The sequence below is a fragment of the Zemynaea arenosa genome (genome assembly GCF_004614185.1).
GTDB classification, from domain to species: domain Bacteria; phylum Pseudomonadota; class Gammaproteobacteria; order Burkholderiales; family Burkholderiaceae_D; genus Telluria; species Telluria arenosa.
Genome location: NZ_SPVF01000076.1, coordinates 1 through 91,994, shown reverse-complemented (window position 1 = coordinate 91,994; position 91,994 = coordinate 1). Strand labels below are relative to the sequence as shown.

Annotated in this window: 85 protein-coding genes and 3 pseudogenes; 47 read left to right on the top strand and 41 right to left on the bottom strand. The window is 66.2% G+C overall.

Going from position 1 to position 91,994, the window contains the following annotated elements:
- Positions 1-187, bottom strand: a pseudogene (locus tag E4L96_RS05520) (LysE family translocator); the annotation flags it as partial.
- A gap of 104 nt (positions 188-291) precedes the next feature.
- On the opposite strand from E4L96_RS05520, the gene E4L96_RS05515 reads away from it, so the two are divergent.
- The 5 genes from E4L96_RS05515 (at position 292) to can (ending at position 6,076) form a co-directional block, all read left to right on the top strand.
- Positions 292-1,209, top strand: coding sequence for a LysR family transcriptional regulator (locus E4L96_RS05515; RefSeq protein ID WP_135206215.1), 918 nt, complete (start codon positions 292-294; stop codon positions 1,207-1,209).
- A 380-nt stretch (positions 1,210-1,589) separates the two neighbouring features.
- A complete protein-coding gene (grpE, locus tag E4L96_RS05510; protein WP_135206214.1) occupies positions 1,590-2,138 on the top strand; it encodes a nucleotide exchange factor GrpE in 549 nt (182 codons plus the stop codon).
- A gap of 81 nt (positions 2,139-2,219) precedes the next feature.
- Positions 2,220-4,172 (top strand): molecular chaperone DnaK, encoded by a 1,953-nt coding sequence (gene dnaK / locus E4L96_RS05505; protein WP_135206213.1) that lies wholly within the window; start codon positions 2,220-2,222, stop codon positions 4,170-4,172.
- Between the two features lie 132 nt (positions 4,173-4,304).
- Positions 4,305-5,423: a molecular chaperone DnaJ gene (dnaJ, locus tag E4L96_RS05500; RefSeq protein ID WP_135206212.1), complete on the top strand. Its 1,119-nt coding sequence runs from the start codon at positions 4,305-4,307 to the stop codon at positions 5,421-5,423.
- Positions 5,420-6,076 (top strand): carbonate dehydratase, encoded by a 657-nt coding sequence (can, locus tag E4L96_RS05495; RefSeq protein WP_135206211.1) that lies wholly within the window; start codon positions 5,420-5,422, stop codon positions 6,074-6,076. Before dnaJ ends, can begins: the two co-directional genes overlap by 4 nt.
- Positions 6,077-6,232: 156 nt before the next feature.
- Here the strand turns inward: can and E4L96_RS24545 are convergent, their stop codons facing one another.
- Complete coding sequence (locus tag E4L96_RS24545; protein WP_135206210.1) at positions 6,233-7,852, bottom strand: methyl-accepting chemotaxis protein; 1,620 nt, start codon at positions 7,850-7,852, stop codon at positions 6,233-6,235.
- Positions 7,853-8,025: 173 nt separating this feature from the next.
- Positions 8,026-9,477 carry an NAD-dependent succinate-semialdehyde dehydrogenase gene (locus tag E4L96_RS05485; RefSeq protein WP_135206209.1) on the bottom strand — a complete coding sequence of 484 codons (1,452 nt, stop codon included), beginning with the start codon at positions 9,475-9,477 and terminating at the stop codon, positions 8,026-8,028.
- 120 nt (positions 9,478-9,597) lie between these two features.
- Between E4L96_RS05485 and E4L96_RS05480 the strand changes: the two genes are divergently transcribed.
- On the top strand, positions 9,598-11,226 hold the full coding sequence (locus E4L96_RS05480; protein WP_229414228.1) for a S41 family peptidase: 1,629 nt from the start codon (positions 9,598-9,600) through the stop codon (positions 11,224-11,226).
- Between the two features lie 45 nt (positions 11,227-11,271).
- On the opposite strand, the gene bla is transcribed toward E4L96_RS05480, so the two are convergent.
- Complete coding sequence (gene bla, locus E4L96_RS05475; RefSeq protein ID WP_135206208.1) at positions 11,272-12,153, bottom strand: class A beta-lactamase; 882 nt, start codon at positions 12,151-12,153, stop codon at positions 11,272-11,274.
- A 106-nt stretch (positions 12,154-12,259) separates the two neighbouring features.
- On the opposite strand from bla, the gene E4L96_RS05470 reads away from it, so the two are divergent.
- From E4L96_RS05470 to E4L96_RS05455, 4 genes are all read left to right on the top strand, one after another.
- On the top strand, positions 12,260-13,039 hold the full coding sequence (locus E4L96_RS05470; RefSeq protein ID WP_229414227.1) for a gamma-glutamyl-gamma-aminobutyrate hydrolase family protein: 780 nt from the start codon (positions 12,260-12,262) through the stop codon (positions 13,037-13,039).
- 86 nt (positions 13,040-13,125) lie between these two features.
- Positions 13,126-14,496 (top strand): glutamine synthetase family protein, encoded by a 1,371-nt coding sequence (locus E4L96_RS05465; RefSeq protein WP_135206206.1) that lies wholly within the window; start codon positions 13,126-13,128, stop codon positions 14,494-14,496.
- Between the two features lie 23 nt (positions 14,497-14,519).
- On the top strand, positions 14,520-15,899 hold the full coding sequence (locus tag E4L96_RS05460; RefSeq protein WP_135206205.1) for an aspartate aminotransferase family protein: 1,380 nt from the start codon (positions 14,520-14,522) through the stop codon (positions 15,897-15,899).
- A 4-nt stretch (positions 15,900-15,903) separates the two neighbouring features.
- Positions 15,904-16,377 carry a hypothetical protein gene (locus E4L96_RS05455; RefSeq protein ID WP_135206204.1) on the top strand — a complete coding sequence of 158 codons (474 nt, stop codon included), beginning with the start codon at positions 15,904-15,906 and terminating at the stop codon, positions 16,375-16,377.
- A gap of 21 nt (positions 16,378-16,398) precedes the next feature.
- Here E4L96_RS05455 and E4L96_RS05450 read toward each other — a convergent pair whose 3' ends face one another.
- Positions 16,399-17,862 carry a high affinity choline transporter 1 gene (locus E4L96_RS05450; protein ID WP_135206203.1) on the bottom strand — a complete coding sequence of 488 codons (1,464 nt, stop codon included), beginning with the start codon at positions 17,860-17,862 and terminating at the stop codon, positions 16,399-16,401.
- Between the two features lie 144 nt (positions 17,863-18,006).
- On the opposite strand from E4L96_RS05450, the gene E4L96_RS05445 reads away from it, so the two are divergent.
- Entirely contained in the window at positions 18,007-19,506 is a 1,500-nt protein-coding gene (locus tag E4L96_RS05445; RefSeq protein ID WP_135206202.1) for an aldehyde dehydrogenase, read from the top strand.
- Between the two features lie 3 nt (positions 19,507-19,509).
- Here E4L96_RS05445 and E4L96_RS05440 read toward each other — a convergent pair whose 3' ends face one another.
- From E4L96_RS05440 to E4L96_RS05390, 11 genes are all read right to left on the bottom strand, one after another.
- Positions 19,510-19,956 carry a DUF1801 domain-containing protein gene (locus tag E4L96_RS05440; protein ID WP_135206201.1) on the bottom strand — a complete coding sequence of 149 codons (447 nt, stop codon included), beginning with the start codon at positions 19,954-19,956 and terminating at the stop codon, positions 19,510-19,512.
- A complete protein-coding gene (locus E4L96_RS05435) occupies positions 19,953-20,351 on the bottom strand; it encodes a hypothetical protein (RefSeq protein WP_135206200.1) in 399 nt (132 codons plus the stop codon). Before E4L96_RS05435 ends, E4L96_RS05440 begins: the two co-directional genes overlap by 4 nt.
- Positions 20,348-21,979, bottom strand: coding sequence for a response regulator (locus tag E4L96_RS05430; RefSeq protein WP_135206199.1), 1,632 nt, complete (start codon positions 21,977-21,979; stop codon positions 20,348-20,350). The genes E4L96_RS05435 and E4L96_RS05430 overlap by 4 nt, the downstream gene beginning before the upstream one ends.
- A gap of 34 nt (positions 21,980-22,013) precedes the next feature.
- Complete coding sequence (gene thpR / locus E4L96_RS05425) at positions 22,014-22,529, bottom strand: RNA 2',3'-cyclic phosphodiesterase (RefSeq protein ID WP_135206198.1); 516 nt, start codon at positions 22,527-22,529, stop codon at positions 22,014-22,016.
- Positions 22,530-22,548: 19 nt separating this feature from the next.
- Entirely contained in the window at positions 22,549-23,415 is an 867-nt protein-coding gene (panB, locus tag E4L96_RS05420; protein WP_181017589.1) for a 3-methyl-2-oxobutanoate hydroxymethyltransferase, read from the bottom strand.
- Positions 23,416-23,486: 71 nt separating this feature from the next.
- Positions 23,487-23,828, bottom strand: a complete 342-nt coding sequence (locus E4L96_RS05415) for a DMT family protein (protein WP_135206197.1) — start codon at positions 23,826-23,828, stop codon at positions 23,487-23,489.
- Positions 23,829-24,302: a 2-amino-4-hydroxy-6-hydroxymethyldihydropteridine diphosphokinase gene (folK, locus tag E4L96_RS05410; protein WP_135206196.1), complete on the bottom strand. Its 474-nt coding sequence runs from the start codon at positions 24,300-24,302 to the stop codon at positions 23,829-23,831.
- An 8-nt stretch (positions 24,303-24,310) separates the two neighbouring features.
- A complete protein-coding gene (gene pcnB / locus E4L96_RS05405) occupies positions 24,311-25,705 on the bottom strand; it encodes a polynucleotide adenylyltransferase PcnB (RefSeq protein ID WP_135206195.1) in 1,395 nt (464 codons plus the stop codon).
- Positions 25,698-26,372 (bottom strand): histidinol-phosphatase, encoded by a 675-nt coding sequence (locus tag E4L96_RS05400; protein ID WP_135206194.1) that lies wholly within the window; start codon positions 26,370-26,372, stop codon positions 25,698-25,700. The genes pcnB and E4L96_RS05400 overlap by 8 nt, the downstream gene beginning before the upstream one ends.
- Positions 26,365-27,048: a DnaA regulatory inactivator Hda gene (gene hda / locus E4L96_RS05395; protein WP_135206193.1), complete on the bottom strand. Its 684-nt coding sequence runs from the start codon at positions 27,046-27,048 to the stop codon at positions 26,365-26,367. Before hda ends, E4L96_RS05400 begins: the two co-directional genes overlap by 8 nt.
- A gap of 27 nt (positions 27,049-27,075) precedes the next feature.
- On the bottom strand, positions 27,076-28,158 hold the full coding sequence (locus E4L96_RS05390; protein ID WP_135206192.1) for an AI-2E family transporter: 1,083 nt from the start codon (positions 28,156-28,158) through the stop codon (positions 27,076-27,078).
- Between the two features lie 135 nt (positions 28,159-28,293).
- Here E4L96_RS05390 and purM point away from each other — a divergent pair, with 135 nt between their 5' ends.
- The 4 genes and pseudogenes from purM (at position 28,294) to E4L96_RS05370 (ending at position 37,915) form a co-directional block, all read left to right on the top strand.
- Positions 28,294-29,337 carry a phosphoribosylformylglycinamidine cyclo-ligase gene (gene purM, locus E4L96_RS05385; RefSeq protein ID WP_135206191.1) on the top strand — a complete coding sequence of 348 codons (1,044 nt, stop codon included), beginning with the start codon at positions 28,294-28,296 and terminating at the stop codon, positions 29,335-29,337.
- Between the two features lie 32 nt (positions 29,338-29,369).
- A pseudogene (gene cysC / locus E4L96_RS05380) lies at positions 29,370-29,948 on the top strand (adenylyl-sulfate kinase); the annotation flags it as partial.
- Positions 29,949-30,065: 117 nt separating this feature from the next.
- On the top strand, positions 30,066-30,923 hold the full coding sequence (locus tag E4L96_RS05375; RefSeq protein WP_135206189.1) for a sulfotransferase: 858 nt from the start codon (positions 30,066-30,068) through the stop codon (positions 30,921-30,923).
- Positions 30,920-37,915: an Ig-like domain-containing protein gene (locus tag E4L96_RS05370; RefSeq protein ID WP_135206188.1), complete on the top strand. Its 6,996-nt coding sequence runs from the start codon at positions 30,920-30,922 to the stop codon at positions 37,913-37,915. The genes E4L96_RS05375 and E4L96_RS05370 overlap by 4 nt, the downstream gene beginning before the upstream one ends.
- A 21-nt stretch (positions 37,916-37,936) precedes the next feature.
- On the opposite strand, the gene E4L96_RS05365 is transcribed toward E4L96_RS05370, so the two are convergent.
- Both E4L96_RS05365 and E4L96_RS05360 read right to left on the bottom strand, forming a co-directional pair.
- Entirely contained in the window at positions 37,937-38,923 is a 987-nt protein-coding gene (locus E4L96_RS05365) for a GlxA family transcriptional regulator (RefSeq protein WP_135206187.1), read from the bottom strand.
- Between the two features lie 222 nt (positions 38,924-39,145).
- The gene (locus tag E4L96_RS05360) at positions 39,146-40,360 is read right to left on the bottom strand and encodes a 6-phosphofructokinase (RefSeq protein ID WP_135206186.1); all 1,215 of its coding nucleotides are present in this window, start codon (positions 40,358-40,360) and stop codon (positions 39,146-39,148) included.
- Between the two features lie 66 nt (positions 40,361-40,426).
- Here E4L96_RS05360 and E4L96_RS05355 point away from each other — a divergent pair, with 66 nt between their 5' ends.
- Positions 40,427-40,738 (top strand): PEP-CTERM sorting domain-containing protein, encoded by a 312-nt coding sequence (locus tag E4L96_RS05355; RefSeq protein ID WP_135206185.1) that lies wholly within the window; start codon positions 40,427-40,429, stop codon positions 40,736-40,738.
- Positions 40,739-40,808: 70 nt separating this feature from the next.
- Here E4L96_RS05355 and E4L96_RS05350 read toward each other — a convergent pair whose 3' ends face one another.
- A complete protein-coding gene (locus E4L96_RS05350; protein WP_135206184.1) occupies positions 40,809-43,001 on the bottom strand; it encodes a xanthine dehydrogenase family protein molybdopterin-binding subunit in 2,193 nt (730 codons plus the stop codon).
- A gap of 170 nt (positions 43,002-43,171) precedes the next feature.
- Between E4L96_RS05350 and E4L96_RS05345 the strand changes: the two genes are divergently transcribed.
- The gene (locus tag E4L96_RS05345) at positions 43,172-43,750 is read left to right on the top strand and encodes a PEP-CTERM sorting domain-containing protein (protein WP_220433392.1); all 579 of its coding nucleotides are present in this window, start codon (positions 43,172-43,174) and stop codon (positions 43,748-43,750) included.
- A 56-nt stretch (positions 43,751-43,806) separates the two neighbouring features.
- On the opposite strand, the gene E4L96_RS05340 is transcribed toward E4L96_RS05345, so the two are convergent.
- Genes E4L96_RS05340 through E4L96_RS05325 form a run of 4 tightly spaced genes read right to left on the bottom strand, consistent with a single transcriptional unit; the run spans position 43,807 to position 48,427 of the window.
- Positions 43,807-45,852, bottom strand: coding sequence for a sodium:solute symporter family protein (locus tag E4L96_RS05340; protein ID WP_181017588.1), 2,046 nt, complete (start codon positions 45,850-45,852; stop codon positions 43,807-43,809).
- Positions 45,849-46,202 (bottom strand): DUF4212 domain-containing protein, encoded by a 354-nt coding sequence (locus E4L96_RS24245; protein WP_135206182.1) that lies wholly within the window; start codon positions 46,200-46,202, stop codon positions 45,849-45,851. The genes E4L96_RS05340 and E4L96_RS24245 overlap by 4 nt, the downstream gene beginning before the upstream one ends.
- A gap of 3 nt (positions 46,203-46,205) precedes the next feature.
- A complete protein-coding gene (locus E4L96_RS05330) occupies positions 46,206-47,732 on the bottom strand; it encodes a sensor histidine kinase N-terminal domain-containing protein (protein ID WP_229414226.1) in 1,527 nt (508 codons plus the stop codon).
- On the bottom strand, positions 47,729-48,427 hold the full coding sequence (locus tag E4L96_RS05325; protein ID WP_135206181.1) for a response regulator: 699 nt from the start codon (positions 48,425-48,427) through the stop codon (positions 47,729-47,731). The genes E4L96_RS05330 and E4L96_RS05325 overlap by 4 nt, the downstream gene beginning before the upstream one ends.
- Before the next feature lie 118 nt (positions 48,428-48,545).
- On the opposite strand from E4L96_RS05325, the gene recA reads away from it, so the two are divergent.
- From recA to E4L96_RS05305, 4 genes are all read left to right on the top strand, one after another.
- Positions 48,546-49,622 (top strand): recombinase RecA, encoded by a 1,077-nt coding sequence (recA, locus tag E4L96_RS05320; RefSeq protein WP_135206180.1) that lies wholly within the window; start codon positions 48,546-48,548, stop codon positions 49,620-49,622.
- Between the two features lie 10 nt (positions 49,623-49,632).
- Positions 49,633-50,079, top strand: a complete 447-nt coding sequence (gene recX, locus E4L96_RS05315; protein WP_135206179.1) for a recombination regulator RecX — start codon at positions 49,633-49,635, stop codon at positions 50,077-50,079.
- 296 nt (positions 50,080-50,375) lie between these two features.
- Positions 50,376-50,654 carry a type II toxin-antitoxin system RelE/ParE family toxin gene (locus E4L96_RS05310; RefSeq protein ID WP_135206178.1) on the top strand — a complete coding sequence of 93 codons (279 nt, stop codon included), beginning with the start codon at positions 50,376-50,378 and terminating at the stop codon, positions 50,652-50,654.
- 18 nt (positions 50,655-50,672) lie between these two features.
- A complete protein-coding gene (locus E4L96_RS05305; protein WP_135206177.1) occupies positions 50,673-50,978 on the top strand; it encodes a HigA family addiction module antitoxin in 306 nt (101 codons plus the stop codon).
- A gap of 15 nt (positions 50,979-50,993) precedes the next feature.
- Here the strand turns inward: E4L96_RS05305 and E4L96_RS05300 are convergent, their stop codons facing one another.
- Positions 50,994-51,281 carry a type II toxin-antitoxin system HicB family antitoxin gene (locus E4L96_RS05300; protein ID WP_135206176.1) on the bottom strand — a complete coding sequence of 96 codons (288 nt, stop codon included), beginning with the start codon at positions 51,279-51,281 and terminating at the stop codon, positions 50,994-50,996.
- A 200-nt stretch (positions 51,282-51,481) separates the two neighbouring features.
- Between E4L96_RS05300 and E4L96_RS05295 the strand changes: the two genes are divergently transcribed.
- The 5 genes from E4L96_RS05295 to E4L96_RS05275 all read left to right on the top strand — a co-directional run bounded on the left by E4L96_RS05295 (position 51,482) and on the right by E4L96_RS05275 (position 55,677).
- Positions 51,482-52,057 (top strand): DUF2889 domain-containing protein, encoded by a 576-nt coding sequence (locus E4L96_RS05295; protein ID WP_135206175.1) that lies wholly within the window; start codon positions 51,482-51,484, stop codon positions 52,055-52,057.
- Between the two features lie 62 nt (positions 52,058-52,119).
- Positions 52,120-53,289, top strand: a complete 1,170-nt coding sequence (gene sucC, locus E4L96_RS05290) for an ADP-forming succinate--CoA ligase subunit beta (RefSeq protein ID WP_135206174.1) — start codon at positions 52,120-52,122, stop codon at positions 53,287-53,289.
- A 15-nt stretch (positions 53,290-53,304) separates the two neighbouring features.
- Positions 53,305-54,186, top strand: coding sequence for a succinate--CoA ligase subunit alpha (sucD, locus tag E4L96_RS05285; RefSeq protein ID WP_135206173.1), 882 nt, complete (start codon positions 53,305-53,307; stop codon positions 54,184-54,186).
- A 141-nt stretch (positions 54,187-54,327) separates the two neighbouring features.
- On the top strand, positions 54,328-55,011 hold the full coding sequence (locus E4L96_RS05280; RefSeq protein ID WP_135206172.1) for an FHA domain-containing protein: 684 nt from the start codon (positions 54,328-54,330) through the stop codon (positions 55,009-55,011).
- Between the two features lie 183 nt (positions 55,012-55,194).
- The gene (locus tag E4L96_RS05275) at positions 55,195-55,677 is read left to right on the top strand and encodes a pilin (protein WP_135206171.1); all 483 of its coding nucleotides are present in this window, start codon (positions 55,195-55,197) and stop codon (positions 55,675-55,677) included.
- A gap of 74 nt (positions 55,678-55,751) precedes the next feature.
- Here E4L96_RS05275 and E4L96_RS05270 read toward each other — a convergent pair.
- The 4 genes and pseudogenes from E4L96_RS05270 to moaC all read right to left on the bottom strand — a co-directional run.
- Positions 55,752-56,717, bottom strand: a pseudogene (locus tag E4L96_RS05270) (IS1595 family transposase); the annotation flags it as partial.
- Between the two features lie 83 nt (positions 56,718-56,800).
- The gene (locus tag E4L96_RS05265) at positions 56,801-58,405 is read right to left on the bottom strand and encodes a phosphoethanolamine transferase (protein ID WP_135206170.1); all 1,605 of its coding nucleotides are present in this window, start codon (positions 58,403-58,405) and stop codon (positions 56,801-56,803) included.
- Entirely contained in the window at positions 58,406-59,122 is a 717-nt protein-coding gene (locus E4L96_RS05260; RefSeq protein ID WP_135206169.1) for a flagellar brake protein, read from the bottom strand.
- Between the two features lie 62 nt (positions 59,123-59,184).
- A complete protein-coding gene (gene moaC / locus E4L96_RS05255) occupies positions 59,185-59,664 on the bottom strand; it encodes a cyclic pyranopterin monophosphate synthase MoaC (protein ID WP_135206168.1) in 480 nt (159 codons plus the stop codon).
- A gap of 76 nt (positions 59,665-59,740) precedes the next feature.
- Between moaC and E4L96_RS05250 the strand changes: the two genes are divergently transcribed.
- On the top strand, positions 59,741-61,393 hold the full coding sequence (locus E4L96_RS05250) for a M48 family metalloprotease (protein ID WP_307721626.1): 1,653 nt from the start codon (positions 59,741-59,743) through the stop codon (positions 61,391-61,393).
- Positions 61,394-61,453: 60 nt separating this feature from the next.
- Here the strand turns inward: E4L96_RS05250 and E4L96_RS05245 are convergent, their stop codons facing one another.
- Genes E4L96_RS05245 through E4L96_RS05235 form a run of 3 tightly spaced genes read right to left on the bottom strand, consistent with a single transcriptional unit; the run spans position 61,454 to position 63,247 of the window.
- Positions 61,454-62,041, bottom strand: coding sequence for a DUF2946 family protein (locus tag E4L96_RS05245; protein ID WP_135206167.1), 588 nt, complete (start codon positions 62,039-62,041; stop codon positions 61,454-61,456).
- Positions 62,042-63,034 carry a YheT family hydrolase gene (locus E4L96_RS05240; protein WP_135206166.1) on the bottom strand — a complete coding sequence of 331 codons (993 nt, stop codon included), beginning with the start codon at positions 63,032-63,034 and terminating at the stop codon, positions 62,042-62,044. It abuts the gene before it with no gap.
- Between the two features lie 18 nt (positions 63,035-63,052).
- Complete coding sequence (locus E4L96_RS05235; protein ID WP_135206165.1) at positions 63,053-63,247, bottom strand: zinc-finger domain-containing protein; 195 nt, start codon at positions 63,245-63,247, stop codon at positions 63,053-63,055.
- A gap of 111 nt (positions 63,248-63,358) precedes the next feature.
- Between E4L96_RS05235 and E4L96_RS05230 the strand changes: the two genes are divergently transcribed.
- The 16 genes from E4L96_RS05230 (at position 63,359) to E4L96_RS05155 (ending at position 78,552) form a co-directional block, all read left to right on the top strand.
- Positions 63,359-64,087: an AzlC family ABC transporter permease gene (locus E4L96_RS05230; protein WP_135206164.1), complete on the top strand. Its 729-nt coding sequence runs from the start codon at positions 63,359-63,361 to the stop codon at positions 64,085-64,087.
- Complete coding sequence (locus E4L96_RS05225; RefSeq protein ID WP_135206163.1) at positions 64,080-64,409, top strand: AzlD domain-containing protein; 330 nt, start codon at positions 64,080-64,082, stop codon at positions 64,407-64,409. Before E4L96_RS05230 ends, E4L96_RS05225 begins: the two co-directional genes overlap by 8 nt.
- 58 nt (positions 64,410-64,467) lie before the next feature.
- Positions 64,468-65,676 carry a phosphoglycerate kinase gene (locus tag E4L96_RS05220; protein ID WP_135206162.1) on the top strand — a complete coding sequence of 403 codons (1,209 nt, stop codon included), beginning with the start codon at positions 64,468-64,470 and terminating at the stop codon, positions 65,674-65,676.
- Positions 65,677-65,761: 85 nt separating this feature from the next.
- Positions 65,762-67,210, top strand: coding sequence for a pyruvate kinase (pyk, locus tag E4L96_RS05215; protein WP_135206161.1), 1,449 nt, complete (start codon positions 65,762-65,764; stop codon positions 67,208-67,210).
- Between the two features lie 44 nt (positions 67,211-67,254).
- On the top strand, positions 67,255-68,319 hold the full coding sequence (gene fba / locus E4L96_RS05210; RefSeq protein WP_135206160.1) for a class II fructose-bisphosphate aldolase: 1,065 nt from the start codon (positions 67,255-67,257) through the stop codon (positions 68,317-68,319).
- A gap of 31 nt (positions 68,320-68,350) precedes the next feature.
- The gene (locus E4L96_RS05205) at positions 68,351-68,719 is read left to right on the top strand and encodes a GFA family protein (RefSeq protein ID WP_167758606.1); all 369 of its coding nucleotides are present in this window, start codon (positions 68,351-68,353) and stop codon (positions 68,717-68,719) included.
- A gap of 16 nt (positions 68,720-68,735) precedes the next feature.
- Positions 68,736-69,638 carry a phosphoribosylaminoimidazolesuccinocarboxamide synthase gene (locus E4L96_RS05200; protein WP_135206158.1) on the top strand — a complete coding sequence of 301 codons (903 nt, stop codon included), beginning with the start codon at positions 68,736-68,738 and terminating at the stop codon, positions 69,636-69,638.
- Positions 69,631-70,128, top strand: a complete 498-nt coding sequence (gene purE, locus E4L96_RS05195; RefSeq protein WP_135206157.1) for a 5-(carboxyamino)imidazole ribonucleotide mutase — start codon at positions 69,631-69,633, stop codon at positions 70,126-70,128. The genes E4L96_RS05200 and purE overlap by 8 nt, the downstream gene beginning before the upstream one ends.
- A gap of 6 nt (positions 70,129-70,134) precedes the next feature.
- Positions 70,135-71,337: a 5-(carboxyamino)imidazole ribonucleotide synthase gene (locus E4L96_RS05190; RefSeq protein WP_135206156.1), complete on the top strand. Its 1,203-nt coding sequence runs from the start codon at positions 70,135-70,137 to the stop codon at positions 71,335-71,337.
- Positions 71,334-72,380 carry an L-threonylcarbamoyladenylate synthase gene (locus tag E4L96_RS05185; protein WP_135206155.1) on the top strand — a complete coding sequence of 349 codons (1,047 nt, stop codon included), beginning with the start codon at positions 71,334-71,336 and terminating at the stop codon, positions 72,378-72,380. The genes E4L96_RS05190 and E4L96_RS05185 overlap by 4 nt, the downstream gene beginning before the upstream one ends.
- A gap of 9 nt (positions 72,381-72,389) precedes the next feature.
- The gene (locus tag E4L96_RS05180) at positions 72,390-73,904 is read left to right on the top strand and encodes an alpha/beta hydrolase (RefSeq protein WP_135206154.1); all 1,515 of its coding nucleotides are present in this window, start codon (positions 72,390-72,392) and stop codon (positions 73,902-73,904) included.
- A 153-nt stretch (positions 73,905-74,057) separates the two neighbouring features.
- Positions 74,058-75,437 carry an SGNH/GDSL hydrolase family protein gene (locus tag E4L96_RS05175; RefSeq protein ID WP_135206153.1) on the top strand — a complete coding sequence of 460 codons (1,380 nt, stop codon included), beginning with the start codon at positions 74,058-74,060 and terminating at the stop codon, positions 75,435-75,437.
- A gap of 57 nt (positions 75,438-75,494) precedes the next feature.
- A complete protein-coding gene (locus tag E4L96_RS05170; protein ID WP_135206152.1) occupies positions 75,495-76,178 on the top strand; it encodes an OmpW/AlkL family protein in 684 nt (227 codons plus the stop codon).
- Positions 76,179-76,907: 729 nt separating this feature from the next.
- Positions 76,908-77,555 carry a hypothetical protein gene (locus E4L96_RS05165; RefSeq protein WP_135206151.1) on the top strand — a complete coding sequence of 216 codons (648 nt, stop codon included), beginning with the start codon at positions 76,908-76,910 and terminating at the stop codon, positions 77,553-77,555.
- Between the two features lie 59 nt (positions 77,556-77,614).
- Complete coding sequence (locus tag E4L96_RS05160; RefSeq protein WP_135206150.1) at positions 77,615-78,034, top strand: hypothetical protein; 420 nt, start codon at positions 77,615-77,617, stop codon at positions 78,032-78,034.
- Positions 78,035-78,168: 134 nt separating this feature from the next.
- Entirely contained in the window at positions 78,169-78,552 is a 384-nt protein-coding gene (locus E4L96_RS05155; RefSeq protein ID WP_135206149.1) for a VOC family protein, read from the top strand.
- Positions 78,553-78,579: 27 nt separating this feature from the next.
- On the opposite strand, the gene E4L96_RS05150 is transcribed toward E4L96_RS05155, so the two are convergent.
- Positions 78,580-79,767, bottom strand: a complete 1,188-nt coding sequence (locus tag E4L96_RS05150; protein ID WP_135206148.1) for an acyl-CoA dehydrogenase — start codon at positions 79,765-79,767, stop codon at positions 78,580-78,582.
- 60 nt (positions 79,768-79,827) lie between these two features.
- Complete coding sequence (locus E4L96_RS05145; protein WP_135206147.1) at positions 79,828-80,337, bottom strand: flavin reductase family protein; 510 nt, start codon at positions 80,335-80,337, stop codon at positions 79,828-79,830.
- Positions 80,338-80,435: 98 nt separating this feature from the next.
- Between E4L96_RS05145 and msrA the strand changes: the two genes are divergently transcribed.
- Entirely contained in the window at positions 80,436-80,975 is a 540-nt protein-coding gene (gene msrA / locus E4L96_RS05140; RefSeq protein ID WP_135206146.1) for a peptide-methionine (S)-S-oxide reductase MsrA, read from the top strand.
- Here the strand turns inward: msrA and E4L96_RS05135 are convergent.
- Positions 80,972-82,177 carry a class I SAM-dependent methyltransferase gene (locus E4L96_RS05135; protein ID WP_135206145.1) on the bottom strand — a complete coding sequence of 402 codons (1,206 nt, stop codon included), beginning with the start codon at positions 82,175-82,177 and terminating at the stop codon, positions 80,972-80,974. The genes msrA and E4L96_RS05135 overlap by 4 nt on opposite strands.
- A 33-nt stretch (positions 82,178-82,210) precedes the next feature.
- Positions 82,211-83,380: a pyridoxamine 5'-phosphate oxidase gene (gene pdxH, locus E4L96_RS05130; RefSeq protein WP_135206144.1), complete on the bottom strand. Its 1,170-nt coding sequence runs from the start codon at positions 83,378-83,380 to the stop codon at positions 82,211-82,213.
- A gap of 81 nt (positions 83,381-83,461) precedes the next feature.
- On the opposite strand from pdxH, the gene tcdA reads away from it, so the two are divergent.
- The 3 genes from tcdA to cysK are packed head-to-tail and all read left to right on the top strand — an operon-like array spanning position 83,462 to position 85,852.
- Positions 83,462-84,319 carry a tRNA cyclic N6-threonylcarbamoyladenosine(37) synthase TcdA gene (gene tcdA / locus E4L96_RS05125; protein ID WP_135206143.1) on the top strand — a complete coding sequence of 286 codons (858 nt, stop codon included), beginning with the start codon at positions 83,462-83,464 and terminating at the stop codon, positions 84,317-84,319.
- Positions 84,320-84,349: 30 nt separating this feature from the next.
- Complete coding sequence (locus E4L96_RS05120; protein WP_135206142.1) at positions 84,350-84,880, top strand: FKBP-type peptidyl-prolyl cis-trans isomerase; 531 nt, start codon at positions 84,350-84,352, stop codon at positions 84,878-84,880.
- A 42-nt stretch (positions 84,881-84,922) separates the two neighbouring features.
- Positions 84,923-85,852 (top strand): cysteine synthase A, encoded by a 930-nt coding sequence (gene cysK, locus E4L96_RS05115; RefSeq protein ID WP_135206141.1) that lies wholly within the window; start codon positions 84,923-84,925, stop codon positions 85,850-85,852.
- A gap of 18 nt (positions 85,853-85,870) precedes the next feature.
- On the opposite strand, the gene E4L96_RS05110 is transcribed toward cysK, so the two are convergent.
- The 6 genes from E4L96_RS05110 to E4L96_RS05085 all read right to left on the bottom strand — a co-directional run.
- Positions 85,871-86,860, bottom strand: a complete 990-nt coding sequence (locus tag E4L96_RS05110) for a cation diffusion facilitator family transporter (protein ID WP_135206140.1) — start codon at positions 86,858-86,860, stop codon at positions 85,871-85,873.
- A gap of 2 nt (positions 86,861-86,862) precedes the next feature.
- Entirely contained in the window at positions 86,863-89,685 is a 2,823-nt protein-coding gene (locus tag E4L96_RS05105) for a M16 family metallopeptidase (RefSeq protein WP_135206139.1), read from the bottom strand.
- Between the two features lie 8 nt (positions 89,686-89,693).
- The gene (locus tag E4L96_RS05100; RefSeq protein WP_135206138.1) at positions 89,694-90,176 is read right to left on the bottom strand and encodes a hypothetical protein; all 483 of its coding nucleotides are present in this window, start codon (positions 90,174-90,176) and stop codon (positions 89,694-89,696) included.
- A 5-nt stretch (positions 90,177-90,181) separates the two neighbouring features.
- On the bottom strand, positions 90,182-90,910 hold the full coding sequence (locus tag E4L96_RS05095) for a P-loop NTPase family protein (RefSeq protein WP_135206137.1): 729 nt from the start codon (positions 90,908-90,910) through the stop codon (positions 90,182-90,184).
- A 56-nt stretch (positions 90,911-90,966) separates the two neighbouring features.
- The gene (locus tag E4L96_RS05090; RefSeq protein WP_135206136.1) at positions 90,967-91,860 is read right to left on the bottom strand and encodes a metallophosphoesterase family protein; all 894 of its coding nucleotides are present in this window, start codon (positions 91,858-91,860) and stop codon (positions 90,967-90,969) included.
- 4 nt (positions 91,861-91,864) lie between these two features.
- Positions 91,865-91,994: CinA family protein (locus E4L96_RS05085; protein WP_167758605.1), on the bottom strand; the 130-nt coding region annotated here is incomplete at its 5' end.

Here is a 91,994-nt window from a genome sequence, read left to right as displayed (position 1 = left end):
CGCCGACGCCGCTGGCCGCCAGCCCGGCCACCAGCAGCACGCCGGCGGCGTTCCCCGCCGAGGAATACAGCGTGGCGCGCGGGCCGAGGCCGGTCGCGTTGGAAATGGCCAGCAGCACGCCGGGCCCGGGACTGTAGGCGGTCAGGAGGCAGGCGGCCAGGAACACGGTCCAGGTCTGCGCGGTCATGGGAATCCTTCCAGGTGACGTCGAGACGCCGATGGTAGGCCCGGGCCGCTCCGCGAAAAATCCCCTACCATGAGAAACTTTTTCAACCACGACTGGGGGAATCGATGGACAAGCTGCGCAGCATGGAGGTGCTGGTGCAGGTGGCCGATGCCGGGAGCTTCACGGCCGCCGGCGCGGTCCTGCGCCTGTCGCCCGCCATGGTCAGCCGCATCGTGGCCGAACTGGAGCAGGCGCTGGGCGTGCAGCTAGTCACGCGCAGTACGCGGAGCCTGGCGCTGACCGAGGCCGGGCGCCGCTACACGGCCCGCTGCCGCGCCATCCTGGAGGAGGTGCGCGCCGCAGACGGCGACGCCGAGCGCGAGCGCGAGATCCCGCGCGGGACGCTGCGCCTGAGTGCGCCTCCGGCCTTCGGCAGCGAATGCCTGGCCCCGGCGCTCGCCGACTATCTCGCGCGCTACCCGGACGTCAATGTGGAGCTGGACCTGAGCAACCGCCTGGTCGACCTGGTGGAGGAGGGTTTCGACGCCGCCATCCGCATCGGCCCGCTGCGCGACTCGTCGCTGGTGGCCCGCCCACTCCAGCCCTACGGCATGGTGCTGGCCGCTGCACCGGCCTACCTGGCACGCCGCGGGGTGCCGCAGACGCCCGCCGATCTGGCGCAACACGACTGCCTGGAGTTCACGCACTGGCGGCGCGAGGTGCAATGGAACCTGGACGGCGCGGCCGGCGGCCCACCGCTACCCGTTAGCCGCCTGCGCGCCAACCACGGCCAGGCCCTGGTGCGGGCGGCCGTGGCCGGAGTCGGTATCGTGATGCAGCCGGAGCTGGTGCTGGCAGAGGAGCTCGCGGCCGGGCACCTGGTGCCCGTGCTGGCCGAGTTCGCGCCGGCGGCGCGGCCGCTGCACCTGGTGTATCCGCGCGACCGGCTGGGAGGCGCGCGCCAGGCGAGCCTGGTGGGTTTTCTGCTGGAGCGTTTTGGACCGGACGCCGCGAATGGCGGGCAGGCGCACGGCGCGCGGTAAAATAGCCGTTTTGGCAGCACCGGGCCGGGCGGCGCCGTGCCGGTGAGCGTTACGAAATGGCGTCGGCGAACACGATCACCGCCATGGCGGCGGTGGTCCACACGATGATGGTGGCAGCAGTGAGCAGAGGCAGTTTCATGGCTGCGGTTCCTGATGAACGAGAATTCATTAAGGAAATGGTAGCCCCGGCTTGCGGGTACAAGTGCGACCCGCCCGTAAATTTTGTAACTCCGGTTACATCCGTTACGGGGAAGATTGCTGCCGAAAAAGTTGCGATAAATACCCCTTGAAAATGTAGGGTCACCCCCCATCTGTCGGCCTGTGTCCAGGCAATCCCGGCTGGGATGTCGCTAAGTCTTTGAATTTTAGGAGTTCTTTCGATGCAAGACCAAGAAAACCAAGGAGTGCCCGCAGAAGAGCAGCAGCCGGTGTCGGCGAGTGCTGAAGGGTCTCCGGCGCCGGCCGCAGAGCCTGGCCTTGAAGAGAAACTGTCGGCCACCGAAGCCAAGCTGGCCGAGATGCACGATGCCTTCATGCGTGCCCGCGCCGAGAACGAAAACATCCGCCGCCGCGCGCAGGAAGATGTGAGCAAGGCGCACAAGTTCGCCATCGAGAGCTTTGCCGAGGCCATGGTCCCGGTGCGCGACAGCCTGGAAATGGCGCTCAAGGTGGAGACCCCATCCATCGAGTCGCTGAAGGAAGGCGTCGAGATGACCCTCAAGCAGCTGACCGCCGCGTTCGAGAAGAACCGCCTGGTGGAAGTGATGCCGGCCCCGGGCGAGAAGCTGGACCCGAACAAGCACCAGGCCGTGGCCGTGGTGCCGTCCGAGCAGGAAGCCAACACGGTCGTGTCGGTGCTGCAGAAGGGCTACATGATCGCCGACCGCCTGCTGCGTCCGGCCATCGTGACCGCGGCACAGGCGAAATAAGGTCGCGCCGTTCTCTTGAAAGCACGGAACCTTTCCATATATTCGAAGCATCTGAAACTAGCATTAAAAGGATAACAAATCATGGGCAAGATCATTGGTATCGACCTGGGCACGACCAACTCCTGCGTCGCCATCATGGAAAATGGGCAGCCGAAGGTCATTGAAAACGCGGAAGGCGCGCGCACCACGCCGTCCATCATCGCGTACCAGGACGATGGCGAGATCCTGGTCGGCGCCCCGGCCAAGCGCCAGGCCGTCACCAACCCGAAGAACACCCTGTTCGCGGTCAAGCGCCTGATCGGCCGCAAGTTCCAGGAGAAGGAAGTCCAGAAGGACATCGCCCTGATGCCCTACCAGATCATGGCCGCCGACAATGGCGACGCCTGGATCGGCGTGCGCGACAAGAAGCTGGCCCCGCCGCAGATCTCCGCCGAAGTGCTGCGCAAGATGAAGAAGACCGCCGAGGACTACCTGGGTGAAGAAGTCACCGAGGCCGTGATCACCGTGCCGGCCTACTTCAACGACTCGCAGCGCCAGGCCACCAAGGACGCGGGCCGCATCGCCGGCCTGGACGTCAAGCGCATCATCAACGAGCCGACCGCGGCCGCGCTGGCCTTCGGCCTGGACAAGACCGACAAGGGCGACCGCAAGATCGCCGTGTATGACCTCGGCGGCGGCACCTTCGACATCTCCATCATCGAGATCGCCGACGTGGAAGGCGAGAAGCAGTTCGAAGTGCTGTCGACCAACGGCGACACCTTCCTGGGCGGCGAAGACTTCGACCAGCGCGTGATCGACTACATCATCGACGAGTTCAAGAAGATCAACGGCCTGGACCTGAAGAAGGATCCGATCGCCCTGCAGCGCATCAAGGCCTCGGCCGAGCGCGCCAAGATCGAGCTGTCCTCCTCGCAGCAGACCGAGATCAACGAGCCGTACATCGCCATGGCGAACGGCGCGCCGGTCCACCTGAACCTGAAGATCACCCGCGCCAAGCTGGAAGCCCTGGTCGAGGAGCTGATCGCCAAGACCATCGAGCCGTGCCGCATCGCGATCAAGGATGCGGGCGTGAAGGTCTCGGACATCGACGACATCATCCTGGTCGGCGGCATGACCCGCATGCCGAAGGTGCAGGAGAAGGTCAAGGAGTTCTTCGGCAAGGACCCGCGCAAGGACGTGAACCCGGACGAAGCGGTGGCCGTGGGCGCCGCGATCCAGGGCTCGGTGCTGTCGGGCGAGCGCAAGGACCTGCTGCTGCTGGACGTGACCCCGCTGTCGCTCGGTATCGAGACCCTGGGCGGCGTGATGACCAAGATGATCCAGAAGAACACCACGATCCCGACCAAGTTCTCGCAGGTGTTCTCCACCGCCGACGACAACCAGCCGGCCGTGACCATCAAGGTCTACCAGGGCGAGCGTGAAATGGCGCAGGCCAACAAGCTGCTGGGTGAGTTCAACCTCGAAGGCATCCCGCCGGCCGCGCGCGGCACCCCGCAGATCGAAGTGACCTTCGACATCGACGCCAACGGCATCCTGCACGTGGGTGCCAAGGACAAGGCCACTGGCAAGGAAAACAAGATCACCATCAAGGCCAACTCGGGCCTGTCGGAAGACGAGATCCAGAAGATGGTGAAGGACGCGGAGCTGAATGCCGAAGAGGACAAGAAGCTGCGCGAACTGGCCGACGCCCGCAACCAGGCCGACGCCCTGATCCACTCGACCCGCAAGTCGCTGACCGAGTACGGCGACAAGCTCGAAGGCGGCGAGAAGGAGAAGATCGAAGCCGCCATCAAGGACCTGGAAGAGGTCCTGAAGACCGGCGACAAGGCCACCATCGACGCCAAGGTGTCGGCGCTGTCCACCGCCTCGCAGAAGCTGGGCGAGAAGATGTACGCCGACATGCAGGCGCAGCAGCAAGCTGGCGGTGGCGCCGGTCCGCAGGGCGACGCCGGTGCCGCTGGTGCGGGTGGCGCGCAGGGCCAGCAGGATGACGTGGTGGACGCCGACTTCAAGGAAGTCAAGGACGCCAAGTAACAACCACTGCGGGCCGCTGCCGTGTTAGGGTAGCGGCCTGTCGGCCGAGCCGTCGCAACCTCACGGTTGGCCGGCTCGGCTTTTTGTATCAGTAGCAGTCGTATCGATAGTTCAACAGCAAGGTGCCGACACATGGCAAAGCGTGATTTTTACGAAGTTCTCGGCGTCGCCAAGAATGCCTCGGAAGACGAGATCAAGAAGGCGTATCGCAAGCTCGCGATGAAATACCATCCGGACCGCAATCCGGACAACAAGGACGCCGAAGAAAAGTTCAAGGAAGTCAAGGAAGCCTACGAGATGCTGACCACGCCCGAAAAGCGTGAGGCATACGACCGCTATGGTCACGCCGGCGTGGATCCGAACAGCGGCATGGGCGGCGGCTTTGGCGGCGGCGGCTTCTCGGACGCCTTTGGCGACATTTTCGGCGACATCTTCGGCGGTGGCCGCCGCAGCTCCGGCCCGCAGGTGTACCGCGGCGCGGACCTGCGCTACAACCTCGAGATCACCCTCGAGCAGGCGGCGCACGGCTTCGACACCACCATTCGCGTGCCCTCGTGGGACAAGTGCGACACCTGCCACGGCTCCGGCGCCAAGCCGGGCACCGCGCCGGTCACCTGTACCACGTGCGCCGGCCATGGCCAGGTGCGCATGCAGCAGGGCTTCTTCAGCGTGCAGCAGACCTGCCCGAAATGCCACGGCAGCGGCAAGATCATTCCCGAACCGTGCGCGGCCTGCGGCGGCGCCGGCCGCATCAAGCGTAACAAGACGCTGGAAGTGAAGATCCCGGCCGGGATCGACAACGGCATGCGGATCCGCTCGTCCGGCAACGGCGAGCCGGGCACCAACGGCGGTCCCCCGGGCGACCTGTATGTGGAGATCCACATCAAGCCGCACCAGGTGTTCCAGCGCGATGGCGACGACCTGCATTGCGAGATGCCGATCTCCTTCGTCAAGGCCACCCTGGGCGGCGAGATCGAGGTGCCGACACTGACCGGCAAGGTCGCCTTCACGATCCCCGAAGGGACGCAGAGCGGCAAGACCTTCCGCCTCAAGGGCAAGGGCATCAAGGGCGTGCGCTCCGGTTATGCCGGGGACCTGTTCTGCCACGTGCAGGTCGAGACCCCGGTCAAGCTGACCGAGAAGCAGAAGGACCTGCTGCGCGAATTCGAGCGCCTGACCGTGGAAGGCGGTGCCAAGCATAGCCCGCAGACCAAGACCTGGAAGGACAAAGTGAAGGACTTCTTCGAATGACCAGCAGCCAATTCACGACCGCAGACCTCCTCGCGCGCAACCAGGCCTGGGCGCGCGAACAGACCGACCGCGACCCGGACTTCTTCAAGCGCCTGACCAACCAGCAGACTCCCGAGTACCTGTGGATCGGCTGCTCCGATTCGCGCGTGCCCGCGAACGAGCTGCTGGGCCTTGGCCCGGGCGAGGTGTTCGTGCACCGGAATATCGCCAACGTGGTGGCGCACTCGGACCTGAACTGCCTGTCCGTGGTGCAGTTCGCAGTGGATGTGCTGAAGGTAAAGCACATCATCATCGTCGGCCACTATGGCTGCGGCGGTGTGCGCGCGGCGCTGGTTGGCCAGCGCGTCGGCCTGGCCGACAACTGGATCCGCCACGTGCAGGACGTGAAGCAGAAGCACGAGCAGTACCTGGGCACCGCCTTGAAGACCGAACGCGAACAGCACGACCGTTTGTGCGAGCTGAATGTGATGGAGCAGGTGGTCAACGTGGCCGAAACCACCGTGGTGCAGGACGCGTGGGACCGCGGGCAGGAAGTGTCGGTGCATGGCTGGATCTACGGCGTGCACGATGGCCTGCTGCGCGACCTCGGCGTGAGCGTCCACCAGGCGGCCGACGTCGGCCCCCAGCTGGCGGCACGGCTGGCACAGTACTGAGCGGCTGCACTCCGCATTCAAGGCCGCCGCGTGCGGCCTTTTTGCTGGGCGCGGCCAGTGCGGGCAACAGGGCTCCGCTCACCCGTGAAGCGCAAAAAAAATCCCCGCGCAAGGCGGGGACAAGGCAGACAGCGGTCGAGCCGCTCCCGGTAAAACTCAGGCCGCCAGCCGCAGCGCCGCAGCGCCTGCGTGGCCATGTGCGCGCACCGCCGGGCTGCGCACGCCGCCCGGCACTTCATCCAACTGGAACACGGCCACCACCTCGGAGAGCCGGGCCGCCTGCTCTTGCAACGACTCCGCCGCCGCCGCCGCTTCCTCCACCAGTGCTGCATTCTGCTGCGTCACCGAGTCCATCTCGGTGATCGCGGTATTGATCTCGGTGATGCTCGCATCCTGCTCGCTGCTGGCAGTCGAAATCTCGGACAGCACGCCGGTCACGCGCCGCACCGAGTCCACCAGTTCATCCATCGTGCTCCCCGCTTCGCCCACCAGCTGGCTGCCTTCGGCCACTTTTTCGACCGAGGTGTCGATCAGCTGCTTGATCTCCTTGGCCGCGGTGGCGGAGCGCTGCGCCAGGTTGCGCACCTCGCTGGCGACGACCGCGAAGCCGCGGCCCTGCTCCCCGGCGCGCGCCGCTTCCACGGCGGCGTTCAGCGCCAGGATATTGGTCTGGAACGCGATGCCGTCAATGACGGCGATGATCTCCTCGATGCGGCGCGAGGACTCGCTGATGCCGCTCATCGTCTGCACCACCCGCTGCACCACTGCGCCGCCGCGGACCGCCACCTCGGCGGCATTGCTGGCCAAGGCATTGGCCTGGCGCGCGTTGTCGGAATTGCGGTGCACGGCCGTGGTCAGCTCCTCCATCGAGGATGCGGTCTCCTCCAGCGACCCGGCCTGCTGCTCGGTGCGCGAAGAGAGGTCCAGGTTCCCGGTCGCGATCTCACCCGAGGCATGGGCGATGGTGTCGGTGCCCGTGCGCACTTCGCGCACGATGCGCAGCAGGTTCGCGTTCATGTCGCGCAGGGAGGCCAGCAGCTCGCCCGTTTCATCGCGCGAGGTGGCTTCGATGCGGCCTGTGAGGTCGCCCTCGGCCACGCGGCGGGCGGCGGCAACGGCTTCGCGCAGCGGCAGGACGATACTGTTGCGGACCAGCCAGGCCACCAGCACGGCCAGGACGGTCGTCAGGCTGGTCAGCCCCAGGATGACCATGCGCGAACGCGCGGCACGCGCCTCGGTGGCGTCGGCGGAATCGTCCATCAGCTTCGTCTGGAACGCGATCACCTGATCGAGCGCCGCCATGTAATGCATCTGGGTCGGGCGCAGCGTCTCCAGCAAATAGGGGCGGGCCTTCTCGCGGTCCGCCTTGACCATGCGGACAAAGGCGGTTCGTTGTTCGATGAAACGGGTGCGGTCGGCCATCATGCTGGCGAGCAGTTCGCGGCCATGCGGCGATGTCACGGTGCGGTCCAGGTCAGCCAAGTTGCGCGCGATGACTTGCGAATTGCGCTCGATCGCAGCCAGCTCCTCCTCGATCTTCTGGTCGTCGGTCATCAGGAGCACGTTGCGCATGTGGCGCGCGGTTTCGTTCAATTCGTCCTTGATGCCGTGCGCCAGCACGATCTTGGGATAGCGGTCATTGGTGGTCAGGTCCACGCTGTGGGACAGCGCGGTGAGATCGGAATACGAGAGGGCGCCCATGAGCGCCACGAGCGCGATCACGGCGCCAAAGCCCGCGCCCAGGCGCTGGCCTATTTTCAGGTCTTGAAACTTCATGTGAGAACTCGCTCGAACAACGGCGGGGCTGGAGCCGGGGACAGAGAACAGGGCGGGGGAGGGGCCCTGGGAGTGACCTCAAGTTATCACAGTTCTTTGCGGAAAGTACGAATCCTTGCCTGATAGCTCACTGGCGGTGTTGCAATTCGGCATCGTCCGGCTGCGCGGCCGGCTTAGAGGCCGCCCATGCAAATGTATTTCATCACGAGGTAATCCTCGATGCCGTAGCTTGACCCTTCGCGGCCCAGGCCGGACTGCTTGACGCCGCCGAACGGCGCCACCTCGGTCGAGATCAGCCCCGTGTTCACGCCCACCATGCCGGTTTCCAGCGCTTCGGCCACGCGCCATACGCGGCCGATGTCGCGCGAGTAGAAGTAGGCGGCCAGGCCGAACTCGGTGGCGTTGGCCAGCTGGACCACTTCCTCGTCCGTCTTGAAGCGGAACAGCGGCGCGAGCGGGCCGAAGGTCTCTTCGCTGGCCACCCGCATGGAGGTGCTGACGTCTGCGATCACGGTCGGCTCGAAGAAGCCGTGGCCCAGCATGTGCCGCTTGCCGCCGGTGAGCAGGCGCCCGCCATGCGCCAGCGCGTCTGCGATGTGTTCTTCGACCTTTTTGACCGCCTTCTCTTCGATCAGCGGGCCTTGCGTGATGTTTGCTTCCAGCCCGTTCCCGACCTGCAGCTTGCGCACCGCGGCCACGAATTTTTCGGCGAAGGCGTCGTACACGCCGTCCTGCACGTACAGGCGGTTGGCGCACACGCAGGTCTGGCCCGAGTTGCGGTACTTGGAGGCGATCGCGCCGTCCACGGCCGCGTCGAGGTCCGCATCGTCGAACACGATGAAGGGCGCGTTCCCGCCCAGTTCCAGTGACAGTTTCTTGATCGTCGGTGCGCACTGCTGCATCAGGATGCGGCCCACGGCGGTGGAACCGGTGAAGGACAGCTTGCGCACCGTCGGGTTGGCGCACATCTCCGCGCCGATGGCCTGCGCGTCGCCCGTCAGCACGCTGAACACGCCGCGCGGCACGCCCGCGCGCTCGGCCAGCACCGCCAGCGCGAACGCGGAGTAGGGCGTGAGTTCGGCCGGCTTGACCACGATCGGGCAGCCCGCGGCCAGCGCCGGGCCGACCTTCCGCGTGATCATCGCGGCCGGGAAGTTCCAGGGCGTGATGGCGGCGCACACGCCCACTGGCTCGCGCGTGACCACCACGCGGCGATCCGGCCAGGGCGAGGGCAGGGTGTCGCCCGCCACGCGCTTGCCTTCTTCCGCGAACCATTCGATGAACGAGGCGGCGTAGGTGATCTCACCGCGCGACTCGGCCAGCGGTTTGCCCTGCTCGCTGGTCATGATGACCGCGAGGTCTTCGGCGTTCTGCAGGATCAGGTCATTCCACTTGCGCAGGATGGCGGCGCGCTCCTTGGCGCTCTTCTTGCGCCAGGCCGGCCAGGCCGCGTTGGCGGCATCGATGGCGCGCCGCGTCTCGGCCGCGCCCATGTGCGGCACCTGGCCGAGCGGCTGCCCGGTAGCCGGGTTGCGTACTTCGACCGTGGCGCCACCATCGGCATCGCACCAGGCGCCATCGATGAAGCACTGGTGGCGCAGCAGGGAGGGGTCGTTGAGCTTCATGGTGGCGGCCTTTCGCGGTGATATCGCAATGGGACAAAGGCCCATGTTAGCTTTTTTTGCCATCCGGTGGCGGCCCGCCCTACAATCGCGGCACGGCATTCGGATACTGGGAGGGAGTATATGCACAAGCAGCGCATCGCGGCGGTTGTCGGGTTGGCAGTGATCCTGCTCGCAGGCGCCGCGCAGGCCGGTGAGCGCGAGGCGCGGGCCGCCTACTCGAGCAAGGACTATGCGCGCGCCGCCACGCTGTATGTGGAGGCGTTCATCCAGGAGCCGGATGCGAACCTGCTCTACAACGCCGCCTGTTCGTACGCACTGGCGGGCGACCGCGACATGGCCATCGGCACGCTGCAGCGCGCGCTGGATGCGGGCTATGTAAACGGCAGCTCCGCCGAAAAGGACAGCGACTTCGCTTCCGTGCGCGGCGACCCGCGCTTCGGCCAGGTGATCGCCGCGATGAAGGACAAGCAGGCCTTCGAAAACCGCTTGTTCGAGTCGCCCGCCCTGGCCACGCCCTGGCGCGAGAACATCAGCGAGGACGAGAAGGTGGCCGGGCTGTCCAAGTTCTGGTCCGAGGTGAAGTACAACTTCATCTACACCGACACGCTGCGCCAGATCGACTGGGACCAGCTGTATCTGGAATACCTGCCCAAGGTGCGTGCGACCCGCTCCACCACCGAGTACTACCAGGTGCTGATGCAGTTGTGCGCCAAGCTGAGGGACGGCCACACCAACGTCTACCCGCCCGACCAGACCGACGATACCCTGCTGGCGCGCCCGCTGCTGCGCACCCAGCTCGCCGAGGACCGGGTGTTCGTGCGCTACGTGTTCTCGCCGGAGCTGGAGAAGGCCGGCGTGGTGCCGGGCGTGGAGATCGTGGCAGTCGATGGCGAGCCCGCGGCGCAGTACCGCGTGCGCGAGGTGGCGCCGTATGCGTCGGCCTCCACGCCGCAGGACCTGGCGGTGCGCACCGGCATCTATGGCTTCCTCTCGGGAGACCTGAAGCGCACGCCGCGCGTGACCTTCGCCCGCGCGGACGGCTCGCGCTTCACGATCCCGGTCCCGCGGGCGTCGGTCGCCGACTGGGTCAAGGCGCGTCCTCCGATGAAGCCTTTCGAGCTGCGCATGCTGCCGGGGAACGTGGCCTATGTGGCGCTGAACGGCTTCGGCAACCAGGCCGCCGCCGACGGCTACATCGCCGCGTGGCCGCAGATCGCCAAGGCGTCGGCATTGATCATCGACGTACGCGACAACGGTGGCGGCAACTCGGACGTCGGCTACCGCGTACTGGCCACGCTGGCGGACAAGCCGCTCACGCTGTCCCAATGGTCGACGCGTGAGTACAAGCCGACCTACCGCGCGTGGGGGCGCCAGAACGTGGACTACAAAGGCCCGGTGGCGACCTGGCAGCCGGACCTGGCGCACCAGTTCCGCGGCAAGGTCGCGGTGCTGACCGCGCCCACCACGTATTCGGCGGCCGAGGACTTCACCCTGGTGTTCGACTTGATGAAGCGCGGCGCCATCATCGGCGAGGCGACTGGTGGCAGCACCGGCCAGCCGCTGTTCTTCGCGCTGCCGGGTGGCGGCCGCGCGCGGGTCTGCACCAAGAAGGACACCTACCCGGACGGCAAACCCTTCGTCGGTGTCGGCGTGCAGCCGCACATCGCGGCGCGCCAGACCGTCGCCGACCTGCACAAGGGCCGCGACACGGTGCTGGAAACGGCGCTTGCCTGGGTCACTCAGCCCTGAGGTCCGCCGCTGCCGCTGCGGCTTAGCGCTGGCGGGCGGTTCGGATCAGGCCAGGGCGGCTGCGGCCAGGCGCGCGGCTTCTGCGATCACGCCGCTTTGGGCGTCGGCGCCTTTCGATGGCTGGGTGAAGTAGATCACCATCACCAGCGCACGGTCTGCGGCAGGCCACGCGATGCCCGCGTCGTTGGTGGTGCCGTAGTCGCCGGTACCGGTCTTGTCGGCCACCTTCCATTCCGGTGGCACCCCGGCGCGGATGCGCGACGCGCCGGTCGTATTCCCCAGCATCCAGTCACGCAGCTGCATGCGCTGGGCGGGCGGCAGCGCATCCCCCAGCAGCAGGCGTTCGTAACTGCGCGCCATGGCGGCGGGCGACGTCGTATCGCGCTCGTCGCCGGGAATGGCGGTATTGAGGGCGGTCTCCCAGCGGTCCAGCCGGAACACCTCATCGCCGATCGAACGCGCGAACGCGGTCACGCCTTGCGGTCCGCCCACCAGCTGCATCAGCAGGTTGCCCGCCGTGTTGTCGCTGTACTGCAGCGCGGCGGCACACAGCTCGGCCACCGTCATGCCCTCGGCCACGTGCTTTTCCGTGATGGGTGAATAGGTCACCAGATCGCTCTTCGCATACGTCACGCGGCGCGTGAGCAGGCCGGCATCGGTGGCGCTGCGCTTCAGGACCGCGCCCGCGGCCATGGTCTTGAAGGTGCTGCACATGGGGAAGCGTTCGTCCGCCCGGTGCGCCACGCGCGGCGCCTTCCCGGCTTCGTAGGCAGCGACGCCCAGCCGCCCGCCGGCCTTGGCCTCGAGCTTTGCCAGTTCGCCTACGGCCCGCGCGAGGGCAGTGGACGGCGCCGCCTCCCGCGCCCGCACGACAAAGGGCAGCAACAGGGTGGCGGCGAGCACGGTGCGGCGCGTGGAGGAGGTCATGGGCAGGCCTTTCGGATTCAAATAAGTGAGGGCATTTTAACCACAGCGGATGACCGCTGCTCGGTACTCAACAGCAACGCGGCGTCAAAGTTTTGCGATTTGGAATATGATGGTTTTCATCATGCGCCAGCCCGTCGTTCTCGTATCGGCCTGCTCCCGGCGTATCGGGAGCCACCCGTATCACACCGTCCAGTTCAAGTATGTGGACGCAGTGGTGCAGGGATCGCGCTGCGCGCCGCTGATCCTGCCCGCGCTGGGCGACGCCACCGATTTCGAGGCCGTGCTGGCCTCCGCGCACGGCATCCTGCTCACCGGGTCCGCCTCCAATGTGGACCCGGCTTACTACGGCCAGGATGTGCGCGACCCCTCGCTGCCGCAGGATCACGGGCGCGACGCGACCACGCTGCCGCTGGTGCGCGCCGCGATCCAGCGCGGGATTCCGATGCTGGCCGTCTGCCGCGGTTTCCAGGAAGTGAATGTGGCGCTGGGCGGCACGCTGCACCAGGCGGTCCAGGAAGTCCCCGGCTACATGGATCACCGCGAGGACCCGGCCGCGCCCTTGGACGAACAGTACGGCCCCGCCCACGCCATCTCGCTGGCGCAGGGCGGCTTGCTGGCGCGGATCATGGAAGCGGGCGTGATCACCGTGAACTCGCTGCACGGCCAGGGCATCGCGCAGCTGGCGCCGGGCCTCGCGCCCGAGGCGCATGCGGACGATGGGCTCATCGAGGCGTTCTCCTATCCGGGCAGCGAAGGCTTCCTGGTCGGCGTGCAGTGGCACCCCGAATGGCGCATCGAGGACAACGCCGATTCGATGAAGCTGTTCCGCGCCTTCGGCGACGCCTGCCGCCAGTACGAAAAGTGGGCCGCGCGGCGCGTGCCATAGGGCGCATCTTCTCCCTGCATTCGCGTCCCTGGCAGGCGTCATCCTGACAGCGCGGCGACCGAACAAAGATAACGAGAGAGGACAACATGGCCATCCGCGACAACTTCACCTACACCGACATGGACCTGTGGCTCAATGAGAAACGGGTCACCGAAATCGAATGCCTCGTGCCCGACCTGACCGGGGTCGCGCGCGGCAAGATACTCCCGCGCGCCAAGTTCACCGAGGAGCGCGGCATGCGCATGCCCGAGGTGGTGCTGGGCATGACCGTCACCGGCAATTCGCCCGTCAACGACGGGCCGTACGACCGCGCCATCTCCACCACGGACCGGGACATGATCCTGAAGGCCGACCCCACCACCATCACCATGGTGCCGTGGGCCGTGGACCCGACCGCGCAGGTCATCCACGACTGCTACTTCTCCGATGGCCAGCTGGTCGATTTTGCGCCACGCACGGTGCTGCGCCGCGTGCTCAAGATGTATGCGGACAAGGGCTGGAAGCCGGTCGTGGCGCCGGAACTGGAGTTCTACCTGACCGCCAAGAACATCGATCCGGACCTGCCCTTGAAGGCGCCTGCAGGCCGCAGCGGCCGCGCGGAGACCAGCCGCCAGGTCTACAGCATCGACGCCGTCAACGAATTCGACCCGCTGTTCGAGGACATCTACGATTACTGCGAATTGATGAACCTCGACGTGGACACCCTGATCCACGAGATCGGCGCCGGGCAAATGGAGATCAACTTCCTGCACGGCGAACCGCTGGGACTCGCGGACAAGGTCTTCTACTTCAAGCGCACCTTGCGCGAGGCGGCGCTCAAGCACGACATGTACGCCACCTTCATGGCCAAGCCGATGGCGGGCGAGCCCGGATCGGCCATGCACGTGCACCAGAGCGTGGTCGATGCGCGCACGGGGCAGAACATCTTTTCGAACCCGGATGGCTCGCCATCGGCGCTGTTCCACCACTACATCGGCGGCCTGCAGCGGTACATGAAGTCCGCGATGGCGGTGGTGGCGCCATATGTGAATTCGTATCGCCGCATCGTGCGCCACACGGCCGCACCGATCAACATCCAGTGGGGCATGGACAACCGCACGGTAGGCTTCCGCGTGCCGATGTCCGGCTCCAATGACCGGCGCGTGGAGAATCGCATCATCGGCGCCGATGCGAATCCTTACCTCGCGCTGGCGACCACGCTGGCCTGCGGCTACCTGGGCATGACCGAGCAGCTGGAACCGCTGCCGATGGTGACCGGGACCGCCTACGAGCTGCCGTTCGAGCTGCCGCAGTCGCTGTCCGAAGCCCTCAACCTGCTGCGCCGCGAAGACCGGCTGCGGCACGTGCTAGGCGAGCGCTTCATCGATGTCTACGCGGCCGTCAAGGAACTCGAGTACACCGAGTTCATGACGGTCATCAGCCCCTGGGAACGGGAGCACCTGCTGCTGCACGTCTGAGTCACTGAGCCTTGGGGGCGGTCATGGACCAATTCGATACCCGCGCGATCCAGCACCTGGACTCGGCGCACTACCTGCATCCGTTCACCGACTTCAAGGACCTGCGCGGGCGTGGCGCGCGCGTGATCGTGCGCGGGGAGGGCATCTACATCTGGGATTCGGAAGGCAACAAGATCCTGGATGCGATGAGTGGCCTGTGGTGCGTGAACGCAGGCTACGGCCGCACGCGCATCGCGGACGCGGTGTACCGGCAGATGCAGACGCTTCCGTTCTACAACAGCTTCTTCAACACCACCAACGTGCCCGCCGTGCAGCTGGCCACGCGGCTATCCCAGCTCGCGCCGCCGGGGTTCGAACGCGTCTTCTTCACCGGCTCCGGGTCAGAGGCCAACGACACCAACCTGCGCATCGTACGCCGCTACTGGGACTTGATGGGCTACACGGGGCGGCACGTGGTCATCAGCCGCCACAACGCCTACCACGGCAGCACCGTGGCCGCGGCCTCGCTGGGCGGCATGGCGGGCATGCACGCACAGGGCGGCCTGCCGATTCCGGGCATCGAGCATATCGTGCAGCCCAACTGGTACGAGTCGGGGCAGGGCCTGAGCGAGGAGGAGTTCGGCCTGCAGGCGGCGCAGGCGCTGGAGACGAAAATCCGCGAGATTGGCGCGGACAAGGTGGCCGCCTTCATCGCGGAGCCGATCCAGGGGGCGGGTGGCGTGATCATTCCGCCATCCACGTACTGGCCCGAGATCCAGCGCATCTGCCGCAAGTACGACATTTTGCTGATCGCGGATGAAGTCATCAGCGGCTTCGGGCGGTTGGGTGCGTGGTTCGGGTCCACGGCCCTCGGCATCGAGCCAGACCTGATCACGTTTGCCAAGGGCGTGACGTCGGGGTACGTCCCCATGGGCGGCGTCTTGGTCGGCCAGCGCGTGGGCGAGGTGCTGGTGGAGCAGGGCGGTGAGTTTGCGCACGGCTTCACCTATTCAGGCCATCCGGTCGCCTGCGCGGCGGCACTCGAGAACCTCGCCATCATGGAAGAGGAAAAGCTCCCCGCGCAGGTGGCCAACGACACCGGCCCGTATCTGAAGGAGCGTTTTGCGCAGCTGCAGGACCATCCACTGGTCGGCTATGCCAACAGCTTCGGCTTCGTGGCGGGCCTAAATCTCGTGCAGGCCAAGGGACGTACGCCACACGATAACCGCTCGTTCGCGCCCGCGCGGCAGGTGGGCATGACCTGCCGCGCGCACATGTTCAACAACGGCGTCGTGATGCGCGCCGTCGGCGACCGCATGATCGTCGCTCCGCCGCTCATCATGACCAAGGCGGACATTGACGAGATGCTGGCGCGGATCCGCCAGAGTCTCGACGATACGCTGGCCGAACTGCAGAAGGAATAGCCGGATGCGCGTGATGATTTTGATGGTGGTGTGGGTGCTTGCAGCAGCGCCTGCGTGGGCGGGCAGCCAGGAAGCCTGCATCGGCATGGTCCACGGCGCGAAGCTCGGCGCCAGCTTCGGCGAGATGCTGTTCCAGACCGGCACCCAGACCAAGACCTACAGCATGCTGGCCAACCGCGTCGGCAACGAGAGGGCAGAGTCGATGTTCCGCGCTGAGATGCCTGCGGTGGTCGCGCGCTACCAGGCCGAATGGAACGGGAACCTGGCCCGGGCGTGGGGCCAGCTGCTGAGCGATGCGGAATGCAGGTCGCTGGCGGAGCTGGGCGGAAAGTCGCCCTACCGCCAGCGCTTCGAGACTTACACGCCCGCGGCGGCGGAAGCGATGCGTACTACCTCCGGTCCGCTGTTGCAGCGAGCGGTCTCCGATGCCCTGTATTCGGCCTTCGTCAAGGCCATGGCGCCGCCGCCGGTGCGCTGACCGGGACGGCTTTCGAGAGTCTTAGTGGCTCGCGACCACGTGTCCCGTCTTGCGCGGCTCGTGGCGGTTCTGCAGCACCTGCGGGGTGAGCGAGCCGACGAACATGCCGATGAAGGCGGCGATCAGGCCCGCCAGCTGGTTCGGGAAGTGTTCGCCCAGCGAAGAGACTTGCGGGAAGCCGAGGATCCATACGCCAATGCCCAATGCCAGCGACAGGATCGCGCCCTGTGTGGTGGCGCGCTTCCAGTACAGGCCCATCACCAGCGGCACGAAGGCGCCGACCAGCGTGATCTGGTAAGCCGCGGAGACCAGGTCATAGATCGAGGTGCCCTTCATAGCGATCGCATACGCCAGCACCAGCACCGCAAAAATCACGATGGTGACGCGCATCGCGAACAGCTGCTGCTTGTCGTTCATCGGGCGCAGGTTCTTGAGGATGTTCTCGACGAAGCTGGTCGATGGCGCCAGCAGCGTGGCGGACGACGTCGACTTGATCGCCGAAAGCAGCGCACCGAAGAACAGGATCTGCATCGCCAGCGGCATCTTGGACATGATGAAGGTCGGCAGCAAGCGCTGGTAGTCGTTCTTGGCCAGGTCGAGCGCGCCCTGGCCCATCACCAGCACCGCACAGGCCACGATGAACATCGGGACGAAGGCGAACAGGATATAGCTCGCGCCGCCGATCACCGCACCGGTGCGGGCGGTGCCTGCGTCCTTGGCTGACATCACGCGCTGGTACACGTCCTGCTGCGGGATGGAGCCGAACATCATGGTCACACCTGCGCCGACGAACATTGCGATGTCGGTGAAGGTCGGTTCCGGGAACACCTTCCACAGGTCTTTTTGCTGCGCCATTGCGAACACGTTGTGCGCGCCGCCCGCCAGGTCGGCCGCGAAGAACGCGATGATGGACAGGCCCACCACCAGCACGATCATCTGGATGAAATCCGTCAGCGCGACGGCCAGGAAGCCGCCCACCACCACGTAGATCAGCACCGCCAGCGTACCGACGATCATGCCCGCGGTCTCGCTCATCGCGCCATTGGTCAGCACCGAGAACACGAGGCCCAGCGCGGTGATCTGCGCGGCGACCCAGCCCAGGTAGCTGAGCATGATGGCGACGGAGCAGAACACTTCGATGCCCTTGCCGTAGCGCGCGCGGTAGTAGTCGCCGATGGTCAGCAGATTCAATTTATACAGCTTGGTCGCGAAGAACAGGCCCACCAGGATCAGGCAGGTGCCCGCGCCGAACGGGTCCTCGATCAGCGCGTTCAGGCCACCCTGCACGAATTTGGCGGGAATGCCCATCACCGTTTCAGCGCCGAACCAGGTCGCGAAGGTTGTCGTCACCACCATGATCAGCGGCAGGCTGCGGCCCGCCACGGCAAAGTCTCCGGTGTTCTTGATGCGCGTGCCGGCCCACATGCCCAGGGCGAGTGTACCGACCAGGTACACCACAACGGAGGCGAGCAAAGTGACGTTCATGTAAGTATGGCTCCTTCGGGGCAAGCGCCTGTAACTGATGGAAAATTGGGCGATTATAGCGGCAGAAAACGGCCTCCGAGCGATTTTTGATAGTATCGATCGGCAGACTTTTGTACCGTTACGACAGCGCGAAGGAGACCCGATATGACGACCGCTCACGCGATTCCGAATTGGCACCATCTGGCTCGCGATCTCAAGATCGATGGCCGCGCCTTCATCAATGGCCGCCGCGCGGATGCGCGCGAGAGCGCGACCTTCGCCTGCCACTCACCCATCGACGGCCGCCTGCTGGCCAACGTGGCCCGCTGCACGGGTGCGGACGTGGACGCCGCCGTCGCCGCCGCCCGTGCGGCCTTCGAAGACCGCCGCTGGGCCTCGGTGGCCCCGGCCAAGCGCAAGAAAACTCTCATTAAGTTTGCGGACCTGATGCTGCAGCACGCGCCCGAGCTGGCGCTGCTGGAAACCCTCGACATGGGCAAGCCAATCCGCTACGCCCGCAGCGTGGACGTGCAGCTGGCCCAGAACTGCATCCGCTGGTACGGCGAGGCGGTGGACAAGATCTACGACGAAATCGCGCCTGCGCCCGAGGAAGCGCTGGCCCTCATCACGCGCGAGCCGGTTGGCGTGGTGGCCGCCATCATCCCCTGGAACTATCCGATGCTGATGGCCGCATGGAAGATCGCGCCCGCGCTGGCGGCGGGGAACAGCGTGGTCCTCAAGCCGTCCGAAAAGGCGCCGCTGACGTCCCTGCGGATGGCGGAGCTGGCGCTGGAGGCCGGGATACCGGAGGGCGTGTTCAATGTGCTGCCGGGGTATGGAAATGAAGCCGGAGCGGCGCTGGCGCTGCACATGGATGTGGACTGCATCGGCTTTACCGGCTCCACGCGCACCGGCAAGCAGATCGTGCAGATGGCGGGGCAGTCGAACCTCAAGCGGGCGTGGACTGAGCTGGGTGGCAAGTCTGCCAACATCGTGTGCGCGGACTGCCCGGATCTGGATGCAGCGGTCAGCGCGGCCATCGGCTCCATCTACTTCAATCAGGGCGAGAGCTGCAATGCACCTTCACGCCTGTTCGTGGAGGCTTCGATCAAGGACGCATTCATCGAAAAGGCGCTGGCCATGATGCCGCAGTACGCGCCCGGCGACCCGCTGGACGAGTCCACGGTGATGGGCGCGATCGTGGACGAGGTCCAGCTGCGCACGGTGATGGGCTACATCGACTCCGGTAAGTCGGCCGGTGCCAAACTCCTGCATGGTGGCGCGCAAACGCGCATCGACACGGGTGGCTACTACGTCGAGCCGACCCTGTTCGACGAGGTGCGGCACGACATGCAGATCGCGCGCGAGGAGATTTTCGGCCCGGTGTTGTCGGTCCTCAGCTTCACCGACGTACACGAAGCGGTCCGCCAGGCTAACGACACGCCGTATGGCCTGCATGCCGCCGTCTGGACCGCCAACATCTCCAAGGCCATCACCGTCTCGCGCGCCCTGCGCGCCGGCACCGTCCACGTCAACCAGTACGACAACGACGACATCACCGTCCCCTTCGGCGGCTACAAGCAGTCCGGCAACGGCCGCGACAAGTCCCTGCACGCCTTCGACAAGTACACGGAGCTGAAGACCACCTGGATCCAGGTGAAGTAGGGGCTACTTCTTCTTGAGAACCTGCTCGTAGCGCGCGATGTAGAGCTGGGCGGGGAGGCGTCGGAAGGACGCGCCGATGATGTCTAAGGCGATGTCGTCGAGCTTCTTGAAGCGCAGGCAGGATTTGCCCATGTCGAGCGGCTTCTTGCCGCTGGCCGCCCAGGCCTGCTGAAACCACTGCTTCTGGTCCTCGCAGGTGTAGAGGCCCATCAGGTACAGCGACACATACGCCTTTTGCGACGCCAGAGCGGCAAAGGGCAGGGGCTTGCTGCGGTCGCAGTGGTAGCCGGGCGGGTACACGGAATGCGGGACCACGTAGTTGATCATCCCGCCCGCGAACGTTTCGGCATACTGCGAATCGAGATTGGCCAGGATGACCTCACGCACCGCGTTCACGATGGCTTGCCGGTCCGCCGGGAGACCGGCCAAATACGTATCCACATCACTCATGCTGTCTCCATCAATGGCATCGCAAACAGCACCACCCCGCCCAGGAACAGCAGCAGGAACATCTTGGACATCCAGTGCCGCAAGCCGAAGAACACGACCTGTTCCACCGCGCGGAACAGCCAGAACAGCGCGATCGCCGCCAGCAGGGCACGCCCCAGCGGCGTGTGCGCAAGGTCCGACGGAAAGGCCAGGCACAGATAGCCGAAGACCGCGAACACCCACGTCAGGCACAGGTTCAGCACCTGCATGATGGCCCGGTTGACGTGCCGCAGACGCGGCAGCTCCTCGCGCCAGCCGAACAGGCGCCAGAACATCAGGTGAAAGAGCCCGAAGGCCCAGCAATAGATACCGCCCGCCACCACCCACATCACGCGCGGGTCGGCGGCCGCGGTCATGCGTTCGGCAGCGTCACGGTGAGGCGCGTATGGCCGTCGCCACTTTCCATGGTGACGTCGCCGCCCTGCACCTCGGCCATCAGGCGCACCGAGTAGGTGCCCAGCCCCGTGCCGCCTTCCTTCTCGGCGGACGAGTACTTGTCGAAGAAGCGCGAGCGCATCGATGCGGGCACCTCGCCCAAGTTGTCGATCACCACGTGCACGCAACCGTAGCCCGGCGCGATATCGACAATCACCTTGCCATCCATCGGCGACGCCTCGGCCGCATTCTTCATCAGATTGGTGAACATGGAGTAGCACAGGATCGGCTCCCCCAGCCCGTCGCTCGCGCGGCCGTTGGGGAATTCGAAGCGGATGTTCTTGGACCGGAATGTGGCCTCGGTCTGCTGCGCGCACTTGACCAGCACCTCGCCCAGGTCGAACGGCACCAGCGTGGGCTGGTACTCGCCGGTCTCCATCTTGTACACGTCCAGCGTGCGGTTGATGAGGGAGAGGGCATCGGTGGCCGCGGTCTCGATCATTTCCACGTGTTCGCGCTGCTTGTCCGACAGCTTGCTGTCCTTGAGCGCCTGGGTACCCTGCAGGGCCACGGCGATCGGGTTCTTGAGGTCGTGCTGCGTCATGCGCTCCACGTCCTCGCGCAGGTGCGCGTTCTCGACCAGCAGTTCGTTCTGGCGCTTCAGGTCCTTCATCACCATCGACAGCGTCAGGTGCGCGGACAGGCGCGCCTTGAGGATGGTGGGGTCGGCCGGCTTGGCCACGTAGTCGACCGCGCCCAGGCGCAGGCCCGCCACCACGTCGTCCACGCTGTCGCGCGCGGTGAGGAAGATCACCGGGATGTCGGCGGTGGCCGGATCGGCCTTGAGCAGGCGGCAGGTCTCGAAGCCGTCCATGTTGGGCATCATGATGTCCAGCAGGATCAGGTCGATGTGGAAGGCCTGTGCGATCTCGATCGCCTTGCGGCCGGAGATGGCGACCTTGATCGAATAGTCGTCCTTCAGAGTGCCAGCGATGACTTCGATGTTGTTGGGGACATCGTCCACCACCAGCACCGTGCACTTCTTGAGCTTTTCTTCGATCGGCTGGTCCAGGCCGATGACGTCGGTGGCCGCCGGTGCCGCAGCCGGTGCCGGTTCGGCGGCTGCAGGAGCCGCGGGAGCCACCACGCCCGGCTTGACCACCTGCGCGCGCGACAGGCGCGCCACCTCGTCCACATCGTCGATCGTCGCCGACGGCACCGGCGCATCCTTCAACGGTCCGGTCATCGACAGGAACTTGGTCGAGAAGCTGTGCACCGTGAACGGCTTGATCATGTAGGCGTTCACGCCGGACTGCAGGGCCGTGCGCACCGAGCCGGGATTGTTCTCGGCGGTGAGCATCATGAAGGGTACCTTGCTGTAGCGCTCATCCTGCCGCATCCACTTGAGCAGCTCGATGCCACTCATGACCGGCATGTTCCAGTCGCCGATGACGACATCGATCGGCTGCTTGCGCATCAGGTCCTGCGCAGTCTTGCCGTTGTCGGCCTGGTAGACGTTGAAGAACCCGAGTTCGGCCAGCACACTGCGCACCGAGGTACGAATGAGCAGGTAGTCGTCGACGATGAGAATAGAGGCGGATTTGTCCATACGGCCGTGGCATGCAGATGTGCCGTACAGTGTATCAGTACTGCTGGACTATCGAATAGGTGCTGCGGGGGCCAAGTTGGGATTGCATGAGCACATAGCCGCCGATCGGCCAGCGGATGTGGGGTCCGGACGACGGCAGCGTGGCCCCGCCGGCGCGGCGCGACATGGTCACATGCGGCTTGTAACTGCGCTCTTCCAGGGGCAGTCCGGCCGCCCGCACCTGGTCTCCGAGCGTGGCGTGCAGGTCGCGCAGGGCCTGTGGAATCGAGAGCGGTTCGAGCACCGCGATCTTGTCATGCCAGACGGTGGGCACACCCAGCTCCAGCTGAAAGGGCGTGAACGGGACGCGGAAGGCTTCGGCCAGCTCCCCCCGCCGGGCGGTGGGCACCATGCCGAGGAAGTGCAGGGTCAGGTGCAGCTTTTCGTCCGGGACGGGCGTGGCGATCTTCGGCAGCTGGAAGCCGTTGCGCCAGTCCACCAGCGCCGCGCGCACGTCGTCTTCCGGCCACAAGGCCAGGAACAGGCGGACGGTCCCGGGGCTGGCGTCCATGGCGTCGCGGTCCCTGGCCTCAGAAGCAGTGCTCGGGGCCCGGGAAGGAGCCGTCCTTGACGGCGGCCACGTAGGCCGAGACGGCGGCTTCGATGCTGGTCTGGCCGTCCATGAAGTTCTTCACGAAGCGTGCCTTCCGGCCGGGGAACACGCCCAGCAAGTCGTGCATGACCAGCACCTGGCCGGAGCAGTCCGGCCCCGCGCCGATCCCGATGGTGGGAATCGACAGCAGCTCCGTGACTTCGCGGCCCAGGCCCGCCGGAATCGCCTCCAGCACCACCATTGAGGCACCGGCGCTCTGGAGCGCCAGCGCGTCGCGCTTGAGCTGTTCGGCGCCCTCGGTGGTCTTGCCCTGCACCTTGTAGCCGCCCAGCTGGTGGACGAACTGAGGGGTCAGGCCGATATGCGCGCACACCGGCACCGCGCGTTCGCCGAGGAAGCGCACGGTGTCCGCGACCCATTCGCCGCCTTCGATCTTGACCATGTGCGCGCCCGCCTGCATCAGCTTGACCGCGTTGCGCAGCGCGTCTTCCTTGGTGCCGTAGGTCCCGAAGGGCATATCGGCCAGCACCATCGCGCTCTTGGCCCCGCGCGCGACGGCGGCGGTGTGGTAGGCCACTTCGTCGATGGTGACCGGCAGCGTCGAGGTATGGCCGTTGCAGACCATGCCGAGCGAATCGCCGATCAGCAGCACTTCCACGCCGCAGCGGTCCATCAGGGACGCGAAGCTGGCGTCGTAGCAGGTCAGCATGGCGATCTTGTTGGCCGCGCCGCGCATCTGCAGCAGCGAGGGGATGGTGACCGCCTTGGTGGCGATAGGCTTGGCCGGGGCCGGGGCGTTGCCGCTGCCGCTGGCCATGTCCTGGCCCTGCAAATAACCGCTCATGTTGAATCCTTGGGAAAGCTTGAACCGGCGTAGTGTAATGCGATCCGCAGCGGTTTGCTGGAAGCCCTGCTCTAAGAACGGAAGATGAAGTAGACGGCGCCTGCCATGCAGAGCGCGGCCCAGACGTAATCGAGCTTGAAGGGCTGGTTCATGTAGAACATCGCGAAGGGGACGAACACGCTGAGTGTGATCACCTCCTGCATGATCTTGAGCTGCCCCAGCGTCAGTTCGGTGGCGCCGATGCGGTTGGCGGGCACCTGCAGCAGGTATTCGAACAGGGCGATGCCCCAGCTGATCAGCGCTGCGATCCACCAAGGCTTGGAGGCCAGGTTCTTGAGGTGGCCGTACCAGGCGAAGGTCATGAAGACGTTGGACAGGACCAGCAGCCCGGCGGTTTTCCAGATGACCGGCATTTACGCGATCCTTTCGATGGGTTGGCCGGCAACGCGCGGCAGATAGTCGGCGGCGCGGCCGAGGCCCGGCACCTGTGCGTCTGGTGCGATGTCCAGCAGGGGCACCAGCACGAAGGCACGCTCGGTCATGCGGGGATGCGGCACGGTGAGGTCGGGCGTGGCGATGACGGCGTCGCCGTAGAGCAGCAAGTCCAGGTCCAGCGTGCGCGGCGCGTTGCGGTAGGGCCGTTCGCGGCCATGGGCTTGTTCGATGGACTGCAATGCGGCCAGTACGGACGGCGCATCCAGCGTCGTATCGATGGCGGCCACCGCGTTCACGTAATCGTCACCGGAGGAGTCGATCGGGGCGGTGCGGTACAACGGAGAGGCCTGCAGTAGTCGCGTGGACGGCATGCGCACCAGCCGCTTGATCGCGTCCAGCACGTTGGCGCGTGCGTCGCCCAGGTTGGCGCCGATGCCGACGTAGGCGAGCATGAACCGGCTCAGTCCTCGGAGGAATGGGAGGCCGGGCTGCCTTCGCCGGTGCCGGCGCTGTCCCCGCCATTGCTCTTGCCGCGGCGCGGACCACGGCGCGGGCCGCGCTTGCGCTTCGCGCCGCCCTTTTCGCCGCTCGGCAGGTTGGCGATCAGCTCTTCGCGCGTCTCGCCATCGCCTTCGTAGAAGTCGGTCCACCATTCGCCCAGCTCCGCATCGAGTTCACCGGAGGCGCAGCGCAGCAGCAGGAAGTCGTAGCCGGCGCGGAAGCGCGGATGTTCGAGCAGCTTGTGCGCGGCCTTGCCGTTGCGCTTTTCAAAGCGCGGCTGCATGGCCCAGATGTCGCGCATGTCGGTGGCGATGCGGCGCTGCAGGGCGAGCTTCTCGGTCTGGTCGTCCAGCACATCGTCCGCGGCCAGGTGCAGGGCCGGGATCGGCGGCTCGCCGGAAGCCTTGTACGCATTCCACTTCTCCAGCACCAGGTGCCACAGCAAGGACGCGAACAGGAAGCCCGGCGACACGCCCTTGCCCGCCATGACCCGCTTGTCGGTGGACTCCAGCGCCAGCGTCACGAACTTCATGCTGATCGGCTGCTCCAGCACCACGTCCAGCAGCGGCAGCAGGCCATGGTGCAGGCCTTCCTTGCGCAGCTGCTGCAGGCAGGCCAGCGCGTGGCCGCTCATGAGGAGCTTGAGCATTTCGTCGAACACGCGCGCGGCGGGCACGTTGTTGATCAGCGGCGCCATCACCGGGATCGGCGCGCGCGTCGCGGCCTCGATGGTGAACTGCAGCTTGGCGGCGAAGCGCACCACGCGCAGCATGCGCACCGGGTCTTCGCGGTAGCGTGCTTCCGGCTGGCCGATGATGCGCAGGGTCTTGTTGTGGATGTCTTCCATGCCGCCGTGGTAGTCCAGCACTTCCTGCGTGGCTGGGTTGTAGTACATGGCGTTAATGGTGAAGTCGCGCCGCTCCGCGTCTTCGTGCTGCGGGCCGAACACGTTGTCGCGCAGGACCCGGCCATGCTCGTCGCGCGGCGCGTCGCCGGACGAATTGCCGCGGAAGGTGGTCACCTCGATCAGGTCCTGCCCGAACATCACGTGCACTATCTGGAAGCGGCGCCCGATGAGGAAGGCGCGGCGGAACAGGCGCTTGACCTGTTCGGGCGTGGCGTCGGTGGCCACGTCGAAGTCCTTCGGCTTCACGCCCAGCAGCAGGTCGCGCACCGCGCCACCCACGATGAAGGCCTGGAAGCCGTTCTCCTGCAAAGTCTGCGTGACGCGGACCGCGTTGCTCGACACGTTGCGCGGATCGATCTTGTGCGCTTCGGGCCCCAGCACGATGGGCTGGCTGCGGTCTCGGTCGTCGGTGCCGCCGAAGATTTTGCGGATAAATTTCTTAATCATTGAAGAGGTGCAGTGAGGGCCAGCCGAGGCGCGCCGCGTGGGACGCCAGGGTGGCATTCGGGTTGGTCGCGACAGGGTGGCTGACGACGGACAGTAACGGGAGATCGTTGTGCGAGTCGCTGTAGAAGTGGGAGCGCTCGAACTGGTCGAAGCGGTGGCCGAGGCGGTCGAGCCACGCATGCATGTGTTCTACCTTGCCCGGTCCCTGGGTCGGCGTGCCGACCAGGCGCCCGGTCAGGTTGCCCTGCGCGTCTTCCTCCGGCTCGGCCGCGATCAGGTGCTCGACGCCGAGCGCGCGGGCGATGGGCGCCGTGACATAGCGGTTGGTGGCGGTGATGATGCCGACCAGGTGGCCTGCGTCATGGTGCTTTTGCAGCAGCTCGACCGCGCGCGGCCGGATGGCGGGCTTGATCACTTCATCCATGAACTGCGCGTGCATTGTATCGAGCTCGCGGCGCGGGTAGCGCGCCAGGGTGCCGAGGGCGAATTCGAGGTACTCGACCGGATCCAGCGTGCCGGCCTGGTACTGGGCGAAGAAAGCGTCGTTACGGCGTTTGAACTCGGCCGCGTCGACCGCGCCGGTGCGGACCAGGAACTGGCCCCACTCGTAATCGGAATCGATGGGCAGCAGCGTGTGGTCGAGGTCAAACAGGGCCAGTTCAGTCATCAAGGGCCTTTGGTTCTTCGGACTGCAGCAGCAGGTCGCGCAGCAGCGGCAGGGTGACCGGCCGCTGGGTTTCGAGGGAATACTGGTCGAGGGCGTCGAGCATGGTCGAGAGCGAGCGCATGTCTCGCCTGAAATGCGATAGCAAATAGGGTAACACGCTGGCCGACAGCGTCAAACCGCGCGCTTCCGCGGCGTGCGTGAGGGCGGCGATCTTCTCGTCGTCGGACAGGCCGTGGATCTGGTAGACCAGGCCCCAGCCCATCCGCGTACGCAGGTCCTCGCGTACCGGCAGCACGGCCGGGGGCACGGGGCCGGTGGTGACCATGTAGGCGCCATGCTCGCGCACCTGGTTGAAGAGGGCGAAGGCGTCGATCTGGCGCTGGGCCGAGAGCTGCTCGCAATCGTCGAGCAGGTACAGCGTCACGTCCGGGGTAAATACAAAATCGGTCTCCGGCGCTGCGGGCGCGATGTAGCGCGAGCCGGGCGTATTCGCCAGGGCATGCAGCAGATGGGTCTTGCCGGCCGCCGTTTCGCCCCACAGGTAGGCGAAATGCTCGCGCGAGGTGCGCTCCGCGAACTGCTGCATGACGTGCGTGAGCTCGGCGTTCTGCCCCACCTCGAAGGTCTCGAGGCTTTGCGCCGGTTCGGCGCCCAGGTCGAGCACCAGCTGTTTCATTTGGAAGGCCTACCGTAAGTCATACACTCACGCATTATAAAAGCTGCTGCGCAGGTAATGGGCGCGCAGATGGCGGAAGGCGACCATCAGGACGGCGGAGGCGGGGAGCGCCAGCAGTACGCCGACGAAACCGAACAGCTGGCCGAACGCCAGCAGCGCAAAGATCACGGCCAGCGGGTTCAGTCCAATGCGTTCGCCCACCAGGCGCGGGGTCAGGAAGAAGCCCTCGAACACCTGGCCCAGGCCATAGATGATGGCCACCGAAATCAGGCCATGCCAGTCGGAGAACTGCAGCACCGCCGCGATCAGGGCCAGCGCCAGGCCAAGGCCGAAGCCGAGGTAGGGGATGAACACCAGCAGTCCGGTGAGCAGGCCGACCGGCAGCGCCACGTCGAAGCCCGCGATGCCGAGCGCCGCCGAGTAGTACACCGCCAGCACCATCATGACCAGCAGCTGGCCGCGCAGGTACTGGGCCAGCAGCACGTTGACTTCCTGCGCCATCGCGACCGTCTGCGCAACCCAGCGGCGCGGCACGGCGGTGGTGACCTTGGACAGCAGTTGGTGCCAGTCCATCAGCAAATAGAACAGCACCACCGGGATCAGCACCAGCTGCGCCATCAGCGACAGGATGGCCGAGCCGCCGATGCGGGCGGAGGCCAGCACGGTGGCCCAGACTTCGTCGCTGCTGGCGGCCATTTTCTCGGCCAGCAGGTTGCGCAGGCCATCGCCGTGCAGGTCGATGTGCACACCCATGGCCTGGAGGCGCGGCGACAGCACCTCGTCCATCTTGGCCATGAAGGCCGGGATCTGCGCCTTCAGCAGCGGAATCTCCTTCTGCAGCACCGGCACCACGATCAGCACCAGCGCGGCGACCAGCGCCAGGAACATGACCATCACCAGCGTGACCGCGAGCGCGCGCGGAAAGCCGAAGCGGCCGATGCGCCGCCGGTCCAGGTAGTCGACCGCCCCATTCAGGGCATAGGCAAGGATGGCGGCGGCGATGAAGGGTGTGAGGACCGGCCCGAGTGCATACAGCAGCACCATGAACGCCAGCCAGAGCGTGATCCAGAAGGCGGACTGTTTTTGCTCGGGCGTGAAGGCGAATGGCATGTAGGCGTCGGAGTGGGCGCGGGTGGCCGTGCGTGGCAGTTTGATAAAATAGCGGTCTTCGCCGGATTTGCCCCGTATGAGGCACGTTTTCGGCCCGCCGCCTTCTATTTTACCGCCTCCAAAGGCAATGACACCATGAACCAACCTGGCAACGTCTCTCTCTCCTACCGCGACGCGGGCGTCGACATCGATGCCGGCGATGCCCTGGTCGAAGCGATCAAACCGATGGCCAAGCGCACCATGCGCGAGGGCGTGCTCGGTGGGATCGGTGGTTTCGGCGCGCTGTTTGAAGTCAGCAAGAAGTTCAAGGAGCCGGTACTGGTCTCCGGCACCGACGGCGTGGGCACCAAGCTGAAACTGGCCTTTGAGCTGAACAAGCATGACACCGTGGGCATCGACCTGGTGGCCATGAGTGTGAACGACATCCTGGTGCAGGGCGCCGAGCCCCTGTTCTTCCTCGACTACTTCGCCTGCGGGAAGCTGGACGTGCCGACCGCCACCCAGGTCGTCGGCGGCATCGCCAAGGGCTGCGAACAGGCCGGCTGCGCGCTGATCGGCGGCGAAACGGCCGAGATGCCGAGCATGTACCCGGACGGTGAATACGACCTGGCCGGCTTCGCGGTCGGCGCGGTCGAGAAGTCGAAGATCATCGACGGCACCAAGATCGTGCCGGGCGACGTGGTCCTGGGCCTGGCCTCGTCGGGCGCGCACTCGAACGGCTACTCGCTGGTCCGCAAGATCATCGAAGTGGCGCAGCCGGACCTGAACGCCGACTTCCACGGCCGCCCGCTGCGCGACGTGCTGATGGAGCCGACCCGCATCTACGTCAAGCCGCTGCTGGCGCTGATGGAGGCGATGGAAGTGAAGGGCATGGTCCACATCACCGGCGGTGGCCTGGTCGAGAACATCCCGCGCGTGCTGCAGGAGAACCTGACGGCCGTGCTGTCCAAGGACGCGTGGCCGCTGCCGCCGCTGTTCCAGTGGCTGCAGCAGCACGGCGGCGTGGCGGACGCCGAAATGCACCGCGTCTTCAACTGCGGCATCGGCATGTGCGTGATCGTCAGCGCGGAGAACGCGGCGGCGGCGGAAGCGCAGCTGAAGGCCGCCGGCGAAACCGTCTACCGCATCGGCGAGATCCGCCCGCGCACCGACGACCAGCCGCAGACGGTGGTGGTCTAAGCCTGCATGAGCGTTCCAGCCGCATGAGCGAGGCGCCCGCCGGTCCGGTCAGCCGTGTCGAGCGCGCGGCCCGGGCCGGGCATCGCGCGGCGGTGGTGTGGATCACCGGCCTGTCCGGCGCCGGCAAGAGCACCCTGGCCTATGCCTGCGAGCGCGCCCTGTTCGCGCGCGGCTGCGGCGTCTCGGTGCTCGATGGTGACCGCGTGCGCCACGGCCTGTGCGCGGACCTCGGCTTTTCGCTGGAAGCGCGCAGCGAAAACATTCGCCGCATCGGCGAAGTGGCTCGCCTGCTGTACGAGTCCGGCCAGATCGTGCTGGTGGCGGCCATTTCGCCCCTCCAGGCCGACCGCGCCCGGGCCCGCGCCTTGATCGATCCCGCCGATTTCATCGAAGTCTATTGCCGCTGCCCCCTTGAGGTGTGCGAGGAACGTGACCCCAAGGGCCTGTACCGCCGCGCGCGGGCCGGCGCGCTGCCGCAGTTCACGGGCATCGGCTCTCCCTATGAAGAGCCGGCCGCGCCGGAGCTTGTGCTCGATTCGGCCACTGTCAGCGTGGCCGCCGAGGTTGAGGCCGTGGTCGCTGAGCTGGTCCGGCGCGGGATCCTGGCCTGAGCGGGCGGCACCACAGAATCTCCCTTTTCCAACGGTCGGCGTTGGATCGATTGCGTTGCAGTATTAAATCCGCGATCATGTTGTTACTTTTGATCGACGCGGTATTTATCATTTTTCATGGCACCCGATCCTGCGCAGGACCCGCACGTCTACCACTTCATCTCGGGCCTGCCGCGTTCCGGCTCGACCCTGCTCTCCGGCATCCTGCGTCAGAATCCGCGCTTCCGTGCTGGCATGACGAGCCCGGTCGGCGCCTTGTGCGCGGCCTTGCTGGCCCAGTTTTCAGCCGGTAGCGAATTTGCGCCGCTGGTGTCGCAGGAGCAGCGGCGCGCGATTTTGCGCAGTATGTTCAGCGCCTTCTACGCCGGAACGCCGCAGCCAGTGATCATGGACACCAACCGCGCCTGGTGCTCGCGCATGGGACTGGTGCAGGACCTGTTCCCTGGATCCAAGGTGATCGCCTGCGTGCGCAATGTCGGCTGGGTCATGGACAGCTTCGAACGCCGCTACCGCGCCAACCCGTACGAATTCACCCGCCTGTTCCCCGGCAATCCCTTGCGCAGCACCGTGTACACGCGGCTCGATGGCCTGGCCCAGCACGACCAGACGGTCGGCTATGCGTGGGCCAGCCTGCGCGAAGCCTTCTACGGCGAACACGCGTCGTCGCTGCTGCTGGTCGACTACGACCTGCTGGCCCGCTCGCCTGCGCAGGTGCTGCCGCTGGTGTACCGGTTCCTGGGCGAACAGCCGTTCGACCACGACTTCGACAACGTGGAATACGACGCCGAGGAGTTCGACCTCGCGCTCGGCGCGCCCGGCCTGCACCGTGTGCGGGCCAAGGTCGAATTCACGCCGCGCCGCGCGGTGATTCCGCCGGACCTGTTTGAAAAATATTCGCAGATGTCGTTCTGGAAGGACACCGCCGGCAGTGCGGCCAGCGTCATCACCATCCAGACTCACCAGGACACCCCATGACCCCGACCGCCTTTGACGCCACGCTCACCATCGCCGCTGGAACGCCGCCGGACCTGCCCGCGGCGCCGGCCCTGGATGGCCCGCTGACACTGGCGCAGCCCCGCACCGAGATCGTCTTCATCGAAAGCGATGTGCCGGATCTGGCCACGCTGGCGCGTGAACTGGGGATCGGCCGCGAAGTGGTCATCCTGGACGCCGGCGGGGACGGGCTGCAGCAGATGACGGCCGCGCTGGCGGGCCGCAGCGGCATCGCGGCGCTGCATGTGGTGACGCACGGGGCGCCGGGGGCGGCCGATCTCGGCACGCTGACGCTGGACAGCGCCGCCTTGGCCACGCATCAGGCCGAGCTGGCGGCGCTGGGCCGCAGCCTGGCACCGGACGCGGACCTGCTGATGTATGGCTGCAGCATCGGCGCCGGGGCCACCGGCGCGAGCTTTGTGCAGCAGCTGGCCATCGCGACCGGGGCGGATGTCGCCGCGTCGGACGACCTGACCGGCAGCGCGGCGCTGGACGGGGACTGGCAGCTGGAGATCACCCAAGGCCAGGTGGACGCGCCCAGCGCGGCCACCGCGGCGCTGGCGGCGCAGTACAGTTCCATCCTGAGCACAGTCAGCTTCAATAACTGGAACAATGTGGCGCACACCGGCGATGGAGCGACTGCCGCCAGCGACGTCACCTACAACGTCAACGGGTCGGCCAGCACTCAGCTGCTTATCGATGGCGCCACGCAGGGTGTCGCGGCCTACCAGGGCTATGGCAGCGTTTTCCTGTCGCCGCAAAGCGCCGTCGGCGACACGTCCGTCAGCTTGTCTTTCGTCTTCGGCCAGTTGTTCACCGCAACCTCGATCACGCTCGAAAACTGGGACAACTACAACTTCTCGAGTCAAAACCTGGTCTTCAAGGGCTACAACTCCAATCACGATCAGGTCGGCTCAGGCTCGCTGAACTTCGCCTACGGCCCTGGGACCCCGGCCACGGCGACGCTCACCGGCATGACGGACATCGTTGAGCTGAAGATTTTCGCGACGACGAACAGTAACAAGCTGATCTACCTGGCGCTCGACAGCATCGATATCAGCAACATTCACGCCCCGCCGCCCAAGGTCTCGTATGTGGACAGCACCACCGCCAACGGCACCTACGGCCCGGGCACCGCGATCGATATCCAGGTCGGCTTCGACCAGGCAGTCACGGTCACGGGGACGCCGCAGCTGCAGCTCGAAACCGGCACCACCGACCGCTACGCCACCTATGTCAGCGGCAGCGGCAGCAGCACGCTCACCTTCCGCTACACCGTGCAAGCCGGAGACAGCGCGACCCAGCTCGACTACCTTTCGACGAGCGCTCTCACCGGCACCATCACCGCCGCCGGCGACGGTACGGCCGCCAACCTTTCGCTGGTCACACCGGGCACCATCGGCTCGCTGAAGGTCAACGCCGCGATCGCGATCGATGGGGTCGCGCCGACGCTGGCGATTTCCACCAACGACACCACTCTGGTGGCCAACCAGACCGCCACCATCACGTTCACCTTCAGCGAAGATCCGGGCAGCAGCTTCACCGCCGCCGATATCAGCGTGTCCAGTGGCACGCTAAGCGCTCTCACGACGACGGGCGCGGTCCGCACCGCGACCTTCACGCCGACGGCGGGTGTCGACAGCGGGGCCGCCACGATCTCCGTGACCGCCGGATCGTACACCGATGCGGTGAGCAACGGCGGGGCCGCGGCGTCGCTGAATCTGACGTGGGACACGCTGGCGCCGGCCGCTCCCTCGGCCCCGGCGCTGGACAGCGGCAGCGACAGCGGCAGCTCGCACACGGACCGCGTCACCAGCGACACCACGCCCACCTTCAGCGGCACGGCGGAAGCCGGGGCCACGGTCAAGCTGTACGACACTGACGGTACGACCCTGATCGGCAGTACGACGGCCACGGGCGGCAGCTGGACCATCACCGCTTCCGCCCTGGGCGCGGGCAGCCACACCATCACGGCCAGGGCCACGGACGTCAACGGCAATGTGGGCAGCGCGTCGGCGGGCACCACGATCACGATCGATACCGCAGCGCCATCCGCACCCGCCGCTCTGGACCTCGACAGCGGTAGCGATTCGGGCAGCTCGTCCACCGATAACCTCACCAGCGATGACACGCCTACCATCGGGGGCACCGCGGAGGCCAATAGCGATATCACCCTGTACGACACCGACGGCACCACGGTGCTGGCCACCACAACTGCCAACGGCAGTGGCATCTGGTCCGTGGCAACCTCCACGCTGGGCGCGGGCACGCACACCGTCACCGCCAAGGCCACCGACGCCGCCGGCAACACCTCGGCCGCATCTTCGGGCCTGACCCTGACCGTGGACCGCAGCGCACCTGCCGCGCCCTCAGCGCCCGACCTGCAGGCCGGGGCGGACAGCGGCAGCTCGTCCACGGACGACATCACTTCCGAACGTACGCCGGTCTTCACCGGCACCGCGGAAGCGGGAGCGACGGTAACGCTGTACGACACCGATGGCACCACCGTGCTCGGAACCGGCACCGCCAGCGGCGGCAGCTGGTCCATCACCACCAGCACGCTGTCGGAAGGGGACCATACGATCACCGCCAAGGCCACCGACGCCGCCGGCAATGTGAGTGCGGCTTCCACTGCGCTCAGCGTCACCGTCGATATCACGCCCCCTGCCACCACTGTGATCTCGGCGGCATTCTCAGCCGACGGCGGTGCGTCGGCGAGCGACTTCATCACCGGCACCGCGAGCCAGACTATTTCCGGCACCCTCAGTGCCAACCTGGCGGCGGGCGAGTCGGTCGAGGTCTCGATCGACAACGGCGCCACCTGGCATGGCGCCACGGCGTCCGCCGGACAAAACACCTGGTCGGTGGCCAAAACGCTGACCGGGTCGGACACGCTGCAGGTGCGGGTACTGGACGCCGCGGGCAACGCCGGCACGCCCTGGTCGCATGCATACGTGCTCGACACCACGGCGCCATCGGTGACGATCACGTCCAGCGCGCCCCAGCTGAGCAGCGGTGAGACGGCACTGATCACCTTCACTTTCAGCGAAGACCCGGGCACCACCTTCACGAATGGCGACATCACCGTCACGGGCGGCACGCTGGGCACGCTGAGCGGCAGCGGCACCGTGCGCACCGCCGTGTTCACGCCCACTGCGGACACCAACGGCGGCACGGCCAGCATCACTATCGCCGCCGGCGCCTGGTCCGACGTGGCGGGCAACGACGGCTCCGCGGGCGCCACGCCTTCGCTGACGTTCGACACCCTGGCCCCGTCCGCGCCGGGCACGCCGGACCTGCTGGCGGGAAGCGACTCCAGCCTGAACACGGACAACCTGACCAACGACGCCACGCCGACCTTCAGCGGCACCGCGGAAGCGGGCAGCACGGTCACCCTGTACGACACGGACGGCACCACTGTCCTGGGCACCGGTGCCGCCACCGGCGGCAACTGGAGCATCACCGCCACGCAGCTGGTGGAGGGGGCGCATACCATCCGCGCCACCGCCACCGACGGCGCCGGCAATGTGAGTACCTTGTCGGCGGGGCTGGACGTCACCATCGACACGACTGGACCGACGGTTGCGATCGCGAGCAGCGTGGCGGCGGTGCGCGCCGGGCAGAGCGCCACCATCACCTTCACCTTCAGCGAGGACCCGGGCAGCAGCTTCACGCTGGCCGACGTCGCGGTCAGTGGCGGCACGCTGGACAGCCTGGCCGGCAGCGGCAGCACGCGCACAGCGGTGTTCACGCCCGCCGACGGCGTGGCCACCGGCGCGGCCAGCATCACGATTGCCGCCGGCGCGTACCTGGATGCGGCGGGTAACAACGGCGGCGCGGGAATCACGCCGGTGCTGCACATCGACACCTTGCCGCCCGCCGCGCCATCGGTGCCGGACCTGCAAGCCGCTTCCGACAGCGGCAGCTCGTCCACGGACGACATCACTTCCGAGCGTACGCCCGTCTTCACCGGCACCGCGGAAGCCGGAGCGACGGTGACGCTGTACGACACCGATGGCACAACGGTGCTCGGAACCGGCACCGCCAGCGGCGGCACCTGGACCATCACGGCCAGCACGCTGTCGGAAGGGGACCATACGATCACCGCCAAGGCCACCGATGCCGCCGGCAATGTGAGCGCGGCTTCCACTGCCCTCAGCGTCACCGTCGATATCACGCCCCCTGGCACCACGGTGACTTCGGCAGCCTTCTCGGCGGACGGCGGAACTTCGGCGACCGACTTCATCACCGGAACCGCCAGCCAAACCATCTCCGGCACCCTCAGCGCCAACCTGGCGGCGGGCGAGTCGGTCGAGGTCTCGATCGACAACGGCGCCACCTGGCATGCCGCCATGGCGTCCGTCGGACAGAGCACCTGGTCGGTGGCCCAGACGCTGGCCGGATCGGACACGCTGAAGGTGCGGGTGCTGGACGCCGCCGGCAACAGCAGCGCTGCGCTCGCGCAGGCCTACGTGCTCGATACCACAGCGCCCACGCTGGCGATCAGCAGCAGCCAGGCCCAGTTGAAGATCGGGCAGACCGCCGTGATCTCATTCACCTTCAGCGAGGACCCTGGCGCCACATTCACCGCCGCCGACGTCAGCGTCTCCGGTGGCACGCTGGGGGCGCTGTCCGGCAGCGGCAATGTGCGCACTGCCGTGTTCACCCCCACGGCCGGCCTGGACGCGCGCAGCGCCACCATCACCGTCGCCGCCGGGTCGTATGGCGATCTGGCGGGCAATGCGGGTGGCGCGGGTGTCACGCCTTCGATCAGCTTCGACACGCTGGCTCCGGCGGCGCCCACCGCGCTGGTGCTGGATACGGGCAGCGACAGTGGCACCCTGGGCGACCGCTTGACTAGCACCACCACTCCCACCGTGTCGGGCCACGCGGCCGCGGGCACCACGGTCACCTTGTACGGGACCGATGGCACCACGGTCCTGGGCAGCACAACCGCCGATGGCGGCGGCACGTGGCACATCACCACCAGCCTGCTGGCCGCAGGCAGCCACAGTCTTACCGCCGTGGCCACCGATGCGGCGGGCAATACGTCCGCCTCCAGCGAGCCATTTGCGCTGACCATCGATAACGCGGCGCCCGCAGCTCCGGCCGCGCTGGCGCTGGCGCCGGCCAGCGACAGCGGCACCGCGGGCGATCGGCTCACCAGCGACACCACGCCCACCATCACCGGCACCGCGGAGGCCCTCGCCAGCGTCACCCTGTACGGCACCGACGGCACGACGGTGCTCGGCACGGCCCAGGCCAACGGCGCCGGTGCCTGGAGCATCACGGCGTCCACGCTGGGCGAGGGGGCGCACACCCTGACCGCCAAGCAGCGCGACGCGGCGGGCAACGAGTCCGCGGCGAGTGCGCCGCTGGCGATCACCATCGACATCACGCCGCCGGCGGCGCCGGATGCGCCGGTCCTGGCGCCAGCCAGCGACACCGGTACGGCGGGCGACCGCATCACCTGGGAGTCTGCGCCCGTCATCACCGGCACCGCGCTGGCCAACGCCACTGTCACCCTGTACGACACTAACGGCACCACGGTCCTCGGCACCGCGCATGCGGACGGCGCAGGCCACTGGAGCATCCAGTCCACCGCGCTCGGCGAAGGCCTGCACAGCCTCACGGTGCGCCAGGCCGATGCGGCCGGCAATCTGTCCGCGGCCAGCACCGCGCTGGCCCTGACGATCGAATCGGAGCCGCTGCCGCTGGTGGACGGGGTGCCGGTCGACGTCAGCCCGGTGGTGCTGCCGTCCGGTGAACTCGGCATCGGGATCGACATTCCGCTGGTGCCGCCCACCCGGCCGGACAGCACCGGACTCCCCGGTGTGGCCGACATTCCGCTGTCGCCGGGCAGTGCTGCGAACCTGCTGCTGGCCCAGGTGGCGCCGGGCTTCGGCCTGTCGGCGTCCACCGCACCCAACCAGGTCGCCGCCAGCGGCGCCGAGACCTTGCTCGCAGCCATCCGGGCCGCCACCCACAGCAACCCGGCCGGCGACCAGCAGCAGATGACTGGCAACGGCACCGACTTCCTGGCCTTGCTGCCGGCAGCGCAGAACCTGCTCGTGTCCACCGTCAAGCCGGTGACCGCGCCCGGCACGAATGGCGTGCTGACCTTGAGTGGTGCGAACGCCAGCACCCAGAGCGTGGCGCTGGTCATCGACACCAGCGGCCTGCAGTCCGGCGGACGCATCGACCTGGAGCGGATCGATTTCGCCGCGATCGTCGGCAGCGCGGACGTGCGGGCGCTGTCCGGCAACACGATCCTGACCGGCGATGGCGCGAGCCAGCACTTCACGGTGCCGGCCGGCGGGACGGGCCAGGTGTTCGCGGGCGGCGGGGCGGATGTCCTGCAGTTCGGCGTCCCGCCTGCGCCGCAAACGGGATCGGCTGCGCTGCGCGACCTGCCGGGCACCACGCTGCTGCACGGCGGCGCGGGTGCCGACACGGCTGTCTTGAACGGGACGCGGGCCAGCTACAACGTCGAACAGCACGAGGGCTACCTGCTGGTGAACAGCCTCGCCGCACCCACCGTCAAGGCACTGGTCGTCAACGTCGAGCAGCTGCAATTCAGCGACGTGACCGAAGCCGTGCCGGTCGATGCGGCGCTGCTGACGCTGGCCGGCCTGTACGCCGGCGCCCTGGGGCGCCAGGCCGACCTGGATGGTTTTGCCTACTGGGGGAACGTGCTGCACGCCGGCGCCAGCTGGGGCGCGGTGGCGCTGTCGATCATCGATTCGCCGGAGCGCCGCGCCGCGCACGAAGGCTTCAACGGGAATGCCGGCCATGACCTGGAGCTGCTGTACGGTGCGCTGTTCAACCGCCACAGCGACGCCGAAGGGTGGGCGTTCTGGACGTCCGTGCTGGCGCGCGGCGTCTCGCTGGAGGTGGTCGCCAACGAGATGATGCACTCGGTGGAGATGGTCGGCCACCAGCGGGCTGCCGCCGACTGGAACTTCATCGTGTGATAGCGCGGGCTGCGGTCCCGGTCAGGCCCGCAGCCCGAAGCGCCGCCGGTACTCGCGCGGCGTCACATCCGTCCAGCGCTTGAACACCTTGGAAAAGGTCGACACATCCTCGTAGCCGCAGCGCGCGGTGATCGCTTCCAGCGACAGCCTGGTCGATTCGAGCAAGCCCTTGGCGCGCTCCACGCGCAGCTGCTGCGCGTACTGCACCGGGCTCAGTCCCACCGCGTCACGGAAACGCCGCAGCAGGGTGCGCGCACTGGTGTGGCAGGCCTTGGCCAGGTCCTCCATCGACCACTCGTCGTCCAGATGCTGGTTCAGCCAGCGGCGCGCCTGCTCCACCACCGCGTGGCCGCGGCCCTGCGCCAGCGCGGCGGCCACGTAGGGCGATTGCGACAGGCGGTTGGAATCCGTGACCAGCACCTTGGCCGTGATCTGCCGCAGCGCTGCGCCGCCAAAGTGGCCGACCAGCCACAGGGACAAATCGAGATAGGCCGTCACGCCGCCCGAGGTGAGGATGCTCCCGTCCTGCACCAGGATCTGGTCGCTCTGCAGCGTGACGTCCGGATAGCGCTGGCTGAAGTGGTTGCCGAGCCACCAGCTGGTGGTGCAGCGGCGGCCTGCCAGCAGGCCCGCCTCCGCCAGCAGGTAGGACGAGTTGCAGTTCGCGGCCAGCAGCGCGCGGCCAGCGTGCGCCCGCAAGGCCTCACGTTCGGCGGCCAGCTGCTCCAGCGCCGCGGCCAGCTCGCGCGTGGAGTCGACGTCGATCCCTGGCACCATCAATGCGTCCCACGCGGTGTCCGCGATCGCGGTGGTCGCAAAGCTCACACCATTGCGCAGCGTGACCGTGCCGCCCTGCGCACTCACCCAGGTGCTGGTGAAGCGCACCTGCTCCGCAGCCGGCCGGCGCCGCACGATGGCGTTCGCGATGGAGAACACGTCCGCCGGGGCGGTGGCGGAGCTGCCCACGCAGTGCGGGTGCACGAGGATGGCGATCTGGATGGTGCGCATTGGCCAATTCAACCATGAATTTGTCTTTTCCGCCAATGGCCGCGTGCACGGCCGCTGGCGATACTGGCGCCTCGCTTCAACCGAAGGAGGGCGCTATGCTGGTGCTGCTGGTACTGATCGTGATTGCCTTGCTGGGGTATGCCGGCGCGTGCCTGTTGTGGGTACTGCGTGCGCTGCCGCGCCGGCGGGAGGATTTTTTCAAATGGTTCTGAGCGCGGTGCGTCAGCGTTTCAGCACCTTGGCCACGGGATTGGGCCGCAGCCGGAACGCGTCCGGCATGCCGGAGCCCAGCAAGGGGCGCAGGTACAGGCGGAAGGCGTCCGTCACGTCGGTGCCATTGGCGGTGATGAATTCATCCTCCATGGTGCGGGTCTTGCCCGCCACCGCTTCCAGGGGCAGCAGCTCGTAATCGCTGGAGTAGTAGCCGGTGCGCTTGATGGCCACCGAGCCATTGCGGTCGCCCCACATCGCAAACTGCACGGCCTTTTCGCCGACCTCGCGCGCCTCGCGCTGGTCCACGTCCGACACGCAGCCGATGAAGGAGCGCTGCAGGTAGCCGAAGGTGTCGCCGCGCACGCGCTTGATCCCCAGTTTGGCCTTGATCTCGTCGCACAGCAGGTCGGCCAGCGCGCCCGTGCCGGACAGCTGCACGTTGCCGTGGGCGTCCTTCTCGATCTCCTTGGCCAGCAGGGTGGCGATGGGTGCGCCGCTGGCATCGTGGATGCCTTCCGAGACCGCGATCACGCAGCGGCCGTACTTTTCGTAGGTGGACTTCACATCGGCGAGGAAGCGTTCGATCTCGAAGGTGCGCTCGGGCAGGTAGATCAGGTGCGGGCCGTCATCCGGGAACTTCTTGCCGAGGGCGGAGGCGGCCGTCAGGAAGCCCGCATGGCGGCCCATCACCACGCCGACATAGACGCCGGGAAGCGCAGCGTTATCCAGGTTCGCGCCCGCGAAGGCCTGCGCCACGAAGCGCGCGGCCGACGGGAAGCCCGGCGTGTGGTCGCTGCCGACCAGATCGTTGTCGATGGTCTTCGGGATATGGATGCAGCGCAGCGGATAGTTGGCGGCGCGCGCCTCCTCGCTCACGATGCGCACCGTGTCCGAGGAATCGTTCCCGCCGATGTAGAAAAAGTGCTCGATCTCGTGCGCGCGCAGGACATTGAAGATCTCGTGGCAATACTTGCGGTCCGGCTTGTCGCGGGTGGAGCCGAGCGCGGAGGAGGGCGTGGTCGCGACCAGTTCCAGGTTATGGCTGGTCTCCTGCGTGAGGTCGACCAGGTCCTCGTCGATGATGCCGCGCACCCCGTGCAGGGCGCCGTACACCCGCGTCACCTCGCGGAAGCGCCGCGCTTCCAGCGTCACGCCGACCAGCGACTGGTTGATCACGGCGGTGGGACCGCCCCCTTGTGCGACCAGGATTCTTCCGGATGCCATTGCTTCCTCCTCCAGGTGTTCAGGTGTTCAGGACGAGCGGCCATCCTACCTCACCTGTTGTTATTCGTGGACAAAGAATCGGTTACCCATCGGATTTTCTTGCTGCAAGGCAATTATCGGGTTAAGTTGGCGTTCCGCAATAATAATTACTCAAGGAAAATAAAAATGAAGATTGCAAGCATGACAATTGTTGTTGGTTTATTGGCCATGGTGCCCGCCTTTGCCCAGCACCTGGAGGCGGAGGGCGCCGCCCTGCATGTGCCCCTGATGGACCGGCTGGCGCAGATGTCGGCCGCGATTCCCGAGCCGATTTCGGTGGCGCTGCTTGCGGCCGGGATCGCGGCCTGCGGCACGGTTCTGCGGCGCCGAACGCGCTAGGTCACGCTTCCACACAACGAACACATGGGCGCCGCGGCGCCCATTTGTTTTGCAGCGCCATGCCGCGCTGTCACAGTTCGATGGGCAGGCGCCGGATGCGCTTGCCCGTTGCGGCGAAGATGGCGTTGCACAGGGCGGGCGCGAACACGGGCGGGGCGATCTCGCCGAGGCCGGTGGGCGCGTCGGCGCCGTCTTCCAGGAAGTGGACTTCGACCGCCCGCGGCGCCTCGTGGATGCGGGCCACCGGCGTATCGCCGAAATTCGTGTTGGTTACCGCGCCGTCCTTCAGCGTGATCCCGCCATGCAGCGCGGCGGACAGGCTCCACACGATCCCGCCCTCCACCTGCTGCCGCGCCCCGCTCGGGTTGACCACCAGCCCGCAGTCGACCACCGCCACCACGCGCGTCACGGCCAGCGCCTGGCCGCGCACTTCCACGTCCACCACCATCGCGCAGTAGCTGTTCCCATGCATGTAGGGAAAGGCCGCGAAGCCGCGCCCGCGCTGTACGCCCTCGGCCTGCGGCAGCACGCCGGGCCAGCCGGCTTTTTGCGCGGCCGCTTCGATCACGCGGCGCAGGCGCTTCTGGCTCACCTTGAAGCGGTCTCCCGCGGGCTGGTCCTCGCCGCTGGCCAGCAGGCGCAGACGCAGGGCCACCGGGTCCGTCCCCATCTTGCGCGCCAGCTCGTCGAGGAAGCATTCCTGCCCGAAGGCCCAGTGATTCGCGACCACCGCGCGCCAGGCGCCACCCTGCAGCGGGCTGGGACTCTGCGTGTTCACATAGCGGTAGCGGAGGTGCTGCGCGTCGTAGGCGAACCACGGGATCTCGCCCTTGAACGAGCCGAAATAGGAACGCGCCTCGTCGTGCTGCCACGCGCGCAGCCGGCCATCCGCCGTGAGCTGGGCGCGCAGGCGGCTGGTCGCGTGCGGGTGGAAGTGGTCGTGCCGCAGGTCGTCCTCGCGCGTCCAGATCACCTTCACCGGCACATGGCCTGCGGCTTCCGAAATGCGCAGCGCCTCGATCACCACATCCGGTGCGAAGCGCCGCCCGAAGCCGCCGCCGGAGAACTGCGGGTGCACCACCACGTCCTCGCGTTTCAGCTTGAACAGGGTGACGATCTGGTCGCGCCACATGGCCCCGGCCTGGGTGCTGACCCACACCTCGGCAGCTGTGCCCTTGTGGTGGGCCAGGCAGTTCATCGGTTCCATACAGGCGTGGGCCTGGTACGGATAGGTGTATTCAGCGGTGAACCATGCGTCATCGGCGGGCGCGGTGCCGCGCTCGCTGCCGACGGTGCCGCCCGCATCCAGCAGCTGCGCGACCTCGAGCTCCCACGATGCGTTGTCGTGGCGCGACCCCGCAGCATCGTCCCACTCGACCACCAGCGCCTTGCGGCCTTGCATGGCGGCCCAGGTGGACGTGGCGAGCACCGCGACCGCCTCCTTGCTCGAGAAATAGGTGCCCGGCGGCGGCACATTGTTGGCGGGCGATTCCCAGCCATCGATGCGCACCACCGCGCGCACGCCCGGCACCTGGAGCGCGGCCGTGGCATCGAAACGGCGCAGCTTGCCGTGCAGGCGCGGTGCCCGCTCCACGCTGGCGAACAGCATGCCGGGCACGCTGGCGTCGATGCCGTAGTGCTGCTGGCCGCGCACGATGGTGCGCGCCAGGACGTTCGTCTGCGGCTGGCCGACGATGCGGCGCGCGGGCGCGCCCAGCTCCGGCTTCAGCTTGTCGAAATCGGCTTTGGTGGCGGGGAGGCCCGCGGCCGCCGCCTCGGCGGCCAGCATGCCGAAGGTCGCGCTCTGGCCGCGCGGGCCGAACACCTGGCCATCCTGTACGCGGCAGTCACCGGGCGCGCACGACCAGCGGCGCGCGGCGGCGTCCACCAGCGCAGTGCGCACCAGTGTTGCGCCACGGCGCAGCGGCAGCCATTGATCCTTGACCGTCGTGCTGCCGCCCGTGCCCGCGACGTTGTAGCGCGGGCTGGCCGTGGTGGCCAGTGCTTCCACGCGCATCTGCGGCCAGGCCGCGCCCAGTTCGTCCGCGAAGATCATCGCCAGCGCGGTGGCCACGCCCTGTCCCATCTCGTGGTGGGTGAGGGTGAAGACGACGGAGTTGTCAGCGCCGAGGCGGGCGAAATAGCCGACCTCGGCAGCATCGGTGGCCGATGTGGCCGCGGTGGCCGCAAGCGGCAGCCAGCCCTCGGCCAGCAGGCCGCCGCCCGCCAGTGCGGCCAGCTTCAGGAAAGCGCGTCGTTCCATGTGCGTCCAAGGTGGTGGTATCAGCGGCAATTATGCGTTCGGATTTGGCTGCTGAGTTGCATGTATGCATCAGAAATCGCACTCCCCCTACCGGTGGTGGCTTGCGTATTTGCATCAATCGCGGTATGTTGTTCAGCTGCAAAGAATTTTTCTTAACGGGAATGTCCATCATGACGAAACTTGCCGCTTTCGCTTTCGCCGCCGCCATGGCCGTGCTGCCGGCCGCCCAGGCCACGGTGATCTACGACTTCTCGTACACCTTCCAGGCCAATCCTGCGCACGTGACGGGGTCGTTCAGCGGCGAGCGTTCGGGGGACCTGATCACCAATATCAGCGGCATCAGCGTCTCGATCGATGGCGTGGCCCTGCAGGGCGGCCTGGCGGCCTATGGCTTTGCGCCCGGGCAGGGCTGGGTGCAGGGCGGGGCGGTGGCGTCGATGGACGGCTGGGCCAACAACTTCCTGTTCGTCGATCCGGACGAGATGGGCACGGCCGATCCGGACAATCGCTTCTACATCGTGACCAATATCCCGATGGCGGAGGCCTACATGCAGGTGTCGGCCCTGAACCAGTACCTGTACGACCGCCCGTACTTCGGCTGGGACTGGACGCTGGTCGAGCGCCAGCAGCAGGATGGCACTCCGGTGCCCCAGAATCCGCTGCCGGAGCCGGGTTCGCTGGCGCTGCTGGGCATCGGCGTGGCGGGTGCCTTCGCCGCACAGCGCCGCCGCAGCCGCCGCGCACGCTGACAGCGACCGCTCCATGCAAAAAGCTCCGGCGTGCCGGAGCTTTTTTCATTGCGGCTTTACTCCGGCGACCGGATATGGTCGACCAGGCCCTCGACATGGCGCTCGGGCAGGTCGGTCAGCAGGCTGGCGACGCACAAGGCCACCAGCCCCGCAGGGACCCCGAATACGCCGGCCGAAATCGGCGCGATGCCAAACCACTGGTTGGCCGGCGAACCGCCCAGCAGCGGGATGGTGTGCAGCATGTAGTACAGGCAGGTGACGAAGCCCGTGACCATGCCCGCAATGGCGCCCGCGCGGTTGGCGCGCTTCCAGAACACCCCCATCACCAGCGCCGGGAACAAGGTCGACCCGCCCAGCGAGAACGCCGCGCCGACCAGCGACAGGATGTCTGCCGGTTTTTGCGAAGCCGCGTAGGCCGCGATGAACGCCACCGCGAGCAGCAGCAGCTTGGAGATCGTCACCCGCTTCTGCGTGGACGCGCGCGGGTCCACCACCTTGAAATACACGTCGTGCGACAGCGCGTTGGAGATCGCCAGCAGCAGCCCGTCCGCCGTGGACAGCGCCGCCGCCAGGCCGCCCGCCGCCACCAGCCCCGAAATCACATACGGCAGCCCCGCGATCTCCGGCGTGGCCAGCACCAGCATGTCGCCATCGAGCGCGATCTCGGCCAATTGCACGATGTGGTCGCCGTTGATGTCATTGATGCTGATGAGCGGATTGACCTTGTCCACATTCGCCCAGTAGAACACCCAATTGGGCAAGTGCCCATAGTCGCTGCCGACCAGCGTGGTGTAGATGGCGTGCTTGACCAGCACCGCCAGCGCGGGCACCGACAGGTACACCAGCAGGATGAAGACAAGCGTCCAGAACACCGAGGTGCGCGCGTCCTTCACGCTGGGCGTGGTGTAAGAGCGCATCAGGATGTGCGGCAGCGCCGCCGTGCCGACCATCAGCACGAACACCAGCGCCAGGAAGTTGTTGCGCATCGTGTCCGACTGCGCGCGCGTGGGTGCGTTGAACGGCTGCGCGTGCGGCTTGAGCGGCTGCGCGCGCGCCAGGCTGGTGTTGCGGGCCGCGGTCCAGGTGCGGCGCGCCTCGTCCACGGATTTGGGATAGGCCAGCAGCGCGCGTTCGGCCGCGCGGATCTCCAGCAGGGAGCTGTTGCGCAGCTTAAGGTGGTCCACGCTGCGCTGCGCCTTGAGGCGGCCGTCTTCCCACGAGGTGGGCAGGGCCGCGAGCAGTTTGTCGTAGTCCGCCGCGCGCTGGCGGTACACGGCGCGCACCTGCTGCTCGCGCGGGTCGGCGCGCAGCTGGTTCTCGCGCGCGGTCAGCTTGGGCAGCACGGAGCCGTAGGCCACCTGCGGCAGCGGATTGTTGGCCAGCTTGGCGGACAGCCAGATGGTCGGCACCAGGAAGGCGACCAGGATGATGATGTACTGCGCCACCTGGGTCCATGTGATGGCCCGCATGCCGCCGAGGAAGGACGAGACCAGGATGCTCGCGAGGCCGAGGAAGATCCCCACCGAGAAGTCCACGCCGGTGAAGCGTGAGGCGATCAGCCCCACTGCATAGATTTGCGCGACCACGTAGGTGAAAGACACTGCCACCGTGGCCACCACTGCGAGCATGCGCACCGTGTTGCCGCGGCCTCCGCGCCCCGGGTAGCGCGCCGCGAGGAAGTCCGGAATCGTGTACTGCGCAAGGCGCCGCAGATACGGCGCGATCAGCAGCGCCACCAGCACGTAGCCTCCAGTCCAGCCCATGATATAGGCCAGGCCTTCGAAGCCCTGCAGATAGAGTCCGCCCGCCAGCGAGATAAAGCTGGCCGCCGAGATCCAGTCAGCCGCCGTGGCCATGCCGTTGAACAGCGCCGGCACCCGCCGCCCGGCCACGTAGTATTCGGCCACGTTGGAGGTTCGGCTCACCACACCGATGATGGCGTACAGGATGATGGTCGCCGCCATGAACAGGTAGCCGATCCACTGGCGCGGCATGCCCTCCTGTTCCAGCAGGGCGACCCCGCCGAGGAAGCCGGCGAAGCACAGCGTGAACCACAGGTAGTAGCGGGACAGCCGCCGGAAGTACGAGAGCCGCGCCGTCACGCCAGCTCCGCGCGGTAGCGGCGGTCCAGCGCCCGCATGCGCAGCGCATACAGGGCGACGATACCGAGGTAGATCACCGCCGAACCCTGCGCCGCGAAGTAGAACGACAGGGGCCAGCCGAACACGCTGTAGTGCGCCAGCTCGCGCGCAAAGAACACGGTGCCGAAGCCGGTGATGAGCCAAAGCAGCAGCAGCACGGCCGTCATGCGGCACGTGTGCTGCCAGTGGCGCGCGCGGGCCGCGACGATCGCGGCACGGCGGGCGCCGTCGTCGGCCAGCGTGTGGGGCACGGGGCCGGGTGGCGTGGACTGCGGCGGGGCGGATTGGCCGGGATGCTCGGGATGCGGCATCGGTCAGGTCTCCTCTTCTACGGGCGGCGGCGGGAAGGTCAGGCGGAACAGGCAGCCCGGATATTTTTTCGAATGGCTGCGCGGATTGTCGAACACGTCGATCTCGGCGCCGTGCTGCTGCGCGACTTCCTTCACGATGGCCAGGCCCAGGCCCGATCCCGGCGCCCCGCTGCCTAGGATCCGGTAGAAGCGCTCGAACACGTGCGGCCGCTCGTGCGGCGCGATCCCCGGCCCGGTGTCCTCCACCTCCAGGATACCGCCCGCACCATCGGGCCGCACCCGCACCGTGACGCTGCCGCCGCGCGGCGTGTAGCGCAGCGCGTTGTCGATCAGATTGGACAGCAGCTCGCGCAGCATCAGCCCATTGCCACGGATGAGGACCGGCTGGTCCGGCGGCTCGAACCCCAGGTCGATCCCTTGTGCGAACGAGGCCTGCACCCAGTCGTGCACGCAGTCGCGCGCCAGGCCGGCCAGGTCCACGTCGCCGGAAGCCCCGCCGCTGTGCGGCTGGTTCTCGGCGCGGGCCAGGGCGAGCAGCTGGTTGACCAGGCGCGTGGCCGACTCGGAGCTTTTCGCCAGCTGCTCCAGCGAGCGGTGGATTTCGCCCGCGTCGTGCTGGCGCAGCGCGAGCTCGGACTGCATGCGCATCCCCGCCAGCGGGGTTTTCATCTGGTGCGCGGCGTCGGCGATGAAGCGCTTCTGCATGTCGATGGTCTGCGACAGGCGCTCCAGCATGTCGTTGAGCGAACCGACCAGCGGCGAGATCTCCTCCGGTACCTGGCGCGCGTCGATGGGCGAGAGGTCGTCCGGCTTGCGCGCGCGGATGCGTTCCTGCAGCTCGGCCAGCGGCGACAGGCCGCGCGAGAGCGCGAACCACACCAGCGCCAGCACGATCGGCAGCACGATGAACTGCGGCAGGATCACGCCCTTGATGATTTCATTCGCGAGCTGGGCGCGCTTGTCCAGCGTCTCCGCCACCTGTACCAGCGCCGGGCGCGACTCGATGCGCTCGGCCCCTTCGCTGGAGGCGGGCAGGTTCACGTACGAGAACGCGACCCGCACCTGGGTGCCGTGCACATTGTCGTTGCGGAAGTTGACGGTGCCGGTGCTGAACTTGTCCTCGTCCCAGGGGCGCGGCAGCTCGCGGTCGCCGTCCACGTATTCGCCGTGCGGGCCGGTGATCTGGAAGTACACGCTGTCGGTGTCGTCGGCGCGCAGGATGTCGCGCGCGCTGCCAGGCAAACGGGAGACCACTTTGCCGTTCACCTCCTGCACCTGCTGGGCGAGCACGGTGACGCTGTCTTCCAGCGCGCGGTCGAAGGGCTGGTTGGCGATCGACTTGGCCACCAGGTAGGTGATCGCGATCGACATCGGCCACAGGAGGAGGAGCGGCGCCAGCATCCAGTCCAGGATTTCGCCGAACAGCGAATGCTGGATCGACTCCTCTGGCTCGGGGCTGGGCGGCTCGTACAGCGGGGGCGGCGCCGGGTGGACCGGCTGCGCTTCCAGCCCGGCGTCGCGGTCGTTCACTTCGCGCTGGCGTCGCTGCGGGCCGCGTCGCTGTATTTTTCGAGGCAGTAGCCCAGGCCGCGCACCGTGGCGATGCGGATGCCGCCCACCTCGATCTTCTTGCGCAGGCGGTGCACGTAGACCTCGATGGCGTTGTTGGAGACTTCCTCGCCCCACTCGCACAGGTGGTCGACCAGCTGCTCCTTGGACACCAGCCGCCCGGTGCGGGCCAGCAGGATTTCCAGGAGGCCCAGTTCGCGGGCCGACAGGTCCAGCATCTGGTCGTTGATGTAGGCGCTGCGGCCGACCTGGTCGTACACCAGCGGGCCGTGCTTGATGGTGGTGGAGCCGCCGCCCTGGCCGCGCCGGGTGAGCGCACGCACCCGGGCTTCCAGCTCCGACAGGGCGAACGGCTTGGCCATGTAGTCGTCCGCGCCCAGGTCCAGGCCCTGGACGCGCTGCTCGACCGAGTCGGCGGCGGTGAGGATCAAGACCGGGAGCATCGAGCCGCGCGCGCGCAGGCGGCGCAGCACCTCCAGGCCCGAGAGTTTGGGCAGCCCCAGGTCCAGGATCAGGAGGTCGAATTCCTGGGTGGACAGGGCGGTGTCGGCCTCCTGTCCGTTCTTGACGGCGTCGATCGCATAGCCGGACTGGCGCAGGGAGCGGGTCAGGCCGTCGGCGAGAACGCTGTCATCTTCGGCAAGTAGAATACGCATACCTCATTCTGACCTATTTCAAACTGGGTGCAAATGGCGCTTGCCAAGACTACTGTTTTTTTATACAGTACCGCATGTCAAGTCGCTGACCCAGCGCAAATACCACTAAAGGATTCCCATGGACGACAAGAAAATGCAGGTTCCGGCCGGCGAGAAGAGCAAGGCGCTGGCCGCCGCGCTGGCCCAGATCGAAAAGCAGTTCGGCAAAGGCTCGGTCATGCGCCTGGACGCGTCCGCTCCGGTGGAAGAAGTGCAGACCGTGTCGACCGGTTCGCTGGGCCTGGACATCGCCCTGGGCGTCGGCGGTTTGCCGCGCGGCCGCATCGTCGAGATCTACGGGCCGGAATCGTCCGGTAAAACCACGCTGACGCTGCAGACCATCGCCCAGATGCAAAAGCTGGGCGGCACCTGCGCCTTCATCGACGCCGAACACGCGCTGGACGTGACCTATGCCCAAAAACTGGGCATCAACCTCTCCGAACTGCTGATTTCGCAGCCGGACACGGGCGAGCAGGCGCTGGAAATCACCGACGCGCTGGTGCGCTCGGGCTCGGTCGACCTGGTGGTGATCGACTCGGTGGCCGCGCTGACCCCGCGCGCCGAGATCGAAGGCGACATGGGCGATTCGCTGCCCGGCCTGCAGGCGCGCCTGATGTCGCAGGCGCTGCGCAAGCTGACCGGCACCATCAACCGCACCAACACCCTGGTCATCTTCATCAACCAGATCCGCATGAAGATCGGCGTGATGTTCGGTTCGCCCGAGACCACCACCGGCGGTAACGCGCTGAAGTTCTACTGCTCCGTGCGCCTGGACATCCGCCGTACCGGTTCGATCAAGTCCGGCGACGAGGTGATCGGCAACGAGACCAAGGTCAAGGTCGTCAAGAACAAGATCGCGCCCCCGTTCAAGGAAGCGCACTTCGACATCCTGTATGGCGAAGGCACCTCGCGCGAAGGCGAGATCATCGACCTGGGCGTGGAGAACAAGATCGTCGAGAAGTCGGGCTCGTGGTACAGCTACGAGGGCGAGCGTATCGGCCAGGGCAAGGACAACGCGCGCACTTTCCTGCGGGAGCGTCCGGCGCTGGCCCGTGAGATCGAGAACAAGGTCCGGGCCGCCCTGGGCGTGCGCGAGCTGCCGGTGGTGGTGGACGAAGACGCCGCTCCGGCACCCAAGCTGAAGGCGGTCGACTAAGGTGTTCCCGATGGCCTCGGAACTGAGCCTGAAGGCGCGCGCGCTGCGTTACCTGTCGCAGCGCGAACACAGCCGGCTGGAACTGGGGCGCAAGCTGGCGCGCCATGCCGAGGAGGGCGAGGACATCGAGGCGCTGCTCGACTTCCTCGAGAAGAACAAGTGGCTGTCGGTGGAGCGGTTCTCGGAATCGCTGGTGCACCGCAAGTCGGCCCGTTTCGGCAACAGCCGGATCCTGGCCGAGCTGCAGACGCACGGCGTGAGCGGCGAAGCGCTGGACGTCATCAAGGCCGGGTTGTCCGAGGACGAGACGGCGCGCGCTTGCGAGGTGTGGCGCCGCAAGTTCGGCAAGGTCGCCGGCGACCCGGCCGAGCGCGCCAAGCAGACCCGCTTCCTGCTGCAGCGCGGCTTCTCCCAGCGCGCGATCCGCGTGGCCATGCAAGGCCAAGAGGACGAGTAGTTTGATAACACGAGGCTGCGGCATCGACCGCGGCCCACTTCGCACCGCGTCGTTCCGCGCGCCGCGCTGCTTGCCGTGTCCTGCCGGTCCTCCCCGGACCGGGAAAACCGGAGCGTCTTCCGCCGCAGACCCTCTGCGTCTGCTCCTCACCGGCGGAGGGCGCTACGCTTTTCCTCCAGATCACATGATCACCTCGCGCGCCTCGCTTTGTCGCGAGCTCTTCTTGCCGCTTATCGTCTTCTTGCCGCTTATCGATAACCGATATATCCTGAATTGCTCACGCGCGGCGGTGCCGAATGATCCGGTCATTTTCTTGTCGCGACACAGAGGCCATCTATCAAGGGCGGCCATCCGCACGGTTCGCGAATATCCGGCGCATCTCAGAGCGGAAGTTGACTATGCTCGACTCAGCCACATCGCTCATCGATCTGCGTTCGCCGCCGGGGAACCGTCTTGAGGCGCTGTCAGGTATCCGGCAGGGGCAGCACAGCATCAGGATCAATGACCAGTGGCGGGTCTGCTTTGTGTGGACCGATGACGGACCGGCGTCCGTCGAGATTGTCGATTACCACTGAAGGAGCTCACGCGATATCATGCTGAAGAGTGGAATGCGTCCGGTCCACCCCGGCGAAATCCTCCGGGAGGAATATTTGATCCCGTTGAGTATGTCCCCGAGTGCGCTGGCGGGGGCTTTGCGGTTGACGGCCAGCCGAGTCAACGAAATTGTTCGCGAGAAGCGCGGTATCACGCCGGACACGGCCCTGCGCCTGGCGCGCTACTTCGGCACCACGCCTGAATTCTGGCTCGACCTGCAGACGACATACTCGCTCCGCGTCACCGCGCAGAGCGAGTGGGATACGATCGTCGAGGAAGTGCAGCCGTTCAAGCAGTCTGGCTGAAACGACTCGATCGCGTTATTCGACGTCGTCGTCATCCTCCTCGTCATCCCAGCCGTGGTACTCGGCCGCGATCATGCGCTCCCCCGGCTGGAGCGGGGAGGCGGGCGGCAGCTTGCGGCCGCGGTCGAGCGTCTCGTCGACCACCATGGCCAGCGCGTCCTGCGCCATGAAATAGGCCTCGCCCTCGTCGTCGCCCTGGGTGGTCACCCCCGGCCAGTCGCGGAAACTCACCTGGAAGCCGCCATTCTTCAGGTCCGGCTCGAACCGCGCCGGATACGCGTAGGCACCGCTCGCTTCGCTCATCCCATCCTCCGTCTTGACTGTTGTTGCAGCGCATCATTCCAGTCATTCACCACTCCGCTGCCTAAGTGGAAATCCAGCCCATTTTGGCCGGCCCCCTCCGCCCTGTGGTAAACTTGCCCAGTTTGAGCAGCACCGCCTGAGCGGTCCTTGCCGTAGAAGCTGCGGCATCGATGGCTGTACACATCTGATTCTGCCGCATTATGCCCCTGTCCCCACCTGTTCCCCGCGAGCCGCGGCACACCCGTGCCATCGAGGTGCAGGCGTTCGCCCGCGCCGACGGACTGTGGGACCTGGACGCCCGCATCACCGACGTCAAGGTGCGCGACGTGCAGCTTGCCTCGGGCCTGCGTCCCGGCGGCACTCTGCTGCATGACCTCAGTTTGCGCCTCACCATCGATCTGCATTTCACCGTCGTGGACGCCGAAGCGTGTTCCGACGCCGTCCCGTACCCCGGCTACTGCGATGTCATCGGCCCGGCCTACAAGTCCCTCATCGGCTGCAACCTGATGCAGGGCTTCCGCGCCGCGCTGAAGGAACGCCTCGGCGGCACGCTCGGCTGCACGCACCTGACGGAACTCGCGCAAGTCTTGCCCACCGCGGCCGTCCAGGCCTTTGCCAACGACGTCCTCAAGACGCGCGACGGCGACACCGACGACGCCCAGCTCACCCACAAGCCCTTCCAGATCGATCGCTGCCACGCTTTGGCTTCGACCGCTCCGGCGGTGGCCAAGTTCTATCCGCGCTGGTCCGTCAAGGCAAGCAATGGCTCTGCCTAGCCCCGCCGCGCCCGATCAACCGGTCAATCAATTCACAGTTACAAAACAGAAGGGAAGCCAGCATGAAAATCCATGAGTATCAAGGCAAAGAGATCCTCCGAAAATTCGGAGTGACGGTCCCGCGCGGCATCCCGTGCATGTCCGTCGACGAAGCCGTCAAGGCAGCGGAACAGCTGGGCGGCCCGGTCTGGGTGGTCAAGGCGCAGATCCATGCTGGCGGCCGCGGCAAGGGCGGCGGCGTCAAGGTCGCCAAGTCGATCGACCAGGTCCGTGACTACGCCAACCAGATCATGGGCATGCAGCTCGTCACCCACCAGACCGGCCCGGAAGGCCAGAAGGTGCGCCGCCTGCTGATCGAAGAAGGCGCCGACATCAAGAAAGAGCTGTACGTCTCGCTGGTCACCGACCGCGTGACCCAGAAGGTGGTGCTGATGGCCTCCTCGGAAGGCGGCATGGACATCGAGGAGGTAGCCCACACCAACCCGGAAAAGATCCACAACGTCGTGATCGAGCCGTCGGTCGGCCTGACCGATGCGCAGGCTGACGACGTGGCCCGCAAGATCGGGATCCCGGAAGCGTCGATCGCCGACGCCCGCGCCAACCTGCAGGGCCTGTACAAGGCCTACTGGGAGACTGACGCTTCGCTGGCTGAGATCAACCCGCTGATCCTGACCGGCTCCGGCAAGGTCATCGCCCTGGACGCGAAGTTCAACTTCGACTCCAACGCCCTGTTCCGCCACCCGGAAATCGTCGCCTACCGCGACCTGGACGAAGAAGATCCGGCCGAAGTGGAAGCCTCGAAATTCGACCTGGCCTACATCTCCCTGGACGGCAACATCGGCTGCCTGGTGAACGGTGCCGGCCTGGCCATGGCCACCATGGACACCATCAAGCTGTTCGGCGGCGAGCCAGCCAACTTCCTGGACGTGGGCGGCGGCGCAACCGCCGAGAAGGTCACCGAAGCGTTCAAGATCATGCTGAAGAACCCGGGGCTGAAAGCCATCCTGGTCAACATCTTCGGCGGCATCATGCGCTGCGACGTGATCGCCGAAGGCGTGATCACCGCCTCCAAGGCCGTGTCGCTGAACGTGCCGCTGGTGGTCCGCATGAAGGGCACCAACGAAGACCTCGGCAAGAAGATGCTGGCCGAGTCCGGCCTCCCGATCATCGCGGCGGACACGATGGAAGACGCAGCGAAGTCGGTCGTGGCCGCCGCTGCTGGTAACGCCTAATTCGAAGGAAACAACATGTCGATTCTGATTAACAAAGACACCAAAGTCATCACCCAGGGCATCACCGGCAAGACCGGCCAGTTCCACACCCGCATGTGCCGCGACTACGCGAACGGCCGCGAGGCCTTCGTGGCCGGCGTCAACCCGAAGAAGGCCGGTGAGGACTTCGAAGGCATCCCGATTTTCGCCAACGTCAAGGAAGCGAAGGCCCAGACCGGCGCGACCGTCTCCGTGATCTACGTGCCGCCGGCCGGCGCCGCCGCCGCGATCTGGGAAGCCGTCGAAGCCGAACTGGACCTGGCGATCTGCATCACCGAAGGCATCCCGGTGCGCGACATGATGGAAGTGAAGGACCGCATGGCCAAGGCCGGTTCCAAGACCCTGCTGCTGGGTCCGAACTGCCCGGGCCTGATCACGCCGGACGAGATCAAGATCGGCATCATGCCCGGTCACATCCACAAGAAAGGCCGCATTGGCGTCGTGTCCCGTTCGGGCACGCTGACCTATGAAGCCGTGGGCCAGCTGACCGCACTGGGCCTCGGCCAGTCGTCCGCTGTCGGTATCGGCGGCGACCCGATCAACGGTCTCAAGCACATCGACATCATGAAGATGTTCAATGACGACCCCGACACCGACGCCGTCATCATGATCGGCGAGATCGGCGGCCCGGACGAGGCGAACGCCGCTTACTGGATCAAGGACAACATGAAGAAGCCGGTGGTCGGCTTCATCGCCGGCGTCACCGCGCCGCCGGGCAAGCGTATGGGCCACGCCGGTGCCCTGATCTCGGGCGGCGCCGACACCGCGCAAGCCAAGCTGGACATCATGGAATCGTGCGGCATTAAAGTGACGAAGAACCCGTCCGAGATGGCGCGCCTGCTGAAGGCGATGCTGTAATTCGGTAGGCATTTGTCCGCCGGCCCTTGGCTGGCGATAATAGCGGGGAGCTCTGCGCAAGCGGGCTCCCCGTTTGTTTTGGTGTAGTGTGCAGGACGCTGAGCGTTCCAAACCGTGCAGGGCCCGGCGTTTCAAATTTATATGGCCAAGTTAATCATTTCCCGCGATGGACAGGTGGTGCAGCACGTGGAGCTGGTGAAAGACCGGACCACGTTCGGCCGCCATCCGGGCAATGACGTGGTGCTCGAACATGCCACCGTCAGCAGCCGCCATGCGGCCGTCACCCTGAGCGGCACCGGCGTGGCGGTCGAGGATCTGGGCAGCACCAACGGCACCTACGTGAATGGCAAACGGACCGCGCGCCAGCAATTAGCCGACCGCGACCGCCTGGTGATGGCCGTCTACCAGCTCGATTTCGTCGACGGCCCGCGCCGGCTGCCGGACGAGGAGCCGCAGCAGGACGCCGTGGGCGCCTTGATGTCGGGCGGGCAGGGCGCGGCGCGCCAGTCCAGCTTCGGCCTGCCTTCCGTGGCGCAGCCTGCCGCACCAGCGGCGCCGGTGCCTGGCGGCCGCATCGAGGTGACGTCCGGCCCGCACGCGGGCAAGTCCCTGCCGCTGTCCAAGCCGCTGACCACCTTGGGCAGTCCCGGCGCCGTGGTCGTCGTCATCAGCCGCCACGCCGATCACTTCTGTGTCGCGTTGATGGAAGGGGCGGCCCCGGCGACCCTGAACGGCCAGCCCATCGCGCGCGAGCCGCGCCGTCTGCACGATGGTGACCAGCTGACGCTGGCGGGCACAAACATGTCGTTTTTTGCTGCCTCCTGACAATTTTTGAAGGTTGCCTGACAAAAATCGTCACCCCGACTGACAAAAATCGTAGGAAATCGCTGCTTTCGTTATCCTGGAACTAACGAAATGCCGTCAAAACGGGCTGGCACGGGGATTGCTCTATGGAATGTGCGGCAGTAAGAACGCACCAAACATCCAAACCCCTGAAGGAGATTGACCATGAAATCGATGAAATCCATCAAAGCCCAAGCCCAAGCCGGCTTCACCCTGATCGAACTGATGATCGTTGTCGCGATCATCGGTATCCTGGCCGCCGTGGCAATCCCGGCTTACCAGAACTACACCGTCAAGGCCAAAGTGTCGAGCGCCCTGAGCGCCGTGGCATCGATCAAGACGGCTGTCGGCCTGTGCGCACAAGAGCAAGGCGGCGACCTGACCGGTTGCAACCTGGGCGCCAAAGGCATCCCGACTTTCAACGCAACCAAGGAAGTGACCGCCGCAACCGCTACCGACGGCGTCATCAAGCTGACGCTGGCGAACATCGGCACCGGCGTGGACGGCGCAGACGCGATCACCATGACCCCGACCCTGCCGGCTGGTTCCGACAAGATCATCTGGACCAACACCACCACCGTGACCAACGCGGCGGCCAAGGACCTGATCGAGAAGAACAACGCTGCTGCTGCATCGTCGGGCACCTAATCAGCCAGCCTGATTCAAAGAAAGCCGCCTTCGGGCGGCTTTTTGTTTGGCTCTGTCACCGTTAAGTGTGGCTCTGTCACCGTTAAGTGTGGGAGAAGGCTCCGACAGTCGCTCGTAACTGGGCGGCGGGGTCATCGATACGACTTTTATCGAGCGCCCACCGCCAGCCCAGATAGTTAGACAGGTAGTGAGTCGCGACCCCGTGAAAGTTGCTGAGCCATCCCCGAAATCGGCTGTGATAGGCGTTCACATTTTGGATGTGGACTGCGCCCTTGACTCGTGCGCCTGCCTTGAGATTCACCCACTGGTGCATAAAGCCGCGTTCCTGGGCGAAGTACAGGTAGGAGGCATTGGCGTCGGTCACCAGCAATGCATCCGGTGCGAGGATCGGTGCGAGCCCACGGTGCAGTTGAAGCTTGGTAACCGGACCTTTCCCAGCAATGAAATCGACAGTCTGGCCAGCTCGATCGCGGGCGACAACGATGCACACCTGCTCGCGCGAAATGCCGCGCTTCGTCGCTGCGACCCCGCGTTTGCGGGGTGGTCGCTCCAGGTGGCGCGCGCCCTTTTCCGACTCGCGTAGAAATAGCTCGTCGGCCTCTGCAATTCCGTGCAGTGGAAACGGCCGGTCCGTCTTGGGTAGGGTGAGAAAGCGGTGGCGCCAGCGGAATGCTGTGTTCTTGTGGACGCCTACCCGCACCGCTGCGCGCCGAACGGTATCGGATCTGAGCAGGGCTTTGCAGTGCGCCAGCCAGTTGTCCTTCAATCTGAGCCTGGCCATGGGTGTGCCGGTGAGTGAATCGAAGGTGGCGGCTACAGTCGACGCAGCGATACCTCTGCAGTTGCGACTTGTGACCGTGGCGATGGAGGTGGTGGCCGCGGCAGGCCGGGGACGCGAGTACCGGAGCACCCGCGTCCTCTAAGAGCTGCGCTGCGGGTGGTGGCTCGGCGGCGCGCATGAGAGCCAGCACGTGCGCTCGCTGAGTGCGGGTTAGTCGTTTGAATCCCTCTAGCCAGACTTCGAAATCAGACTTTCGCATGACCAAGCCTCCTGACGAGATACTTGGTTCGACACGCGCGTTCCCTGCAGGTTCCACACTTAACGGTGACAGCGCCTTTGTTTTCAGCGCAGCGTGTCGACCGGCACGCGTTTGCCGTCGGTCTGGATGATGAGGCGGGAGTGCGGCACAGTGAACGACGGATGTGCCAGGCTCAGGGTCTCGTCCTGCCCGGTGTAGCGCACGCCGGCCAATTCGGTCAACGTTGGCATGACCGAAGTTTGCGCAACAGGGAGCGAACGGCGCGCAGCCAGCGCCTGCCACTGCGCCCCATGTGTGCGCCTCCACGCATCGTTGGCCCAGAACACCAGCGGCACAATGGCCTCCATCCGGGTCGCCTGTTTGCCACTGTGCAGGATACGCTCACGCTCATCGTCGTAAAGGTTCTCCCCATGGTCGGCCGTGAACGCCACCACGGCGGGCTTGCCCGTCCGGCGCGCCTGTTCAATGATCTGAGCGACCACGTAATCGGTGGCCAGCACCGTATTGTCATATGAGTTTACGAAGCGCTCCCGCTCCGACGGACTGAAATGCGGCGGCCCGTCGCCCAGCACCGGTGTGAAGCGGCGGAACTTCGGCTCGTAGCGCCGGTCGTACGGGAAGTGGCTGCCGAGCAGGTGCACGGTGATGAACTGCCGGCTTCCGCATTGGTTGAGGCAAGCGGCAATCTGCGGCAGCAGCTCCGTGTCGTAATGCGGGCTCAGGCGCCAGTTGGTGTTCGCGAACTGGCGCAGTTCGGCCAGCGCCGGGTACACGTAATACTCCTGGTTCGAAATCCACGCGGTGAAGAACCCGGCTGCCTTAAACACTTCCGAAATATCGAGCCGCCCGCCGCCCACGCGCTGGGTGACGATGTACGGCATCGAGATGTAGGTGTAGTTGGCGCCCGCGCTGACGTTCGTGTAGCTGATGAGTTCGTCCTGGATCCTGGCCAGTTCGGGCGTGGTCTGGCGCGCGTAGCCATTGATGCCCAGGTGGTCGGCCCGCAAGGTCTCGCCAATGATCAGGATCACGACGGCGGGATCGGCAGGTGCGCTGGCGGTCACCGGGACCCCGCCATAGGTCACGCCGCGTTCGTCGAGGTAGGTCGCCACCGACCAGAGCGGCCCCGTCGGGAAGCTGTCCGCGATCACCTCCGGAGCGAATAGGCCCAATTCCTTTGTGGGCTCGGCAATGCCAGCCGTGGTCAGCGCTCCAAAAGACCCGTAGAAGAAAGTCCACGCAGCCGCGGCCTTGGTCCACGGCCGTGTGCGGCGCAACTCGGGCGGCAGCTGCCGCACCAGCCAGACATACACAAACCAGGCCAGCGGCAGCAGCGGCAGAGCCCAGGCAAAAGCGAACAGGGTGGTCGTGAATTCTTCCGGCCCGGCGCGAAACACCGACGAGATGAACGCTGCACCCGGCACGCTCTTGAAGAACCAGGTCAGGTAGCACTGGATTGGCACCAGGAAGGCGGCGGGCAGCCAGATAAAGAACAGCCTCCGCAGGGAGCGCACCAGCAGCAGCGACACGGCCAGCAGCAGCAGCGGCAAGCCGATCGTGCCCAGGGCATGGGCGATCGGCGCACCCTGGCGCCAGATGTACCAGGCCGCCATGAAAGACGGCGCCAGCAGCCACAGGGTAAGAATGGCCACGATCAGGCGGGGCCGGCCAGCGAACGGCAGCTTCATCTAGACGATCTTCTGCCGGTCCGCGATCAGCGCTTCGTAGGTGATGTTCTGCAGCAGCGTGTAGTGGGTCGGCTCCAGGTCCAGGAACTGCACGCCATAGCTGAACGTCTCCCCGATCCCGGCCGGCCCGCCCGCCGCCGCGCTTACGTTCTTGATGCTGGCGCGGGTGTTGACGATGACCTGGTGGTTGCCCGGGTTTTGAATCAGGGTGAACGACAGCTTCACGGTCTCGCAGCCCATCGGTATCCGGCGCGGCGACTCAACCAGCGCGCCGGACACCGACAGGTTCACCATGAACATGTTCATCGGCTGCGCGTTGTAGTGCTCGGGCGTCACCTGCACTGGAATGTCCACCTTCACGCGCATCGCTGCCCGCAGGCTGGTGCCCTGGATCGAGGTCGGAAAGGTGATGTGGACGTAGTTCACCGGCCGCGGGAACACCCGCACCACGGTGCTCGCGAACGAGCACACATTCACGCCCGAGAAGGCGCGGATGGTGACCTTGTCGCCCTCCGCCAGCGCGATCGCGGCCCCATGCTCCATCGGAATGCGGACGATCATGTACTCGTCCTTGACCCAGCCGATCAGAGTCGAAAAATGCTGCGCCGGTTTGATGGTGCGGTGCGTAATGAACTGCAGCCTCCCACCGACCTGGAGGTTCATCGCCTCGAACTCGAACTCTTTTGAAGCCGGCTCGGCAGCCTGGGTTTGACTCATGAATTCATTGGCAGCTGGAAAACTTCGCTAATCTACCTTGAGCTGCCAATGTTGTCGAGGATTTAAGGGGCCGACCAGTCGCCGGATTTGCCGCCGTGTTTTTCGAGGACGCGGACATCCGTCATGACCATGCCGCGATCGATGGCCTTGCACATGTCGTAGATGGTGAGGAGCGCGACCTGCACCGAGGTCAGCGCCTCCATTTCGACGCCGGTTTTGCCGTAGGTTTCGACCTGGGCGCGGCAGTGGACTGCAGACGCGTCCACATCCGTTTCGAAATCGACCGCCACCCGCGTGAGGGCCAGCGGATGGCACAGCGGAATGAGATCGGCGGTCCGCTTGGAGGCCATGATGCCCGCGATGCGCGCGATCCCCAGCACGTCACCCTTCTTCGAGGTCCCGTCCATGATGGCCGCCAGCGTCTCCGCCTTCATGCGGATCGTCCCCGCCGCCACCGCCACCCGGTGCGTCTCCGCCTTGGCTCCCACGTCCACCATGTGGGCTTGTCCGGACTGGTCGAAATGGGTGAGGCCTTGGATCATGGTCGGATGAGGTAACAATCTGTTTCGGGCCGCCGTTGACGGTCGACGGCTCCGTGGAAGCGGGTATGATAGCACCGTGACTCTGAAACCCAACCTTGCCATTCCCGCCACGCCGCGCTTGGCGGCACGGCCCGCGGCTCAGGCCATGCCACGCGGCGCGAGCGGCGTCCTGGCGCGTGTCGTGGCGCTTGCCTGCGTGGCCGCACACGTCACCACGATGGCCGCCGCCCCGCTCCCCGGCCAGACCGCCAACGGCAACAACCTGCCGGTGCTGGGCGACGTCGCGCGCGTGGACCTGTCGCCAGCGCTGGAACGCAAGGTCGGTGAGCAGATCATGAATGACATCCGCCACGACCGCGACTATCTCGACGACGCGCCCATCCTCGAATACCTGAATGGCCTTGGCACGACGCTGGTGCAGGCGGCGCCGGGTGCGCGCGGCGAAACCAACGCGGACTACGGCTTCTTCGCCGTGCGCGACCCGATGCTCAACGCGTTCGCGCTGCCCGGTGGCTTCATCGGCGTGCACACCGCGCTGATGATCGCGGCGCAAAACGAGTCCGAACTGGCGGGCGTGATGGCGCACGAAGTCGGCCACGTCGCCCAGCGCCACATCGCGCGCGGCATCGGCAAGGAAAAGCAGGACGCGATGATTCCGCTGGCGGCCATGCTACTCGCCGCGCTGGCCGCCAAGTCCAATCCCGATGCCGCCATGGGCGTTTTCATGGGCGGCCAGGGTCTGGCGATCCAGCGTCAGCTCAACTTCAGCCGCGACGCCGAACGGGAGGCAGACCGCGTCGGCTTCCAGATCATGAATGCGGCGGGCTTCGATGTCTCCGGCCTGGTGAGCTTCTTCGGCAAGCTGCAGGCGGCCACGCGCATGTTCCCGGACATCCCGCCCTCGCTGCTCTCGCATCCGCTGACCACCGAGCGCATGGCCGACATGCAGGCCCGCATCCGCGAGACGCCTTACAAGCAGCGCCAGGACAGTCTCGATTTCCACCTCGTGCGCGCCCGTGCCAAAGTGCTGCAGGACGAGACCGTGAACGGCCAGGACGAAGCGCGGCACTTCCTCGACGAATGGGTGCGCGCCCCCAGCCGCCAGCTGCAGATCGCGGGCCAGTACGGCCTGGCCTTCCTGGCGTACCGCCACGGCGACCTCGCCACGGCGCAGACGCTGCTCGACAAGTCGCGCGCGCTGGCGAAGCAGGCGCCCAAGCCCGGCGTGTTCGCACTCGATATCACGGCCAATGGCGACGGCGGCGCGATCTTCGCGAGCCTGGCCATCGACATCAAGCTGGCCGCGGCGCAGCCGAAGGCCGTGCAGGAAGAGGGCGTGAAGCTGGCCGATCGCGCCCGGGGCGACTACCCGCTCTCGCGCGGGCTCTCACGGCAGTATGCGGATGGCCTGATCACAACCGGTCACCTGGACCAGGCGACCAGGTTCCTGCGCGAGGAAGCGCAGTTGTACCGCTCGGACGCGAAGGTGCAGGAGCTGCTGGCCAAGGCCTACGCCGCGCAGGGCAAGATCGCGCTGCAGCACCTGGCGCTGGCGGAGTCCTATGCGCTCACCGGCGGCACCATGGGCGCGCTGGACCAGCTGGCGCTGGCCCGCAAGGCCAAGGACGCGTCGTTCTACGACATGGCGGTGATCGATGCGCGCGAGCGCGAGCTGCAGGCGCGCCGCCGCGACGAGGTCAAGGAACAGAAGGAAAACGGCGGGCCCTGAACGCGGGAGGCTCGTTCTGCGCCAGCCACACGTCGCGCCGCCGGCCGCGCGCCGCCGCCGTCAGGCCGCCGGTTCGCGCACGTAGCCGAAGTGCGCGGGCAGGGCGTCCCGCACAATCGACTTGACCGGCAGTGCCGCATCGCCGAGCCGCAGCACGAGGTGGCCGCGCGGCTCCTGCATCCAGGCCAGCAGCGCTTCGTCCGTGCACGCAACGCCAGCGAGCTCCATCTGCCCCAACAGCTGCGCGGTGTCGCGGTCGTCGACTTGTGCCACCTTGTCCCCGGCGCGCACGATGATTTCGCCGTGCTCCGTCAGGCACACCTGGTCAATGGCGCCAACCGGTTCGCCGGTGTGCAGCACGAGGCCATGCGCCGGATCGGTGCGCGCGATGAAGGGCGTGGTCTCCAGATTGAGGTACACCCGCTGCGGCCCGTTCTGGAAGTACCAGCACCCGCGTTCATCGTGCTGGTAGTTCCGGTTGATGAAGCCGACCAGCTGCGGATTGGTCAGCTTGTCGCCCGCCAGCTGCAGGCGCTGCGCGTTTTCATCCCGCATCCGCCAGACGCCGCGCGCGTCCAGCGCCAGCCACCCGTAGCAGTGCGGTACGTTCGGCCATTTGGCCACCGCTTGTTTGACGATATCGTCCATTTATCGAGCCTCGCACAAGTCGTTTCCGCGCGGCGCGCGCATGGCCGCTTCGCCATCGAAGAAATGCAGGATGCGCGCGGCCAGCCAGTCGATGCGGCCGGGCGGCGGGCCCACGGCGAAGCCCACATGGCCGCCGGTTTCCGGGTACTCCAGCTGCACGTGCGGCGACGCCTTGCGCGGCAGGTGGGCGCCCGGCAGGAACGGATCGTTCAGCGCGTTGAGCACCAGCGTCGGCACGGTGATGTCTTCCAGGACGTGCTTCGCACTGGCGCGGTGCCAGTAATCGTCGGCGTCCTTGAACCCGTGCAGCGGCGCGGTCACCACGTCGTCGAAGGCGTGCAGGTCGCGCGCGGCCAGCATGGTGTCGCGGTCGAACAGGCCAGGGAACTGCTCCAGCTTGGCCAGGCACTTGGGCTTGAGCGTTTTGAGGAACATGCGGGTGTAGAGCATGTTGAAGCCGGAGGAGAGCGCGGCGCCGCCGGCGGCGAGGTCCAGCGGTGCGGAGATCGAGACTGCGGCGTCCACGATTTCCGCCTGGTGCTGCGAAAGGCCCAGCCAGCGCAGCAAGGCGTTCCCGCCCAGTGATACGCCAGACGCATAGAAGTCTGCCTCATTGGGCAGCCGGTCATGCAAGCGGCGTATGACCCAATCCACCTCGTCGGCGTCTCCGGAATGGTAGAAGCGGGGCGCGAGATTGGCCTCGCCGGAGCAGCCGCGGAAGTGGACCACAGCGCCGGACCAGCCGCGCGCCGCGACGGCCGTCATCAGCGAGCGCGCGTAATGGCTGTCCGACGAGCCTTCGAGACCGTGGAACAGGACGACGAAGGGAGCGGCCGGCGCGGGGCCGTCGACAAAATCGAGATGGATGAAATCCCCGTCCGGCGTCTCCCAGCGTTCGCGCCGGAAGGCCACCGGCGGCTTGCGGATGAACAGCGCCGGGTAGATCGTCTGCAGGTGGCCGTTCGGCAGCCAGAGGGGAGCCCGGTAGTTCACGTCGGGCGCATAAGAAGGTTAGTGATGGCCGACCACGGTGCCCGGCTTGAGCGCGTACTCGGTGCCGCAATACGGGCACTTGGCGATGCCGTCATGGCCAAAGTCGAGGAAGACGCGCGGGTGCGAAGACCACAGCGGCATGGCCGGATTGGGGCAGTACGCCGGCAGGTCTTTACCTTCGAGTTCGACCACGGGGATCGTCTTGGTAGTCATGGGTTCTCCAGAATGCACAGTTCAGAAAACCACGATTCTAACGGATTGTCGCAGGCCTCCGGTAGAATAGCGCTCCCATCTGAACCGCAGAATCCCTGTCGCCGCCGTAGCATGTCGCAGCCAGCCTTCCCCCCTGACGAAGACGAGCAGCTCTGGAAGGAGGGCCTCAAGGAAGGCATGCCCACGCTGTTCGGCATCGGCGCGTGGGGCCTGGTGGTCGGGATCGCGATGGTCAAGACCGGCCTCACCGTGGCCCAGGCCCTGGCCATGACGCTGCTGGTATTTGCCGGTTCCGCCCAGCTGGCGTCCCTGCCGCTGATCGTCGCGCACGCGCCGGTGTGGGTGATCTTCCTCACCGCGGTGGTGGTCAATCTGCGCTTCGTGATCTTCTCCGCGCTGCTGGCGCCCCATTTTTCGCACCTGCCCTGGCGCCAGCGCCTGGCCCTCGGCTACGTCGCGGGCGACATGACCGTGGCCCTGTTCCTGCAGCGCTTCCCGAGCGAGGAGCGGGCCCGCGGCAAGCTCTCCTACCTCAAAGGCCTGCTGTACCCCAACTGGGCGGCATGGCAGATAGGCTCGATCGCCGGCATCTTCCTCGGCGCCGTGGTGCCGCCCGAATGGGGCCTGGGCTTTGCGGGCACGCTGGCGATCATCTGCATCATGGTCCCGCTGATGGCCGGGCGCCCGGCGCTGGTGGGCGTGCTGGTGTCGCTGGCCGTCTCGGTGCTGGCCTACAAACTCCCCTACAAACTGGGCCTGCTGTCGGCCGTCATCGTCGGCATGATCGCCGCCTTGGCGGTGCAGGCGCTGGCCGAACGCAAAAAGGCCAAGCGTGACTGACCTCGAAATCTGGGCCACCATCGGCGCGCTGATGGTCGCTACCGCCGTCACCCGCAGCTCGTTCTGGCTGGTGGGCCACCACATCACCATCCCGCCGCGCATCCAGCAGATGCTGCGCTTCGCCCCGGCCTGCGCGCTGGCGGCCATCATCGGGCCGGACATCCTCCTCGACGGCTCCGGCCAGCTGCAGCTGTCCGCCTTCAATCCCAAGCTGCTCGCGGCCATCGCGGCGGTCGTGTTCTACGTGGTGCGGCGGAACATGCTCCACACGATCATCTTCGGCATGGCTGTGTTCACACTGTTGCGACTTTTGCATCTCTAAGCCGTTGCCAATGCGTTAAAATGGCGCTCTTTCTCCCACCAGCCATTTTCTAGCCTCCATGGACGCTGTTCTCAATTTCACCCGACTGCAGGACTTGATCGACCAGGGCGCACTTAGGGCTAAGCGCGTGTTCATCCGCGCGGACCTGAACGTGCCGCAGGATGACGCAGGCAACATCACCGAAGACACCCGCATTCGCGCTTCCGTCCCGGCCATCAAGGCCGCGCTGGACGCCGGCGCCGCCGTGATGGTGACCTCGCACCTGGGCCGTCCGACCGAGGGCGAATTCAAGCCGGAAGATTCGCTGGCCCCCGTCGCCAAGCGCCTCGCCGAGCTGCTCGGCCGCGACGTGCCGCTCAAGCAGAACTGGGTCGATGGCGTCGACGTGCAGCCCGGCCAGGTGGTCCTGCTGGAAAACTGCCGCGTCAACAAGGGCGAGAAGAAGAACTCCGATGAACTGGCCGAAAAAATGGCCAAGCTGTGCGACGTCTACGTGAACGACGCCTTTGGCACCGCGCACCGCGCGGAAGCCACCACCCACGGCATCGCCAAGTACGCCCCGGTGGTTGCGGCAGGCCCGCTGCTGGCCGCGGAGCTGGACGCCCTTGGCAAGGCCCTCGGCCAGCCGGCGCGCCCGCTGCTGGCCATCGTGGCCGGCTCCAAGGTCTCGACCAAGCTGTCGATCCTCAAGTCTCTCGCGGGCAAGGTGGACAACCTGATCGTCGGCGGCGGCATCGCCAACACCTTCATGAAGGCGCAGGGCCTCAACATCGGCAAGTCGCTGGCCGAAGGTGAGCTGCTCGGCGAAGCGAAGCAGATCATCGACATGATGGCCGCCCGCGGCGCGCAGGTGCCGATCCCGGTCGATGTGGTGTGCGCCAAGGAGTTCTCGCCGACCGCGCAGGCCACCATCAAGGACGTGCAGGACGTGGCGGACGACGACATGATCCTCGACATCGGCCCCAGGACCGCACAGACGCTCGCCGCGCAGATCGCAGCCGCCGGCACCATCGTCTGGAACGGCCCGGTGGGCGTGTTCGAGTTCGACCAGTTCGGCGAAGGCACCAAGACGCTGGCGCTGGCCATCGCCGACTCGAAGGCCTTCTCGATCGCCGGTGGCGGCGACACCCTGGCCGCGATCGCGAAGTACGGCATCTCCGAGAACATCGGCTATATCTCGACGGGCGGCGGCGCCTTCCTCGAATTCCTGGAAGGGAAAACGCTGCCGGCGGTGGAGATCCTGCTCCAGCGCAGCGCGGCCAAGTAAGCACCCGCAGCACAAGCGCAGCCCCGGCTGCGCTTTTTGGTTTTTATCAGTTTCAAGCTCGTCCATAACACCCAAGGAAGACCCTATGCACCGCGGTACCAAGATCGTTGCCACCATCGGCCCAGCGTCCACCGACTTCGACATCCTCGTGCGCATGATCCGCGCCGGTGTCGACGTGGTGCGCCTGAACTTCTCGCACGGGAAGCCGCAGGACCACATCGACCGCGCCAACCTGGTGCGCCGCGCTGCCACCGAATGCGGGCGCGAAGTGGCGATCATGGCGGACATGCAGGGCCCGAAGATCCGCGTCGGTAAATTCGAAGAGGGCAAGGTCTTCCTCGAAAACGGTGCGAAGTTCATCCTGGACGCCAAGTGGGGCGAGAACGGCGAACTGGGTAACATCGACCGCGTGGGCCTGGACTACAAGGCCCTGCCGCAGGACGTGCGCCCCGGCGACAAGCTGCTGCTCAACGACGGCCTGCTGGTCCTTATCGTGGACAAGGTGGTGGGCTCGGAAGTCCACACCACCGTGCGCGTGGGCGGTGAGCTCTCCAACAACAAGGGCATCAACCGCCAGGGCGGCGGCCTGACCGCGCCGGCCCTCACGGCCAAGGACATGGAAGACATCAAGGTCGCCATGAGCTTCTGCGCCGACTACCTGGCCATCTCCTTCCCGAAAAGCGCCACCGACATGGAAATGGCGCGCCAGCTGGCCAACATCGCGGGCGAACCGTATGGCCACAAGCCGCTGATGATCGCGAAGATCGAGCGCGCCGAAGCGATTCCGGCGCTGCAGGAGATCCTCGACGCGTCCGACGGCATCATGGTGGCGCGCGGCGACCTGGCCGTGGAAGTGGGCAATGCCGCCGTGCCGGCGCTGCAGAAGCGCATGATCCGCCTGGCGCGCGAACAGAACAAACTCGCCATCACTGCGACCCAGATGATGGAATCGATGATCGTCAACGCCGTGCCGACCCGCGCCGAAGTGTCTGACGTTGCCAACGCCGTGCTGGATGGTACCGACGCCGTGATGACGTCGGCCGAGACGGCGAGCGGCAAATACCCGGTGGAGACGGTCGAGATGATGGCCGCCATCTGTCAGGAGGCCGAACAATCTGAATACATGAAGCTGGACGCGGATTTCCTGAATATCCAGTTCACCCGCATCGACCAGTCGATCGCTTATGGCGCGCTGTTCACCGCGCACCACCTGCGCGTGAAGGCCATCGTGGCGCTGACCGAATCCGGTTCCACGCCGCTGTGGATGAGCCGTCACAGCATCGACACCCCGATCTACGCACTCACCCCGAGCAAGACCACGCAGCGCAAGGCTTCGCTGTACCGCAACGTGCGCTCGTACCACCTGCTGCAGGAGGGCGGCAGCCACGCCGTCCTGCGCCAGGCCGAGGAACTGCTGATGGCCCAGGGCGTCGTCAAGAAAGGCGACATGATCGTGGTCACGTGGGGCTCCCCGATGGGGCAGGCGGGCAGCACCAACGCGCTCAAGATCGTGCGCGTGGGCGAGTTCGACTGACGGGGCGCGCCGGCACAGATTTTTCTATTGTTTGGAGACCTACCATGGCACTCGTATCATTGCGTCAGCTGCTGGACCACGCCGCCGAAAACGGCTACGGACTTCCCGCATTTAACGTCAACAACCTGGAGCAGGTATCGGCCATCATGGCGGCCGCCGACGCGCTCAACGCGCCGGTGATCATGCAGGCCTCGGCCGGCGCGCGCAAGTACGCGGGCGAAGCTTTCCTGCGCCACCTGATCGAAGCCGCTGTCGAAGCCTACCCGCACATCCCGGTCGTCATGCACCAGGACCACGGCCAGTCGCCCGCCGTGTGCATGGCCGCGATCCGCTCCGGTTTCTCCTCGGTGATGATGGACGGCTCGCTGCAGGCCGACGGCAAGAGCGTCGCCTCGTACGAATACAACGTCGCGGTGTCCAAGGAAGTGGTCAAGTTCTCGCACGCGATCGGCGTCACCGTCGAAGCGGAGCTGGGCGTCCTCGGTTCGCTGGAGACCATGAAGGGCGACAAGGAAGACGGCCATGGCGCGGAGGGCACCATGACCCGCGAGCAGCTGCTGACGGACGTGAACCAGGCCGCCGACTTCGTGGCCCAGACCCAGTGCGACGCGCTGGCGATCGCGATCGGCACTTCGCACGGCGCCTACAAGTTCTCGCGCAAGCCGACCGGCGACATCCTCGCGATCGACCGCATCAAGGAAATCCACGCGCGCATCCCCAACACGCACCTGGTCATGCACGGTTCGTCCTCGGTGCCGCAGGAGCTGCTGGCCGAGATCCGCGAATTCGGCGGCGACATGAAGGAGACCTACGGCGTGCCGGTGGAAGAGATCCAGGAAGGCATCCGCCACGGCGTCCGCAAGATCAACATCGACACCGACATCCGCCTGGCGATGACCGGCGCGATCCGCCGCTACATGTTCGAGAACCCGTCCAAGTTCGACCCGCGCGACTATCTCAAACCCGCGCGCGAAGCGGCGATGAAGATCTGCAAGGCGCGTTTCCAGGCGTTTGGCTGCGAAGGCATGGCCTCGAAGATCAATCCGCTCCCGCTGGAGAAGATGGCGGAACGCTACGCAAAAGGCGAGCTTGCCCAGATCGTGAAGTAAAATAATGCGCCCTTCGGGGCGCTTTTCGTTTATGAGCACTGAATATCGAGGTTCCTGCCTGTGCGGCGCGGTCCATTGGGAGATCCGTGGCCCCATCGCCCGCACCAGCCGCTGCTGGTGCACCATGTGCCAGAAGCAGCACGGCGCGGCGTACGCGCCCTACGCCAACGCGGCGCGCGCGGATTTCGTCATCACCCAGGGTGAGGACGCGCTGGCGCACTACGCGTCGTCGCCGGGCGTGGACCGCAGCTTCTGCAAGGTGTGCGGATCGAACATCGGCTGGACCACCACCGAGGCCGCGGACCGCATCGCGGTCGCGATGGGCACTTTCGATACGCCCTACGAAGGCTTGGTCACGCGCGACTTGCACCTGGATACGAAGCCGGCCTGGATTCCCTAAAAACTAAGGATTGATGATGTCTGCGTCTGGAGTACTTGAAACGAACCTGAAATCGCTGCCCTTCCTGCATCGCGGGAAGGTGCGCGACATCTACGCCGTAGGCGAGGACAAGCTGCTGGTCATCCAGACCGACCGCCTGTCCGCCTTCGACGTGATTCTCGAAGATCCGATCCCCAACAAGGGCAAGATCCTCACCGCGATGTCGAACTTCTGGTTCCGCAAATTCGCTGACCTGATGCCGAACCACGAAACCGGGATCGATCCGGTGAGCGTGGTGGCGCCGGAAGAGCGCGCGCAGGTCGAAGGCCGCGCCATCGTGGTCAAGAAGTTCAAGCCGCTGGGCATCGAAGCCATCGTGCGCGGCTACCTGATCGGCTCCGGCTGGAAGGACTACCAGCAGACCGGGAACCTGTGCGGCATCGAGCTCCCGGCCGGCCTGCAGGAAGCGCAGCAGCTGCCGCAGGTGCTGTTCACGCCGTCCACCAAGGCCCCGGCGGGCCAGCATGACGAGAATATCTCGTTCGAAGAAGCACAGAAGATCGTCGGCGCGGACGTGGCCACCCAGGTGCGCGACTACGCGATCAAGCTGTATTCCGAGGCTGCCGCGTATGCGAAAGAGCGCGGCATCATCATCGCCGACACCAAGTTCGAGTTCGGGCAGGACGCGGACGGCAAGGTGTATTTGATCGACGAGATCCTGACGCCGGATTCCTCGCGCTTCTGGCCTGTGGAGAGCTACCAGGTCGGCATGTCGCCGCCGTCGTACGACAAGCAGTTCGTGCGCGACTACCTGGAGACGCTGAAGGACTGGAACAAGAAGGCGCCGTCGCCGCGCATTCCGGCCGAGATCATCGCGCGCACCAAGGCCAAGTACCTGGAAGCCGTCGAGCGCCTGACCGGAGAGAAGCTGGATGTCTGATCAGAGCAAACCGGTGGTTGGCGTCGTGATGGGCTCTTCGTCCGACTGGGACGTGATGCAGCATGCGGTCGCCATCCTCAAGGAATTTGGCGTGGCGTATGAGGCGCGAGTGGTGTCCGCACACCGCATGCCGGACGAGATGTTCGCGTATGCCGAAGCCGCTCGTGGCCGCGGCCTGCGCGCCATCATCGCCGGCGCCGGCGGTGCGGCGCATCTGCCGGGGATGATCGCAGCGAAGACCATTGTGCCGGTGCTCGGCGTGCCGGTCCCGTCGCGCTACCTGCGCGGCGAGGACTCGCTGCTGTCCATCGTGCAGATGCCGAAGGGCGTGCCGGTATCGACCTTCGCGATCGGCGAGGCCGGTGCCGCCAACGCCGCGCTCACCGCCGTCGCCATGCTGGCCGCCACCGACGACGCGATGGCCGCCAAGCTGGAAGACTTCCGCAGCAAACAAACCGCCGCCGCCAAGGCCATGACCTTGCCAGGTTAAATCAGCATGACAGATTCGCAGTACCCACCAATTCTCCCCGCCGCAAAGAAAGCCGCCTGGCTCGGCGTGATGGGCGGCGGCCAGCTAGGCCGCATGTTCGCCCAGGCCGCACAAGCCATGGGCTACAAGGTCGTGGTCCTGGAGCCGTCGCGCGACTGCCCAGCAGGCCAGGTCGCCGAGCGCATGATCGACGCCGGCTACAGCGAAGGTGCCGCCCTGGCCGAACTGGCCGCGCAGTGCAAGGCCGTGACCACCGAATTCGAGAACGTCCCCGCGGACAGCATGGAGTACCTCGGCACCCGCACTTTCGTGGCGCCGAACGCGCATTGCGTCTCGATCGCCCAAGACCGCATCGCCGAAAAGCGCTTCTTCGTCGAATCGGCGCCGCTGTCAGGCGTCATGCCTGCCCCGCACAAGGTGATCGCCTCGAACGACGATATCGATGCCATCGAAGACCAGCTCCTGCCCGGCATCCTGAAGACCGTCCGCATGGGCTACGACGGCAAGGGCCAGGTGCGCGTGCGCACCCGCGACGACGTGCGTGCCGCCTTCGCCGAGATGGGCCAGGTCACCTGCCTGCTCGAGAAGATGCTGCCGCTGGCCTACGAAGTTTCTGTGCTGACGGCACGGGGCGCCGACGGCAGCTCGGTGGTTTACCCGATCGCCGAGAACGTGCACCGCGACGGCATCCTGTTCACCACCACCGTCCCCGGCCCGAACGTGAGCGCGGAGTGCGCGCAAAAAGCGCAGGACGCCGCGCGCGCCATCGTGCAGCAGCTGGGCTACGTGGGTGTGCTGTGCATCGAATTCTTTGTGCTCACCGACGGCTCGCTGGTCGTCAACGAGATGGCACCGCGCCCGCACAACAGCGGCCATTACACCATCGACGCCTGCGTGACCAGCCAGTTCGCGCAGCAGGTCCGCGCCATGGCGCGCCTGCCGCTGGGCGACGTGCGCCAGCATTCGCCCGCCGTCATGCTCAACATCCTCGGCGACGTGTGGTTCGAGGAAGGTGCCGACAAGCCGCGCGAACCCGCGTGGGACCTCGTGCTGGCGCTGCCCGGGGCCAACCTGCACCTGTACGGCAAGGACGACCCGCGCCGCGGCCGCAAGATGGGCCACGTGACCTTCGTCGCGCCCACGCTGGCGGAAGCCCAGGCACAGCTCAACGCGGCCTGCGCCATCCTGCACATCGCCGCACCGGTATGAGCACGCAGCCGATCGACCAGGCGGCCATCGACGCCGCCGCTCGCCTGCTCGAACAGGGCGAGCTGGTGGCGCTGCCCACCGAGACCGTGTACGGCCTCGGTGCGGACGCCGAGAACCCGCAAGCGGTTGCAAAGATCTACGCCGCGAAGGGCCGCCCGCAGGACCACCCGGTGATCGTGCACATCGCCCCCGAGGGCAAGCTCGAACACTGGGCCACGGACATTCCCCCGCAGGCCCACCAGCTGGCCGCGGCCTTCTGGCCCGGCCCCCTGACCATGATCCTCAAGCGCGCCCCGGGCATTCCGGATGCCGTCAGCGGCGGCCAGGACACGGTCGGCGTGCGCTGCCCCTCGCACCCGGTGGCGATCGCGCTGCTGCGTGCTTTCAAAAAAGGGCAGGGCGGCGTGGCCGCACCCTCGGCCAACAAGTTCGGCGCCGTCAGCCCCACCACCGCCCAGCATGTGCGCGACGAATTCGGCGCGGACGGCACGGTCGCCCTGATCCTGGAAGGCGGCCAGTCCGAGGTCGGCATCGAATCCACCATCGTCGACATGTCCCGCCTCGCCACCCATGGCCCGGTGCTGCTGCGCCCCGGCCACATCGGCGCGGAAGCCATCGCCGCCGTCATCGACATGCTGCCGGTGGCGCCGGATGCCGCCGCCCCGCGCGCCTCCGGCACCCTGGAATCGCACTACGCGCCGCATACGCCGGTGGCGATGCAGGACACCGAGACCCTGCGCCAGACGCTTCAGACTTTCCAGCAGCAGAACCGTCAGACCGCGCTGATTCACTATTCGGACTTTGCTCACGCAGGCCCGGCGATCCGCCTGCCCGCGCAGCCCGAGGGCTTCGCCCATGCGTTGTATGCGTCACTGCGCGCGATGGACAACGCCGGGGCCGATGTTATCCTCGTCGAGTCACCGCCGCGCACGGATGCCTGGCTCGGAGTGAACGACCGCCTGCGGCGGGCCGCTCACGGTTCCACCGGCATCGTCCACGGCCTGCTCAATCACACCGCGCCCAGCGCGCCGCCCAGTTCATAGGAGACTGCCATGCGCCACCTGCCACCGCTCATCCTGTCCTTGTTCCTGGTTGCCTGCGGTGGAGGGGGCAACGGGCATTCCGGCGGCGCGACCGCGCCCGAGCCCCCGGTCACCGTCACGCGCGGCGCGCTGGTCGGCAGCGCCGTCAATGTGCCGCTGACCGTCAACGGCACGGCACAGGCCAAGGTCGAACCTGCGGCCTTCGAGAGCTACCTGGAAGGGCTGCAGGGCGGCACCACGCAGATCACGGGCAAGCCCAAATGCGCGCTGTCCATCTACCGCATCAAGTACCAGACCGTCGGTGCCGCCAATGAGAACACGGACGGCACCGCCGCCGTGATGGTCCCGTCCGGCACTGCGCCGCAATGCTCCGGCCCGCGCCCGGTCCTGCTGTACGCCCACGGCACCTCGGTCGAAAAGGCCTTCGACATGGCGAGCCTGAATACCTGGAACGAAGCGCGCGTGGTGGCCGCCATGTTCGCGGCCCAGGGCTACCTGGTGGTGGCACCCAACTACACCGGCTATGGTGGCTCGTCGCTGGCCTACCATCCTTACCTGGTGGCTGACGCACAGGCCAACGACATGGTGGACGCCCTGCGCGCCGCGCGCACGGCCTTCGCGCCGATCGGCGCCAGTGCTTCCACCAAGCTGTTCGTCACCGGCTACTCGCAGGGCGGGCACGTGGCTGTCGCCACCGAACGTGCGATGCAGCAGAACTTCGCAAGCGAATTCAAGGTGACCGCGCTGGCTGGCCTGTCCGGCCCGTACGCGCTGGAATGGATGGGGGACCGCATCTTCGGCGGCGCACCGACCTTCGGCATCAGCTACTTCCTGCCGCTGCTGACATCGGGCGCGCAGCACGCGGGCGCCAAGGTCTACAACGTGTCGGCCAGCGAGATCTACGAAGACCCCTACGCCAACGGCATCGACGCGCTGCTGCCCGGCACGCGCACGTTGTCCGAGCTGTACGGCAGCGGCAAGCTGCCAGTGCAGACGCTGTTCGCCGCCGACTCGCAGCCGCAGGCGGCGGGCTACGGCCAGTTCTTCGGCACCGGCAACCTGGTGCGCAGTTCCTACCGCACGTCCTACCTGGCCGACCTGCAGGCCAACCCCTGCGACACCAGCCTGACGCAGCCGCTGGCCTGCAGCCCCGGCAATGCGCTGCGCAAGTTCACGCGCGCCAACGACCTGCGCACCTTTGTGCCCACGGTGCCGACGCTGCTGTGCGGCGGGGAGAACGACCCGACCGTGCCGTACGAGAACACCAACCGCCTGTCTAGCTACTTCCGCAACAGCGCGATGGACGGAGCCCTGCTGACCCAGGTGAATATCGACGACCATCCGGCTTTGAACGACCCGTACCGGAACCCGAAACTGGCCTTCCTGGCCGCCAAGGAAGCGCTGCGCATCCAGGCCCAGCAGGCGGGCCAGCTGGCCGACCAGGCGGTACAGCAGAACTACCACGCGGGGCTGGTCCCGCCCTTCTGCATCATGGTCGCGCGGGACTACTTCGACAGCAAATAACGGCCCCGGACTTATGACTGTTGTCTTGACGACTATCAAAATACGTTTGACGAAACTTTTACTCTATACAAGGTGTGAGAAGACTGGCATATTAGTAGGAAAGCGAATAGCACGGGCGTTCGTTAACAACAAGTTCGTTTTCCAGGAGACATAATGCGTCAAACCAAATTCGTGCTGGCCGCACTCGCGGCAGCCGTTCTGACGGCTTGCGGCGGTGGTAGCAGCCAGGATGCCGGAGACCAGACCCTCAAGACCAAATTCACGAACCAGGTGACCTTCGGCGATTCGCTGGCCGACGTCGGCACGTATGCGGTGGGCCCGGTGAAAGCGGCGGGCGGTGGCAAATTCACGATCAATGGCACGGGCTCCGACCCGGCCCTGTCCGGCAAGATCTGGACTGAATACACGGCCGCCCAGTTCGGCCTGCCGGCGGACTGCCCGGCTCAGCAAGGCCTGAACGGCACCGGCGCGTTCGCCGTCCCGGTGGTCAACAACGCCAGCTGCTTCAACTACGCCCAAGGCGGCGCGCGCGTCACCAACCCGGTGGGCCCGCACAACCGCCTGACCGGCGACCCGATCGGCGCGCTGACCGTGCCGGTGGTCACCCAGATCCAGAACCACCTGGCCAAGGTGGGCGGCAAGTTCTCCGGCACCGAAGTGGTGATGGTGATGGCCGGTGGTAACGACGAACTGATGCTGCTGGGCCAGCTGTCCGCCGCCGCGACCGCGGCCGGCACCGCCGCTGGCACCGCGGCCGGCAACCAGGCTTTCGCCACCGGTCTCGTGACGCAGTTCGCCGCCAAGACCCCGAACCCGGCCACCGGCGCGCAAGCCATCGGCCAGGCGGTCCAGACCGCTGCTGCGGCCGGCAAGACCCAGACCGAAATTGTGACTGCCGCCATCGGCGCCGCGATCGGCGCGGGTGCCGATCCGTCGCTGGCGACTCCGGCCGTGTACGGTCCGATCGTCGCGAAAGTGACCGCGGACGCCCAGGCGGCCGGCGCTGCCGCCGGTGCCAAGGCCGGCGCGGACTACGCCGCCGCCCACGGCCCGGAAAACGTGCCGCTGATGGCGCAAGCCGGGACCGAACTGGCCAACCTGGTCAAGACCCAGATCATCGGCAAGGGCGCCAACTACGTGGTGGTGAACAACCTGCCGGACGTGTCGATCTCGCCGTCGGCCAAGGCCAAGGACGCGGGCACCCAGGCCCTGATCAAGGCGATGGCGCAAGCCTTCAACGCCGCGCTGAAGGCCGGCCTGTCGGGCGAGACCAAGGTCCTGTACGTCGACCTGTTCACCCTGTCGGATGACCAGTCCGTCAACCCGGGCCCGTACGGCCTGACCAACGTGACCACCCCGGCTTGCGGCCACAACGCCTTCGGCGATAGCTCGATGGGTTGCAACCAGACCAATCTGATCTCCGGTGATGTCAGCCACTACCTGTTTGCCGACGACGTGCATCCGACTCCGTACGAGCACTCGCTGATCGCGCGGTACGTCGCAGAGCAAATGGTCGTCAAGGGCTGGCTGTAATTCGATGCGGGCGGTGCGCTGCGGCGCGCCGCACCCCAATAAGAACCTGGAGATAACATGAAAGTCATGAAAGCAAACGCATTGATCAAGCTGGTGGCCGTGACCGCCGCGCTGGTGGCCGCCTCCGGCGCCCAGGCGCAAAGCGCCGGCCAGTGGACCCTGAAGGCCGGCGTCAACAAACTGACCCCGAAAGTGGAAAGCGGCAACGTAACCGCGCCGGCGCTGCCGAATTCCAAGGCCGACATCAGCGGCGACACCGAACCTATCCTGGTGGTCACCTATGGCATCACCGACAACATCTCGGTCGAGACCGCGCTCGGCCTGCCGTACAAGCACGAGATTTTCGGCGCCGACGCGATCGCCGGCACCGGCAAGCTGGGCGAAGTGCAGGCCCTGCCGCCGACCCTGTTCGCGCAATACCGCTTCTTCGATCCGAAATCGATGGTGCGTCCGTACGTGGGCGCCGGTCTGACCTACGCCTGGTTCCGCAAGACCACCGGCTCGGGCGCGCTGACCGCCCTGACCAACGTGGGCGGCCCGCCGACCACCTTCGAGATCGATAACAAGTTCACCGGCACCGCGCAGCTTGGCGTGGCCGTGAACTTCAGCGAGCGCTGGTTTGCTGACCTGGGCGTGACCAAGACCTGGCTGAAGACCAAGGTCCACTTCTCCAGCGGCCAGACCCAGGACATGAAGCTGGACCCGGTGGGCGTGAACTTCGGCATCGGCTACAAGTTCTAAGCCTCGCCTGAGGCTCAGAGCAGGGCGGCGCACCGCAAGGTGCCCGCCCTTTTTCATGTGCGGTCTGCTTTGACGTTTTCAAAGCGGATCGGGTTGTTCGTCCCCAAGCCTCGGTAGTTCCCGAGGTCGAACAATAGAGCGTTTTCTTTTTCGAAAGGACGCTTTATGAAACGTTCGACGCTGGTCACTCTACTTGCTGGGGTAGCGCTCATGAATAGCGTTTGCGCCATTGCGCGCGCTGGTACGGTTCCATTTCACCTCCTACCAATTCAAGCCAGTGGGCGGACTCTACAAGTCTGCGTACCAATCGAGCAAAGCAAAGTACCGCTATGCCGGCACGCGCAATTGCCGCCTCGTTTTGGATCGATTGCACGGTCCGCCACGGTGCGTCCGCCGTCGCCACCGACTTTGGCAGATAACCTACGCGCCGGCGCTGATGTCGACGATTCGCCCGACCTTCCCGCTAACACCTCACTATCGCTTCTGATCGAAGACGACGGCCGGACTGCAGATGTATGTGCATTCGACGGAACAGTGTTCCGCTGTGCTCGCATCGGCGCAACCATCCCTAGAGGAGTGACTATTGATGCTTGGTCCCTGCCAGGTCATTACATGGCTCTGACGTTCACGCGTACACGAGGCGTGCCTGGGGCACCCGATTCAAAAGGGCGTGGAGCTCTTCGGTTCCAAGCAGCTTTGAACCTTGCAACGAAAGCCATACGACGAGCTATGCTGGCTCAGCATGCTTCTACGCCGCAGCCCGAATCGCCGATAGATGAGGACAATCTGTGGGACCCTGCGGGTGACGATAGCAGTCCGGGCGGCGGTGGAGATATTCCGGTCATTGAAATTCACGCCCCTGCACCGGTTCCAAGCGACGTCGGCGATATACCTGCTTTTTCCACGAGCTCCTTGGTTGATCTCAGCATCGAGGTCATTCCGGAGCTTCCTCCCAACGTCTCGAACGAAGAACTCGCCGCCGCTCCTAATCCATGTGTGGTCAGTCCCATCGTCACGGTGTGCGTCCGGGGCGAACGGCCACCGCCGCCGGTGGTTGAGCAGCTGCCCCGCGGTCCGCGGCCTTGGTTCCCTCAGAGTTGGTGTAACTGGGCTGGCATTTTCTGTAGCGACGGACAAGATCCCCCTGACAATGATCGGGGGCCTAACAGCGAAACCAGTGGTAAGACGAAAGCAGAGCTCGACGAAATCTGTGTCAGAAATAATCGAGTTGATATCGATGTGTGTAAGGTCAGATACCCCCCAAAATACCAATACCGTGAGTACAAAGTCTGCGAAGGCATTGCAAACGAAAAGATGTATGCGTGTTTTCGCACTGCAGACAGGTTGACGGACTATGGCGCTCATCCGGCACCCTGATTGAAAAACCGGTCGGCTTGGCTTACTGTTCGGGTCGGCGCAAGACGGAGCTCTTCAAAATGAAAGAACCAAAATTGACCCTAGGACTGACCGAACGCGATGGCGAGCCGGTCGTATTGATCTCCCGTGCTGACGGTCTGATCCTCAATTGGATCGATAACGGGCTCGCCCAGCTGGCGGGATACGGCTATAGGGGGGCCTGCGACTACATTGGAGAAGCGGTGTTGCGGATGTTGGCTATCGCTCACCCGCAGACCTTCGCCGGATTTCCGGCGCTGACGCCCGCTCTGGAGCCTGCTCTGAGTCCTGGCGAACTTATCTCATCGCTACATCGTCAATCGCTGGAGGACCGGACTAGCCGCTACGTCGGCGCCATCGATGCACTCGTCGAGCGGCACAAAGAAGCCTTGGCCCACACCAGTGTGCCGGAGCAATGGCCGACGTTTCGCGAGCATCTTTTGCGGACGTACCCAGACTGATTGGCGGTGCTTGTGCGAAAGGTATCGGGTTGGGGGCGGCGCACCGCAGGGTGCCCGCCCTTTTTCTTTGCGTGCGCCATGGCGCGGCGCGTGCGCCTATCCTGCGTTCACCCAACCATGTGGAGGAGCGCACCATGCTGAGCGATAAGGATGCGGTGGCGATGCTGGCGGTGAAGGATGTGGCCGCGGCGGCGCGGTTCTATGAGGGCGTGCTCGGGTTCGAGCGCCAGGCGACGCTGGGGGACATGGTGGCCGTGTACCGCAGCGGCGGCACCCGCTTCAACGTTTACAAGTCGGAGTACGCGGGTACCAATCGGGCCACCGCCATGGTATGGAGCGTGGGCGCGCCCGAAGAGGTCGAAAAAATCGCCGCGGACCTGAAGGCGCGCGGCGTGCGGTTCGAACACTACGATCTGCCGGCCCTGACGCGCGAAGGCGACGTCTACAGCGCGGCCGGCATGAAGACCGCGTGGTTCAAGGACCCGGACGGCAACGTGCTCAGCATCGTGAGCGGCTGAGCAGCGCCGCCGGTCAAATCAAGACAATTACGAGAACGCCTGAATCCCGGTCATCGCCCGGCCGAGGATCAGCGCGTGGATGTCGTGCGTGCCCTCGTAGGTGTTGACCACCTCCAGGTTCACCATGTGGCGCACGATGCCGAACTCGTCCGAGATACCGTTCCCGCCCAGCATGTCGCGGGCCACGCGCGCGATGTCCAGCGCCTTGCCGCAGGAATTGCGCTTCATGATCGACGTGATCTCGACCGCGGCCGTGCCTTCGTCCTTCATGCGCCCCAGCCGCAGGCAGCCCTGCAGGCCCAGGGTGATCTCGGTCATCATGTCGGCCAGCTTCTTCTGCACCAGCTGGTTGGCGGCCAGCGGACGGCCGAACTGCTGGCGGTCCAGCGTGTACTGGCGCGCGGTGTGCCAGCACGCTTCCGCCGCACCCATGGCGCCCCAGGCGATGCCGTAGCGCGCCGAGTTCAGGCAGGTGAACGGACCCTTCAGGCCGCGCACGTCCGGGAAGGCGTTCTCTTCCGGCACGAACACATTGTCCATCACGATCTCGCCGGTGACCGAAGCGCGCAGGCCGAACTTGCCGTGGATTGCCGGTGCGCTCAGGCCCTTCCAGCCCTTCTCCAGCACGAAGCCGCGGATCGCGCCTTCATCGTCCTTCGCCCAGACCACGAACACGTCCGCCACCGGCGAATTGGTGATCCACATCTTGGAGCCAGTCAGCGCATAGCCGCCGTCCACCTTGCGCGCGCGGGTGACCATCGAGCCCGGGTCGGAGCCATGGTTCGGCTCGGTCAGGCCGAAGCAGCCGATCCACTCGCCGGTGGCCAGCTTGGGCAGGTACTTCTGCTTTTGCTCTTCGGTACCGAATTCATAGATCGGCACCATCACCAGCGAGCTCTGCACGCTCATCATCGAGCGGTAGCCCGAGTCCACGCGCTCCACTTCGCGCGCGATCAGGCCGTAGGCCACGTAGTTCAGGCCCGGGCCGCCGTACTGCTCGGGAATGGTCGGGCCCAGCAGGCCCAGTTCGCCCATCTCGCGGAACACCGAGGTGTCCATGCGCTCGTGGCGGAACGCCTCCAGGATGCGCGGCTGCAGCTTGTCGGTGCAGTAGGCGGCGGCGGCATCGCGCACCATGCGTTCGTCATCGGTGAGCTGGTCGTTGAGCAGGAGCGGGTCGTCCCAATGGAACTGGGCCTTGCGGGTCGCGTTCATAGATGTCTCTTATGGTTGTATGAGAAAAGGTTGTATAGACGGATTTGGCAATCCGCCATTTTAGCGCGATTGCGTGCTGCTGAACCGTCCGGCGTGGAAAACCAGCGACGGCTGGTCGCGGAACTCGCAGTGCTCGACTTCGCCCACGAAGATGACGTGGTCACCCTCCGGATAGCGGCTGCGGTTGTGGCATTCGAACCACGCCGAGGCACCCTTGAGGATGGGCTGCCCGGTGCGCGACAGTTCGTATTCGACACCGCCGAACGGGTTGTCGGTACGGCGCGAAAAGCGCTCCGCCAGGTAGGCCTGGTCGGCGCTCAGCACGTTGATCACGTAGTGGGAATTGCCGCTGAAGATGGGCAGGCTGTTGGCCTGGCTGCCCAGGCTCCACAGCACCAGCGGCGGATTGAGCGAGACGGAATTGAACGAGCTCGCGGTCAGGCCCCGGAAGCTGCCGTCGGCCAACCGTGTGGTGATGACCGTGACGCCGGTGGCAAACTGGGAGAGCGCGCGGCGGAACTGGCCGGAGTCGAACTCGCGCGATTCTGCGCGGGGTGAGCTGGTATTCATGGAAGCATGGGTGTTTGCCGTCATTATGCCAGTTCAGGTGCACCCGCGCCGGGTTTGGATTAGAGTAGACCTTGAGCAATTTTTCCACAGAGGATGAGATGACGACAGCGACCGAAACGGCCGTGCTGGGGGGCGGATGCTTCTGGTGCGTGGAGGCCGTGTACCTGGAAGTGAAGGGCGTGACCAAGGTCGAGTCCGGCTACATGGGCGGGCATGCGGCCAGCCCCACCTATGAGGACGTGTGCACCGGCAGCACCGGGCACGCCGAGGTGGTGAAGCTCGAGTTCGACCCGGCGGTGATTTCCTACCGCGACATCCTGGAGATCTTCTTCACGATCCACGACCCGACCACGCTCAACCGGCAGGGCAACGACGTCGGCACCCAGTACCGCTCGGTGATCTTCTTTGAGACGCCGGAGCAGGAAGCGACCGCGCGCCAGGTGATGGCGGAGATGGCGGCCGTATGGGATGCGCCCATCGTCACCCAGATCCAGGCCGCGCAGACCTGGTACAAGGCCGAGGACTACCACCAGAACTACTTCGCGCAGCACCCGCTGCAGGGCTACTGCGCCTTCGTGGTGGCACCGAAGGTGACCAAGTTCCGCAAGACCTTTGCCGGCAAACTGAAGTCGGCCTAGTGATACATGTACCGGCGCGACCACGGGTGGTTCGCCGGATCCATGCCCGCCTTCCCGCAGACGACCTGATACAAGCTGATCAGGTCATGCGCGAAGGCATAGCTGCACCCCGCCAGGTACACATGCCAGATCCGGAACTTCTTCGGATCCACCAGGCCCCGGATCTGCTCCGCATGGTTCTCGAAGTTCTCGGTCCACGCCGCGCAGGTGCGCGCGTAGTGGCGCCGCAGGTTTTCCACGTCCCGTACTTCCAGCCCGCCCTGCTGCATGGCCTGGATCACGGTCGACAGGTGCACCAGCTCCCCGTGCGGGAATACATACTCCTCGATGAATTGGCCGCCGCCGTAGGGCGTCTCGCCGCCGCCGACATCGGTGGTGGTGATCCCGTGGTTCATGGCCAGCCCGTCCGGCGCCAGCAGCCGGTGGATGATGCGGAAGTACTCCGGCAGGTTGGCCCGCCCCACGTGCTCGAACATGCCCACTGAGGTGATGCGGTCGAACTGGCCGCTCACGTCCCGGTAGTCCTGCAGGCGGATCTCGATGCGGCTCTCCAGCCCTTGCTGGCGCACCCGCTCGCGCGCCAGCGCCGCCTGGTTCTCGGACAGGGTGATGCCCACGCAGCGCGCGCCGTACTTCTCGGCGGCGCGGATCGCCAGCGCACCCCAGCCGCAGCCGATGTCCAGCAGCGTCTGCCCGGGCCGCAGCGCGATCTTGTTCAGGATGTGGTCGATCTTCTTGACCTGGGCGGTCGCCAGGTCCTCGGTGCCGGTCTCGAAATAGGCGCAGGAATACACCATCGCCGGATCGAGAAAGGCCTGGTAGAACTCGTTGGAGACGTCGTAGTGGTACTGGATGGCCGCCTTGTCCTGCTTGCGGGAGTGGCTGTGGAAGGAGCGGATGAACCGCCCCAGCTTGCCCTCCGCCTTGAGCGAGGTGCGCGCCAGCGCATTGACCACATTGATCATGTCGGACGCGCGCCCGGTGACTTCGATCGCGCCTTCGACGTAGGCCTTGCCGAGGTTGTACAGCGACGGCGAAAGCAGGTAGCGCAGGGCACCCGGCCCGGGCACCCTGATTTCCACGCGCGGCGGTTCAGGGGAAAAGTCGAAGCGCTGGCCGTTCCACAGATCCACCCGCAGCGGCAGCGCCACCTGGCTGCGGATATCGTTGGTCCAGGAACCGAGGCGGGCGAGGTCGAACATGCATCCTCCGTGTGGGGCGCACGCGCGCCCCCGTCATGGTTGCAAACGCTGCCGGGTCCAGCTGCCGTCCGGCTGGCGGGTGTAGACGATCCGGTCGTGGAACCGGGATGTCCGGCCCTGCCAGAATTCGACGCGCTCGGGGACCAGGCGGTACCCGCCCCAGTGCGCCGGCCGCGGCGGCTGTTCGCCGTACTGGGCCGCGGCTTCCTCGTAATGCCGCTCCAGGTCGGAGCGGCTCGCGATTGGCCGGCTTTGCTGGGACGCGATCGCCGACAGGCGGCTGTTCAGCGGGCGGCTGGCGAAATAGGTATCGCTCTCCTCGGCCGACGTGCGCTCCACCTTGCCTTCAATGCGGACCTGGCGTTCCAGCTCCCTCCAGAAGAATAGCAACGCGGCATGGGGGTTGGCGCACAATTGTTGACCTTTCTGGCTGTCGTAGTTGGTGTACCACGTAAAGCCGCGTGCATCGAACTGCTTGACCAGCACGATGCGCGAGCTGGGCCGTCCGTCCGCGTCCACGGTGGACAGGGCCATCGCGTTCGGTTCGTCCACCGCCGCCTTCAGTGCTTCCTCGAACCAGGTCTCGAACTGCTTGACGGGGTCGGCATCCACATCGGTTTCGGACAGCTGCGCACGCTCGTAGTCCTTGCGCATCGCCGCCACCCGCTCGCCGGCGGGTACGATGCCGCGCCGCACCTGCATGGCGTGGCCCAGGTCCGCCATCTGGGTGGCGCTGAACAGGCGCTTGGCCATCGGCGCGATATGGGTTTCCTCGACCAGCATGTGGCGCCCGTACAGGCCCGCGAATTCGTTCACGTCCACCGGCGACAGGTTGGCCGAGGCGCCGGACGCCACCGCCGTCAGCTGCGCGTGCAGACGCTGCCACAGCGCTTCCATCTGCCGGTGGTCGGCCAGGATCTGCGGCCCGTGCTGTTCCAGCGCGGCCTGGTCCTCGCCCTGCGCGGTGGCTTGCAGCATCGGCATCAGGTCCTGCTCCTCGTCGTCATGGTGCAGCGGCGCCGCCTTGTCGAAGTACTTGAGCACGGCGAGCGCGGCCTGCTGGGCTTCCGGGTCGGCGCCGTAGCGGGGCAGGTGGGCCAGCAGCTTCTGCAGGGTAGCCAGCTGCTTGCGGATGCGGTCGTGGCAGTGCTTGAGGACGGCGATGGGCTGATCAAAGCCGGGAGCGGTGTCGAGGAGATTCATGAGGAGGCTCTTGTAAGGAGAACATCTCCATTTTAAGACTTTCGCGCCGAAGCGGCAGGCCGGTCCGCTACAATGCCCGCCATGGATACCGCGAGCACCACCCCGCCGCCAGCACTGGCGGATGACGAGATCGACTACGAGCGCCGCTTCGGCGGCATCGCCCGCCTGTACGGGCGGCGCGCCCTGGAGCGCTTCCAGTCCGCGCACGTGTGCGTGGTGGGCGTCGGCGGCGTCGGTTCGTGGGCGGTGGAGGCGCTGGCCCGCAGCGCCATCGGCCAGCTGACGCTGATCGACCTGGACAACGTGGCCGAGTCCAACATCAACCGCCAGATCCAGGCGCTGACCTCCACCATCGGCATGCCCAAGATCGACGCGCTGGCGCGCCGCATCGCGGACATCAATCCGGCCTGCCAGGTCAAGCTGGTCGAGGATTTCGTGGCGTTCGACAACCTGGACCAGTTCATCGGCAACCACGGCTTCGACTACGTGATCGATGCCATTGACAGCGTGAAGGCCAAGACCGCGCTGATCGCCTACTGCCACAAGCAGGGCATTCCCTTGATCACCATCGGCGGTGCGGGCGGCCAAACCGACCCCACCAAGATCCAGTTGCGCGACCTGTCCAAGACCGAGCAGGAACCTCTTCTGGCCAAGGTCCGCAAGAAGCTGCGCAACGAGCATGGCTTCCCGCGCGGCTCGAAGAACAACTTCCACATCGACGCCGTGTTCTCGATGGAGCCGCTGAAATTCCCCGAGGGCGACGAAGCATCCTGCTCCATCGATGGCGACGACCGCAGCGGCGGCGTGGCGGGCCTGAACTGCGCGGGCTTCGGCTCGGCGATGGTGGTGACCGCCACCTTCGGCATGGTCGCCGTCAGCCGTGTGCTGAACAAGCTGGCCGACAAGGCTGCCCATCCGGTGGCGGCCTTGCTATCATAGTTTTTTCTCTTTTCTGAGGACTGTACCGACATGATCCGACGTACCGCATTGTTCGCCCTGCTGCTCTCCGCTTTCGCCGCCCAGGCCAACGCCCAGGAGGGCCAGGCCACCGCTGCGCCCGCAGCGACCGCCGCCTCCGTGACCTCGGCCCAGGCCACCGCCGAGCCGCAAACCCAGGCGCCGCCGCCGGCCGCCAACGAGGCGCCGCAGGGCCCGAAGATCGAGATCATCGACAGCAAGGTCGGCACCGGCAAGGAAGCGATGGCGGGCAAGATCGTCAGCGTCCACTACACCGGCTGGTTCTACAAGCCGCTGGCCAAGGGCCACAAGGGCAAGAAGTTCGACTCCTCGCTGGACCGCGGCCAGCCGCTCGAGTTCCCGCTCGGCGCGGGGCGCGTGATCAAGGGCTGGGACCAAGGCGTGCAAGGCATGAAGGTGGGCGGTAAGCGCACTCTGATCATTCCTTCGGACCTCGCCTACGGCAAGAAGGGCGCGGGCGGCGGTGCGATTCCGCCAGACAGCGACCTGATCTTCGACGTGGAACTGCTCGACGTGAAATAAGTCCAACCGGCTTGGCCGTGTGCACCAGATGGGGAGAGAGACGTGAAGATCGCAAACGATGTGACTGAATTGATCGGCAACACCCCGCTGGTGCGCATCCGGCGGCTGTACAGCGGGCCGGCGCAGCTGCTGGCCAAGCTGGAGTTCCAGAACCCGGCGCACAGCGTCAAGGACCGCATCGGCCTCGCGATGATCGAGGCGGCCGAGCAGGCCGGCAAGATCAACGCCGACACCATCATCGTTGAACCCACCAGCGGCAACACCGGCATCGCCCTCGCGATGGTGTGCGCGGCGCGCGGCTACCGCTGCAAGCTGGTGATGCCGGATACGATGAGCCAGGAGCGCCGCATGCTGCTGCGTGCCTACGGCGCGGAGCTGGTGCTCACGCCAGGCACGGAAGGCATGCTGGGCGCCATCCGCAAGGCCGAGGAACTGGTGGCCGAGAACCCGAAGTGCTTCATGCCGCAGCAGTTCAACAATCCCGCCAATCCGGAAGTCCACCGCCGCACCACGGCGGAGGAGATCTGGCGCGACACCGACGGCCAGGTTGACATTCTCGTGGCGGGCATCGGCACCGGCGGCACCATCACCGGCGTCGGCGAGGCGATCAAGGCGCGCAAGCCGTCGTTCCAGGTGGTGGCGGTGGAGCCGGATGCCTCGCCCATCCTCTCGCGCGGCACCAAGGGGCCGCACCCCATCCAGGGCATCGGCGCGGGCTTCGTGCCGCAGGTGCTCAACACTCACATCTACGACGAAATCGTCACCGTGAAGAACGAGGACGCGTTCGAGACCGCGCGCGCCGCGGCGCGGCTGGAAGGCCTGCTGGTCGGGATCTCGTCCGGCGCCGCGCTGTGGGCCGCGCAGCAGGTGGCGGCGCGGCCGGAAAACGCCGGCAAGGTGATCGTCTGCGTGATCCCCTCGTTCGGCGAGCGCGATCTGTCGACGGCGCTGTACGCGAACCTGGCCGGTTGAAGCTCTCGCTTCACCGGCTCAGTCGTGCGGGTGCAGCACGCAGGCGTGGTTGGTCGTGCCCTGCTCGACCTGCAGCGTGCAGTGCCCGATCTTGTAGTGCTCCCGCAGCTCGGCGGCGATGAGGTCCAGCGCTTCGTCGCCGGGATACCCCTGCGGCATCACCAGGTGTGCGGTGAGCGCGGTCTCGGTGGTGCTCATGGCCCAGATGTGCAGGTCGTGCACGTCTACCACGCCGGGGCGCTGCGCCAGCCATTCCCGCACTTCGTCCACGTTCACCGATTCGGGCGCCGCCGCCATCGCCATCTTCAGCGATTCGCGCAGCAGGTCCCAGGTGGTGATCACGATGATCGCCACGATCACCAGGCTGACCGCCGGGTCGATCCACTTCCACCCGCTGTAGGCGATCAGCGCGCCCGACACCAGCACGCCGAACGAGATCGCTGCGTCGGCCGCCATGTGCAGGTAGGCGCCGCGCACGTTGATGTCCTCCTTGGCCTCGCGCGCGAACAGCCAGGCCGACAGGCCGTTGACCAGGATGCCGATGCCCGCGACCACCGACACCGTGGTTCCCGCCACTTCATCCGGATGCCCGAAGCGGCGCACCGCTTCCCACCCGATGGCGCCGCAGGCAAGCATCAGCAGCAGTGAATTGATCAATGCCGCAAGGATGGAGGAGCCGCGGTAGCCGTAGGTGAAGCGCCCGCCCGGCCGGGCGCGCGACAGCAGCGCCGCACCCCAGGCAAAGACCAGACCCAGTACGTCCGACAGGTTGTGGCCCGCATCGGCCATCAGCGCGGTGGAGTTGGCGACGAAGCCGTAGCCGAATTCCACCACCACGAAAATGGCGTTGAGGACGATGGCGAGGATGAAGGTCTTGCCGGCGTCCGCCGTCACCTCGTGGTGATGGTGGTGGCCGTGACCATGGTGGCCGTGATCGTGGCCATGACCGCCGTGGTCACGACTGTGGTCATGGTCGTGATCGTGATCGTGGTGATGCGAACCGCCCATCGTCAGCGTACCTGCCCGTCCGCGTCCCGTTCCTGCACCGGCCCGAGCTTGAGTTTATCGATCTGCGGCTGGATCACCTTCTTGTCGCCCACCCCGATCACGACCAGCCGCGCCGGATCGAGATAGCGCTTGGCCGCATCCTGCACCTGCCCGGCCGTCACGCCGCCGAACTGCTGCGGCAGGGTCGAATAGTAATCCAGCGGCAGGCCGTAGACCCAGGTGTTGGCCAGGCTGCCACCGATGGCCTGGTTGGTCTCGAAGAGGCCCGGCAACGACAGGATCTGCGAGTTCTTCGCATACGCCAGCTCCTTGGCGCCGAGCGGTTTGGCGCGCATGCCGTTGGCTTCCTTGAACGCCTCGTCCAGCGCCGGCCCGGTGACATCGGTTCGCACCGAGCCCGCGACCACGAAGGAACCCGGTCCGCGGCGGTACAGGAAGCGCGAGTAGATGCCGTAGCTGTAGCCCTTCACCTCGCGCAGGTTGGTATTCAGGCGGCTGGTGAACAGGCCACCGAAGGCCGCGTTCATCACCTGCAGCGCCGGATAGTCGGGCGTGTTACGCGCCGGGCCTTGCGTGGCGAGGCGCAAATAGGTCTGCGGTGAACCCGGCTTGTCGACCAGGTAGACCTTCGCATCGGCAGGCTTGATGGCACCCGCCTGCGTGGCTGGCACATCGGCGCGTGCCCAGGCGCCGAAGCGCTCCTGCACCAGCGCCTTCAGCTCGTCCTGCTGGATGTCGCCGGAGACCACCAGCGCCGCGTTGTTCGGCACGTAGTAGCGCTTCCAGAAGTCCAGCAGCTCGGCGCGCGCGGTCGCCTTGATCGACGCTTCGGTGCCGATTTCCGGATAGCCGTACGGGTGCTGCGGCCCATACAGGACCGCCGCACTGACCGTGCCCGCCACCGCGCCCGGAATGTCGCGCAGCTGCGCCAGTTCGCCCAGGCGGCTGGCGCGCTGGCGCTCCACTTCCGCGTCCGGAAACGCCGGGTGCTGGGCCAGGTCGGCCACGATGTCCAGCGCCTTGCCGAAGTTGGCCTTGAGGGCCACCACGCCGATCTGCGCCTCGTCGGGCGAGCTGCCGGTATCGAGCTGGGCGCCCAGCTGCGCCACCTCGTCCGCGATCTGCAGCGCGTTGCGGCTGACGGTGCCTTCTTCCAGCAGCTGCGCGGTGTAGCCCGCGAGGCCAGGCTTGGCGACCGGATTCGCTTCCGACCCGGCCTTGAGCACCAGCTCCGCCGACACCAGCGGCAGGGCGGGGTTGTAGTGGTGGATCACGGTCAGGCCATTCGGCAGCGTGAAGGACTGGCCCTTCGGCAGCGTGAACGAAGGCGCGGGGCCGGCCTTGGGCGGCGCGTAGCGCCATTTCTCGTCTGCGTTCAGGGCCTTGCCCGGCTGTGGCTTGGCTTTGGACGGTGCGGGCGTCGGCACCTCGGCGCCCAGGTCCTTCTTGCCTGGCACCGCTTCCACCACCACGCGCGCGTCCTTGCGCAGGTACTGGCGCACGGCCTGCTGCACGTCCGCCGCGGTCACGGCGCGGTAGCGCGCCAGGTCCTTCGGCAGATAGCCCGGGTCGCCGGTGTACTGGTTGTACTGGTTCATCTGGTTGGCCAGGCCGTTCCCGCCCAGCTTTTCCACGGAGCCCAGCATCGCGGTTTCGATCACGTTGCGGGCCCGCTCCATTTCGCGCTCGGTCGGGCCTTTCGCCACCAAGTCCGCCAGCTCGGCGTCGATGGCCGCCTCCAGCTCCTGGGTGGTGTGGCCGGGGCGCGCGGTGCTCTCGATGTCGAACACCGACTGCAGTGCCAGCGAATTCTGGGTCGCGCTCATGTCCTGGGCGATCTGCTTGTCGTACACCAGCGATTTATACAAGCGGCTCGACTTGCCGCCGCCAAGGATCTGCGCGGCGATCGACAGCGCGGCGTCGCCCGGCTGGAAGGCTTGCGGCGTGAGCCAGCCGAGGTAGACGCGCGGCAGCTCGACCTGGTCCTGCACCGTGACGCGGCGTTCCTGGGTGAGCGGCGGCGTGGCGACGCTCGGTTTCGGCACGTCCGCGCCGCGCTTGAAGGTGCCGAAGTATCTGGCCACCAGCTTCTTCGTCTTCGCCTTGTCGATGTCGCCCGCGATCACCAGGCTCGCGTTATTTGGGCCGTAGTAGCGCTCGAAGAATTCGCGCACGTCGGACAGCTTGGCGTTCTGGATGTCGGCGTGGGAGCCGATCACCGAGGCATAGTAGGGGTGGGTTTTCGGGAACAGGTTGTGGAACAGCGCTTCCGTGGCCAGGCCATACGGACGGTTCTCCACGCTCTGGCGGCGTTCGTTGCGCACCACGTCCTGCTGGTTCGACAGGGCGGTCTGGTCCAGCACATCGAGCAGATAGCCCATGCGGTCCGAGTGGGTCCACAGGGCCAGCTCCAGCTGGTTGGAGGGCACGGTGTCGAAGTAGTTGGTGCGGTCGAAGTCCGTGCTGCCGTTGGAGTCGGTGGCGCCGGCGCCTTCCAGCAGCTTGTCGGCCAGGCCGCGCGGCACGTGCTTGGTGGCGGCGAACATCATGTGCTCGAACAGGTGGGCAAAGCCGGTCAGGCCGGGCGCCTCGTTCGCGGGGCCGACGTGATACCAGATGTTGACGGCCACGATCGGGAGCTTGTGGTTCTCGACGAGGATGACTTCCAGGCCGTTGGGGAGGGTGTACTTCTCGAATGGGATGGCGAGCGGGTTGTTCGCGGCGGCGCTTGGGGGTGGCGCGTCCGCGTGAGCGGGGAGGGCCAGGGTGCTGCCGTACAGGGCGGCGACCAGCGCGGGAAGGGCCAGCAGGTTCGTGGGTTTCATAGGAGGCCTCAGGGCTTCTGCATTTCGGACTTGATCAGGGCACGCGTCTTGGCGTCCAGCTTCTCGACGATGCGGTTCAGTTTTTCGGCGTCGCGCAGGGCGGCCGTTTGTGCGGCGGTCAGCTCCCGGGCTTGCACGATGGGCGCCGGGATCGGCTGCGGCTTGAAGAACAGCGCCTGGCCCAGGAGCGTCAGCACAGCCGCGCCGACCGCGGTGCCAGCGGCCAGCATGACCGGCTGCGGCAACCCGCCCGCGGTGCGGGGGCTGGCGACTGGCTGCGCCGGAGCCTCGGAGCGTGCAGGCGCAGGCGGGGTGGCGCCGGTGGTGGCGATCAGCTCGCGCGTGGCGGCGTCGATCTGGGCGACGTGGCGCTCGACCGCTTCCTCCAGCACCGCCTCGTTCAGGGCCACCAGCGCGAACACCGGGTCGTCCACGTCGATCTTGACGCCCGTCTTTTCGAACACCAGGCTACGCAGTTTGAGCTGGTCCATGGCGCTTACCAGTCGATGGAATCCAGCTGTTCGAACAGGTCCTTGAAGACCACCTTCACGCGCTGCTTCTCCATCACATTGAACTTGTCGCTACCCTTCACCTCGTCGATGGTCAGCCGCGCCGTATTCATTTTCTTGATGTCCGCGCCGAAGGTGTCGGCATTGCGCTGGTGGAGCACCACCCGCCCCACCATGCGCGCCGCGTTGTCAATATAGGTCTGCGATTCCGTGAACTGCTTGCCGGACGCCGACTGCAGCTTCCCGAAGTGCTCGTTCTCCCACAGCACCAGCGGCACGTCGGTCGACTTGGCCGTCGAGACGAAGCCGGTGGCCGTGTCATGCAGCGTATCCCCGCCGCCCACGATCGAATGGATGTACACCTTGCGCCCAGACTCCCGCAGCAGCTCGAAGCAGTCGTTCTCCAGCAGATAGCTCATGAGCGGCGAGAAGGTGTTGGCGCCGTTGTCCACCACCGCGTTGCAGTCCTCTTCCAGCATGTCGATCATCAGCGCGTCGAAGCGCTTGGGGTCGATGATGCGGTTCTCGGTCATCACCGGGATGTGCTTCACGTCCAGGGCCTTGTAGCGCAGGAAGGTCGCGTTCTCCTGGTCGGTGTCGTAGCAGCGCAGGGGAGCGTCGCTCTTTTGCGCCAGCCATTGCGCCAGGATGGTCGAGACCAGGGTCTTGCCGATGCCGCCTTTGCCCTGCAGGATGAAGTGAACCGTGTTCTGCATCGAATGCTCCGATCGTACTGATTGAGGTACTGCTTACGATTGAGGTACTGCTTACACTAATGACACGCGGCGCTGCCCCGGTCCGGCGGCGACATGCTGCGTTCCGCCAGCCCATCGTAGGACGCTTCCAGGAACTCCCACGCGTAGCGGTCCGCGTCCAGCCGCAGGCGCAGCACGCCGGTGCGGTTGTTGTCGCGCCGCTCGCTGTGCTGGCGCAGCCACAGGAAAGGCGTCATGTAGGCGCCGCCGGTGCCGACCACGAACTCGCGAATGCCTCGCGCGTCGTCGCGGCGGCCGTGCGCATCCTGCTTGGCGAAGCGCTCGTAGTCATGGTCATGCCCGGCCAGCACGATCTCGGCGCCGGCGTCGTACAGGATCTGCCACGCCTCCCGCATGTGCTCCACGTTGCCATGGCCGCCGGAACTATACAGCGGATGGTGCCAGTAGGCGAGGGTGCAGCGGGCGGGGTGGGCGGCCAGGTCGGCCTTCAGCCATGCGAGCTGGCGCTGGTGCGCTTCGCCCTGCAGGTTGCTGTCCAGGGAGACCAGGTGCCAGCTGCCCAGCTCAAAGCTGTAGTACGCGGGCTTGCCGAAGTACGCGAAGTAGGGGGCGCCTTGCGCCGTGGCGTATTCACGGTTGCCGGGCGAGGGCCAGGTGCGGGACTTGAAGCGGCCCCAGGTCGGCTCATAGCAGGTGGCGAATTCGTTGCCGGTGCCGCGCTGGTAGACGTTGTCGCCCATCGTCAGCACGGCGGCCGCAGGATCGCGTGCCAGTTCGCGTTCGACCAGGGCCGCGGTGGCCGCCGCCGGGGAGACCAGCGGCGCGCGGAATTCGCAGTAGCCGATGTCGCCGGCCGCGTAGACCGTGACCGGCGCCGCCGCGGCCATCGCGGGCAGGGCGGCGAGCAACCCAACGCAGGAAAGGAGGGTATGGATGGCGGAGCGGCCCATCCGCTTATTCGATGAAGCGCAGCAGGCCTTGCAGCGCGTGGCGGACGGTCTGTTCGCGCACCGCCTGGCGGTCGCCCTGGAACACCAGGCGCTCGGTGCGCACCTGGTCGCCGCGCGCCCAGGCGAAGCACACC

What these genes read in the sequence shown, in the direction of transcription:
- E4L96_RS05515 (WP_135206215.1), top strand. Translation starts at nt 292, where the DNA reads ATGGACAAGCTGCGCAGCATGGAGGTGCTGGTGCAGGTGGCCGATGCC.
- grpE (WP_135206214.1), top strand. Translation starts at nt 1,590, where the DNA reads ATGCAAGACCAAGAAAACCAAGGAGTGCCCGCAGAAGAGCAGCAGCCG.
- dnaK (WP_135206213.1), top strand. Translation starts at nt 2,220, where the DNA reads ATGGGCAAGATCATTGGTATCGACCTGGGCACGACCAACTCCTGCGTC.
- dnaJ (WP_135206212.1), top strand. Translation starts at nt 4,305, where the DNA reads ATGGCAAAGCGTGATTTTTACGAAGTTCTCGGCGTCGCCAAGAATGCC.
- can (WP_135206211.1), top strand. Translation starts at nt 5,420, where the DNA reads ATGACCAGCAGCCAATTCACGACCGCAGACCTCCTCGCGCGCAACCAG.
- E4L96_RS24545 (WP_135206210.1), bottom strand. Translation starts at nt 7,852, where the DNA reads ATGAAGTTTCAAGACCTGAAAATAGGCCAGCGCCTGGGCGCGGGCTTT.
- E4L96_RS05485 (WP_135206209.1), bottom strand. Translation starts at nt 9,477, where the DNA reads ATGAAGCTCAACGACCCCTCCCTGCTGCGCCACCAGTGCTTCATCGAT.
- E4L96_RS05480 (WP_229414228.1), top strand. Translation starts at nt 9,598, where the DNA reads ATGCACAAGCAGCGCATCGCGGCGGTTGTCGGGTTGGCAGTGATCCTG.
- bla (WP_135206208.1), bottom strand. Translation starts at nt 12,153, where the DNA reads ATGACCTCCTCCACGCGCCGCACCGTGCTCGCCGCCACCCTGTTGCTG.
- E4L96_RS05470 (WP_229414227.1), top strand. Translation starts at nt 12,260, where the DNA reads ATGATGGTTTTCATCATGCGCCAGCCCGTCGTTCTCGTATCGGCCTGC.
- E4L96_RS05465 (WP_135206206.1), top strand. Translation starts at nt 13,126, where the DNA reads ATGGCCATCCGCGACAACTTCACCTACACCGACATGGACCTGTGGCTC.
- E4L96_RS05460 (WP_135206205.1), top strand. Translation starts at nt 14,520, where the DNA reads ATGGACCAATTCGATACCCGCGCGATCCAGCACCTGGACTCGGCGCAC.
- E4L96_RS05455 (WP_135206204.1), top strand. Translation starts at nt 15,904, where the DNA reads ATGCGCGTGATGATTTTGATGGTGGTGTGGGTGCTTGCAGCAGCGCCT.
- E4L96_RS05450 (WP_135206203.1), bottom strand. Translation starts at nt 17,862, where the DNA reads ATGAACGTCACTTTGCTCGCCTCCGTTGTGGTGTACCTGGTCGGTACA.
- E4L96_RS05445 (WP_135206202.1), top strand. Translation starts at nt 18,007, where the DNA reads ATGACGACCGCTCACGCGATTCCGAATTGGCACCATCTGGCTCGCGAT.
- E4L96_RS05440 (WP_135206201.1), bottom strand. Translation starts at nt 19,956, where the DNA reads ATGAGTGATGTGGATACGTATTTGGCCGGTCTCCCGGCGGACCGGCAA.
- E4L96_RS05435 (WP_135206200.1), bottom strand. Translation starts at nt 20,351, where the DNA reads ATGACCGCGGCCGCCGACCCGCGCGTGATGTGGGTGGTGGCGGGCGGT.
- E4L96_RS05430 (WP_135206199.1), bottom strand. Translation starts at nt 21,979, where the DNA reads ATGGACAAATCCGCCTCTATTCTCATCGTCGACGACTACCTGCTCATT.
- thpR (WP_135206198.1), bottom strand. Translation starts at nt 22,529, where the DNA reads ATGGACGCCAGCCCCGGGACCGTCCGCCTGTTCCTGGCCTTGTGGCCG.
- panB (WP_181017589.1), bottom strand. Translation starts at nt 23,415, where the DNA reads ATGAGCGGTTATTTGCAGGGCCAGGACATGGCCAGCGGCAGCGGCAAC.
- E4L96_RS05415 (WP_135206197.1), bottom strand. Translation starts at nt 23,828, where the DNA reads ATGCCGGTCATCTGGAAAACCGCCGGGCTGCTGGTCCTGTCCAACGTC.
- folK (WP_135206196.1), bottom strand. Translation starts at nt 24,302, where the DNA reads ATGCTCGCCTACGTCGGCATCGGCGCCAACCTGGGCGACGCACGCGCC.
- pcnB (WP_135206195.1), bottom strand. Translation starts at nt 25,705, where the DNA reads ATGATTAAGAAATTTATCCGCAAAATCTTCGGCGGCACCGACGACCGA.
- E4L96_RS05400 (WP_135206194.1), bottom strand. Translation starts at nt 26,372, where the DNA reads ATGACTGAACTGGCCCTGTTTGACCTCGACCACACGCTGCTGCCCATC.
- hda (WP_135206193.1), bottom strand. Translation starts at nt 27,048, where the DNA reads ATGAAACAGCTGGTGCTCGACCTGGGCGCCGAACCGGCGCAAAGCCTC.
- E4L96_RS05390 (WP_135206192.1), bottom strand. Translation starts at nt 28,158, where the DNA reads ATGCCATTCGCCTTCACGCCCGAGCAAAAACAGTCCGCCTTCTGGATC.
- purM (WP_135206191.1), top strand. Translation starts at nt 28,294, where the DNA reads ATGAACCAACCTGGCAACGTCTCTCTCTCCTACCGCGACGCGGGCGTC.
- E4L96_RS05375 (WP_135206189.1), top strand. Translation starts at nt 30,066, where the DNA reads ATGGCACCCGATCCTGCGCAGGACCCGCACGTCTACCACTTCATCTCG.
- E4L96_RS05370 (WP_135206188.1), top strand. Translation starts at nt 30,920, where the DNA reads ATGACCCCGACCGCCTTTGACGCCACGCTCACCATCGCCGCTGGAACG.
- E4L96_RS05365 (WP_135206187.1), bottom strand. Translation starts at nt 38,923, where the DNA reads ATGCGCACCATCCAGATCGCCATCCTCGTGCACCCGCACTGCGTGGGC.
- E4L96_RS05360 (WP_135206186.1), bottom strand. Translation starts at nt 40,360, where the DNA reads ATGGCATCCGGAAGAATCCTGGTCGCACAAGGGGGCGGTCCCACCGCC.
- E4L96_RS05350 (WP_135206184.1), bottom strand. Translation starts at nt 43,001, where the DNA reads ATGGAACGACGCGCTTTCCTGAAGCTGGCCGCACTGGCGGGCGGCGGC.
- E4L96_RS05345 (WP_220433392.1), top strand. Translation starts at nt 43,172, where the DNA reads ATGACGAAACTTGCCGCTTTCGCTTTCGCCGCCGCCATGGCCGTGCTG.
- E4L96_RS24245 (WP_135206182.1), bottom strand. Translation starts at nt 46,202, where the DNA reads ATGCCGCATCCCGAGCATCCCGGCCAATCCGCCCCGCCGCAGTCCACG.
- E4L96_RS05325 (WP_135206181.1), bottom strand. Translation starts at nt 48,427, where the DNA reads ATGCGTATTCTACTTGCCGAAGATGACAGCGTTCTCGCCGACGGCCTG.
- recA (WP_135206180.1), top strand. Translation starts at nt 48,546, where the DNA reads ATGGACGACAAGAAAATGCAGGTTCCGGCCGGCGAGAAGAGCAAGGCG.
- recX (WP_135206179.1), top strand. Translation starts at nt 49,633, where the DNA reads ATGGCCTCGGAACTGAGCCTGAAGGCGCGCGCGCTGCGTTACCTGTCG.
- E4L96_RS05310 (WP_135206178.1), top strand. Translation starts at nt 50,376, where the DNA reads ATGATCCGGTCATTTTCTTGTCGCGACACAGAGGCCATCTATCAAGGG.
- E4L96_RS05305 (WP_135206177.1), top strand. Translation starts at nt 50,673, where the DNA reads ATGCTGAAGAGTGGAATGCGTCCGGTCCACCCCGGCGAAATCCTCCGG.
- E4L96_RS05300 (WP_135206176.1), bottom strand. Translation starts at nt 51,281, where the DNA reads ATGAGCGAAGCGAGCGGTGCCTACGCGTATCCGGCGCGGTTCGAGCCG.
- E4L96_RS05295 (WP_135206175.1), top strand. Translation starts at nt 51,482, where the DNA reads ATGCCCCTGTCCCCACCTGTTCCCCGCGAGCCGCGGCACACCCGTGCC.
- sucC (WP_135206174.1), top strand. Translation starts at nt 52,120, where the DNA reads ATGAAAATCCATGAGTATCAAGGCAAAGAGATCCTCCGAAAATTCGGA.
- sucD (WP_135206173.1), top strand. Translation starts at nt 53,305, where the DNA reads ATGTCGATTCTGATTAACAAAGACACCAAAGTCATCACCCAGGGCATC.
- E4L96_RS05280 (WP_135206172.1), top strand. Translation starts at nt 54,328, where the DNA reads ATGGCCAAGTTAATCATTTCCCGCGATGGACAGGTGGTGCAGCACGTG.
- E4L96_RS05275 (WP_135206171.1), top strand. Translation starts at nt 55,195, where the DNA reads ATGAAATCGATGAAATCCATCAAAGCCCAAGCCCAAGCCGGCTTCACC.
- E4L96_RS05265 (WP_135206170.1), bottom strand. Translation starts at nt 58,405, where the DNA reads ATGAAGCTGCCGTTCGCTGGCCGGCCCCGCCTGATCGTGGCCATTCTT.
- E4L96_RS05260 (WP_135206169.1), bottom strand. Translation starts at nt 59,122, where the DNA reads ATGAGTCAAACCCAGGCTGCCGAGCCGGCTTCAAAAGAGTTCGAGTTC.
- moaC (WP_135206168.1), bottom strand. Translation starts at nt 59,664, where the DNA reads ATGATCCAAGGCCTCACCCATTTCGACCAGTCCGGACAAGCCCACATG.
- E4L96_RS05245 (WP_135206167.1), bottom strand. Translation starts at nt 62,041, where the DNA reads ATGGACGATATCGTCAAACAAGCGGTGGCCAAATGGCCGAACGTACCG.
- E4L96_RS05235 (WP_135206165.1), bottom strand. Translation starts at nt 63,247, where the DNA reads ATGACTACCAAGACGATCCCCGTGGTCGAACTCGAAGGTAAAGACCTG.
- E4L96_RS05230 (WP_135206164.1), top strand. Translation starts at nt 63,359, where the DNA reads ATGTCGCAGCCAGCCTTCCCCCCTGACGAAGACGAGCAGCTCTGGAAG.
- E4L96_RS05220 (WP_135206162.1), top strand. Translation starts at nt 64,468, where the DNA reads ATGGACGCTGTTCTCAATTTCACCCGACTGCAGGACTTGATCGACCAG.
- pyk (WP_135206161.1), top strand. Translation starts at nt 65,762, where the DNA reads ATGCACCGCGGTACCAAGATCGTTGCCACCATCGGCCCAGCGTCCACC.
- fba (WP_135206160.1), top strand. Translation starts at nt 67,255, where the DNA reads ATGGCACTCGTATCATTGCGTCAGCTGCTGGACCACGCCGCCGAAAAC.
- E4L96_RS05205 (WP_167758606.1), top strand. Translation starts at nt 68,351, where the DNA reads ATGAGCACTGAATATCGAGGTTCCTGCCTGTGCGGCGCGGTCCATTGG.
- E4L96_RS05200 (WP_135206158.1), top strand. Translation starts at nt 68,736, where the DNA reads ATGTCTGCGTCTGGAGTACTTGAAACGAACCTGAAATCGCTGCCCTTC.
- purE (WP_135206157.1), top strand. Translation starts at nt 69,631, where the DNA reads ATGTCTGATCAGAGCAAACCGGTGGTTGGCGTCGTGATGGGCTCTTCG.
- E4L96_RS05190 (WP_135206156.1), top strand. Translation starts at nt 70,135, where the DNA reads ATGACAGATTCGCAGTACCCACCAATTCTCCCCGCCGCAAAGAAAGCC.
- E4L96_RS05185 (WP_135206155.1), top strand. Translation starts at nt 71,334, where the DNA reads ATGAGCACGCAGCCGATCGACCAGGCGGCCATCGACGCCGCCGCTCGC.
- E4L96_RS05180 (WP_135206154.1), top strand. Translation starts at nt 72,390, where the DNA reads ATGCGCCACCTGCCACCGCTCATCCTGTCCTTGTTCCTGGTTGCCTGC.
- E4L96_RS05175 (WP_135206153.1), top strand. Translation starts at nt 74,058, where the DNA reads ATGCGTCAAACCAAATTCGTGCTGGCCGCACTCGCGGCAGCCGTTCTG.
- E4L96_RS05170 (WP_135206152.1), top strand. Translation starts at nt 75,495, where the DNA reads ATGAAAGTCATGAAAGCAAACGCATTGATCAAGCTGGTGGCCGTGACC.
- E4L96_RS05165 (WP_135206151.1), top strand. Translation starts at nt 76,908, where the DNA reads ATGCTGGCTCAGCATGCTTCTACGCCGCAGCCCGAATCGCCGATAGAT.
- E4L96_RS05160 (WP_135206150.1), top strand. Translation starts at nt 77,615, where the DNA reads ATGAAAGAACCAAAATTGACCCTAGGACTGACCGAACGCGATGGCGAG.
- E4L96_RS05155 (WP_135206149.1), top strand. Translation starts at nt 78,169, where the DNA reads ATGCTGAGCGATAAGGATGCGGTGGCGATGCTGGCGGTGAAGGATGTG.
- E4L96_RS05150 (WP_135206148.1), bottom strand. Translation starts at nt 79,767, where the DNA reads ATGAACGCGACCCGCAAGGCCCAGTTCCATTGGGACGACCCGCTCCTG.
- E4L96_RS05145 (WP_135206147.1), bottom strand. Translation starts at nt 80,337, where the DNA reads ATGAATACCAGCTCACCCCGCGCAGAATCGCGCGAGTTCGACTCCGGC.
- msrA (WP_135206146.1), top strand. Translation starts at nt 80,436, where the DNA reads ATGACGACAGCGACCGAAACGGCCGTGCTGGGGGGCGGATGCTTCTGG.
- E4L96_RS05135 (WP_135206145.1), bottom strand. Translation starts at nt 82,177, where the DNA reads ATGTTCGACCTCGCCCGCCTCGGTTCCTGGACCAACGATATCCGCAGC.
- pdxH (WP_135206144.1), bottom strand. Translation starts at nt 83,380, where the DNA reads ATGAATCTCCTCGACACCGCTCCCGGCTTTGATCAGCCCATCGCCGTC.
- tcdA (WP_135206143.1), top strand. Translation starts at nt 83,462, where the DNA reads ATGGATACCGCGAGCACCACCCCGCCGCCAGCACTGGCGGATGACGAG.
- E4L96_RS05120 (WP_135206142.1), top strand. Translation starts at nt 84,350, where the DNA reads ATGATCCGACGTACCGCATTGTTCGCCCTGCTGCTCTCCGCTTTCGCC.
- E4L96_RS05110 (WP_135206140.1), bottom strand. Translation starts at nt 86,860, where the DNA reads ATGGGCGGTTCGCATCACCACGATCACGATCACGACCATGACCACAGT.
- E4L96_RS05105 (WP_135206139.1), bottom strand. Translation starts at nt 89,685, where the DNA reads ATGAAACCCACGAACCTGCTGGCCCTTCCCGCGCTGGTCGCCGCCCTG.
- E4L96_RS05100 (WP_135206138.1), bottom strand. Translation starts at nt 90,176, where the DNA reads ATGGACCAGCTCAAACTGCGTAGCCTGGTGTTCGAAAAGACGGGCGTC.
- E4L96_RS05095 (WP_135206137.1), bottom strand. Translation starts at nt 90,910, where the DNA reads ATGCAGAACACGGTTCACTTCATCCTGCAGGGCAAAGGCGGCATCGGC.
- E4L96_RS05090 (WP_135206136.1), bottom strand. Translation starts at nt 91,860, where the DNA reads ATGGGCCGCTCCGCCATCCATACCCTCCTTTCCTGCGTTGGGTTGCTC.